Origin of the sequence: Escherichia sp. E1130, from assembly GCF_005781065.1 — a bacterium.
In the GTDB taxonomy this organism is placed as follows: domain Bacteria; phylum Pseudomonadota; class Gammaproteobacteria; order Enterobacterales; family Enterobacteriaceae; genus Escherichia.
In genome coordinates this window covers 461,372-562,450 of record NZ_VATL01000012.1, presented here as the reverse complement: position 1 = coordinate 562,450, position 101,079 = coordinate 461,372, and the positions used below count along the sequence as shown (strand labels likewise).

Here is a 101,079-nt window from a genome sequence, read left to right as displayed (position 1 = left end):
TGACCCGTCCTGAATAGCGTTGACACGTTCCTGACTTAAATCCGGAGAACGTGATGATGACTGAGTTCAAACGCACCCAACGTGATTATCCTCTATCCTTTAAAATAGCCGTCGTTGAGCAGGTCGAAAAAGGCGAGATGACCTATAAACAGGCCCAGCTACGATATGGCATTCAGGGGCGCTCCACTGTTCTTGTCTGGCTGCGTAAATATGGTCGGCTTGACTGGAGCCCCGGACTTCCTGATCTGGTAAAGAGGAGACTGCCTGTGGCCCTGACGACTGTCCCGCTGACACCCGAGCAAAGAATCAGGGAACTTGAAGAACAGCTTGAGCTGACAAACCAGAAAGCTGATTTTTTTGAGTCGGTTATTAATGTCCTGAAAAATGATTACGGAGTGAGTATCGTAAAAAAGCGGCCCGGCAAGTCCTCGCGCAAAGTCCGGCCCCAAAAATAACGGTTACGCGCGCATGCCAGTTCCTGGGGCACAGCAGACAGGCATGGTATCAGGACAACACAAGGCGCAGAAAACGGCAGGAGCAGCATGCTCAGGTTCTGAAGTTTGTTGCCCGCGTCAGGTGTCGTCAGCCACGAATCGGTACGCGTAAACTGCACTATCTGCTGAACACCCAGGCCTGTAAAAACCTGGCTATAGGACGGGATCGTCTGTTTAACCTGCTGGACGAAAATCGGCTTCTGGTGCCCGTGAAACGGGCATATCACAAAACCACCAACAGTCATCATCGCTTCTACCAGCATCCAAACCTGCTCAAACCAGGCCCTGAACAGGTTACCGCTCTTGAACCGGAACAGGTCTGGGTCGCCGATATTACCTACCTTCCACTGCGCAGTGGCACGGCCTATCTGAGTCTGGTCACCGATGCCTGCTCCAGAAAAATTATGGGCTATCATGTTGGGGAAAACCTGCAGACGGAAAATGTGGTAAAAGCGTTCAGACAGGCTCTGAGGCTGAGAATAACGACGAGTCCCCTGGTGCATCATTCTGACAGAGGGCAGCAATATTGCTCAGCGCTCTATCAGTCAGTCCATGAAAGAAACGGGATAACCTGTTCAATGACAGATGGTTACGACTGCTACCAGAACGCACTGGCTGAGCGAATAAACGGTATCCTGAAGAATGAGTTTTTACTCTCGCGTCCTGCAGACCTGGCGCAGGCCCGGGAAATGGTCAAAGAGTCCGTGGCAATTTATAACCATGAGCGGCCACACCTGGCTCTGAAATACAAAACGCCCGATGACGTTCATCAGGCGTTTTACAGACAGAAAAGTGTCAACTTATATCAGGACTAGTCAATTAATGCGCCTTAAATAAAAAACACGTACTTCCTCTTCGAAAGTACGTGAAAATCAGTGGCTGATTACTATACCCACTAGTCGTAGGATACGGCAAATATGGCTTTGCTTTGGACTTCTCCAGGCTGTAGTGCTTCCTCCTTCACGCGGACATATTTCGCGGTAATCGGGAAGGTGTACTGATTCTCAATGGCGACCATTTTAGTTAATTTGTTCATCAGTGTATCGCCCAGCTTTAACGGTGTCGTTGCGTTACCATTATAAATCTGGAACCCAACTCCCTTAGCACCATTAAGCGATGTGTTTTTCAGAATGGTTCCACTATCATCCCATTCACCGCGCGCAACTTTAAAAGTCACTGGATTAGTCGTGACGTTATAAACACTGTCACAATTTAAAACCAGATCTATAGAACCTGATTTTGAGTTATTGGCAGATTGCATCTCACTTATCGTTGTTTCTGGCATTCTTATTTCGTAAGTCGGTTGCGAGAAACTACAGGTTGTAGGTTTGTGTTTGATGTTAAATTCTATATTCTGAGTATAAGAAACATCACTATTTAGTCGCCCAGAAAACCAACAATAAAGCCATGATATGATATTATTATTGCAAGAGTTATCTGTTAGTATGCTAATAGCGGGGCGCGGGATGGTTATCTTGTCGATATTGGTGGTTATTGTATGGTCTACTTTACTCGTTGGTGCAACATATTCTGCCTTAAGAGTGAATGGCTTGGTATTTATAACATCCTGAGTGTTATATTCTTTTGGAGAAGCACCCAAGGAATCAGTTCCAGTAGAAACAGGAAAACCACTACTCTCAAGGTTAAATTTCATAAAAATTGATTTCCCCGAATCCGACTCTCTAAGTTCAACGATATAATCTTTTAACGGTGTTGCATAATACATTTTATCGCTTGTTGCATTACATGTGAACGTATCCACTAAGTTTGTATTAATCACAGCCGTTACCGTATCTTGTGCCATATCTAGTTCTATCGTTTGGCTTGCTGTTGTATTAGGCCCCAAGGTACATTTAGCCTGTCCCAAAAATGGCAAAGCCAGTAAAAACAAAAACCAATATTTCTTCATAAACAAATCCTTTAACGACAAATATAAACTTTATTCTCATCAATAACGTTATCAAAGGTAATAGTGCAGAATTGTTCCTGCTGTTTATTAACCGAGACGCGAATCGACGCGGGAACATCATTGGTGCGAATAAATATCCGACTTCCCTGTCCTACTAAGCCCACATTATTGCCACTTTCATCTTCAACCTCATAACCAAACGGCAACGGAGAGCCATCAGGTCGTTGGGAGATGAAATACCAGGGTTTGCGTTTATCAGTCTCAAACTGAGTCATCACTACCGCACCACGATAAGGAACGGTGTTTTTACGGTTACCCAGTAGCGCCACATCGCTTTTACTGTCGGCAATATCCAACATCAACGTATTTTCACGATACGGCGTCAGGTTGTCATAAATAGCGTAGCCTCTGCTATCCGTTGTCAGGTAACGATATCCCTGCACCGCCGCTCCCTCCAGTCCCGGCGCTTTGACGATGGCGAACGTATCGGAAAGTCTGGGAGCCAGTGCCACCCCGTCCGACCACGCGACTAAACCGCCTTGAATATTACCGCTAACCTGTTGATATCTTTTCGACTGGCTATAGCTGCCACCAATAGTCGCCAATGGCGCACGCCAGGTCAGGTTTCCACCTGCTGTTGTTTCGCTGCCCTGGTGTTGATGGCTTAAGTTAGCCCCGTAGCTGAACTGATCGCGACTCCCCGCTACACCGCTGAGGCTGGTATTATTCGACCGATAGCCGTCTTTATCAAAAGTGGTCGAGTTAGAAACAAATAAATCTCGTCGTTTTTCAGTGATTCCATCGCCCCACGAGAAGGGAATTGAGAAATATAAGTTAATGCGTCTATCTTCGCGGTTATCTTCATCGTAGGTCTGGCTAACAGACAAGGTATAACTAAGGCGTTCCCAGGAGTTCGAATAGCTGAGTTGATAATCTTTCCCTGTCCCGCTGCGTTCCCAATAATCCCGCCATTGACCGCTGACCGACAGATATCCCCAATTTTCCGGTAATGACTGGTTTATATTTACAGAAAAGCTGTTCTTACGACCAAAATCGTACTGATAATAGTCGGCGATATCATAAACTGAGTCATCTTCTAGATTATAGCTTTTCCTGTTATTTGCCCAGACGTGATCGTTAAAAGTACGATAATCTCGAGAAGAATAACGCCAGGCCGCCAGCGAAAATTGCGTTCCACTTTGAGAGAGATATTTGTTCCAGGCAATCTGATAACTTTGACCATTAAACACATCACCGTTATCTTGTTCACTGTGGGAATGGGTAAAATCAACCGATACAGCACCAATCGGTGTATTCCATCCCGTGCCGAGAACAAACGATGAGTAATTATCAGACAACTGCGTGCCAGCATAGAGTGTCAGCAAATTATTAAGGCCATACTGATAGCTTCCCTGAATAAAATCTGACTGATCGCTGGCTCCCTCAATACGACTACGTCCGGCAGCAAATTCATATTTCGAAACGCCCGGTTGCAACATATTTGGTACAGATGAATAAGGTACACGATAACGCGACACCGAACCGTCAGCTTCTTTAACGGTTACTTCCAGATCTGCACCACCACCAGCAAGTTGCAAATCATCAATGGCGAATGGACCTGGCGGAACCTCTTTCTGGTAAACCACAAAGCCATTTTGTTCGATAGTGACAAGTGCGTTACTTTGGGCAACACCACGCACCACTGGAGTAAAGTTCTGTTTAGAGTTCGGCAACATCTGCATATCGCGCCAAAGGCGTACACCGCGAAAACGCACGGAGTCAAAAACATCAGAACCGGTATACATTTCACCAGCACGCAATGTGCCAAGAATTTGTGGAATTCCGCGCTCCAGATATAACGTGTTACTCTTCCATTTACCGCTGCTCTCGTCACTTTTCGTATAATTGGCATTTGAATGCAACTGCCAGCCCAGAAGATTCAAACCACTATTCAGATTTAAATAGCTATTTTTATTATCTCCTCCGTGCTTATAATTACTGTAATACTGACTGGCATAATAAGACGTATATAATGCGTTAATCCCGCGATCCCATGCCTCAGGCGGGACATATCCGCGTTCATACTCAACGACATAGGCCTGGGGTACACTTAACTTCAGGTTAAAATGTCCAATATCATAGTCAACGCTGCCGCCCTGTACCGCTTCCCGAAGTGGTACACATTCCACGCCTTTATCAATATTAATGCCTTCAGTGAGGATACCTATTTGCTTTAACTGCTCCCAGGATAAACATGTTGCATCCGGATCGTCTTTAATATCGACATTATAATGCCCGCGCCACTGATTATTCAGGTATACATCCATATCATAGATACCGGGCATCGGCTTATCACTATCAATATGATAGTCAGAAATTTTTTCCCCATTTAATCCGCCAATCATAAAATGGGTGTCAAATGTTTCATCTTCCGCCCATGCAGGAGAAGTAGCCAACACCGACAGAATAGCCAGCGTAATAGAATTAAGTTTAGACATAATCAATCCCTGATCTATTTGACGGTTTTTACTTTTTCACTCAAATAGTTTCCATTATCATCAATAAGTGTAATTGTATATTGATTGATGGCTGAGGCTGTGGTTATAGTCTTATCTGACCAGGGGGCTAATAACAACGTTTCCTTATTTATCTTTGCATTCCCGGTAAACTCAGGAATAGTTATCCAGTTTGCGGAGTTGTTTTTGATATTAACACCGCCATTGGCATGTTTAATACTCAGACGACGAAAACTTTCTTTATCCACGCCAGTAAGCCCTTCAGGGCGGTAGATAAATTTAATACGGTTTTGCATGGCGAATTTAATGCCATTCTTATCTTCTAATTCGGGGCAATTAGGTGGGATGTCTAGCACATTGAGGAAGAACAGGCTTTCGCGATCTTTTGGTAGTGTATTCGCCAATTTTTTGATTTTGAGTTGTTGCCCTTCCCCCCCTTTTACGTGAGCGACCGGTGGCGTCAACACAAACGGAACATGAATTTTTTCTGGGGGTAGGCTGGTATCGCCATCATCAATCCATGACTGAACCAGGGCGCTACGATTACCTTCATTCATTAACTGAACGGTAATCTCTTTTTTCTGTTCTGGATAAATAACACGAGTGCCGTAGATATAGACACCACCCCACGCAGGCGTGACCATGCTGGCCAGCAAGAAGGCTATTAATTTTTTCATTAAACAATCCTTGTTTGAGAAATCGGCGGCCAAAGCCGCCGATAAACATCATATTATTCTGTTACAACGGTCATTGTTATAGTAGATTTAACCCCACCCTTACTCACGTCAGCACCTGCTTTTGCGTATTGCGCCGTAAAATGCAAATCATACTCACCATTTTCAGATGGTGTTAATTCAACAGGTTTATTACCAGTAATCTGGTTGCCGGTACTAGCCTCTTGTCCATAAAAGACAGCAAAACCAACATCATTTGCATCACCAGTATTACGAGTAATATTTAAATCCGCGCCTTCAAATTGGGTACTGGAGAAAGTAATTCTTGGTTTAACACCAACCCCACATTTAACTTTTAATGGTAAAGATGTTGTATTTGAATAAGTAGTAACGGGGGCGCCAACTTGTACATTTTCAAATTGATCAATACCAATCTCGCTCATCTCAATTGTTGCATTATCACTGCCACTCAGGAACTGACACGTAGTTCCTACAACTCTACCGTTAATATTTAACGTACCCATTGCATTCTCCACTTCCGCAGCATTCCCTGCGCTCATAAAAAGAGAAGATAATACTGCAACTGCAATAATTGAACGTTTCATAGTCTATTCCTTAACTAATTTATTCCAGGTGATTAAGAGTCTCTGTCCTCTCGGAAATGAATTTCGCAAATTACATTTGCTATCGCAATGTAAACAAGTTGTTTTCGTGATTTAAATCAAATTATAAAAAATACATAACAAACAAAAAATACCCATAAAAATATTCACTTTGTTTACTATTCGGCATTATTTGATGTCTTTGCACGGTAGATTAATACGTATAATTAATTGCGGGTTGTTTATTTTAAATAAATATCCGTATACTGATGACAATGTTAGGTATTGAACTCTTTATTCTATTTCCAGCCAGAAATAGGCTTTTCAATAGACAAAAAGACCTGACGGTAAGGCCAGGTCTTTTATACATTACATTCCAACTAACCAATCAAAACCAGGGAATAGTAGCGGTTGCGCTTAATCCATAACTACTGAATCCCCCTTTAACCGGTTCTGTACGCAAATCCCCGTGTCGGATAAACAATTTGAACTGTTGCTGACTCGACAAACTCTTCATATTAAGAAAAGGTAAGTCGGTCCGCTGTTCAGCTTGCATCGCCAGTCGCTCAATCGCCTGTTCTTCAGTAAGCCAGCCTTTTTTCACTGAACGCCTTAACAGACGCTGGGGGTTACTTTTAACCTGCACACGGCTTACTACTCGCCAGCCCTTTATTTCTGGAACGGGAGTGACAGGTGAACATTGGCAATAGTCCGTTAGTCCTTTACGCCACGCTGAGGCTTCAAGCGCCTGTAATGTCTGGGCGCTACCATGCAAGCGTAAACGCGCTCCTGGCATAACATTTACGTCCGGGAAACTTACGCCGATATCGCCTTGCCCTCTTGCACCTAATGCCCGATGCAGTTTGGCAAATAACGCCGCCATCAACATTTCGCTCGAAAATTCAGGATCTGGTAGAACGAGGAGCTCAAGGTAGTGATCCATTGGCAGCTCCTTATTCCGATTTCTCACCAAAGACACCGCCGCGGATCAGCACAGCCATCACGTAGTGCTGCTGCTCAACGTCTGGTTTCATCCCTTTAGTCACCCAATTGTCCAGTAAGGTATAAAAGTCGAGTTTTTCTTTCGGTTGGCGGCAGGCCACACCGCGACTGGTTACAGAACCGTATGGTTCCACGGCGATAGCACCTAATTCATCCACTTTTGGATGCCAGGTATCGATGGTACGTAAAGCATTGCCAATCTTCTGAGAGTGGATACCGGCAATGCCAGCCACCTGGTATAACACGCGACTTTTGCTACTGTTGCTGTCGAGTACCAGCTCCTGCGACGGGAAAACTTCTTGCCCGGCGCCAAGACGAACCTGCGCTTCAACGGTAAGCATCACCCACTCTTTTCCGCTCAATCCTTGTTCAATCGTTGCCGCCAGTTTCGTGACGCTACTCTGGCCCTGTTCAAATTGACGTAAAGAGAAGCCATGGCTGTTAAAAGTCCATGATTTGTCGTTAGTGGTGACTTTCACCTGAATTTGTTCGGCACCGATACGGTTACGCCACAGAAAACGACCATTTGCCAGATTCAGGGCATAGCGAAGCGCCAACTCTTTAAAGCCATGTTCACTGATATAACCTTCAATAACGCCGGAAAGCGCCTCCTGATAGGCCATATCATTACATACTGAAGGTGAGGATAAATTACCCAGCACGCGCAGCGTAAACACCACTTTTAGCGTATCCGCATCTACCGGAAGCGAGGCTACATCTACCCGCTGCAAGTTGGCTTTTTGGATTTCTGCATTCAGCTTTAACGCATTACTGGAAATTGCATCTTTCAGGCGATTGGAGATGGTTCCGCGAACGGCTTTCTCCTGAATCTCAATAGGTTGCCATTCATTTCCTTGCCAGTTACCTGCGTACATCACCGCGTCAGAGGTTGCCAGTTTGCGCTCAAATGCCAGTACTGACGCCGTTTTTACTGCTACAGGGGCCTTTGCCATAATTATGTCCTTATTCTGTATCGTCATCTTCATTAATCGTAGGGTCATCAACGACTGGTATTGCCGAGCAATAGTAGCCAGTGTCCGTTGTACGGTAACGCCACATCAGCGGTTGCAAGCCAGTAATACGATGTAATCCGCGCCATTCGCCAATGCCATAAACTGCTTCGGCAAAGGCAAATGGTGTTGAGGTATCGCGCGCATTTTCAACTTCACCGGGTGCGTAAACAGGAGAAATGCGTTGGTAGCCACACATTAACGGTACCAGGAAACCAGGCATTGGCTTCGGCTGGTATACCCATTGTGCGCTGTTGTCTTCTGCCGGAGATTCGGCCTGATATTTAATCGCAGCAAAATCAAGCCAGGCATCAAGCAACGATATGTCGGGATGTTGTTGGTGATGTTCAGCCAGCCATTCACTGCGATCGTAAAGCGCATAGCCAGGCATTAAACGCCAGATGATTTTACGCAGTTGCTTTTCATCTTCAGGGGCATGAAAAAGCTGTGGTTCGCGCATGTCAACAATGCTGCCGCCCGCCAGTTTGTGGCTCTGGCAGAGCATTTTCAGATGGTCGCAAAGAGCTTTTCTGCCATATTCACCATTGGTAATTTCGCCATTACATTCAATCAGCAGAGAAACCGTCAGGTGCATACGGCCCTCTTCATTGAACGAGGCGGTTTTACCTTCTCTGGTTAATGGGTTACGGGTGAGAGCGAATTGAAAATCGCGCCCGGAGCTGTACGCCTGAATATGCTGTTCATGGCTTACTACCGCACAACCGTCAAAACTTACGCCAAATTCATCCACGACTTTTCGAGAAAGCGCATGGACATAACCGAGAAAATGGGTCATCGACGGGAATCCCCAGGTCAACCCGGAGACGGCGTTAGCGTTTTCGATGCGTAGATGGGGTAACAAGAGCAGATAACTCATTTCAGCGCCTCCTGCAAAACGGCTTCCATTTCACGCATCCGTTGAGTAAAAAGGGACTGACTGCGCCACTCCCTTTGCTCGACAGCACCGACATCGAAACGGGCTTTTTTTAGTCGGTAGTTCAGCCAGCGCGCGAAATCATCGGCTACCGTCTCTTGCCAGTCGTTTTTCTCACGCTCCTGTTTGAAAGTCTCATCTGAGAGGCTTCGCCACGGGTCCAGCCAAAGTTGTTGGTGGCGAGGTAAGTCTGGTGATTGCACGGACCATCCCTGCCATTTTTCTTGCTGAAATGAAGACGCCTGCATGAACAGCAGATCAATCAACTCATCAATATATTTCGCCCGCGCAGTTCGGATATGAACATTGTTTATGTCAACCTTCAGCAGGTAAGTCATCCGGGCTACGATGCCTGAAGCCGCCCGATTGAAATCGCCGCGTAGGGAAAAAATACTGCGCATGTTTTGTGGTGCGCGATCCAGCGTCTCCCAGGTAGGTGGCATTGATGGCAACAGCCAGACACGACCACCACGCACACTATTGAGCAGAGAAATATTCTGCGGTTTTGTGCCACCAAAATGCATTTCGGCAAGATTAGGAAACCGGATATCTGGCTGGGAGTGCCATTTTCCTGCTTTGCGGGCATCGCGAATGGCTTTCGATTCCTCACTAAAGCGAACAGCCGTTAGCTTTTCATACATCGCCTGCGCCAGTGAACTGGAAAACAGTGGGCATAACAGGTGATAACTATCTGCAACAGGGAAATAGATTTGTTTTGCCAGTTTATGGCTGGCAGGCTGTCCAGTTGTCCATGCCTGGCTAAACCCAGCTACCCACAACTCCAGTTGCGCTTTATCCTCTGCAAACGTACTTAATGCCTGATAATCACCACGCTTCAGGCTGGCAAGCAGTGAATCTCCGTTCACATCGGTTTGTAGCAACTTTGCGACGTCAAGTGCGGCTGCGTTACCAATCGCGTCAGTAGCGACATTCACCAACGATGCCGTGTTTAAATAGCTTTCGTTAGCGGAGGTTTCCAGATAAAAGCTACTGGCTTTAGAATCACCATGACTGAATTTAGCGCCATGAGTGACTAATTTGATTTGCCCGGCACGCTTTGCCGCATCCGTTAACCAGTTACGTGGCAGGTAGCGTGCTTCGAGTTCCTGTCGCTCCAGAGCGATAACGCTGGCGTCCTCGCCCTGCTCCAGTCGCTTTGCTGCTTCTTTTTCAAAGGCTTCGATTTTGGGTTGCCTTCGCGAAGCGATGTAGTCAGTTATAAATTGTATTAGCGCCGTTTTTTCCATCTCGGCTCCTTTCGTTAATCCATCAAATTGAAGTTGCTCCCTGACTTCACTGAAAAATCTCCGTAGCCCAACCAGGCTTCAGTACAACGACACACACAGCAAAAGGGGCAACGCCCGTGGTGATAATCATGGATAGTTCACCTAGAGGTATCTACGTTTCAATCTCGTTAAACCCATGCAATAACCAAGAGTGATATTACCATGCATAAAATATTTGCCACACAATGGTTTAATAACTAACATTCACGCACTGCCATCGGCAGCTAAGAAATAGAGGTATCTCCGGATACGGACTTGTAAACTGCCGCACAGGCAGCTCGCCCCCTATCACAGGTTGCGAAACACCCCTAACCACGGGTGATAACGCCAGTCATCGACCGCATCTTCTTCACTGACCGGTACTCTCACTTCAGCAAACATTTCTCCAACACGCTGTATTTCACAACCTTGCTTATCAGCTAAATTCAACAAAACGTGTCGGTAATCCATCACGCCCCAGCAAGCGACGCCGCTGGCGCATCTCACCTCTTCTCGCCTGAAATTCCCTTGCGCTTTACGCTCGTTGTCGCCCGTGCGGGAATAGAAACGCGCTTCGCTTTCTTCATCATCCATATGCAAAAAAAACACCGCCTCCGGCAAAGGGGAATAACGAAATGGCGTCTGGCGTTGCATCCAGCCGTTCCAGCTTAGCGGTGCACGCCACCATTGCGCCGCCACCACATGTTTGCTTTTACTGCTCATTAATTCGGCGGATAAACGACCATGCTCAAGCTCCGCCAGTTTGTTGTCATTATTGGCAGACAGGATCCGCGGCAAGGCGTTAATCGTCCGGTAGTCCGCGATCGGAATCAGCTCGCAAATATCGTGACTATTCAGCAAGTGTTCTTTTGTTTCGAAACCTGGTTTACAAAATGCGGGGGCTTTTTTCTGCAATGATTTGATGTTGCTACGCAAAATAACTAGATTCTCACTGGTCGGCACATTTCTACGGTGGCGCTGAATACGTCCGGCAAATTGAATAATCGAACGCATGGAGCTTGGTTCAATAATTCCCCAGTCCGCATCCCAGTCACGCCCCACTTCTATAACCGATGTCCCCAACACCACAAAAAGATGGTGCGATTCCGGACTGTTATGTAAGGCATCTGCGATATCTTCGTTGCTCCAGAAATCGAGTTCGTTATGACGAGTAAAAGCGCGATCCAGCCGCTTCTCAATATCTGAACGCACCGCCAGCGGGTGTCGGGAGTGGTAAACACAGTAATGAATGCAGACATCTTCTGGTGAAGGAATGGCAATCAGGGCTTTGGTCACCGCAACCAGTGGGTTGATATTCGCGAAACGCACCAGGCCCAGCGAAACGGTTTTACCGCTTTCGTGTCGCTGGCGATGCGCCTGATGCAACTTCAGCATTTGCGTATGCACCGTCTGGGCCACACTTTCGGTAACGTCTTGTATCGCGCTTGATGCAGATGAAATTGAAGCAACACGCCCGAAATGCAGTCGCTCTTTTTCAGCCAGCATCACCGCTCGCCGTGCAACAAATTTGGCATGTGCATCACGAAACCCAGGCCCGTCGCAAATTTGCGTTGCATCAGCATCTTTTTCATCAAACCAGGCACAGCAGATATTGACGGGCCTGCCGTTGGTACCACAAGACGTCTGCCACATTTTACGCCCGGCGAGATAAGCCGCGAACAACGCCTGAATCAGCCCTGGAGGTAGCGTCGCCGAGGAAAGTAATACCCGCGTTCCTAGCATCCCGGCCCAGTTCATCAAACGACATACCGCATGAAGATCGGCAATATCAAAGTCATCAGGTTCGTCGAGCACTAAATCGCTGGTTAACAGGCGCAACATCGCCGGAAGCTGTTTCCCGCCACGCACACCCTCGGTCGCAGAAATAAGATGATCAATCGTCGCGACCAGAATCGGTGCGCTAACTAACTCCTTAAGTTTGCTGTCATCCTTCAACCATTTTTCCAGCGCCCCGGTATGCAGGCTGCCTTCGTACTTAACGAACTGTTGCTCCTCTGTTGGCGACTCTTGTGAAGCACTTCCGTAATCATTGTCTATTTTTTCCTGCTGCCACAGTTGCTTAACTGCCGCCGAACCAATCAGTACCGCCAGCTCATCCTCACCCAGTCCAAGCCGACTGCGCAGAGCATCGCCGGTTTGCAAAGTCAGCGTGCGCAATCCCAGCGCAACGGTAAATCGGCACCCTTCTCGCTCGTCGGCAAGTGCATACATAATGCGGGCGTTCGCAAAGGTTTTACCACAACCCGTCGAGGCCATATTGACGCCGAAAAATCCCTCTTCACGACTTCGTTCACGTAGCGCTCGCGCCACATCCCAGGCTTTATCTTGCCAGCGATATTTCACATCTGTGGCCCGCTGGCTAAAACCTTTATGTCGGGCAATTGCCGGAAGCGATGCCCGTGTGTGCATCAGTTGCCGCCCAAGCAGATACGCATGATGCGCGACGCCCACAAGATGTTCGTCTACCCGTTGTTTGAGCGTGCCGCTTTGGCGATCGCTATTTGCCCAGACGATATATTCCGGGTCCTGCCATTTTTGCTGCGCGTTATTAGATGAATAGTAGTGATCGGCAAGCATCAGGCAAAAACGCGCCATATGTAAGGGGAACAACTGTTCCATCTGCCCGTATGTCTTTAAACCGAGCGCGTTGCTTGCCCGGCGAGAAATCTGACGCGCTTTTTCCCGCCAGCTCGCGCTTTGAAGCGGCGTTCCTGATGGAAACTGCCAGACTTGCTCAAAATCCTGTTGCGTCCAGTCATTTTTGCGGTGGTTAACGGCATTCCAGTCAGCATTCAGTTGCTTCTCCAGCCAACTTTCACACCCTTTGCATGATTGTTCCGGCTGTGAAGAAAGATTCTCCGGCATTCGATGATGGGAAAGGATCAGCCAACCTACCGTCTTGGCTAGCGGTTGCAGCGAACTGAATGGACTATTTGAAAAATGAGGTGTGTCTTTTTGTAGACGTTCAAGAATCGCAACTTCATCATCTGCCGTTAATTCCCCGAGTTTCTCCAGCCACACATCGTCTGGCTGTTCACCAACAAACGCCTGGAAAAGCCGCAGTGAGATCCATTCATGCCGATAAGGTTGATAACTGCGTGCGCTCTTATGGGTCAGGCTTTGCTGAAAGCTGCGTCCTGCTTTACCAAAATCATGAAACAACCCGGCGATAGCCGCCAGCAGCGCAATGCTCTCCGCGCATTGCCAGCGATTTTCTTCCTTGTTCACCAGGCTGGTTTGGGGTGTTCGATTCGTGGGAACGCGTCCCTGTGCATTAAAACGACGAATATTACCCACAATCCACATCAACTCCATTTGCCCGTTCTTCTTCAGCCAGTGACATGCCACTGCGGTATTTCGCCTTGCTGTTTTGCGCAGTAAACGGCGGAGTGTGTTAACGCCTTCCAGAGTAATCACCGTTTGCCATGCGGCATCACCGGTGCGTTCAGCAAACTGATCAATAATACGGCAGCTTTCCATGCGGGCGTTTTTTGTACAGCGCGAGATAATCAGAACATTCATTGATCAGCCTTAGCCAGTGCCTGGGCCGTATCTTGCAAAGAGGTGATCATGACATCCAGAGCATCTGCTTGTTGAAAGATATTGATGCAGCGTTGACGAAACTCCTGAGCATCTTCTCCCGCCATTGCGGCAATAAATGCTTGTGGCATAACCAGGGCATCTTTAATCAGATCGGCAAGGTCAAAAACGAGGCCGCCGCGACGTGTTTTACCGTGCATTACTGCTAAACCATGCGGGATCCCGGTTACCCACGCCGCCACTGCCGCCAGACCGTAAGCCAGATAATTACCCTGATCGAGGAAGCGGTTAGCCATATCAATCCCACCGCCCCGTTTTGCGCGAGTAAAGTCGCCATAGCCCACGGTTTGGCTCACCATTTTGTAGAGTGCTTTGGTCAATTTGGCCTCTACGAGCATAAGCTGCGCATGGTTTTCTGCCGCGTCTATTTCTTCACGAGTACGATTTAGTAGGGTCTGCAGTGCATTAGCATCAGGCTGAAAGGCGTGTTCACGCTGCATTTTCGCGCTGGTCCAGTGCTTATCGATATGTGTCAGGCGGATTAACTGAAAACGTTTCGCGGCGGCAAGTCGTTTATCTTCAGCAAACCAAAAAGAAACCCACTGCTGAAGATATTCAGTAGGACGATATTCGCTTTGCGGACTGAACCAGGAGACATCAACATCAACTTCATTTGCCGAATACAGCGGCGTGCCATCCGTCCCACAAAAGCCCACCATCACCCCGGCATGGGCAAATTCACGCATCGCCGCCTGAGTAACGGATGTTCCCATCCCCAACATCAATGCCGTGGTATTCGCAATGGGGATATTCCAGTAGTACGACTCCTTACCTTCACTGGTAATATATTCCACTCGCCCACCATTCACCTGCACCCGGCATTTTTCCAGATAATAAATATTGGCGCGTTTAGAGTGGAGAATGGTTTTGAGGTCAGATGGAGTAAGGTAATTGGAAGACATAAACACATCCTGTGATTATTTTTATTTGAAGGAGCTAGGATTAGTACAGCATTGATTTCTGTGCGAGAAATTGATTTCTATCGCAATTATCACAATTGTTATTGCACGTTGAGGCTAATGGTTCGGAGTTGAGAGCGCCATAACGCAGCTAAATTTCTGCCATCATCGTATTTGTGAAACTGCCTGTACGGCAGTGAACAAGAAGGCTCGTTCTGAAAAACTAATTTCCCGTTTTCTAAGCTGCCTGTACGGCAGTGAACGTGAAATGATTTGCCGCACCACTTGCAAACAATTTCTAAGCTGCCTGTACGGCAGTGAACAGGACAGAAAGATCATGCTTGTTCTGAGTGATTTTCTAAGCTGCCTGTACGGCAGTGAACAACACATGGCAGAACCAGGCGAAAACAAAGAATTTCTAAGCTGCCTGTACGGCAGTGAACCCTGACTGTTGTCCCTGGCTCTATGTCGCTCATTTCTAAGCTGCCTGTACGGCAGTGAACTAGAGATGCTCAATCTGCTGATTATTCGGGGCTTTCTAAGCTGCCTGTACGGCAGTGAACAGGCTCGTCCGTTGCCGCTGCTGGCACCATTTTTTCTAAGCTGCCTGTACGGCAGTGAACCCCGGCAGGTACGCGCAAAAACGCAGAGGAACTTTCTAAGCTGCCTGTACGGCAGTGAACGCAACGCTAGTTCGGCTGTATCCTGTCAGTTCTTTCTAAGCTGCCTGTACGGCAGTGAACCAAGAGGGGATGCAGACATTAACACTCCACCCTTTCTAAGCTGCCTGTACGGCAGTGAACGGTGATAACCTCCCGGACACCGAATCGGATCCTTTCTAAGCTGCCTGTACGGCAGTGAACATTCCCTCAAGCCATGCGCAGTGATTCAAGTCTTTCTAAGCTGCCTGTACGGCAGTGAACTCAAATACTACACGTTTAGCCCGTTGTTAATAAAGCAAAACCATCTCATTTTCCTGCTACAACCCTTTTTTATTCTTACCTTTCAGCAGCGTTAATTATCAACAACTTACCATCATCACCAAAAAAAGGGTCTGAACTTCCTCCACCCTATAAACAAAAAGTCCGTAACCCCTGACGAGATTACGGACTTCACCAACCTACTTAACAATCTGATTAATGCGCGGCTTCCGGTTTATGCTTTTGTGCACTCTGGAACCCGTAGGTCAGCTCATTTTTATCTTTACCCAGCGCGACTGTCACCTGGCCACCATCCACCAGCGAGCCAAACAGCAGTTCGTTAGCGAGCGGTTTTTTCAGGTTATCCTGAATCACACGTGCCATCGGACGCGCGCCCATCGCCCGGTCGTAACCTTTCTCAGCCAGCCAGTTACGCGCTTCCTGGCTCACTTCCAGAGAAACACCTTTCTGATCCAACTGAACCTGCAACTCGACGATAAACTTATCAACCACCTGGTGGATCACGTCTGTAGAGAGATGATCGAACCAGATAATGTTGTCGAGACGGTTACGGAACTCCGGCGTAAAGATCTTCTTGATCTCTTCCATCGCATCGGTGCTGTTATCCTGCTGGATAAGACCAATGGATTTACGCTCGGTTTCACGTACCCCGGCATTGGTGGTCATCACCAGTACCACGTTACGGAAATCGGCCTTGCGCCCGTTGTTATCGGTCAGCGTGCCGTTGTCCATCACCTGCAACAGAATATTGAATACGTCCGGATGCGCTTTCTCGATTTCGTCCAGCAGCAGCACCGCGTGCGGATGCTTGATGACCGCATCGGTCAACAGACCGCCCTGATCAAAACCAACGTATCCTGGAGGCGCACCAATCAGGCGGCTGACAGTATGACGTTCCATATATTCGGACATATCAAAGCGCAGAAGCTCAATACCCAGTGCTTTGGAAAGCTGTACCGTCACCTCGGTTTTCCCGACCCCGGTTGGACCAGCAAACAGGAATGAACCAACAGGTTTATGTTCGTGGCCTAAACCCGCACGCGCCATCTTAATGGCCTCGGTAAGCGCTTCAATGGCTTTATCCTGACCGAAGACCAGCATTTTCAGGCGATCGCCAAGATTTTTCAGCGTATCGCGGTCACTCTGAGAAACGCTCTTCTCAGGGATACGTGCAATACGGGCTACCACGGACTCGATATCCGCCACATTCACCGTTTTCTTGCGCTTGCTTACCGGCATCAAACGTGCGCGAGCGCCCGCTTCATCGATAACGTCAATCGCTTTGTCCGGCAGATGACGATCGTTAATGTATTTCACCGCCAGCTCCACCGCCGCACGCACCGCTTTCGCGGTATAACGCACATCGTGGTGCGCTTCGTACTTCGGTTTCAGGCCATTGATGATTTGCACAGTTTCTTCGATCGACGGTTCAGTAATATCGATTTTCTGGAAGCGACGCGCCAGAGCACGGTCTTTCTCGAAAATGTTGCTGAACTCCTGATAGGTCGTCGATCCAATCACGCGAATTTTACCGCTGGAGAGCAACGGTTTGATCAGGTTGGCTGCATCTACCTGCCCGCCAGACGCTGCGCCCGCTCCGATGATGGTATGGATTTCATCGATAAACAGGATGCTGTTAGTATCCTGCTCTAGCTGTTTGAGCAACGCTTTAAACCGTTTTTCAAAATCGCCGCGATATTTGGTGCCTGCTAACAGGGAGCCGATATCGAGAGAGTAAATCGTACAGTCAGCCATGATTTCCGGCACATCGCCCTGAACAATTCGCCAGGCAAGACCTTCAGCAATCGCAGTTTTACCGACGCCAGACTCCCCAACCAGCAGCGGGTTGTTTTTACGGCGGCGGCAGAGAACCTGAATGGCGCGCTCCAGTTCCTTCTCACGACCAATCAGCGGGTCAATTCCGCCCACGCGTGCAAGCTGGTTCAGATTAGTCGTGAAATTCTCCATACGGTCCTCCCCACCAGCTTGTTCTTCACTGCTCGGCTGGTTTCCTGGTTCAGAAGACTGAGATGGCTCGTCTTTACGCGTGCCATGAGAAATAAAGTTCACCACATCAAGACGGCTGACTTCATGTTTGCGCAACAGATACGCCGCCTGCGACTCCTGTTCACTAAAGATAGCGACCAGAACATTCGCTCCGGTAACCTCACTGCGTCCGGAGGACTGAACATGGAAGACCGCACGCTGCAATACACGCTGAAAACTCAAGGTCGGCTGCGTGTCGCGCTCCTCTTCACTGGCGGGCAGAACAGGTGTGGTTTGTTCAATAAAGGCTTCCAGTTCCTGACGGAGCGCAACCAGGTCCACGGAACACGCTTCCAGCGCCTCCCGGGCCGATGGGTTACTGAGCAATGCCAGTAACAAGTGCTCGACGGTCATAAACTCATGACGGTGCTCGCGCGCTCTGGCGAAAGCCATATTTAAACTGAGTTCCAGTTCTTGATTGAGCATAGGCACCTCCCCCAATTTTTATACCTGCATTCAGGCTTTTTCCAGCGTACACAGCAATGGATGCTCGTTCTCCCTTGCGTACTTGTTCACCATCGCCACTTTGGTTTCTGCAACCTCAGCGGTAAAGACTCCGCAAATGGCCTTCCCCTGGTAGTGAACAGCAAGCATCAATTGCGTTGCACGTTCTACATCATAAGAAAAGAATTTTTGTAACACGTCAATAACAAACTCCATTGGAGTGTAATCATCATTGACTAATATCACTTTATACATAGATGGCGGTTTTAGCGCGTCGCGAACTTTTTCTTCCGCCAGTTGATCAAAGTCCAGCCAGTCGTTCGTTTTACCCATTGTCAGTTATCATCTTCGGTTACGGTTACCGGCAGAACGCTCTGCCGCTGACAAGAGCGTATTTGCCTGACCAATCTACTCCACATGATAGATAATTATCATCTATCGTTGGTATAAGCGACATCAGTGACATTACTGTCAATAGCGTTAACTGCTTCAAATTTTTGATGCATACCTACCCCCTGGCCCCTGTCAAACGCTTGACGACTCGCCCCATTTCTCTAAATTGTATTTCAAGAGTTGGCGAGGTTTTGAACTGCCCCCTCTCTGACCCCGGTTTATTCCATCTTACTTATATAAGATTTGCGAAGGATGTCGAAGCATGGAAAAGGGTACTGTTAAGTGGTTCAACAACGCCAAAGGGTTCGGTTTCATCTGCCCTGAAGGCGGTGGCGAAGATATTTTCGCTCATTATTCCACCATCCAGATGGATGGTTACAGAACGCTAAAAGCTGGACAACCCGTTCAGTTTGATGTCCACCAAGGGCCAAAAGGCAATCACGCCAGTGTTATTGTGCCCGTCGAAGTAGAAGTAGCAGTCGCATAGCTCTTCTGTCTCATTGTGTACATCCTAAAGGCAAAATGCCAGCCCGATCGGCTGGCATTTTTATCTCAAAAATCACTCTCGCGCCAAAGCATCCACTGGATCCAGCCGTGCCGCATTTCGTGCAGGTAGCCAGCCAAATAAAATGCCCGTAACGGTTGAGCATAAAAACGCCAGCAGCAACGCCAGTGGAGAAAAACCTATCTCCCAGCCGGGTAAAAAAAGCTGTAGGGTGAAGGCAATTAACAGCGACAGCATTATCCCCATCGCGCCGCCCACCAGGCAAACCAGCACGGCTTCAATCAGAAATTGTTGCAGAACATCGCTGGCACGCGCGCCAACAGCCATGCGAATACCAATTTCCCGCGTCCGCTCCGTTACTGATACCAGCATAATATTCATAACGCCAATGCCGCCTACCACCAGCGAAATCACCGCCACCAGAGTCAGAAACAGTTGTAAAGTACGTGTGGTTTTTTCGACTGTTTTCAAGACGCCGTCCATGTTCCAGGTAAAGAAGTCTTTTTTGCCATGGCGCAGCGACAACAAACGGGTGAGTTGTTGTTCCGCTTCGGTGCTGTCAAAGCCTTCTTTTACTCTTACAGTGATGGAGTTCAGCCACGACTGGCCCATAACCCGCCCGGACATTGTGCTGTAAGGTAACCAGACGCGCAGCACTTTACTGCTACCAAACATCGACTGTTTTTCTTCCGCCACGCCGATGACTCTCGCAGGCATATTACCAACCAGAATGACCTCACCAATCACATCGGCCTTATGCGGGAAAAGCTGGCGGCGGGTGTTACTGTCGAGAACCACCACCTGTGCGCGGCCGTTCAGTTGCTCCTGATTAAAGGTATTCCCTTCGCTGAAGGTCATGCCGTAGACATTGAAATAATCGCCGCTCACACCGTTGGCGCTGGCGGCAACATCAACATTGTTATAACGCAGGCGAAGGTTTTGCGAGACGGCGGGCGTGGCAGAGGCGACCCACGGTTGTTTTTGGATGGCGATTAAGTCGTCGTACTTTAGCGCCTGCTGATATTGCGGATCGTCATCGCCAAAATCTTTCCCGGGATAGACATCAATAGTATTCGTACCAATAGAACGAATATCCGCCAGCACCATTTGTTTGGCGGCATCGCCCACCACGACGATAGAAACCACCGACGCAATACCAATAATAATCCCCAGCATGGTCAGTAAGGTGCGCATTTTATTCGCTGCCAGCGCCCGCCACGCCATCGTCAGCGCCTCATTAAAACCACTGACGAATTGCCGCCAGCCAGACGCCGTTTTGACTATCGATTCCGTCCCCGTGGCGGCATTCACCTTTTCAATGGCGGGAGGATTACGCACAATTTCGCCGTCGCGAATTTCGATTACCCGCTCCGCCTGAGCCGCAACCTGTGGATCGTGGGTAACGATAATCACCGTGTGCCCGCGATCGCGCAACTGATGCAATATCGCCATCACCTCTTCGCCAGAATGGCTGTCCAGTGCGCCGGTAGGTTCATCGGCGAGGATCACCTGCCCACCGTTCATTAACGCACGAGCAATACTGACACGCTGCTGCTGGCCACCGGAAAGCTGGGCCGGATAATACTCTGCACGGTCTTCCAGCCCCAGTCGTTGCAGCAACTCCTGAGCGCGCAGCAATCGCTGTTTCCGCTCAAGACCAGCATAGACGGCGGGTACTTCAACGTTCTGCTCGGCGGTTAAGTGCGAAAGCAAATGGTAACGCTGGAAAATAAAGCCGAAATGCTCGCGACGAAGCTGCGCCAGCGCATCGGCGTCCAGCGTGGCAACATCCTGGCCGGCAACGCGATAGGTTCCACTGGTCGCTTTATCCAGGCAGCCGAGAATATTCATCAGGGTCGATTTACCGGAGCCCGAAGCACCGACAATTGCCACCATCTCACCTGCATAAATATCCAGGCTGATGCCCTTTAGCACCTCAACCTGCTCGTCTCCAGCAGGATAGCTACGGCGAATATCCTTTAGTTCGAGCAAGGGCGTCATTGTGCAGCTCCTGGTTTGGCCTCACCAATCACCACTTCATCGCCCGCTTCCAGTCCTTTGACAATCTCAACATCGGTGTCGTTGCGCGCGCCAATCGTCACTTCGCGCTCGCGTATTTCGCCATTACGCAGCAGTTTGATTTTATAACGGTTATCACCAACCGAATCCCCCAGTGCCGACAACGGAATGGTGAGTACGTTTTTCACATCAGTGAGTTGAATGTGGACTTGCGCAGTCATATCCAGGCGCAGTAAACCATTGGGGTTTGGCACTTCAAAACGGGCGTAGTAGAAAATGGCGTCGTTGACCTTTTCTGGCGTCGGCAGCACATCTTTAATCTGTCCCTCGTAGCGCGTCAGCGGATCGCCAAGCACGGTGAACCAGGCTTTTTGACCGGGTTTCAGGTGAATGACATCTGCTTCCGACACCTGCGCTTTTACCAACATGGTACTCATATCTGCCAGCGTCAGAATGTTTGGCGCTTGTTGTGCGGCAATTACCGTCTGCCCTTGCAGAGTGGTGATTTGCGTAACTTCACCTGCCATCGGGGCAACGATGCGGGTGTAATCGAGATTCGTTTTCGCCGTGTCGAGTGACGCCTGATTCCGTTTGATTTGCGCGTCGATAGTACCTATTTGCGCCTGTTTAACTGCCATCTCCGTCGCTGCGGTGTCGAGATCCTGTTGCGAAACCGCCTGCGTTTGCGCCAGTCGTTGCTGGCGTGAGTATGTCACCCGTGCCAGTTTCAGTTCTGCTTCTGCCTGTTGCCTTTGCGCACGCAACTCCATCAGTGTCGCTTCCACTTCCTTGATCTGGTTTTCAGCCTGTTCAGGATCAATAACCCCTAAAAGCTGGTCTTTTTTTACTTTATCGCCAATCGCCACCGACAGCGTTTTCAACTGACCGCTGACCTGCGCGCCCACGTCAACCTTACGCAGCGCGTCCAGCTTTCCGGTCGCCAGCACGCTTTGCTGCAAATCACCGGGGCGGACAATCAATGTCTGATAAGTCGGCACGGGCGCGTTGAGTGTTCTCCACAACGCAATCAGCGCAGCGATGACTATCACCAGCACAATAGCGTAACGCTTCTTAAGGTTTTTTCGCTTTTTCATAAATACTCTGAATGCTCCATATGCGCGCACGGGGCTGCCAACTTCAACGAAACATCAACAAAAATCTAAAATTTACGTTAGTAATTATACGATTGATGTTTGGTTAAGATGCCCGATGGTGAAATCGGTGTTACGTATAATCATTGATTTTATGAATATGTCTCAGATCACTGAACGAGCATTTACACCATCTGAATCTCTTAGCAGCATGTCTCTTTTCCTTAATCTGGCAGGGGGTCAGTGGCGGCCGGGTAAATTCTGGCATCGCCGTCGGTTTCGCCAGAAATTTTTGCTGCGCTCTTTGATTATGCCGCGTTTAAGCGTTGAGTGGATGAACGAACTCTCCCAATGGCCTAATCTCAGAACGCTGTTAACGCGTCAGCCGCGCCTGCCGGTTCGCCTGCATCGCCCTTACCTTGCCGTGAATATGACCCGTAAGCAATTGCTGGAGGCGTTACGTTACCATTATGCGTTGCTGCGCGCGTGCATGTCGGCGGAAGAGTTCAGCTTATATTTGAACACCCCGGGACTGCAACTTGCGAAGCTGGAAGGAAAAAACGGCGAGCAGTTCACGCTTGAACTGACCATGATGATCTCAATGGATAAGGAAGGTGACAGCACAATTCTGTTCCGCAACAGCGAAGGTATTCCTCTGGCGGAGATCACATTTACACTGTGTGAGTATCAGGGGAAAAGGACGTTATTTATAGGCGGGCTGCAAGGCGCGAAATGGGAAATTCCACACCAACAGATCCAGAATGCGACGAAAGCCTGCCACGGGCTATTTCCCAAACGACTCGTGATGGAAGCGGTCTGCCTCTTCGCCCAACGCTTACAGGTCGAACAAATTATTGCTGTCAGCAATGAAACACATATTTACCGCAGCCTGCGTTATCGCGATAAGGAAGGAAAAATCCATGCTGACTATAACGCGTTCTGGGAATCGGTCGGTGGCGAATGCGACGCTGAACGCCATTACCGCCTTCCAGGTCAGATAGCACGAAAAGAGATTGTGGATCTCGCCAGTAAAAAACGGGCTGAATACCGTCGACGCTACGAGATGCTTGACGCTATTCAGCCGCAGATGGCAAGGATGTTTTGCGGTTAATCAGCCCGACCGCGCGCCAGCCACAGCACGCGTGAGAACATTTTTTTCAGCAGCGTCGGTACGGAGTCCACACCACGACGTCCGGCCTCCATTGCCACTTCAATGGCAAGGTCGGGCTTGGAAGAGCGATGGATCGCTTTTGAAATAATTTTGCGCAAATTCATCGGCACGTTTTCCGGGATCTGCGCCACGCGATGGAACACGTCGGAAAACCCCTGGCGATACATAAAATGTTCCATATCCAGCGCCGGTAACGTTGTCAAATGTTCACGTTCAGCTTCGCGATCGTTATTCAGCAGGCTGCGCACCGTTGCGGCATATTTCTTCCCGGCTTCATCGCCATCGACCAGCACATGCCACTCAATCCCCATCCGCCGGGCAAATTTCACCAGTGGTTTTAGCCCGGACTGAGCAAACTCAATGACCTTAATCCCTTCGGCATCGAAATGGTGTCCACACTGGCGCGCCAGTTCGTTGATAACCCAGGTTTCTGTTTCCCCTTCCACCAGCAACCAGCAGCGAGCAAACAGCGATGACGGACGATTAAAACGAATGTGAAAAGAGATGCGGCGGCTGTCTTCGGTGCTCAAGCCACTTGGCCCCAGACGCCAGGCGGCAACACGAGAAGATTCACGCACCAGGCGGCAAACATGTTCCACTGGAGTTAACGAAAGCAGCTCGCCAGAGTTGGTGGTAGCAATACGTTGTAAAGGCAAAAGATTCAACAGATGCCAGGCAACGGAAAGCATAATCGGATGCAGGCGGGTTTCTGGATCTTCAATTAGCAATAACGGACGCGCGTCTTTATCCAGTCGCAATGACCCTTTTGCCTGCAATAAAGTGGCAAACAGACCGAGTAAAATGACCCGATACGAACGCCCCCCTGGTCTGTCAATCATCCGGTTGATGATATCAAGGTAACGCCAGCTCCGTTGCTCATTGCTGGCTCGCCGACGCATTAAGCGATATCTCGCCTGCCCGGCCCCTTGCTCCGAGAAATAATGCTCAAGCAGTTGCACCATTGCCGAAAGCCCCTGGCGAATCTGCCCATCGGAGAGATTTTGCGGGTGTGAGGATAACTCGCGGGCGAGAAAATCCAACTGGCGCGCGGTGACTTCCACATTGGGTACATTTGGTACAGTTCCATTGCGAATGCGGCGCATAAAACGGGCGTCGCGCAAACGCAGAACCGGCATTAAACGCACCACATGACGCGCCTGATCGTTAATATCTTCGACATCAATCGGATGACCGTCTTTATCAAGAAAGCTGCGTAACGTCATCACGCTACCGTCTTCCGCACTTTCCCCTTCCAGGCGATAAAAAATGCGGTGATAACCATCAGTGCATGGCGTCCAGCACGCTTCCAGCGGACGATAACGGCGCACCCGATGCCGTCCTGGCTGCAACTCACGAAAGGTCAGAATGATATGCAAATGATGTTCTCGCCCGTTGATATCCCCCGGCGGAAACCAGAAATCATCGCGCTCAAAATGGTAGAGATCTGACTCTGGCGATAACAGCAGGGTTAAGGCGTCCAGTAAACTGGATTTACCCCACGCGTTCTCCCCAATCAGGACGTTGTTTTGTTCCAGCATCAATGACAATCGATTAATGCCGCGAAAGCCCACAATTTCAACGCGCTCAAGAATCATATCCCCTCCAGAAATATGTAACTTATCCTTTACCCCAGCAGTATAACGAGAAAGGCTGTAGCAATACGTGATGACATCACAATTAAGCATGGCAAATGTCTGAAAAATGAGCGAATAATTGTGTCAGATGCCTTCTCGCTGATTTCTCCCGAAAAAACAATGAAATCAAATAATTAACCTTGTGGATTATTTTTATTACCTCCAAAGGTTTAATTTCGTGGTTTGCACTACACTGTCAATCAGGCAAATGACTATATGAGGGAACTGACTATTGCCCTAAATCAAAATTACTGGATTTATTTATCTGGCGAATAGCTCGTCTTCGTTTTTAAAATACCCACGCATTATTTCTGTCGTCACTTTTTTACGACGACCCGATAAAACGACCATATTTTTCACAGGGTCAATTTTTAATTGAGGTGGATATGTTCAGAAAATTAGCAGCAGAATGTTTTGGCACTTTCTGGCTTGTATTTGGTGGCTGCGGTAGCGCAGTGCTTGCAGCAGCATTCCCGGAATTAGGTATTGGCTTTGCCGGTGTTGCACTGGCGTTTGGTCTGACCGTGCTGACCATGGCCTTCGCTGTCGGTCATATTTCTGGTGGTCATTTTAACCCGGCGGTCACTATTGGTTTATGGGCTGGTGGCCGTTTCCCGGCAAAAGAAGTCGTTGGTTACGTGGTAGCCCAGGTTATCGGCGGTATTGTTGCGGCGGCACTGCTGTATTTAATCGCCAGCGGTAAAGCTGGGTTTGACGCAGCGGCCAGCGGCTTTGCTTCTAACGGTTATGGTGAGCATTCACCGGGCGGCTATTCCATGCTTTCTGCACTGGTGGTTGAACTGGTATTGAGTGCCGGTTTCTTGCTGGTGATCCACGGTGCAACCGACAAATACGCGCCGGCAGGCTTTGCGCCGATCGCGATTGGTCTGGCGTTAACCTTGATTCACTTAATCAGTATTCCGGTGACTAACACTTCCGTTAACCCGGCGCGCAGCACCGCAGTTGCCATCTTCCAGGGCAGCTGGGCGTTAGAACAGCTGTGGTTCTTCTGGGTAGTGCCAATTGTCGGCGGTATTATCGGTGGTCTGATTTACCGGACCCTGCTGGAAAAACGCGATTAATTAGCATTGGCATTTTATCTGCCCTGATTGTTTTATCATCGACGTTACAAACCGCACGGGTGTTGGTGGCGTCAAAGTCGCTGAAGCGTTCCCCGAAGGCCGGGGCAGCCCACATGGATGTGGGCTGAGGGCGCGTCTTACAGGGACGTTACCTCGCGCCCGACCCGGTAGCCGAAGGGGATAAGCTGAAGGTACCGCGCAGCGGCGATTTTGTTCGCCAGAGCCCGGGGGTGCAGGGGGCGGCGGCGATTGGCCGCCCCCTGCGTGCTCCCTGCGCCAGTGGCTTTATATGGCATTGCACATGAAAGGAGCGCAACAATGCTAAACACTCATAGAGAATTAAAAATCCCCCTCTGATGAATAACATTTCCTTTTAATTGCAACTTTACTCGTCCTTCCGCTTTCAGTAGTGTGTCATCGCGCATTTCGACTTCTTCTTTGCAAGGACTGGGTTTTCATGTTTTCTGGGCTGTTAATCATTCTGGTTCCCCTGATTGTGGGTTACCTCATTCCGCTTCGCCAAAAAGCTGCGTTAAAACGCATTAATCAGCTATTAAGCTGGATGGTTTATCTCATTCTCTTTTTTATGGGTATCAGTCTGGCGTTTCTCGATAATCTCGCCAGTAACCTGTTGGCGATTCTGCATTATTCCGCTGTCAGTATTACCATTATTTTACTGTGCAATATTGTCGCCTTGCTGTGGCTGGAACGCGGTTTGCCGTGGCGCAATAGCCACCAGCAAGAGAAATTGCCGTCGCGTATTGCGATGGCACTGGAATCGCTGAAACTGTGTGCCGTCGTGGTGATTGGTTTTGCTATTGGCCTTAGCGGATTAGGTTTTTTACAGCACGCTACCGAAGCCAGCGAATACACGTTAATTCTGTTACTTTTCCTCGTCGGTATTCAGCTGCGTAACAATGGCATGACCTTAAAGCAGATTGTCCTTAATCGCCGGGGAATGATTGTCGCCGTGGTGGTGGTTGCCAGTTCTTTAATTGGCGGTTTAATTAACGCCTTTATTCTTGATCTCCCCATCAATACCGCGCTGGCAATGGCCTCCGGTTTCGGCTGGTATTCTCTTTCCGGTATTTTGTTGACCGAATCTTTTGGTCCGGTAATCGGGAGCGCGGCGTTCTTCAATGATTTAGCGCGTGAGTTGATCGCCATTATGTTGATCCCTGGCCTGATTCGCCGTAGCCGCTCTACTGCACTGGGCTTATGCGGTGCCACATCAATGGATTTCACCCTGCCCGTTCTTCAGCGTACAGGTGGGCTGGATATGGTCCCGGCAGCGATTGTTCACGGTTTTATTCTCAGCCTGTTAGTGCCGATCCTCATCGCCTTTTTCTCCGCATAATACCTCTCTGGCGGTAGATCCCTGCCGCCAAAATTGCGCTAAATCAATCTCCCTTAAAGTTGCATGAAAAATCCCTTTTATCCCCGCGTTAAGCGACTTAACCTTAAACATGTATATTAAATATAACTTTAAAAGGTGTGATCATGTTTTGTGTGCAATGTGAACAAACTATCCGTACTCCGGCAGGAAACGGCTGCTCATACGCGCAGGGGATGTGTGGTAAAACGGCGGAAACCTCTGACCTTCAGGATTTACTCATCGCGGCGCTGCAGGGGCTTTCTGCCTGGGCTTTAAAAGCGCGTGAATACGGCATTATCAACCACGATGTAGACAGCTTCGCGCCGCGCGCATTTTTCTCAACCCTGACCAACGTTAACTTCGATTCTCCGCGTATTGTCGGCTACGCTCGTGAAGCGATTGCCCTGCGCGAGGCGCTGAAAGCACAATGCCTGGCTGTAGATGCCAACGCCTGCGTCGATAACCCGATGGCTGACCTGCAACTGGTGAGCGATGATCTCGGCGAACTGCAACGTCAGGCAGCTGAATTTACGCCAAATAAAGATAAAGCCGCGATTGGCGAAAACATTCTCGGCCTGCGTCTGCTGTGTCTGTATGGCCTGAAAGGTGCGGCGGCCTATATGGAACACGCCCACGTTCTCGGTCAATACGACAACGATATTTACGCCCAGTACCATAAAATCATGGCGTGGCTGGGGACCTGGCCTGCCGATATGAACGCGCTTCTTGAGTGTTCAATGGAAATCGGCCAGATGAACTTCAAAGTGATGAGCATTCTGGATGCAGGCGAAACCGGTAAATACGGTCACCCGACGCCAACCCAGGTCAACGTCAAAGCGACGGCGGGCAAATGTATCCTGATTTCCGGTCACGATCTCAAAGATCTCTACAACCTGCTGGAACAGACCGAAGGTACGGGCGTTAATGTCTACACCCACGGCGAAATGCTGCCTGCTCACGGCTACCCAGAGCTGCGTAAATTTAAACATCTGGTCGGTAACTACGGCAGCGGCTGGCAGAATCAGCAAGTGGAGTTCGCTCGCTTCCCTGGCCCTATCGTGATGACTTCGAACTGCATCATCGATCCAACCGTAGGGGCTTATGACGATCGTATCTGGACCCGCAGCATCGTTGGCTGGCCGGGCGTGCGTCATCTGGATGGCGAAGATTTCTCTGCGGTCATTGCCCAGGCGCAACAAATGGCGGGCTTCCCGTACAGCGAAATTCCGCACCTGATCACCGTGGGCTTTGGTCGTCAAACGCTGCTTGGCGCTGCGGATACGCTGATTGATCTGGTAAGCCGTGAAAAACTGCGTCATATCTTCCTGCTTGGTGGCTGTGACGGCGCACGCGGCGAACGTCACTACTTCACCGATTTCGCCACCAGCGTGCCGGATGACTGCCTGATCCTGACCCTCGCCTGCGGTAAATATCGCTTTAACAAACTCGAGTTTGGCGATATCGAAGGTCTGCCGCGTCTGGTGGATGCTGGTCAGTGTAACGATGCTTACTCAGCGATTATTCTGGCTGTCACTCTGGCAGAAAAACTGGGCTGTGGGGTGAACGATCTGCCGCTGTCGCTGGTGCTCTCCTGGTTTGAACAGAAAGCGATTGTCATTCTGGTGACACTGCTTTCTCTGGGCGTGAAAAATATCGTCACCGGCCCGACTGCACCTGGTTTCCTGACACCAGATCTGCTGGCGGTGCTGAACGAGAAATTCGGCCTGCGTTCTATCACCACTGTTGAAGAAGACATGAAGCAACTGTTGAGCGCGTAAGGAGTTTGTCGATGACGATGCCAACGAATCAATGCCCGTGGCGGATGCAGGTTCATCACATTACGCAAGAAACGCCGGATGTGTGGACGATTTCCCTGATTTGCCACGATTACTACCCATATCGCGCCGGGCAATATGCGCTGGTCAGCGTGCGAAACTCAGCGGAAACGCTGCGTGCTTACACCATTTCCTCCACGCCAGGCGTGAGTGAATACATCACCCTGACCGTGCGGCGGATTGATGACGGTGTTGGCTCCCAGTGGCTGACCCGCGATGTGAAACGCGGTGACTATCTCTGGCTTTCGGACGCGATGGGGGAATTTACCTGCGACGATAAAGCAGAAGATAAATTCCTGTTACTGGCGGCAGGCTGCGGCGTTACGCCAATTATGTCGATGCGTCGCTGGCTGGCGAAGAACCGTCCGCAGGCCGATGTGCAGGTGATCTACAACGTGCGTACGCCGCAGGATGTAATTTTCGCCGATGAGTGGCGTCATTATCCGGTAACACTGGTGGCGGAAAATAACGTTACCGAGGGGTTCGTTGCCGGACGCCTGACTCGTGAACTGCTGGCAAGCGTTCCTGATTTAGCCTCACGTACCGTGATGACTTGTGGTCCGGCACCGTATATGGATTGGGTGGAACAGGAAGTGAAGGCGCTCGGCGTGACGCGTTTCTTTAAAGAGAAATTCTTTACGCCAGTGGCGGAAGCGGCGACCAGCGGTCTGAAATTCACCAAACTGCAACCGGCGCAAGAATTTTACGCTCCGGTTGGCACTACGCTGCTGGAAGCACTGGAAAGCAATAAAGTTCCGGTTGTCGCCGCCTGTCGTGCGGGTGTTTGCGGCTGCTGTAAGACGAAAGTGGTTTCCGGTGAATATACGGTGAGCAGCACAATGACGCTGACCGACGCCGAAATCGCTGAAGGTTACGTACTGGCCTGCTCCTGCCATCCGCAGGGGGATTTGGTTCTCGCGTAATCACCTTATGCCCGATGATATTCCTGTCATCGGGCTGTTTAACCGTTAGTGCCTCCTTTTTCTCCCATCCCTTCCCCCTCCGTCAGATGAACTAAACTTGTTACCGTTATCACATTCAGGAGACGGAAAACCATGAAACAAACGGTTGCAGCTTATATCGCCAAAACACTCGAATCAGCAGGCGTAAAACGCATCTGGGGAGTCACGGGCGACTCTCTGAACGGTCTTAGTGACAGTCTTAATCGCATGGGCACCATCGAGTGGATGCCTACCCGCCATGAAGAAGTGGCGGCCTTTGCCGCTGGCGCTGAAGCACAACTTTCAGGAGAACTGGCGGTCTGTGCCGGATCGTGCGGCCCCGGTAACCTGCACTTAATTAACGGCCTGTTCGATTGCCACCGTAATCACGTTCCGGTACTGGCGATTGCCGCCCATATCCCTTCCAGCGAAATTGGCAGCGGCTATTTCCAGGAAACCCACCCGCAAGAGTTATTCCGCGAATGTAGTCACTATTGCGAGCTGGTTTCCAGCCCGGAGCAGATCCCACAAGTGCTGGCGATTGCCATGCGCAAAGCGGTGCTTAACCGTGGCGTTTCCGTTGTCGTGTTACCGGGCGACGTGGCGTTAAAACCTGCACCAGAAGGGGCGACTACGCACTGGTATCATGCGCCACAGCCAGTCATAACACCGGAAGAAGAAGAGTTACGCAAACTGGCGCAACTGCTGCGTTACTCCAGCAATATCGCCCTGATGTGCGGCAGCGGCTGCGCGGGGGCGCATAAAGAGTTAGTTGAGTTTGCCGGGAAAATTAAAGCGCCTATCATTCATGCCCTGCGCGGTAAAGAACATGTCGAATACGATAATCCGTATGATGTCGGAATGACGGGATTAATCGGCTTCTCGTCAGGTTTCCACACTATGATGAATGCCGACACCTTAGTGCTGCTCGGCACACAATTTCCCTACCGCGCCTTCTACCCGACCGATGCCAAAATTATTCAGATTGATATCAACCCAGCCAGCATCGGCGCGCATAGCAAGGTAGATATGGCGCTGGTCGGCGATATCAAATCAACCCTGCGCGCATTGCTGCCACTGGTGGAAGAAAAAACCGATCGCAAGTTTCTGGATAAAGCGCTGGAAGATTACCGCGATGCCCGTAAAGGGCTGGACGATTTAGCTAAACCGAGCGAGAAAGCCATTCACCCGCAATATCTGGCGCAGCAAATTAGTCATTTTGCCGCCGATGACGCCATCTTTACCTGTGACGTTGGCACACCTACGGTATGGGCGGCACGTTATCTGAAAATGAACGGCAAGCGTCGCTTGTTAGGTTCGTTTAACCACGGTTCGATGGCTAACGCCATGCCGCAGGCGCTGGGCGCGCAGGCAAGCGAGCCAGAACGCCAGGTGGTCGCCATGTGCGGCGATGGCGGTTTTAGCATGTTGATGGGCGATTTCCTCTCGGTAGTGCAGATGAAGCTGCCAGTGAAAATTATCGTCTTTAACAACAGCGTACTGGGCTTTGTGGCGATGGAGATGAAAGCTGGTGGCTATTTGACTGACGGCACCGAACTACACGACACCAACTTTGCCCGCATTGCCGAAGCGTGCGGCATTACGGGTATTCGCGTGGAAAAAGCCTCTGAAGTCGATGAAGCCCTGCAACGCGCTTTCTCCATCGACGGTCCGGTGCTGGTGGATGTGGTGGTTGCCAAAGAAGAATTAGCCATTCCACCGCAGATCAAACTCGAACAGGCAAAAGGTTTTAGTCTGTATATGCTGCGCGCAATCATCAGTGGACGCGGCGATGAAGTAATCGAACTGGCGAAAACAAACTGGCTAAGGTAAAAAGGGTGGCATTTCCCGTCATAAATAAGGACATGCCATGATTGATTTACGCAGTGATACCGTTACCCGACCGAGCCGCGCCATGCTCGACGCGATGATGGCCGCCCCGGTTGGGGACGACGTTTACGGAGACGACCCTACCGTTAATGCTCTGCAGGACTATGCGGCAAAGCTTTCCGGTAAAGAAGCCGCCATTTTTCTGCCTACCGGCACTCAGGCCAACCTGGTCGCTCTGCTCAGTCACTGCGAACGCGGCGAAGAGTATATTGTCGGCCAGGCGGCGCATAACTATCTGTTTGAAGCCGGTGGCGCAGCAGTGCTGGGCAGTATTCAACCGCAACCCATCGATGCTGACGCCAACGGCACGTTACCGCTGGATAAAGTGGCGATGAAAATCAAACCCGACGATATTCACTTCGCCCGCACCAAATTGCTCAGTCTCGAAAACACCCACAACGGCAAAGTGCTGCCGCGTGAATACCTGAAAGAAGCATGGGAATTTACCCGTGAGCGCAATCTGGCGCTGCATGTTGACGGTGCGCGCATCTTTAACGCCATCGTGGCTTATGGCTGCGAACTAAAAGAGATCACGCAATATTGTGATTCGTTCACCATTTGTCTGTCGAAAGGTCTTGGTACGCCAGTCGGTTCGTTACTGGTCGGTAACCGTGACTACATTAAACGTGCCATCCGCTGGCGGAAAATGACCGGCGGCGGGATGCGCCAGTCCGGGATCCTGGCAGCCGCCGGGATGTATGCACTGAAAAATAACGTCGCACGCTTGCAGGAAGACCACGATAACGCCGCCTGGATGGCGGAGCAGCTGCGTGAAGCAGGCGCGGATGTGATGCGTCAGGACACCAATATGCTGTTTGTTCGCGTCGGGGAAGAAAATGCTGCCGCGTTAGGCGAATACATGAAAGCGAGAAACGTGCTGATTAACGCCTCGCCGATTGTCCGCCTGGTGACGCATCTCGACGTCTCGCGTGAACAACTGGCAGAAGTCGCCGCCCATTGGCGCGCATTCCTGGCGCGTTAAGGAGAGAGACGTGCCGCAACGCATTTTAGTTCTCGGTGCCAGTGGCTACATTGGTCAGCATCTGGTGCGTACACTCAGCCAGCAAGGGCATCAGATCCTGGCGGCGGCACGTCATGTCGACAGGCTTGCAAAGCTGCAACTGGCAAACGTCAGTTGCCATAAAGTCGATCTCAGCTGGCCGGATAACCTTCCGGCCCTGTTGCAGGATATCGATACGGTCTATTTTCTGGTGCACAGCATGGGCGAAGGCGGCGATTTTATCGCTCAGGAGCGTCAGGTGGCTCTCAACGTCCGTGATGCGCTGCGCGAAGTGCCAGTTAAGCAATTAATCTTTCTCAGCTCGTTGCAGGCTCCGCCACATGAGCAGTCGGATCATCTGCGCGCCCGTCAGGCCACGGCGGATATTTTGCGTGAAGCCGGTGTGCCGATTACTGAATTGCGCGCCGGAATTATCGTTGGCGCAGGTTCAGCGGCGTTTGAAGTGATGCGCGATATGGTCTACAACCTGCCGGTATTAACGCCGCCACGCTGGGTACGTTCACGCACCACGCCCATCGCGCTGGAAAACCTGCTGCACTATCTGGTGGCACTGTTAGATCATCCGGCCTGCGAACATCGGGTCTTCGAAGCCGCCGGGCCAGAGGTGCTCAGTTATCAACAACAATTTGAACATTTTATGACCGTAAGCGGTAAGCGCCGCTGGTTGATCCCCATCCCCTTTCCGACCCGCTGGATTTCGGTGTGGTTTCTCAATGTGATTACTTCCGTACCGCCCACCACCGCCAAAGCGTTGATTCAGGGGCTGAAACACGATCTGCTGGCAGATGACACCGCGCTACGTGCGCTCATCCCACAACCGCTGATCGCTTTCGATGATGCGGTACGTCGCACATTGAAAGAGGAAGAAAAACTGGTCAACTCCAGCGACTGGGGATATGACGCGCAGGCTTTTGCTCGCTGGCGACCAGAATACGGTTACTTCGCCAAACAAGCCGGTTTTACGGTTAAAACGTCCGCCAGCCTTCACGCGCTATGGCGGGTAGTCAATCAAATCGGCGGTAAAGAACGTTATTTCTTTGGCAATATTTTGTGGCAGACCCGGGCGCTAATGGACCGCGCGATCGGTCATAAACTGGCGAAAGGTCGCCCTGAGCGGGAATATTTGCAGACGGGAGATGCGGTAGATAGCTGGAAAGTGATTGTCGTTGAAGCAGAAAAACAACTTACGTTGTTATTTGGTATGAAAGCACCGGGACTGGGGCGGCTTTGTTTTACGCTGGAGGATAAAGGCAACTATCGCACCATAGACGTTCGCGCTTTCTGGCATCCGCACGGCATGCCAGGCCTGTTTTACTGGCTTTTCATGATCCCTGCGCATCTGTTTATTTTTCGCGGTATGGCAAAACGAATCGCCAGACTTGCAGAACAAATCACAGATTAATCGAAAAAAACCTGCGTGATTCTTTCATGTTTCCCATTGCATCAAGGGGGAAATCACGAAAGAATGCGCACGTCGACTTATCAACAACAGTGGAATGATATGAAGGTACTGGTTACCGGCGCTACCAGCGGCTTAGGTCGAAACGCGGTTGAATTTTTATGCCAGAAAGGCATCAGCGTGAGAGCGACCGGTCGCAACGAAGCGATGGGCAAATTGCTGGAAAAACTGGGCGCAGAGTTTGTCCGGGCGGATCTGACCGAACTTGTCTCATCGCAGGCTAAAGTGATGCTCGCAGGCATTGATACGCTGTGGCACTGCTCCAGCTTTACTTCGCCGTGGGGAACGCAGCAGGCTTTCGATCTGGCCAACGTTCGCGCTACGCGTCGCCTGGGCGAATGGGCTGTTGCCTGGGGAGTGCGTAACTTTATTCATATTTCTTCGCCTTCACTGTACTTCGATTATCATCACCACCGGGATATCAAAGAAGATTTTCGCCCTCACCGCTTCGCTAACGAGTTTGCCCGCAGCAAAGCTGCCAGCGAAGAAGTGATTAATATGCTTTCGCAGGCGAATCCACAAACGCGCTTTACTATTCTGCGTCCACAAAGTCTGTTCGGACCGCACGATAAAGTGTTCATCCCCCGCCTGGCGCATATGATGCACCACTACGGCAGCATTCTGTTACCGCACGGCGGCAGTGCGCTGGTCGATATGACCTACTACGAAAATGCCGTGCATGCCATGTGGCTGGCGAGCCAGGAAAACTGCGACAAACTGCCGTCCGGCAGGGCATACAACATTACCAATGGTGAGCATCGTACACTGCGCAGCATCGTGCAGAAGCTCATCGACGAACTGAATATTGATTGTCGTATTCGTTCAATTCCCTACCCGATGCTGGATATGATCGCCCGCAGCATGGAGCGTTTAGGCCGCAAGTCAGCGAAAGAGCCGCCGCTAACCCACTACGGCGTCTCCAAGTTGAATTTTGACTTTACGCTGGATATTACGCGTGCACAGGAAGAGTTAGGTTATCAGCCTGTCATCACGCTGGATGAAGGGATCGAGAAAACTGCCGCCTGGTTACGCGACCACGGAAAACTGCCGCGCTAATCCTGACCGTATTTCTCCAGCAACGCTTGTGCAATTGCCAGAGTTTCTGCATCCGCTTCGCCGTTATATAACGTCGGGCGGAAGTGCATCTGGAACGCCATAATCACTCGTTGCTGTTCGCCAGGAGTCATTTCTGGTTTCACGTCATAGCCGTAACGGGCCAACAGTTCCAGCAATGAGGCGGTATCTACCGGTGTGTGCGGCGCGCGCCCGGCAAGATAAAAGTTCACCCGCAGCGCATCAGGCCAGGCACCAATCCCCTCTTGTGCCAGTTGCTGCCAGGGAAATAATGGCCCGGGATCATCTTTGCGCTGCGGCGCAATATCTGCATGAGCCACTACGTTTTCCGGTTTGATGTGATAGCGGGCGATAATATCCTTCGCCAGTGGAATGAGCGCCTGAATTTGTGTCGGTTCAAATGGCGCAAAATATTTCACCCCCGCTGATGTTTTCCAGCCGCGATTTTCCAGCTCAATACCTATAGAGGTGTCGTTAAGGCGCGTTGCCCCGCGCCAGGCGCTAATCCCCGCATGCCAGGCCAGTTCCTGTTCCGGTACCAGTTGCCAGATACGCGGCTTGCCGTTGTAAAGTGGTGGCTCGGCAGGAACCAGGTAATGCGAACTTACGTGCTTATCGGTCAGTGTCGCCAGTGACGTATCAAAGTCCTCTGCGGTGTAGTGGATCACCAGCACTTTAATGCGCGGATACGCCGCCTGCGCCTGGCGTCGGGTATCAAGCTGGTATCCCTCTTTCTCGACAATGCCTTTTTCGCCTGCACACCCAGCCAGGAATAAAGCGGCGGCAACCAGCCAGAAGACTCTGCTCATCGACGCGTTTTCACCGCCGTTCCGCTGACGCTAACCATCAGCATACTGCCGTTTTGCCCGACCGTTTCGTAGTCGATATCAATGCCGACCACGGCGTCAGCCCCCAGCGCTCGCGCCTGCTCACCAAGTTCCTCAAAGGCTATCTCCCGCGCTTTACGCAGTTCTTTTTCATACGCACCGGAACGTCCGCCAACGATATCGCGGATCCCCGCAAAGAAATCGCGAAAAATGTTAGCGCCTAAAATCGCTTCGCCGGTCACCACACCGCAATATTCAACGATGGTCTGGCCTTCAAGTGTTGGGGTTGTGGAAAATTGCATGATCGATCTCCTTGTTTGCTAAGCCTTCGATCTTCAAAGCATTATCGGACTGATACGCTATTATTGAAAGGATATCATTATTATCGTAGAACGCTTTCAAGGTGTTCGCTTATAAGGAAATCATTATGCGCTACAGCAAATTGACTATGCTTATCCCTTGCGCACTGTTACTCAGTGCTTGTACCACCGTCACGCCTGCCTATAAAGATAATGGCCCCCGTACGGGATCTTGCGTTCAGGGCGGACCTGACAGCGTGGCCCAGCAGTTTTATGACTATCGCATTTCGCACCGCAGTAACGACATTACCGCTCTGCGTCCATATTTAAGTGACAAACTGGCAACTTTGCTGAGTAATGCCAGCCGCGATAACAGCCATCGTGAATTATTAAGCAGCGATCCGTTCTCCAGTCGCACCACTTTGCCTGACAGCGCACAAGTTGCCAGCGCCTCGACCATCCCAAATCGCGATGCGCGCAATATTCCGCTGCGGGTGAATCTGAAACAAGGCGACCAGCGCTGGCAGGATGAAGTGCTGATGATTCAGGAAGGACAGTGTTGGGTGATCGACGATGTGCGCTATTTAGGTGGCAGCGTACACGCACCTGCCGGCACTCTGCGCCAGTCCGTTGAGAACCGCTAAAACCTTGATTAAACGATAACCCCCATAAATTGTCTGGCATTCTGTGAAGAATGCCGACATTTATGCTCGCCGCCCTTCGCCGCCGTTATTTTGTGCTATGTTTATTGAATAATGCGCTTTGCTTTTAACTTTTAAAGCAGAAATATTGCATAATTATTCTGTCAAAGGTACTATCTTCGACTTCAATAGCTATCCGACTGCCAGTATACGAGTGTCAATGAGTATTCAATTAAACGGCATTAATTGCTTCTACGGCGCGCATCAGGCGCTGTTCGATATCACGCTGGATTGCCCGCAAGGCGAAACGCTGGTGTTACTTGGCCCCAGCGGCGCGGGGAAAAGCTCGCTGCTGCGTGTACTCAATCTGCTAGAGATGCCGCGCTCCGGTACGCTCAACATCGCAGGCAACCATTTCGATTTCACTAAAACGCCATCTGACAAAGCGATCCGCGAGCTGCGTCGTAACGTCGGGATGGTGTTTCAGCAATACAACCTATGGCCGCATCTGACGGTACAGCAAAACCTGATTGAAGCGCCCTGCCGCGTGCTGGGGTTGAGTAAAGATCAGGCACTGGCCCGTGCAGAAAAACTGCTGGAACGTCTGCGTCTCAAACCTTATAGCGATCGTTACCCGCTGCACCTGTCTGGTGGTCAGCAACAACGTGTCGCTATCGCCCGCGCGCTGATGATGGAACCGCAGGTACTGCTGTTTGATGAACCGACCGCCGCGCTGGATCCGGAAATTACCGCACAAATCGTCAGCATTATTCGTGAGCTGGCGGAAACGAATATTACCCAGGTGATCGTCACCCACGAAGTTGAAGTGGCGCGTAAAACCGCCAGCCGTGTGGTGTATATGGAAAACGGTCACATCGTAGAACAAGGCGACGCGAGCTGCTTTACCGAGCCGCAAACCGAAGCATTTAAAAACTATCTCTCTCACTAAGATTCGGGATAACAACAATGAAAAAAGTTCTGATTGCCGCGCTAATTGCAGGTTTTAGTCTTTCCGCCACAGCTGCCGAAACCATTCGTTTTGCTACCGAAGCCTCCTATCCTCCGTTTGAATCTATAGACGCGAACAACCAGATCGTCGGTTTTGACGTCGACCTGGCGCAGGCGCTGTGTAAAGAAATTGATGCGACCTGCACTTTCTCTAACCAGGCGTTTGACAGCCTGATCCCAAGCCTGAAATTCCGTCGCGTAGAAGCGGTGATGGCCGGGATGGATATCACCCCGGAACGTGAAAAGCAGGTACTGTTTACCACCCCGTACTATGACAACTCCGCACTGTTTGTTGGTCAGCAGGGTAAATACACCAGCGTTGATCAGCTGAAAGGCAAAAAAGTCGGCGTGCAGAACGGGACGACGCACCAGAAGTTCATTATGGATAAGCATCCGGAAATCACCACCGTGCCGTATGACAGCTACCAGAACGCAAAACTGGATCTGCAAAACGGTCGTATCGACGGCGTCTTCGGAGACACCGCGGTGGTCACCGAGTGGCTGAAAGATAACCCGAAACTGGCGGCAGTGGGCGACAAAGTGACCGACAAAGATTACTTCGGTACTGGCCTCGGCATTGCGGTACGTCAGGGCAACACTGAACTGCAGCAGAAACTCAACACTGCGCTGGAAAAAGTGAAGAAAGATGGCACTTACGAAACCATCTACAACAAATGGTTCCAGAAGTAATTCCTGATGAATGAATTTTTTCCTTTAGCAAGCGCCGCCGGGATGACCGTCGGCCTTGCCGTGTGTGCATTGATTGTCGGACTGGCGCTGGCGATGTTCTTTGCGGTATGGGAGTCGGCAAAATGGCGTCCTGTCGCGTGGGCAGGTTCTGCGCTAGTGACGGTTCTGCGCGGCCTGCCAGAAATTCTGGTGGTGCTGTTTATCTATTTTGGCTCCTCACAGCTGCTGCTGACGCTTTCGGATGGCTTCACCATCAATCTTGGGATTGTACAGATCCCGGTGCAGATGGACATCGAGAACTTCGACGTTAGCCCGTTCCTTTGTGGTGTCATCGCTCTGTCGCTGTTGTATGCCGCCTATGCCTCGCAAACGCTGCGCGGTGCATTAAAAGCGGTGCCAGTTGGCCAGTGGGAATCCGGTCAGGCGCTGGGGCTGTCGAAATCGGCTATTTTTTTCCGCCTGGTGATGCCGCAGATGTGGCGTCATGCGTTGCCTGGCCTCGGTAACCAGTGGCTGGTGCTGCTGAAAGATACCGCGCTGGTCAGTTTGATTAGTGTGAATGATTTAATGCTACAAACCAAAAGCATCGCTACCCGTACCCAGGAACCATTTACCTGGTACATTGTGGCGGCGGCGATTTACCTGGTGATTACTCTATTGAGTCAGTACATTCTCAAACGCATTGACCTGCGCGCGACACGTTTTGAGCGGAGGCCCAGCTAATGTTTGAGTATTTACCCGAACTGATGAAAGGGCTGCACACCAGCCTGACGCTAACCGTTGCCTCGCTGATTGTAGCGCTGATTCTGGCGTTAATTTTTACCATCATTCTGACGCTGAAAACGCCAGTGCTGGTATGGCTGGTGCGGGGTTATATCACGCTGTTTACCGGTACGCCGCTGTTGGTGCAGATCTTCCTGATTTATTACGGGCCGGGCCAGTTCCCGACGTTGCAGGAATATCCGGCACTGTGGCATTTACTGTCAGAACCGTGGCTGTGTGCACTGATTGCGTTGTCGCTGAACAGTGCGGCGTATACCACGCAACTGTTTTACGGCGCGATCCGCGCGATCCCGGAAGGTCAATGGCAATCCTGTAGCGCCCTGGGAATGAGCAAAAAAGACACGCTGGCGATCCTGCTGCCGTATGCCTTTAAACGCTCACTCTCTTCGTATTCCAACGAAGTGGTGCTGGTGTTCAAAAGTACCTCTCTGGCTTACACCATTACGCTGATGGAAGTGATGGGTTACAGCCAGTTGTTGTACGGGCGCACCTACGATGTGATGGTATTTGGCGCGGCGGGGATTATTTACCTGATCGTTAACGGCCTGCTGACGCTGATGATGCGCCTGATCGAGCGTAAAGCGCTGGCGTTTGAGCGACGGAATTAATATGGCTGCGTGCTGATGCCGGATGCGGCGTACATTAGCTGGATGATTTGTAGGTCTGATAAGACGCGTCAGCGTCGCATCAAACACCAGCACATAACCCACATAGTGCATAAATTCTTATAATGAAGACGGGCAATCCACTAAGTTGTCCGTCTTTTTTTATTCCATTTAAATTATTTAATCATATTTATTGCATATAAATTCACTTAATGGCATTGTTATCCCATGCCGCAGACACGGCCAAAAATCATAAGATTGACAGACGGGAGTTCCATCATGAAAAAGTTAGTTCTTGCCGCTTTACTTGCATCCTGTGCGTTCGGCGCTTCTGCCGCGGAGAAAATCAATTTTGGCGTATCAGCGACCTATCCTCCGTTCGAGTCGATGGATGCCAATAACCAGATTGTCGGCTTTGATATCGACCTGGCAAAAGCCTTGTGCAAACAAATGCAGGCAGAATGTACTTTTACTAATCACGCGTTCGACAGCCTGATCCCGTCGCTGAAATTCAGAAAATATGACGCCGTTATCTCCGGTATGGATATCACGCCAGAGCGTAGCAAGCAGGTATCGTTTACCACGCCCTACTATGAAAACTCAGCCGTCGTAATTGCCAAAAAAGATACCTACAAAACGTTTGCCGATCTGAAAGGTAAACGTATTGGGATGGAAAACGGCACCACGCACCAGAAATATATTCAGGATCAGCACCCGGAAGTGAAAACTGTCTCCTATGACAGTTATCAGAATGCCTTTATCGATCTGAAAAATGGCCGTATTGATGGGGTATTTGGTGACACCGCGGTGGTGAACGAATGGCTGAAAACCAATCCGCAACTGGGCGTTGCGACTGAGAAAGTGACCGATCCGCAATACTTCGGCACCGGCCTGGGTATCGCTGTACGTCCTGATAACAAAGCTCTGCTGGAAAAACTGAATAACGCGCTGGCAGCGATTAAAGCAGACGGCACATATCAGAAAATCAATGACCAGTGGTTCCCGCAGTAATTGAGACTGATGACAAAAGTAAGATTGCCTGATGCACTACGCTTATCAGGCCCGCATCAACTCTGCAATGTATTGATTTAGCATGATTTTGTAGGCCGGATAAGGCGTTCACGCCGCATCCGGCATGAACAAAGCGCACCTGATCAGCAATCTGAAGCCGCACCTGCGGCTTTTTTATTGCTTCACCAGCAGCGTCAGCACTTCATAGTGCGCGGTGTGCGGGAACATATCAAAAAGCTGTACCCGCTCAATGCGATAACCAGGCAGTTCGCGAATATCTTTCGCCATCGTTTGAGCGTTACAGCTGGAGTAAATGATAAAACGTGGTGCCATCGTTGAGAGATAATCACACAGCGGTTTACCAATGCCGCGGCGCGGCGGGTTAACCAGCACCAGCTCCGGCACCTCTCCCTGAGCGGCGGCAAACTGAGTGGAATCCAGCGCCTGAAATTGCAGACGCGTTAAGCCCAGTTCAGCGGCTGATTGCTTCGCACAGGCAATGGCTTCTGGCGCAATTTCGATCCCGGTTAACTGCATGTCAGCCGTCGCGCAGTGTAAACCAAAACCACCCACGCCGCAGAACAGATCCCACATATGTTTAACCGGCAGCTGCCGTACCCAGTCGCGCGCGGTGGCATACAGCTGGCTGGCGACCGCCGGATTAGTCTGGAAGAAACTTTGCGGGCGGATCCACAGCGGCACATCGTTAAAACGCTCTGCCAGCGACTGTTGTTCCGTCAGGTAGATCTCCGTCTCCCCTTCCATAATCGCCATATGTACCGGCTGAATATTGACGGTAATGACTTTCAGCTGCGGCAATTGTGCCTGTAACCACGGCAATGCCTTACGCAGTTGTGCCAGTTTGGTTTCAGAACGCAGTACAAAGCGCAGCATCATGCCGCCATCACTCTGGCTTTCAGTCAGCAGAATGTATTTCAGTTCGCCACGCTTACGCGCCACGTTGTAGGGCGTTAACCCCGCACGGGCGATAAACGGTTTTAGCACCGCAAAAACGGGCGCAAATGAGGCAGGATAAAGCGGGCAATCGCAAAGATCTTCCGGCGTGCCGTCGCGATGCAGCATTCCGAGCCGTGGTTTTTCAACACTGCCACTCACCACCATTTTGGCTTTATTACGAAACCCTTGTTCCGGGCCAGACACCGGCGCGCACCATTCCTCAACCGGAAAATCGGCCAGCAGATTCTTAAGATCGGCGGTTTTAGCGGAGAGTTGCTGTGGTATCGGCTGCGTTATCCACTGACAGGAACGACAGCGACCCGCGTCGTAAAGTGCGCACTGCATACATTGACCTTCACATCATCAGGGGCGACGATTATACACATTATTGCAACTGGAAGAACCGCCGACTGGTCGAGGGAACGAACAGCAGCATCAGGATGAGCATATCCGGCAGCTTCTGCAGCATCAGGCTATGGAAGATTTCACGTTTTGATTCACCGGGAATGCTGAACAACTCCGGATAACCATAACCCAGCGAAGCAGCCCACAAGTAACTGGCGGCCGTGATTTGTGTCAGCAGATACAGCCAGCGCGCCCAGCGACGCCCTTTCACCAGCGAAAACGCACACCAGATCTCAATAAAAACCAGCGCCAGACTGCTTAAAAAGACCAGTGTTAAACTCCAGGTTTGTACGCTGCGATTAATGAACTCGCCAATACCGCGCACGCCTAATGTATTGAAAATCATCAACACGTCGAGGCCACGGATCATAATAATGGCGAGCGCCGCCACCTGCACCAGCGCAGGCACATTCAGGCGAGCATGTGATGAAGATGTTTTCTTAAAAAATCCCAACGGTTCGTCTTCCATGAAAACAATGCCGCGACATGCGCGGCATTATGTAGCCAGGTTGGCAAATTTTAGTGTCTTCAGCCACGTCTTGCACGCTGGATATCGCGTATCCGCTGCTTTTCTGCGCGAGCCATCAGATACCAGGCGATAAATCCGACAATTCCGACCGCACCGAGAATTAACGTTGCAAGTGCGTTAATTTCTGGATTCACCCCCATACGCACGCTGGAGAAGACCAGCATCGGTAACGTGGTGGCTCCCGGCCCGGAAACAAAGCTGGCAATCACCAGATCATCAAGCGACAGGGTAAAAGCCAGTAACCAACCAGAAATGATCGCCGGCATAATCATCGGTAGCGTAATGACGAAAAACACTTTCAACGGCATCGCACCGAGATCCATCGCCGCTTCTTCTATCGATCGATCCAGTTCCCGCAGACGCGACGAAATAACGACTGCCACATAAGCCGTACAGAAAGTGACATGCGCCAGCCAGATGGTGAGCATACCGCGGTCCGCAGGCCAGCCAATGGCATGAGCAAGCGCGACGAATAACAACAACAGCGACAAGCCCGTGATGACATCTGGCATCACCAGCGGCGCGGTGATCATAAAGGCAAAACCATTTGATCCGCGAAACCTGCCGAAGCGCACCAGCACCACCGCCGCAATTGTCCCGAGGATCGCCGCCGCCGTCGCCGCACAGGCCGCAATTGTCAGGCTTAAACCAACCGCACTCATCATTGCGTCATCGCGCAATAACTCACCGTACCAACGCGTTGACCAGCCCGCCCACACCGTCACCAGCTTCGAGCTGTTAAATGAATAGATAACCAGCATCAGCATTGGCGCATAAAGAAAGGTGAAGCCCAGCAGCAAAATCACAATCCGCCAGGGCGAACGAACGACCGGTAAATTATTCATCCGTGTTCTCCCACACTTTTTTGCTGATACTTGTGGAACCACATAATAGGCACGATTAGCAGCAACAACATGATAATCGCCACTGCCGAGGCGACAGGCCAGTCACGGTTATTGAAGAACTCCTGCCACAGCACGCGGCCAATCATGATGCTATCCGGACCGCCGAGCAGTTCCGGGATCACAAACTCGCCAACCGCAGGAATAAAGACCAACATCGATCCGGCAATAATTCCGCCTTTGGTGAGTGGCACGATCACGGTAAAGAACGTTTTCAGCGGTCGTGCACCGAGATCCAGTGCCGCTTCCACCAGCGAATAATCAATACGCATCAACGCGGTGTAGATTGGCAGCACCATAAACGGCACATAGGCGTAAACAATGCCAATATAGACCGCCAGGTTGGTATGCAGAATGGTCAGCGGTTGATCGATAACGCCCAGCCACAGCAGGAAGTTATTCAGCACGCCATTGTTTTTTAATATTCCCATCCAGGCATAAACGCGGATCAGAAACGAGGTCCACGACGGCAGGATCACCAGCAGCAATAAGATATTGCGGGTCGAGGGTTTACTGTGCGCCACCGCCCACGCCAGCGGGTAGCCAAGCAATAAGCAGCAGATGGTCGAAATCGCTGCCACCTGTAACGACTGGAGATAAGCATCGAAATAGAGCGGATCGTCGGTAAGTTGCAGGAAATTACCAAGATTGAGGGTGATTGACAGTTGCCCGTCGGCCCACTCCATCAGTTCGGTATAAGGCGGAATAGCTCGCGCCATCTCTGCAAGACTTATTTTAAAGACAATCAGAAATGGCAGCAGGAATAGCAAAATTAACCAGATATACGGCAGCGCAATCACCAGTTTGCGCCCGTGCTTCATCTGCCACTGCGTAAGCCACTGTTTTAACCCGTCCGGCTGGACAGGAGGTTCAAGTGTACTCATCTTTGCTCCTTAAACCGTCAGCACCACACAACTGTCCACTTCCCAACATAAACGAACTTCATCACCCCAGGTCGGTAGCCCTTTGCGGTGACGATGCGCGTTTTGTAGCTGGGCGCTAATCATCTGCCCGCTTTTCAGTCGAACGTGATACACCGAAAGATCGCCGAGATAGGCAATGTGTATCACCTCCCCCACCGCGAAGTTACAACCATTGGCGGGCGGCTCCTCGCAAAGCATGATTTTTTCCGGTCGCAGCGCCACATGTACCGGCACGTTATCGACCACTGACGCCAGCGGATCGACTTTCAGCGGATGGACCAGCCCCGGTGAATCGAGCAACAGGCCGTCTTCCTGACGCTCTTTTAGTAGCCCTTCAAAGACGTTGACTGAACCAATAAACTCGGCGCTGTAGCGGGTAGTCGGATGCTCGTAAATCTCTTCCGGCTCGCCAATCTGAACAAATTTCCCGCGATTCATAATGGCGATACGCCCCGCCATGGTCATCGCCTCTTCCTGATCGTGAGTAACCATTACGCAGGTCACGCCGACACGCTCCAGAATATCCACCACTTCAAGCTGCATCCGGTCACGCAATTTTTTATCCAGCGCGCCCATCGGTTCGTCGAGCAGTAATAGTTTTGGGCGCTTGGCAAGGCTTCGGGCCAGGGCCACACGCTGGCGTTGGCCACCGGAAAGCTGATGCGGTTTGCGTTTGGCGAACTCCTGCATATGTACCAGTCCGAGCATCTCGTTGACCCGGCTGGCAATTTCCGCTTTTGGCAATTTGTCCTGCTTCAGGCCAAAGGCGATGTTCTGTTCCACGGTCATATGGGGAAACAACGCGTAAGACTGAAACATCATATTGATGGGGCGTAGATAAGGAGGAACCCGTGACAGGTCGACGCCATCAAGCATAATCTGCCCGGCAGAAGGTTGTTCAAAACCTGCCAGCATACGTAGCAGTGTGGACTTGCCACAGCCGGATGCGCCCAGCAGTGCAAAGATTTCGCCTTTATAAATGGTCAGACTGACATCATCGACCGCATGTTGACCATCGTAGGATTTGGTCAAATTACGGATTTCTAATAGTGGTGTCAGCGACTTACGACTTTTCGCCTGCGGGCGAGGGATAGCGTCATTCACGGCTGCTCTCCGGCATTGAATGTGTGCAAGCGCACCATGATGGTGCGAATTACCGGTGGGTGTGGTGCACCCGTCCGGCATCTACAACAGCAGATTATTTTCCGCTCTTCACTTTGGTCCAGGCGCGTGTGCGCACTCGATCGATTTTTGGATCCTGCACTTGTAGTGTGAACATTTTGGCGCGAACGTCCGCAGGCGGGTAAATTCCTGGGTTATCACGGACTTCCGCACTCACCAGCGGCGTGGCTGCTTTATTGGCGTTAGCATAGAACACATGGTCGGAGATATGCGCGACCACATCCGGACGCAGCAGATAATTCAGGAACTGATAAGCTTCGTCTTTATTTTTGGCATCCGCAGGCATGGCGAATACATCAAAGAATGCCATCGCCCCTTCTTTCGGAATCGAGAAAGAGACATTCACACCGTTTTTCGCTTCTTTCGCGCGGTTAGACGCCTGCCACACATCGCCCGCCCAGCCAATAGCGACGCAGATATCACCATTTGCCAGATCGTTAATGTATTGAGATGAATGGAAATAACGAATATTTGGACGCAGCTTTAACAGCAGATCGGTTGCCGGGCCAGTGTAATCATCCGCTTTGGTGCTGTTGGGATCTTTGCCGAGATAATTCAGCACTGTGGCAAAAACTTCTTCCGGCGCATCGAGGAACGAGACTCCGCAGCTTTTCAGTTTTTCCAGATTTTCAGGTTTGAGGATCAAGTCCCAGCTATCGACGGGCGCGTTTTCGCCCAGTACCGCTTTGACTTTATCGACGTTGTAGCCAATTCCGGTGGTCGCCCACATATACGGCATGGCAAATTTATTGTCGGGATCGTGTTTTGCTACCAGCTTCAGCAGTTCTGGATCGAGATTCTTCCACTCTGGCAATTTGCTTTTATCCAACGGCTGGAATACACCAGCAGTCAACTGGCGTTCAAGAAAACTGGCTGACGGAACGACAAGATCAAAGCCGGTGCTCCCCGCCATTAACTTGCCTTCTAATACTTCGTTGGAATCGAAAACATCGTAGACGACTTTTATACCCGTCTCTTTTTCAAAATTTGCCACTGTATCCGGGGCGATATAATCAGACCAGTTATAGATGTGGAGTGTTTTTTGTTCAGCCGCGAGCGTGCCGACAGAGACGGCCATCAGAGCACCTGCAACCAGACCCGATAGCCATTTTTTATTTAAGGCGGTCATATCTCTTTCCTTCTGAAAGTTCGTTAACAAACGAACAAAAGTTGTCACACTGAAAGATATGCAATAAACGTGCATATTTTTTTATCGGCGCGGCGCAAGAAAAGAGAACTCTCTCCCGGCCAGCATTGCTCGCTATATAAAAGCCTCGCAAGAATAACTTTAGCCAGGGTTTGAAACTATAGCTGTAATTAAAAAACAGTATTTAACAAATTTTTATGCGCATTTGCTCTATGTGATAAAGCAAATTCGGCATAAGACAAGTGAAAAAATCTTTAATGGAAGGTTAAATTTAGCAGGAAATATTATAATGCGCAGTCACTGTGGCAGCGACTGCGTGCTCAAAAAGAATTATCAGTGAAGGAAATAGTTTTCGGTAACGTTATTTTGCCCTTCATCGTCAGTCGGCAACAGCAGTTGATGGGCATTGGCTTCAAGGATGACCATCGAAATCTGCTCTTCACTCTGGCGTACGAACCATGCAAACTGTTCATAGGTTACGCCCTGCATAACGGATAAAGACTGGCAAACCACCAGCTTTGGCAGATTATCATCCTGCATATCAAGAAATGCTTTCACAGTCAGCGAACTGGCATTGATGGCCGACAAATCCGCCGCCAGCGGCAACACGGCTGAAGGTCTGACTTCCGCCATGGCAGAAAACAGGATCGTGTTATCAATCAGGTCGATTTTGGCATCAAAGACACCGTCAAAATTCTGCATATGCGGCAGATGTAGCGCCTGACAGTTATCACATTCAAAAAAACTCATCCCCAGGTCATCGAGCCATTGACGCAACGTATCCAGACCAGGAACGACCAGCGATGTCATAATTTTGTACAACCTCTTCCGATAAAAAGACTGGCACAGCTTACGCAAAAAGCGCAGGCAAAACCATGATCAGTCACGTTATTGCGACTAACCACCGGTTTTTAAGCAATATTCTGCCGTGGCGTGGCGCTCAATCCAGCGGATCATTTTACCCGCGATGTCGATACCGGTGGTTTTCTCTATCCCTTCCAGACCAGGCGACGCATTCACCTCCATCACCAACGGTCCGCGATTTGCTCGCAGAATATCCACGCCAGCAACATCCAGCGCCATCGTTCGTGCGGCTTTTATGGCGATTTCACGCTCCTGCGGCGTAATACTGGCAATGCTCGCCGCGCCGCCACGATGCAAATTGGAACGAAAATCGCCCTCCTTCGCCTGCCGTTCAATTGCCGCGACCACTTCATCGCCAACGACCAGACAACGAATATCACGGCCTTTTGCTTCTTTTATATATTCCTGCACCAGAATATGCGCATTAAGACCGCGAAAAGCGTCAATTACGCTTTCTGCTGCCTGACGCGTCTCTGCCAGCACCACTCCAATCCCCTGCGTGCCTTCGACCAACTTGACCACCAGCGGCGCACCACCGACCATCTCGATTAAGTCGCTGGTATCATCCGGCGAATGCGCCATGCCTGTTACAGGCAGGTCAATGCCCTGTCGCGCTAACAGTTGCATGGAACGCAATTTGTCACGCGCACGGGCAATCGCAACCGATTCATTCAACGGATAGCTCCCCAGCATTTCGAACTGGCGTAGCGCCGCCGTCCCATAAAAGGTAATGGCGGTGCCAATGCGCGGGATCACCGCGTCAAAATGGGGTAGCTTGCGGCCTTTATAATGAATAGAAGACGCCGCAGGATTAATGTTCATATAGCAAGAAAGCGGATCGAGAATTTCAACCAGGTGACCGCGCTGTATGGCGGCTTCACGCAACCGCTTACACGAATAGAGCGTTCCATCCCGGGACAATATGGCAATTTTCACCCTGCACCTCTCTGTCAGACCTGGTCAAAAGCCCGCGTATCATACATCGGCGTTACGGTTTTAGCGCGTCGCCCAACCTTGTTTATGCAAATAATCGAGAATAAAAGGACGGCTTTCTTTGATAATCGTCCGACGAATATGATCGCTCCAGGTATCCCGACGATTATTGCTGCCACGGGTGAGATAATATTCCGCCAGTTGCTCGTCATACTGCGCCAGAGCGTCTTTATCCAGCGGTTGATAGCTGTTTTCATGCACCACAATAGAGGCGGGTAAACGCGGTTTGAGATCCGGTTTATCCGCAGGCCAGCCAAGACACAGACCAAATAGCGGCAAAACATGCTTCGGTAACTTCAGCAGTTCCGTCACCGCTTCGATATTATTGCGTAGGCCACCAATATATACTCCGCCCAATCCCAGAGATTCCGCTGCAGTTAACGCATTTTGCGCCATCATCGCCGTATCAACGACACCGAGCAACAGTTGTTCCGCCAGGCCAAGTTGTGCATCCGGACAGATCTGTAAATGACGGTTAAAGTCGGCACAGAACACCCAGAACTCCGCCGCTTGCGCCACATGTTTTTGCCCCCCGGTCAGCGTTACCAGTTCTTCACGCAGCGTTCTATCGGTAATGCGAATAATGCTACTGCATTGCAAAAAACTAGAACTGGAAGTCGCTCGGGCGCTGTTGATAATCGCCTCACGCTGCGCCTCAGAAATGGGGTCATCAGTGAAATGGCGAATGGAGCGATGGCCACAAATAAGTTCAATGGTTGGCGTCATTATCTTTTTCTCTTTCTGAACGTGAAGATTCCAGTGGACGGTTCATCAGTTGTGGGGCAAGCCGTTTTGCCACCTGAAGAATAACCACCACCGCAGCGGGAAGCATGAGCAAAACACCGAGAAAAATCATCAGAATTTGTATCTCTGGCGTCGAAAACGGCACCGGAAGCGAAAGGTAATGGCTTAACGACAGCAGCGCCGTCACCAGTAACATCATGCCGATGAATTCCAGTATCAACACGCTTTTAGGTAATTTACCGATCGCGCGCATAAGCTTCCCTCTGCAAAGTGAATTGCTATTTTAAAACCTTTCGTTGCGTTGTGCTTAACAGTTATAGCTTTAAGCAATCAATGCAACAGGTTAAACCTACTTTCAGCGAGTAAATTTTGGCGTAATCATGGCGGACATAAACAGATGAGGAGAGAAACAATGCAAACCGTTATTTTTGGTCGTCCGGGTTGCCCTTACTGCGTGCGTGCTAAAGAGTTGGCAGACAAACTGAGTAATGAACGCGATGACTTTGAATATCAGTATGTTGATATTCGTGCAGAAGGGATTAGCAAAGAAGATTTACAACAGAAAGCGGGTAAACCAGTAGAAACCGTACCGCAGATTTTTGTCGATCAGCAACACATCGGCGGCTATACCGATTTTGCTGCCTGGGTGAAAGAGAATCTTGAAGCCTGATTGCCGGATAAGCCCTCTCTGTTTGAGGGCTTTATTGATTTTTTCTGTGCTGTGACTTGAACAAACTACTAATAAACAAGAAACACAACGCCCCCAACGCACACCAGAAGACGGCGCTCAATAACCATGCCAGCTCTTGCCAGAATGAGCGTGTTGGTGAAAAAAACAGACGCATAATTAACATAGAACACGGTGCCGCCAGCATTGCGCCAAACAGCGGTTTAAGGACTTCTCTACGCTGCGAAAAAAAGCTGGCAACCGCCCCAGGAAGAATGAAAAACAGCAAGCCGATTTCAGGATGCCCGGCAGCCCGAAAAGCGCCTTTCATTTGCGTCGCCAGGAACAGGCACACTACAATGAAGAGGACAAAACAGCAGATTGCCCCCGCCCAACGTTGTTTATGTTTCACTCGCTCCTCCTGACACTGCCTCTATCGAACACATTTTCGCCACTATGGCGTTCAGTAAGATAAAGCCGCTTCGCATTCCATGCTAATATAGGCCAACGCAATTTTTATAGCCGTTGGTACTTAATGTGATTACACTAGTAAAATATATTGTTTCTTTACTATTGCTTATGTGCGCTGAATGAATCCGCGCCCTGATTTCAGGTAAAAACATTATCTTAAATTACCATTTCTTTCAATAGCTTACTCGTAAACAAGAAGTTAGTCTCCGTGAATATAAACGTCGCCGAATTGTTAAATGGGAATTACATTCTGTTATTATTTGTAGTCCTTGCGCTTGGACTATGTCTAGGAAAATTACGACTTGGTTCAATCCAACTGGGTAATTCCATTGGCGTTTTAGTCGTATCGTTACTATTAGGGCAACAACATTTCAGCATTAACACCGACGCGCTTAATCTTGGCTTTATGTTGTTTATTTTCTGCGTCGGGGTCGAAGCCGGCCCCAACTTTTTTTCCATTTTTTTCCGCGATGGGAAAAATTACCTAATGTTAGCTCTGGTGATGGTTAGCAGTGCGCTGGCGATCGCCTTAGGGTTGGGTAAGCTGTTTGGCTGGGATATCGGTCTGACGGCCGGTATGTTGGCTGGCTCCATGACATCGACACCGGTTCTGGTCGGTGCTGGCGACACATTACGCCATTCCGGTATGGAAAGCGGACAGCTCTCCACAGCACTGGATAATCTAAGCCTTGGGTATGCGTTAACTTATTTAATTGGCCTGGTGAGTTTAATTGTCGGTGCACGTTATTTACCGAAGTTGCAACATCAGGATTTACAGACCAGCGCCCAACAAATCGCTCGCGAACGTGGCCTGGACACCGATGCCAGCCGCAAAGTTTATTTGCCGGTGATCCGCGCCTACCGTGTCGGCCCGGAGCTGGTGGCCTGGACCGACGGCAAAAATCTGCGTGAATTGGGTATTTATCGTCAAACCGGTTGCTACATTGAACGTATTCGTCGTAACGGGATTCTGGCAAATCCAGATGGCGACGCCGTACTGCAAATGGGCGATGAGATAGCGTTAGTGGGATATCCAGACGCCCATGCCCGCCTCGATCCCAGCTTCCGTAACGGTAAAGAAGTTTTTGATCGTGACCTTCTCGACATGCGTATCGTCACTGAAGAGGTCGTCGTCAAAAACCATAACGCGGTAGGTAAACGTCTGGCACAACTGAAGTTGACCGATCACGGTTGCTTCCTTAACCGCGTCATCCGCAGCCAGATTGAGATGCCAATTGATGACAACGTTGTGCTTAATAAAGGTGATGTTTTACAGGTGAGCGGCGATGCCCGTCGCGTGAAAACCATTGCTGACCGCATCGGCTTTATCTCGATTCACAGCCAGGTCACAGACCTGCTGGCATTCTGCGCGTTCTTTGTTATTGGCCTGATGATCGGGATGATCACCTTCCAGTTCAGTACATTTAGCTTTGGCATGGGTAACGCTGCTGGCTTGTTATTCGCCGGCATTATGTTGGGCTTTATGCGCGCTAACCACCCGACCTTCGGTTACATTCCGCAGGGGGCGTTAAGCATGGTGAAAGAGTTCGGCTTGATGGTGTTTATGGCAGGCGTTGGTTTAAGCGCCGGTAGCGGCATTAATAACGGCCTGGGCGCGATCGGTGGTCAGATGTTAATTGCCGGATTGATTGTCAGTCTGGTGCCGGTGGTTATCTGCTTCCTGTTCGGCGCTTATGTACTGCGTATGAACCGCGCACTCCTGTTCGGCGCGATGATGGGCGCGCGTACTTGTGCGCCGGCAATGGAGATCATCAGCGACACCGCACGCAGTAACATCCCAGCCTTAGGTTATGCGGGCACTTATGCAATAGCTAACGTACTGCTAACGCTGGCCGGGACAATCATTGTCATGGTATGGCCAGGACTCGGATAAAACTGAAGTTGCCCTGAAAATGAAATTTTTTTGTACAATCGGCGAACTTTTCTTTGGGGCATCAGTCTTAATTAGTGCCACTGCTTTTCTTTGATGTCCCCATTTTGTGGAGCCCATCAACCCCGCCATTTTGGTTCAAGGTTGATGGGTTTTTTGTTGCCTGAAATTTATCTCCTGCCCCGCCACTCGTGCCACCATCCGTAAAATCTCCTCGCGCGATAGCGGCTTACGGTCAGTGACAAAATGCAGCGTCATCCCTTCAATAAAAGCATCCAGAGCCCGGGCCGTTCCAGGTTCAAACCATTGTTCGAGTGTTTGCTGACTGCGCTGCATCCAGTTTTGCATCACTGTTTTTAATAACGGTTTTCGACTGGCCAGCGCGTAGAGTTGATACATCAGTTCCATGTTGTCCGGCGTTGCAACCTGCGAGCTGTAGATCATTTCTGTGATGGCCTGGCAGGCACTGGGGGCATCGCTGACATCGAGGAAAAATGCCTGATATTGCCGTGACATAGTCTGCGTAAAGCTACTGAACGCCTCCAGCAATAGCTCATCAATCCCTGAAAAATAGTAGGTCATCGACCCTAACGGTACACCGGCAAGGGTAGCTATTTTACGGTGCGTCACGGCATGTATTCCGTAAAGTTTCACCGCCTCGAGAGTGGCCTGGATGATTTTTTCTCGCCGTTGTGGATCGTTAGCGCGACGCATGTCATTTCCTCTCTCTGCAATTGTGTACAAATGTACACAACCTTGCTAAGGTTGTCTTCTCTCTTCTTTTTTTGACGTGATCTATGACAGTAAATTCTTCACGTAATGCCTTGAAACGCCGTACCTGGGCGCTGTTCATGTTCTTCTTTTTGCCGGGCCTTCTAATGGCTTCCTGGGCAACCAGAACGCCCGCCATCCGCGACATTCTTTCTGTCTCTATCGCCGAAATGGGCGGAGTGCTCTTTGGTCTGTCAATCGGTTCGATGAGCGGCATTCTCTGCTCGGCGTGGTTAGTAAAACGCTTTGGGACGCGTAATGTCATCCTGGTCACGATGTCCTGCGCATTGATCGGGATGATGATATTAAGTCTGGCGCTCTGGCTGACATCTCCTGTGCTCTTTGCCGTTGGTCTTGGCGTTTTTGGCGCCAGTTTTGGTTCCGCAGAAGTGGCGATAAACGTTGAAGGTGCTGCCGTTGAGCGAGAAATGAATAAAACGGTTTTGCCGATGATGCATGGCTTCTACAGTCTCGGTACGCTGGCGGGGGCTGGTGTAGGGATGGCGCTGACGGCCTTTGGAGTTCCGGCAACTGTTCACATTTTGCTGGCGGCGCTGGTGGGCATCGCGCCTATTTATATCGCTATTCAGGCAATCCCTGACGGTACGGGAAAAAATGCTGCCGATGGCACGCAGCATAGTGAAAAAGGGGTTCCTTTTTATCGCGATATTCAGTTGCTATTAATTGGTGTCGTGGTGCTGGCAATGGCTTTTGCAGAAGGTTCTGCCAACGACTGGTTACCCTTATTAATGGTTGATGGCCACGGATTTAGCCCAACGTCCGGCTCATTGATATACGCAGGTTTCACATTGGGGATGACCGTTGGACGTTTTACCGGCGGCTGGTTTATTGATCGCTACAGCCGCGTTGCCGTGGTACGTGCCAGTGCACTAATGGGTGCGTTGGGTATCGGGCTAATTATTTTTGTTGATAGCGCCTGGGTCGCCGGGGTATCTGTCGTTCTTTGGGGACTGGGTGCCTCGCTGGGCTTCCCGCTGACCATTTCAGCCGCCAGTGATACCGGCCCCGATGCGCCAACCCGTGTCAGCGTAGTGGCCACGACCGGTTATCTGGCTTTCCTCGTCGGGCCGCCACTGCTGGGCTATCTCGGCGAACATTATGGATTACGTAGTGCAATGCTGGTTGTACTGGCGCTGGTTATTCTCGCGGCTATCGTCGCAAAAGCCGTCGCCAAACCCAATACAAAAACGCAGACTGCGATGGAGAATAGTTGATGGGCATTAAATTAATTGCGGTAGACATGGACGGTACTTTCTTAAGCGATCAAAAAACCTATAACCGCGAGCGGTTTATGGCCCAATATCAGCAGATGAAAGCACAAGGTATTCGCTTTGTGGTTGCCAGCGGGAATCAATATTATCAGTTGATCTCATTCTTCCCCGAAATTGCCGATGAAATTGCTTTTGTGGCGGAAAATGGTGGCTGGGTAGTGAGCGAAGGCAAAGATGTTTTTAATGGTGAGCTATCGAAAGATGCTTTTGCCACTGTCGTGGCGCATTTGCTGACGCGCCCGGAAGTGGAGATTATTGCCTGCGGCAAAAATAGCGCCTATACCCTCAAAAAATATGACGATGCCATGAAAACCGTGGCGGAAATGTATTATCACCGTCTGGAATACGTCGATAACTTTGACAACCTAGAAGATATCTTCTTCAAGTTTGGCCTGAATCTTTCCGATGAACTGATTCCACAAGTGCAGAAAGCATTACATGAAGCCATCGGCGATATTATGGTGCCAGTGCATACCGGCAACGGCAGCATCGATTTAATCATCCCCGGCGTGCATAAAGCCAATGGCCTGCGTCAACTCCAGAAATTATGGGGAATAGACGACAGCGAAGTCGTGGTCTTTGGCGATGGCGGTAATGATATTGAGATGCTGCGTCAGGCAGGGTACAGCTTCGCAATGGAAAATGCCGGCAGCGCGGTTGTTGCAGCGGCGAAATATCGTGCAGGTTCCAATAACCGTGAAGGCGTACTGGACGTGATTGATAAAGTTCTTAAACACGAAGCGCCATTTAATCAATAAAACGGCAGCACGCCCGGCAACACAACGCCTGAATGAAGGCTGCATAATTCGCAGAAATTAACTCACCGGATTATTTCAGGCGAAATGATTATGAAGAATTATGTTTTGCTGGGCGCGTTTCTCATGAGCTTTGCCGGTGCAACGATGGCGCAAAGCGTTACCGTCGATGTGCCAAGTGGATACAAAGTGGTAGTGGTCCCTGATTCTGTCAGCGTTCCACAAGCCGTCAGTGTCGCTACTGTGCCGCAAACCGTCTATGTGGCTCCTGCTCCGGCTTACCGTCCACATCCGTATGTTCGTCACCTTGCCAGCGTTGGCGAAGGAATGGTTATCGAACATCAGATCGATGACCATCACCATTAATACGAAAATGCCTGATTGCATTGTGCAATCAGGCATTTTTTTACCCTTCGTGCGAATTTCCTACCTGTTTATCTTTTAAAAAGATAAACATCAGCAGCAGCCACAAAATTCCGTTGGCAAGGTTGAAGAGATTAAACAGACCATTGCCGCCGTTCAGATACGCGTGTTTACTGATCTCAATACCGACAGTGAAAATCAGCATTTGCAACATACCCATCGCCGCCGAGACAGTACCTTTACTCATATCGCTGGCAAACAGGGTTAATCGCACCAGTCCCGCATTCGCCAGACCAATACCAAAAGCATAAATACTTAACCCAGCGGTCATCCACAAATACGCGTGCGATGAGATGACCGTTGCCGCAGCAGCGACCAACAGACCAATCATAATCGGCCAACCGCCCATAATGATCAGCGAACGTACGGTGCGACGCGAGGTCAGTCGCGCCAGCAGTAGGTTCCCCGCAATTAATGCGCCGAAAATGGGAACTTGCAGCAAACCATATTCATAGCTGCTCAACTGCTCGCCGGTTATGATAATAATCGGCGACTGGGCAATCCACGCCAGCAACGGTAGACTAACAAACCCCAGTGCCAGCGCCCCCGCAACAAAGCGACCATTCTTCAGCACCAGCTTGTAGTCACGCCCGAGCTCTTTCAGCGACAGTTTCTCACCTATACGCGTGGCGGTTTCTGGCATGGCACGTTGCAGACCGAAGAAGGAGATCGTTGCCAATGCGGCAAATAATACAAACATCCCTTCCCAGGGCAGCACATGGATCCACGCCGCCCCCACCAACGGGCCGAGTAGCGGAGCAATCAGCGCCACGTTCGCCATCAGCGCGGTGATCTTGATACAAACCGCCTCTTCGAAGGATTCCTGAATTGCGGCGTAACCCACAGCGCCAATGAAACAGAGGCTTATGCCCTGCAAGAAGCGCAACAGCGTGAATTGTTCAATGTTTTGCGCCAGTAATATCGCCAGACAAGTGATGATAAACCACACTACGCCCGCCAGCATCACCGGACGGCGACCAATACGATCCGACAATGGCCCCAGCAGCCACTGTAAAAACATCCCACCCGCAAGGTACGCGGTCATCGAGGTAGGAACCCAATCAATGCCCGCCTGGTACTGTTCCACCACGGCCAACATACCGGGCTGAATCATATCGTTACCGATATAGGTTGAGAATTCGTAGAGCACCAGACAGAGAGGGAAAAGTAATGCCTGACGTCCAAGTCTGGCACCATTAGCTAATCTATTTTGCATGCAATTTCTTCGCCAAGAATAATCGCGCAAAGTTTAATAAAAGCGCGGCTAACGAGAAAGCAATTTTTGCTCCTTAAGCACATTCTTACATTAATCGGCGATTAGACTCTCTTTTTTTAAGCTTTATTTAACTACCGCGCGTTACCATTACTTCACGTAATACGGGCCGCTTATGAGAAATAAGACGATGCCGCTTTACCCTGTTTAACATGCACCTTATTCTCACCGCCTTGCCTGACGGCTCTCCATTAAACACCTTATGAGTCTGGAAGTTATGCTGGAAAATCTCAATTACTCATTATTCTCTCTAATTAATGCCACGCCAGATCCTTCTCCGTGGATGATCTCGTTGGCGATTTTTATTGCCAAAGATTTGATTACTGTGGTGCCGCTACTGGCCGGGGTACTTTGGCTGTGGGGACGTACGGCGCAACGGCAGATAGTGATAAAAATAGCGATCGCACTGGCTGTAAGTCTGTTTGTTTCCTGGGGGATGGGTCATTTATTTCCACATGACCGCCCGTTTGTCGAGAATATCGGCTATAACTTCCTGCACCATGCGGCGGATGACTCTTTCCCGAGCGATCACGGCACGGTGATCTTCACCTTCGCTCTGGCATTTTTAATCTGGCATCGTTTGTGGTCCGGATCGCTTCTCATGGTGCTGGCCGTAATTATTGCCTGGTCGCGGGTCTACCTTGGCGTCCACTGGCCACTGGATATGCTTGGTGGGTTGTTGGCGGGAATGATTGGTTGCCTTAGCGCGCAGATTATCTGGCAAGCTGCGGGAGCGGTGCTCTACCAGCGACTGCAATCGTGGTATCGCTTCTGTTTCGCCTTACCGATCCGTAAAGGCTGGGTACGTGGCTGATTTCGGATAAAACGTGTAATATCAGGCGGCTCGCTTCAATAACTATTCAGAGGGAATATGGAAACACGTCGCGAAGAGCGCATCGGGCAATTACTCCAGGAATTAAAACGCAGCGATAAGTTACATCTGAAGGACGCCGCCGCCCTACTTGGGGTTTCAGAGATGACGATTCGTCGCGACCTGAATAACAACAGCGCCCCCGTCGTATTACTCGGCGGCTATATCGTTCTCGAACCACGCAGCGCCAGCCATTACCTGCTAAGCGACCAAAAATCCCGTCTGGTGGAAGAAAAACGCCGCGCTGCGAAACTGGCCGCGACGTTGGTAGAACCCGGTCAGACCCTCTTTTTTGACTGCGGCACCACTACGCCCTGGATTATTGAAGCGATTGATAATGAAATCCCTTTCACCGCCGTTTGTTATTCACTGAATACCTTTCTGGCGCTGCAAGAGAAACCACATTGCCGGGCGTTTCTTAGTGGTGGAGAATTTCACGCCAGCAACGCCATCTTCAAACCTATCGATTTTCAACAAACGCTGAATAATTTTTGTCCGGATATCGCTTTTTATTCCGCTGCGGGTGTACATATCAAAAAAGGCGCAACCTGTTTTAATCTTGAAGAGTTGCCGGTAAAACACTGGGCTATGTCGATGGCGCAAAAGCATGTGCTGGTTGTCGACCACAGTAAGTTTGGTAAGGTACGTCCGGCACGCATGGGCGACCTGAAACGCTTTGATATCGTAGTAAGCGATCGTTGTCCGGAAGATGAGTATGTGAAGTACGCGCAAACGCAGCGTATTAAGTTAATGTATTAATTAAGCATCGCCGGATGACGTCAACGCGCCATCCGGTCATCTAAAGATTAAGAGAACCAGCTACCAAACCACTGATGGAATTTCATCATCACGAAATCCCACATCCGACCAAAGAATCCCCCCTCTTCCACATTCTCCATTACGATCAGCGGACGCTGTTCAATAGATTTACCGTTAAGCTGGAAATCAATGGTTCCGACGACCTGGCCTTTTTTCAGCGGTGCGGTGAGCTGCGGTTCGGTTAATGTATAACTGGCTTTCAGGTTTTTCAGTTGTCCACGCGGAATAGTCACCGATCCGCCTTCGCCAGCACCGAGATTCACTTCACTCTTATCGCCAAACCAGACTCGCTGGGTCACAAAGGTGGCATCAGGTTTAATTGGTGTCACGGTTTCAAAGAAACGGAAGCCCCAGGTGAGCAACTTTTCGGACTCATTAAAACGGATACGATCGGTTTTCGCTCCCAGTACCACAGAGATCAAGCGCATGTCTCCCTGGGTCGCGGAGGCCACCAGGTTGTAACCGGCTCCTGCCGTAGTACCGGTCTTCATACCATCGACATTGACATTACTACTCCACAGCAGACGGTTACGGTTAGGCTGGCGAATCTTGTTGAAGGTAAATTCCTTCTCTTTATGAATGGCGTACTCTTCCGGTACATCGTGGATTAACGCTTTGCCCAGCAAGGCCATATCGCGTGCGGTACTGAACTGCCCCGGAGCGTCAAGGCCGTGCACCGTCTGGAAGGTGGTGTTGGTCAGGCCCAATTTTTTAGCATAACCATTCATCAAGCCAATAAATGACTCCTGACTGCCCGCGACGTAATCTGCCAGCGCAATACAGGCGTCATTACCGGACTGAATAATCACGCCTTTGTTTAAATCGGCCACTGAAACCTGATCGCCCGGTTTGAGGAACATCACCGACGAACCGCGCAGCGCCGGATTCCCCGTCGCCCAGGCATCTTTACCGACCGTCACCATATCGGTGAGTTTAATCTTATCGGCCTTGAGCGCCTGCCCAACCACATAGCTGGTCATGATTTTGGTCAGACTGGCTGGGTCCAGTTTCTCATCCGCATTACCTTCAGCCAGCACTTTTCCGCTGGCGTAATCCATTAAAATCCATGCACGCGCATCCACGCTCGGCGCGTCAACGGTCTGTTCCGCCGCGAATGCCGTTGGGGCAAAAAGAAATAAAAATGCAGAACCCGCTGCAAGACCACGAAGGAGAGAGGAGTATTGCGTCATAAATGCCACCCGAGTATCCATTCAAAAAAAATACGTTATATCACCGTATGATAAGTTCGGTGATTAATAACGCACACACAAACTTAAAGAAACCGTAAGTTGGTAAAGTTTTTAAAGTTTATGCAATATCCTGCCGCTTCGCTGCTTCTGGCGTCATTTTTTTACCAACTGTTGCTTAAAAGTTAACTTTACTCCACCATCAGAGTCCTGTTCAGCCTGTGGCTGCCTGTATAAAAAGGGGTGAGTATGATTACGCTGTGGGGTCGGAATAATTCAACCAACGTAAAAAAAGTGTTGCTGACGCTCGAAGAACTGGATCTGCCTTATGAGCAAATTCTCGCGGGCCGTGAGTTTGGAGTAAACCATGACGCTGACTTTCTGGCGATGAATCCCAACGGGCTGGTGCCGCTGTTGCGCGACGACGAAAGTGATTTAATTCTCTGGGAATCGAACGCCATTGTCCGCTACCTGGCAGCACAGTACGGGCAAAACCGCTTGTGGATCGACTCGCCAGCACGTCGTGCAGAAGCGGAAAAATGGATGGACTGGGCAAACCAGACGCTCAGTAATGCCCATCGCGGGATCCTGATGGGATTGGTCAGAACACCGCCTGAAGAGCGCGACCAGGCCGCCATTGATGCCAGTTGCAAGGAATGCGACGCTCTGTTTGCCCTTCTTGATGCGGAACTGGCAAAAGTGAAATGGTTCTCTGGTGATAAATTTGGCGTGGGTGATATCGCTATTGCACCGTTTATCTACAATTTGTTTAACGTCGGTCTGATCTGGACACCGCGTCCAAATCTGGAACGCTGGTATCAACAGCTCACTGAACGCCCCGCAGTGCGTAAAGTGGTGATGATCCCCGTTAGCTAATTATTACGTGGACTTACTTTCAGTAATTCGCCATTGGACTCGTCGGTCAATACGTACAAATAACCGTCGGGCCCAGTGCGAACATCACGAATTCGCTGCCCTCTGTCCGTTAATATGCGGCCATCTTCCGTTACCTGATTGCCTTTGACGCTCATCACGATGACATCTTTGTCTTTTAACGCGCCAATAAATAATTTTTGCTGCCACTGGGGGAATTTGTCGCTGTTATAGAAGGCCATACCGCTCACGGCGGGCGAATCTTTCCAGTAGAAAATCGGTTGTTCGGTACCGGCAACGATTCCCCCTTTCGCTTCCGGTATTTTAAGTCCCGAGTAATTGATGCCCCAGGATGCCAGCGGCCAGCCGTAATTTTTGCCTTTTTCCGGGATATTAATTTCATCACCACCGCGCGGACCATGCTCATTCAGCCACAGCGCATTGCTCCACGGATTCATCGCCATCCCTTGCGGATTACGAATGCCGTAAGACCAGATCTCAGCGCGTGCACCGGATTCCTTTGCAAAAGGATTATCATCCGGGATCTCGCCCTGGTCGGTCAGACGCACCAGTTTGCCCTGTAATTTATCCAGATCCTGCGCCGTCGGGCGCTGATTGTTTTCCCCCAGACCAATAAACAAATAACCTTTGCCGTCAAACACCAACCGTCCGCCAAAATGGTTACCTGTAGAAAGCTTAGGCATCTGACGAAAAACGGTGCGGAAATCCGTTATTTTTGTCAGATCATCGCTCAAACGGCCATAACCTACGGCAGTACCGGCTTTGTCATCATCTCCCTGTTCCGAATAACTTAACCAGATGCGGCGAGACTGGGCAAAATCAGGCGCTAAAGCTACATCCAACAAGCCTCCCTGCCCGTGCGCCCAGACTTCCGGCACACCAGCCAGCGGCGCAGATAATCCTTTTCCTTCTTGCCAGTGGCGTAACTCGCCACCACGCAGCGTGATTAACATACCGTGATTATCGGGTAAAAAGGCCAGCGCCCAGGGATGGTCGAGTTTGTCTTGCAATACTTCGACATTTACCGTTGCAGGCGCCGCCCAGAGAGCGGAAGAAACACAGAAAAGGGTCACAAGGAAAAGAGATTGTCGATGCATAACGCCTCCGGATTGACTCTGGCTTAAAGCGTAGTCAGTCAAAAGCGCAACAAATGCATTTTTACATAAACTTAAACATGAAGGGGGAGATGCATTCTCCCCCTTAGTTTTCAGGCCTTCTCAAGCATGGCGTGCTTCTGCAGGCTCTGGATACTCAGCGTTAAGCTCATCAGACAATTTTCAAGCTTATCGGCGTTGACGGTAATAAAATTTGGGCAATCATGATACCCACTCATCAAACATACTGCGGCTGTCGCTAATGCTTCTTCAGCATGATGAAGAGCATCCCACTCTTCCTTATCCAGATGAAGATTCAACCGCAGCGATTTATCGTGCAATTCGCGATGCAGTTTAAAAAAGTTATCTCGTAGATGATTGCTTTCGCTGACGGACATGTATCCTTTGGCCTTCCTCAAATGCACGTATGCAGCGAGGTCAACTTGAGCGTCTTTCAACCGGTTCAGCAGGTCGATTCGCTGTCTGTCAACGAACATACTTCGATCCTCCTCTTTCCAACCTTGTTGCAATTAAATAGTATGGCTATTTTTTGAGCAAAATGCTGTCAAGGATCAATACTTCACATCTTATTAATATTAATTAACATTATTTCTCTTTCCAGTACCTCACATCCCCACGGTGCCAGTTCTAATTGTTGTGAACAAGCCTTGCCCGTTTCCGCCACTCGCCACGCTCCAGGAAGCACAACATTTTGTACATGAGCAGTGTAATTTTGTACAAAAACCCATTCCTGCTCGCCGTCTGTCCGACGCGTTGCAATAACGCCAGCAGGAAGTGCAGTAGCAAGTGCTTTTAGGAGATGAAGTGTGTTGATCAACATCGCGGCAAACGCTTGATGAAATGACGCATCATTACGCGAAGCCACATAGAAAGCACGACCTTGTCCGACGTGATTTACCGTTAACGCAGGTGTACCCGCATAAAAATCCTCACCATAGCGCGCCAGAACCTGAGCACCTTCGGCGTGAATAACCGCACATAATTCCCGTGCCTGCCATTGCCCCTGCAGTCCATACGCATTCGGCTCGCAGATAACTTCGTTATGCTGATAATCATTAAGACTATCAATCTCTTCAGCCCATACGCCCATCAGGTCACGCAACGGGCCAGGGAACCCACCCAGGTGACATAAATCGGTTTCATTGACAATCCCGGACCAGTAAGTGGTAACAAAATTGCCACCAGCTTCGACATAGGCACGAGCACGCGCAGCAAATCCATCGCGAACCATATAGAGCATTGGAGCGATAACTAACTGATAACCCGTAAGATCACAATCAGCATTGATAATATCGACCGCCACGCCCTGCTCCCAGAAAGGTCGGTAATGCTCCACTACCGTTTGTTCGTAGTGGATCCCGCAATTGCGCGGCCCGGCAGCATCATTGACCGCCCAGCGGTTTTCCCAGTCGAAAATAATGGCAACTTTGGCCTGCGTTTTCGTCCCAACCAGTTGTTTAAGATGAGCCAGCCGTTGCCCCAGTTGTATGACTTCGCGCCCGGTACGCGTCTCCAGATGACCGACGTGATCAACCACCGCACCATGAAACTTCTCCACGGCACCACGACTCTTACGCCACTGAAAATAGTGCACGCCGTCTGCGCCGTGAGCGACGGCCTGTAAGGAAGAAAGAATATTCATTCCCGGCTTTTTCAATTTGCTGGTTGGCTGCCAGCTTGTCTGGCTGGGCGTGGATTCCATCAGAATAAACGGTTTATTTTTCAAGGTACGCATCAGGTCGTGATACATCGCAGTTTTACAGGCTACGGCGCGTTCATCTTCCTGTTTGTGCCACATGGGGTAGCTATCCCAACTCACAAAATCAACCACTTCGGCTAATGCCCAGTAGTTGTAGTCATTGAAATACCACATAAAATTGGTCGTCGCAGGTAAATCGGGGCGTTCTGCTTTTAACGGCGCGATTTCCATTTGATAGAACTCTTTTACCTGCGATGTGACAAAGCGCCGCCAATCAAGATTCAAACCGTGGTTGGACATTTCACCTATTGGGGAAGGAGATTCAATTTGTGACCAGTCACTGTATGTATGACTCCAGAAGCCAGTCCACCATGCCTGATTAAGCGCCTCAAGAGTGGTGTAACGCGTCTGCAACCAACGGCGAAACGCCTGTTGGCATCCATTACAATGACACTCTCCGCCATACTCATTACTGATATGCCATCCCAGAACCGCCGGATGATTGGCGTATCGCTGCGCCAGCTTACGGTTAATTTGCGTCACTTTATCTTTATACACTGGCGAAGAAAGGCAGTGATTATGGCGACCACCGTGAAGCATTTTCTCGCGTGAGGCGCTAACTCTCAGAACCTCTGGATAACGAGCAGCAAGCCAGGCGGGTTTGGCTCCGCTTGGTGTTGCGAGGAAGACAGAGATCCCACCAGCATGAAGTTTATCCAGCACCTCATCCAGCCAGTCAAAGCGATACTCACCCTCTGTGGGTTCCAGCATTGACCAGCTAAAAATGCCCACCGACATGGTGTTACAACCAGCCTGTTGCATCAGGGCGATATCTTTTTCCAGAATCCCAGGGACATGTAACCATTGCTCCGGATTGTAATCAGCGCCATGAAGTAACCATGGGGCTCTGGGGATGATCGGTGGGTACTTGTCCATGCTGACTCCTGAATTGTTTTAAACAGACAAAAAATGTTATTCGTTCACAATAATGTCATCTAGTAATTTATTGCTTCGTTATGCAAGGAATGTCCGGCAGGAATGTGATCAAGTACGCGTTTTTCCCTTCAAACAGGTTCGTCGGTTCAGCTTACCGGCACTGAGACAGGTGAGCGTGATACGTATGACATTCACTGCGGTATACTGTGACAAATCTTTTAGCCGGGGCGAATATGAAAACCAAAGCTGCAACCCTTGCCGATGTTGCTCGTCATGCCAATGTTTCTTATCAGACAGTGTCGCGGGTGCTTAACAATTCAGCGAACGTGTCTGCTAAAACACGTCAAAAAATTGAACAAGCCATTGCCGAACTTAAGTACGTTCCAAATCGCGTAGCTCAACAGTTGGTAGGGAAAGAGAGCAAAACGGTCGGGCTGGTTACAACTTCACTTGCCCTGCATGCCCCCTCGCAAATTGCGGCAGCAGTGAAAAAATATGCCGGAGAACAGGGATATCAGGTGCTGATATCCATGATTGACGATGTTGATATTAAAGGTATTCAGGCTGCAATTAATGAATTAAAAGCACAACGGGTAACAAAGATTATTATCAACGCACCGCTGGAAACGGCATTGGCTGAAACACTGGTTGCTGAAAACAGCGATGTATTGTGTTTGTTTCTCGACGTGGACCCTTATAGCCCGGTATTTAACGTCACTTTTAATCCCGCAGAAGGTGCACGCGCCAGCGTGAAACATCTTTACGATTTGGGGCATCGTCAATTTTGCTTGATCTCTGGCCCTGAAAATTCAGTACCAGCGCGGCTACGACTCAATACCTGGCGCGACACCCTCGCTTCACTCCAACTGACGCCGCTGGCCATTCATTATGGTAGTTGGGACGCTCAAAGCGGCTATCTGGCGACGTTACAAATGCTACGTGAAACACCACAGGTAACCGCTCTTCTGATCGCCAATGATCAGATGGCATTGGGGGCATTAAGCGCCTTACATCAACAAAAACGTAAAATCCCGCAAGATATTTCTGTCATAGGCTATGACGACACCTATGAGAGTGCATTTTTTGAACCTTCGCTAACGACGGTCGCAATCGACTTTGATTTACAAGGGAAAATTGCCGTTCAACAAATTTTACAGCCGGACGATGAACACGCGATGCTCCGCTCTTCAACCATCCTTCCCAGCCGCCTGGTCGTGCGTAACTCTGCTGGTCCCCTGCACTCACCACAGACTGATCTGATGAATATTGCTGAACACCTTCGCACACTGGCAGATGAGCTAACACGAAAGGCATAAAAGTAATACGTTCTCATAAAAAGATTTAGTGATCTGTTTCGCTAAATCTTTTTTATTATCAGCAATAATTGTGATGTAAATCTCAAACATTCATTTAACACATTGCCTAATCATCGCGGTCAGGGTCAGAGTAAAAATGAAATTGTTAACGTATGACATTTCCGGAGATGCATACCAAAACAATAACCAGTAAGCACAGCTAATGCCTGTGCCAACGGTAAATGACCCAACGCCAGTGATTGAGGATATGGCTATGTTATTGCCCGGTAAACGTAATTATATTTTGCTCAGTATTTTCGATTTTCTGTACCTCTTCGCCTGGTCGGCAACGATGGCATTTTTTGTCATATGGACGACACAGCATCTGGAAATTACCGCCACACGCACAGGATTGCTTTATTCCGTTAATGCTTTCATTGCGTTATTAATGCAGCCGTTCTTCGGTTTCATCTCCGATAAATTTGGTCTTAAGAAACAACTCATCTGGCTCCTCGTCGCATTATTACTTCCCGTAGGCCCATTCTTTATTTATGTGTATGCCCCGCTTCTGGTTCATAACTTCTGGCTGGGCGCTGTTTTGGGTGGCGTTTACTTGGGGATCATTTTTAATTCTGGCTGTGGCGTTCTGGATTCCTGGATAGATAAAGTTTCGCGCCGTTATCATTTTGAATATGGTCGCGTAAGAATGTGGGGCTCTCTGGGATGGGCCGCTGCCGCGTGGATTGTGGGTAAATACATTGATACCAGCCCTAATCTCTCTTTCTGGCTGGCAAGCTGTGCCATTGTGATCGCCGCAATCTGCTTTATGTTTACCAAAATTGAACTGACCGAGGCGGAAATTGAAAAAACCAATTCGTTGAAAGCTATCCATGCGCTTGAACTGGCGAAAAATAGTCAGTTCTGGTTTTTATTGATGTTCACTCTGTTCGTAACGCAAATTTATGACACCTACGATCAACAATTCGCACAATATTTTTCGCTGCAATTCCCGACGCCAGAAGAAGGCAATCGCTGGTACGGGATTCTGGCTTCTGTCCAGGTCTGTGGAGAAACCTTATTTCTCTGTCTGATGCCGTGGTTTGTTAACCGCACTGGCGCCAAATGGGCATTAGTGATTGCCGGAACCATTATGTCGCTACGCATTGCCGGTTCTGCTATCCAACTGGGGCCAGTGTGGATTGCGGCCGTTAAAATGATGCACGCCATCGAAAAACCACTGATCCTGGTGTCTGTGTTTAAATTTATCGCGGCTAACTTTGATCATAAACTCTCTTCGACGGTATACCTGCTGGTGCTTTTTGTGGCATCCATCGCCACGGCAATCTATTCACCCATTGCCGGCTATCTGTATGACACCATTGGCTTTGCTGAAACCTATCTAATCTTGGGGGCGATTGCCGGTTGCTTCACACTTATTTCGGTCTTTACGCTGCGGGACAAATCCAGCAGCCAGCCTGCGGAGGCGCTAACTGAAAACCCAGTAGCATGACAATCATTTGCGCCCCGATATTTGGGGCGTTTTCCTCGCCTGTTGACCAGATTACGATACAAATTTTATCCAGAACTCTGTAGAATCCCTGCCCTGACCTTTCCTGTAACTGAATATTTTTTAAGCTATGAGCAAAGTAACTCCCCAGCCGAAAATCGGCTTTGTTTCCCTTGGCTGCCCGAAAAACCTTGTCGATTCAGAGCGTATTCTCACCGAACTGCGTACTGAAGGTTATGACGTAGTACCGAGCTATGACGACGCAGATATGGTGATCGTCAACACCTGCGGCTTTATTGACAGTGCGGTGCAAGAATCACTGGAAGCCATTGGCGAAGCGTTGAATGAAAACGGCAAGGTGATTGTGACTGGTTGTCTGGGAGCAAAAGAAGATCAGATCCGCGAAGTTCACCCGAAAGTGCTGGAAATCACCGGGCCTCATAGCTACGAGCAAGTTCTGGAGCACGTTCATCACTACGTGCCAAAACCGAAACACAATCCGTTCCTGAGCCTGGTGCCGGAACAGGGTGTTAAGTTGACCCCGCGTCATTACGCTTATCTGAAGATTTCCGAAGGTTGTAACCACCGCTGCACCTTCTGCATTATTCCTTCAATGCGCGGCGATCTGGTGAGCCGCCCGATTGGCGAAGTATTAAGCGAAGCGAAACGTCTGGTGGATGCGGGCGTTAAAGAGATTCTGGTGATCTCACAGGATACTTCCGCCTATGGCGTTGATGTAAAACACCGTACTGGCTTCCACAACGGCGAGCCGGTAAAAACCAGCATGGTCAGCCTGTGCGAACAGTTATCGAAACTGGGGATCTGGACACGTCTGCACTACGTTTACCCTTATCCGCACGTGGACGACGTCATCCCGCTGATGGCTGAAGGCAAAATCCTGCCATATCTGGATATTCCGCTGCAGCATGCCAGCCCGCGCATTCTCAAACTGATGAAGCGCCCAGGTTCGGTGGATCGCCAACTGGCACGTATCAAAAAATGGCGTGAAATCTGCCCGGAACTGACCCTGCGTTCAACCTTTATTGTCGGCTTCCCTGGCGAGACGGAAGAAGATTTCCAGATGCTGCTCGACTTCCTGAAAGAAGCACGTCTGGATCGCGTTGGCTGCTTTAAATACAGCCCGGTTGAAGGCGCAGATGCCAATGCTCTGCCGGACCAGGTCCCGGAAGAAGTGAAAGAAGAACGCTGGAATCGCTTCATGCAACTGCAACAACAGATTTCCGCCGAGCGCCTGCAGGAGAAAGTTGGCCGTGAAATTCTGGTGATCATCGACGAAGTGGATGAAGAAGGCGCGATTGGCCGCAGTATGGCTGATGCGCCGGAAATCGACGGCGCGGTCTATCTCAACGGTGAAACCAAGGTTAAGCCGGGCGACATCCTGCGTGTGAAAGTCGAGCATGCCGATGAGTACGATTTGTGGGGTAGTCGAGTTTAATTAATGCCAGGCCGGGCAAATTTATTTTCCCGGCCGGCTAATAAACATTATTGCCAGCTAATCTGCGCCCTGCCGTTTTTCTTACTCTTATACAGTCGCTCATCTGCCAGCATTTTCAGCCGTTCAACGGTGGTACATTCATTTGAATGCGCTACGCCGATACTGGTGCTTAAATTAATGCTTCCCACCTGGAAATGAACGATTTCTTTTAATATCGATAGCAACTCTTCCAGCGTTCCACCTGTATAAATCACCGCAAATTCGTCGCCGCCAAAACGATAGACTTTGCCTTTATCCACCGGAATTTGTGATTTAAGGATTTTCACAACCTTAATCAACACTTCATCGCCCAGCAAATGACCGAAGGTGTCGTTAATGTTCTTGAATTTATCGACGTCAAACAGGCACAAATATCCGCCTTTTTCCGGCAAGGCTTTTAAGTCTTCGTCAAAGGATTTTCTGCCCATCGCTTTGGTCAGGTCGTCAAGAAACGCTGAGTTATACATACTGTAGAGTTTTTTGACATCCGCCGCCGAGAAGAAAAGCCCACCGTCCAGCACACGGTCAAAATGGTTATTAATAATGGCTTCTTTTTCAACAATACCCTGATTGATCACTCTGCGTACCAGATAGAGGCAGCTGGCCCCTGATATAACCGCCACCAATGCGGCAAAGAAGATGATCAACGTACATACCTGAAAATAAACGTCTTTTTTATAGGCAAACACATACAATCCTGTCGGTAAATAGGAGAAGTGCTCCATCGCTTCCGAAACAGTGAAGATGGCGTTTTTGGCGTTATATTCATCACCAGTAACCGATTTGCCATTCTTAAAAAGTGAGAACATCAGGTTATCGCTGTCCATTGCCAGTGATTTTGACAGTAAAGAAAAGCGCTCCAGCCCAAGCAAAAATATCAGACTACGATTATGGCTAACCGGGTAGAGATAATAGACGAAGGTTTTACCGTCAAAAGAGATAAACCCCGTATTCTTAACATGCAAATACTTAACCACCTGCATGATATTTGTACAATAGTTATTCTCGTACTCCTTTACCTGAATACACTCATCACTGGAAATCAGATAAGGTCCAACATCATACAAATAAGAAGGAGAAACCGAATCGGCATAGGCTGTGCGTAAGCCAACCAGCAATTGTTCTTCCGTAGGGTTTAGCGTATTGATGAGATCAATTGCCACACTACGCCGATATTCAGCAATATTCGCCACCGCAAAAGCAGTATCAATAACGGACTGTTTCAGGCCATACACCCGTTCTTTCACCATTTGAGTGTAGATCCCGCAGGCAACTGCCGAAATCATAATAAAAATCAGCAGACTGACTGTAAGTACGAATTTATTGATTCTGGACATACCTAAACTACTCTTTTACTAACTTTCCACTTTTATCCCAGGCAGAGAATGGCATAGGCTTCTGGTACAGATACCCTTGGGCCTGAACACAGCCTAATTTGATTAATTCACGCGCAACCTCTTCGCTCTCAACACCTTCTGCAATCACCGGAATCTGGTTATAGCGTGCCAGGTCGAAGATAATGCGTACAATTTTTCCCGCGGTGCCGAAAATATCGCCGGTAAATTGCGAATCTACTTTTATGCTGTCAGGGTTAATTTCATAAAAACGTTTCAGGTTTGACAGCCCTGTGCCAAAGTCATCAATCGATATCCCTACCCCTTGTTTACGCAGTTGTGCAATATTGAGATAAAAATGTTCATTAATTCGTTCGATCACTGTTTCAGTGATCTCAATACAGATACTATTCGCCTGCAGATCATGTTCTTTCATGATAGTTGTAAAATGCTCATGAAAGTGTGGTTCGTTTAGCTGCCAGGGTGACACATTAATATGCAGTAAGAAACCGTCCTTCAGGGTCGCACGCTGGCTAAAATGCCTGAATTCACGCATTGCGGTTTTAATAATTTGATAGCCAAGCTCATTGATAAACCCAATATCTTCAGCAATCGTAACAAACTTCAGTGGTGAGATTATTCCTCGTTCCGCAGAGATCCAGCGGCATAATGCTTCTGCGCCGATAATGTCTCTGGTTTTCATATCAACAATCGGTTGATAGACTAAAAATAATTCGCCTATTTCCATTGCATGGCGAATATTACGCGCAATCCAGATATTCTCTTCAATTTCGTTGAGTTTCGCGTCATCACAGAAAATAAACTCAGAGAACATATGGTCACGGATACTGGAAATCGCCAGTTTCAGTTTTTCGGCATAACTCCAGGCATTTTCACCTTTCAAAGGTTCACAAATGGCAGATTTGTGTATACGCAGATTACGATAACCAAAGCTGCTGTCAAAATCATTTACCACCGCTATCTTGCGGGTAAACGTCTGTACATTTTCCCGGCACAATAATAAATAGAGATCGGCATTGAATGTCACTATATCGCAGCATTGCGCATATTTCTCGGCAATTCGCTGACACAGTTTCCTGACGATTTTATTGCGTTCCTCGACGCCAAACACAGCTTCGACGGCTTCCAGTCCGCACAGTTTGATGATCCCGACGGCCAGATATTGGCTATTATTAGATTCAATAATCGCCATGTTTTTGATAAAACCACTCTCCTGATCGTAGGAGATTAGCGAGAGCAGTTTATTCGAACGTTCAATTTCGGCATCTTTCATTTCCGCTATGGAATTTTTGATGCTGATAATCTCTTTCGCATCGCCTTCGCGGATTTTCAGCGCCTGCATTTGTTCAGTAGAATCGGGCAAAAACTCCAGCGTATTGACAAGTTCTGTCATTTCGGAAAATTGTCGACGAAACACACGCGTGGTCATTAAGTAAACCAACAGCAGTACGATAATAATAAATACAAATGGTAGATAAAAGAGTTTATCTGATGCGTTAAATAAATTACCTGTTGGATAATAAAAATATATTTCGAACAACGAGTTATTTGGAACTTCTGATGTTCTTGCGATATATTCCGTGTCGAAAGAATCAATAATGTTATAATTTCCTTCGCTATTATAAATAATCAGTTTTTCACGGGCGAGTTGGTTTTTGGCGATGATCTCATGGCCTTGTTTCAAAAACAGCACTTCATCAGTCGAACTGATTTGATCAAGATATTCATTCAGATAGCGCCAGTTTAAGTCAACATGAATTTTGTCAACCGCCAGTAAGTCACGGTCTTTTCCATTAATTCGTAGGGTAAAAGAGATACACTTTTTCCCTGGTCGATCAAAGCAATTGTAGGCCGGATTCCAACTACTGACCGAGTTGTCTGATGCCACCGACCAGGGCCGCTGCGACGGGTTAAAGTCGGCAAAGATGACGCGTCCTGCCTCATCGACAAGCGGCCCATTTACTTTTTCCTGATGGTAAACAAGGATCTTATCATTCGCCCGACGTGAAAAGAGATAATATTTATTATCATCCAGAACCAATCCTACCGAATCCAGAAATGGCATCATTTCCATTTTCAGAATGACGGCACGTTTAATTTCTTCACTGTTTTTTAATAAATACAACGAGTCCTTTAACGTTAAGGCAGAACGCTCAATATCTTTAAAAAAATAACCTACGTTTTTTTGAATAAGTTCAAAGCGGCTATCGGCACGTTTTACCGCCCTTTCCGATACCAACTGATAGTTAATGATGAAAAAAAGACCAATAAATGACAGCGTAGCCAACAAAAATAAAATAATCAGTCTTATCTTTATCTTTTCGTATAAACTAAGCATGTTAATACACGTAACAAAATAACCATCAGTACGCTGCCCTGCTGCATAAATAGACTTTTACAACAGCATATTTACCCAATTACCTGATTCTACAAAATCGGCAGAAAGTTACAACATTTGCGTATAGCAATAATTTCCTATGACGCCATTACATTTTTAAGCAATATTCTGCCGTGGCTATGCTTTAATTTTCGGGTCCAGCGCGTCGCGTAAGCCATCGCCCAGCAAGTTGAAAGCCAGCACGGTAAGGAAGATAGCGAGTGCCGGGAAAACCGCCACATGCGGCGCGATGACCATATCCGCTCGCGCTTCATTGAGCATAGCCCCCCATTCTGGTGTCGGCGGCTGCGCCCCCAGGCCAAGAAATGAAAGGCTGGCAGCCGAGATGATCGAAGTGCCAATACGCATTGTGAAAAAGACGACAATGGAAGAGACAGTCCCGGGCAAGATATGGCGCAACAAGATGGTCATGTCGCTGGCACCAATACTGCGCGCCGATTCAATAAAAGTTTGCTGTTTCAACACCAGCGTGTTGCCGCGCACCAGACGGGCAAAAGCCGGAATGGAAAAGATGGCGACTGCGATAATTACGTTGGCAATACCGCTTCCTAACACCGCAACAACAGCAATCGCCAGTAAAATACCCGGGAAGGCAAACAGCACATCGCAAATACGCATAATCAATCGGTCCCACCAGCCTTCGTAATATCCCGCCAGTAAGCCCAATAGCGTACCGATCGCCGCACCAATAAAGACAGCAAACACACCCGCCGCCAGCGAGATTTGCGCGCCGACCAGGACACGGCTGAAAATATCACGTCCCAGCGAGTCGACACCAAACCAGTGTTGCAAAGAAGGTCCGTTATTCAGGTTGTCATAATCGAAAAAATTCTCGGCATCATAGGGGGCGATCCAACGGGCCAAAATTGCCACCACAATCAGCAAAATAACGAACAGTGCGGCGGCCATCGCCATATGCTGACGGCGAAAACGTCGCCAGAACTCATGCCACGGTGTGCGTACCTGGTCAGGTTTTACCAGTGGCATAGCGTTTAACACCGCCTGACGTCGCCAGTTAAATAGTCGCATCCTTACTTGTACCTGATAGCCGGGTTAATGGCGGCGTAAAGCACATCCACCACTAAGTTGATAAGAATAAACTCCAGCGAGAAGAGCAGAATTTCTGCCTGAATCACCGGGTAATCACGCATTTCTACCGAATCGACCAGTAAACGCCCAAGTCCGGGCCAGTTAAATACTTTCTCCACCACGATAGAGCCACCGAGCAAAAAGCCAAACTGCAATCCCATCATGGTGACCACAGGGATCATGGCGTTGCGTAAACCATGCTTGAGGACAACCCAGGTTTCGCTTACCCCTTTCGCCCTCGCGGTACGCATATAATCCTCACTTAAAACATCAACAAACGAGGCGCGGGTAAAACGCGCCATCACTGCCGCCACCGCCGCGCCGAGCGTCAGAGAAGGTAATATGTAATGCTGCCAACTGTCTGCACCTACGGTAGGCAACCAGCCCAGTTCAACAGAGAAAACCTGAATCAGCAGTATTCCGAGCGCAAATGCCGGAAATGAAATCCCTGATACTGCGATGGTCATACTTAATCGATCCGGCCAACGGTTACGCCAGACGGCGGCGATAATACCCGCCGCCATGCCGAACAGCACCGCCCATGTCATACTGGTAATGGTCAACCACAGCGTAGGCATGAAACGGCTGGCGATCTCCTCGGCAACCGGACGACGCGACACCATCGACAGACCAAAATCCCCCTGCACGGCATTGCTGATATAGTGCCAGAACTGGTGATACAGCGGCTGATCCAGCCCCAGTTGCTGACGCACCAGTTCGATGACCTGCGCATCGGCTTCTGGACCGGCAATCAATCGCGCCGGGTCGCCGGGTAGCATATGGACAAACAAAAACACCAGCACCGAGACAATAAACAGCGTCGGAATCAGCCCCAGCAAGCGTTTGATAACGTAATTAAGCATTCCTCTCCCTGCGCTACTTATTGCAAATCCGCATCTTCAAAGCTAAAGCCAGTGTCTGGCATAATCCAAAAACCGCTCAGTTTTTTGCTGTGTGCCGACACCAGTTTTTCTACCACCAGCGGGATCCACGGCGACTCTTGCCAGATGGTATCCTGCACCGCCTTATACAAGCGCGCCTTTTCCGCTGGATCGTTGGTTTTCAGCGCCTGGGCAAGCTCGTCATCCACCTGCTTATTGCTGTAAAACGCAGTATTAAACAGCGTCGGTGGCCAGTTCTGCGAGGCGAACAGCGGCGATAGCGCCCAGTCAGCTTCACCGGTCGAGGCCGACCAGCCAGTATAGAACATTCGCACGCCGCTCTCTTTCTGCCCTTTACCTTCAACTTCTGCCGCCCGCTGCCCGGCATCCATCGCCGTTACCTGGGCTTTAATCCCCACCTGCGCTAGCTGTTGCTGGGTAAATTGCAGCACTTTCTGCGCGGTACTGTGATTATGTGATGACCACAATGTGGTACTGAAACCGTTGGGATATCCCGCCTCTTTTAATAGTTCGCGCGCTTTAGCCGGATCGTAAGGCCACGGTTTATAACTTTGCGCGTAGGCAATACTCGGTGGCACCACACCAGTGGCAGGAACGGCATATCCCGCAAAGGCCACTTTCACCAGTGCCTGACGGTTGATGGCGTAATTCAGTGCCTCACGCACTTTTGGGTTATCGAATGGTTTCTGCGTCACGTTCATACTGATATAACGCTGCATAATCGACGGGCTGGCCATCAGCTCGATATTTTTGTTCTTGTCCAGTAGCGCAGCTTGTTCATAAGGGATGGGAAAAGCAAACTGCGCTTCACCGGTTTGCAGCATTGCCGCGCGGGTATTGTTGTCCGCCACCGGACGCCAGGTGATGCTGTCCAGTTTGGGCAAGCCTGGCTGCCAGTAACCCGCAAATTTTTTAACCTTCACAAAATCGGTCTGGTTCCAGGTATCCAGTTCATACGGTCCAGTTCCGACCGGATGAAAACCAATCTCCTTACCATATTTTTCCAGCGCTGCCGGTGAAATCATCGCGGTCGCCGGGTGAGCGAGGATGTTAATAAACGCGGAGAACGGTTGCCTGAGCGTAATCTTCACCGTTGTCGGATCGACCGCTTCAGCTTTGGCAATATTTTTGTACAGGTTATAGCGTTTTAGATGATTTGCCGGATCGCTGGCTCGGTCCAGATTCGCTTTGACGGCTGCGGCGTTAAAGTCGGTGCCGTCCTGGAACTTAATCCCTTCGCGCAATTTCACGGTGTAAGTGAGGCCGTCATCGGAAACGGTATAACTCTCCGCCAGCACGTTTTTCAGTTTCATCTCTTTATCCAGACCGAACAGTCCCTGATAAAAAGATTTCGCTACGGCCTGAGATAACGTGTCATTCGCGTCATACGGATCGAGCGTAGTGAAATTCGATCCCACTGCCACAACCACATCTTTGGCAGCGAATGCACAAGGTGCCATCAACGCTGCGGCAATGCTCAGCGCCACTAACCCACTACGGTGTACAGCTCTTGCCATTTTATTCTCCGCCTGAATGTTATCTACGCAAAAATGCGTACTCTGATTGTGGTTGTGCGACGTAATGCCCCGGCCCGACGCATTGCAACGAGACGGCGGCAACCTCTTCGCCACGCAGATGAATATTGCTGGGAAGATCATCCGACAGCAGCACGCGCTGCGGTCGTAGTCGGGACGGTTCAGCGACCGGAACTGCCGCCAGTAATTTACGTGTATAAGGGTGCTGCGGATTTTCAAAGACCGCACGCCGTGGACCAATTTCAACGATTTGCCCAAGATACATCACCGCCACACGATGACTAATCCGCTCTACAACGGCCATATCGTGGGAGATAAACAGAAAGGCGATGCCAAACTCGCGCTGGAGATCGAGCAACAAGTTGATGATTTGCCCACGGATAGAAACATCCAGCGCCGAGACAGCTTCATCGGCAATAATGACTTTGGGATTCAACGCCAACGCGCGAGCAATGCAGATGCGCTGACGCTGACCGCCGGAAAACTCATGCGGGTAACGCCACGCATGTTCAGGTAACAGGCCAACGCGTTCCAGCAACCACGCAACGCGTGCAGCAGCTTCTTTACCTTGCAATAAACCGTGTACGCGCAGCGGTTCAACAATCGAATCACCAATGGTCTGTCGTGGATCCAGCGAGGCGTAAGGATCCTGAAAAATAAACTGAATATCGCGACGCAATGCCTGAAGTTTGCCTGGTGAAAGGGTATCGATTCGCTGCCCTTTGAAGATGATTTCGCCGCCCTGGGATTCAACCAGGCGCAGCAACGCCCTACCGGTGGTTGATTTGCCACTCCCGGACTCTCCCACCAGCGACAACGTTTCGCCCGGCCAGAGATCAAAACTAACCTTCTCAACCGCATGCACTTCTCGCGTAACGCGATTCAATAAGCCACTACGTAAAGGGAAACGGGTCACTAGATTACGCACCTGTAAAACAGGGTCGCCATCAACCACCGTTTTCTGCTCGACAGGTCGTTCCTGTTTAGCCGGATGTTCAAGTGATATCAGCGGGAAACGGCGAGGATAATCTTGCCCTTTCATCGCCCCCAACTGCGGCACGGCAGCCAACAGCGCGCGGGTATAAGGATGCTGTGGCGCATGAAAAATCTGTTCAACGCTGCCTGTTTCGACCGCTTCGCCCTGATACATCACCAGCACCCGATCGGCAATCTCTGCCACCACGCCCATGTCGTGAGTGATAAAGATGACGCCCATCGACATCTCTTTTTGCAATACTTTGATTAATTGCAGGATCTGCGCCTGAATCGTGACATCCAGTGCGGTGGTCGGTTCATCCGCAATCAGCACCGCCGGGCGACATGACAGCGCCATTGCAATCATCACTCGCTGGCGCATCCCACCGGAGAGTTGATGCGGATAACGCGAAAGAATGGTTTGGGCTTCCGGGATGCGAACCTGATCCAGCATCCGCTTCGCCTCTACCATCGCCTGTTCACGACTGGCGTTTTGATGCAAACGGATCGACTCGGCAATCTGCTCACCCACAGTAAATACCGGATTCAGCGAGGTCATCGGCTCCTGAAAAATCATCGCGATATCTGCGCCGCGCACATGCTGTATTTGACTGGCACTCTGCTCGTTAAGCTCAATCACTTCACGACTGCGTCGCCGCAACAGCATTTTATCGCACTGCACCAGACCGCCTGCTTGTTCCAATAGACGCATCAATGCCAGTGCTGTGACAGATTTACCGGAACCTGATTCCCCGACAATGGCCAGCGTCTCGCCGCGTCGCAGCCGAAAAGAAAGATTGCGCACCGCAGCCACTTTCTGCTGGTCCTGCATAAAGGCAATGTTGAGATTATCGACCGCCAGGACATCACCGGCATCAAGTTCATCACTGTGTGGCAACGGTGTCCCCTTTTTCGCGGTAGATACCAGTGGTTGGTGTATCGCCTGCATAGCCCCAGGCGCGATACATTCCTTCGGTGTTAAACGGTAGTGCGACGTTACCTTCGTGGTCGACAGCGATTAAGCCACCGCTGCCGCCAAGCGCCGGGAGTTTTTCCATCACCACCCGCTCGCAGGCTTCCGCGAGGCTTAGACCGCCATAATCCATTAACGCGCCGATGTCATACGCCGCCAGCGCGCGGATGAAGACTTCGCCCGTACCGGTACAAGAAACCGCCACACTGGCGTTATTGGCGTAGCATCCAGCACCCACTAAGGGACTATCGCCCACTCGTCCGGGTAATTTATTGGTCATTCCGCCCGTGGACGTGGCGGCCGCCAGATTGCCGTGTAAATCCAACGCCACGGCGCCCACCGTGCCCATTTTTTGTTTTTCATCCAGCGGAGCGCCGCTATGGTCGAGGACGGTTTCCCCACACTCACGCGCCGCCAGCAGCTGTTCATAACGCAAAGGCGTGGAGAAAATCTCCGGCGAGACGCGCTCCATGCCATGAGAAAAAGCAAAGTTTTCCGCCCCCTCACCAATCATCATCACATGCGGGCTTTGCTCCATCACCAGACGAGCGGCAAGAATTGGGTTGCGCAGATGGCTAATGCCCGCCACCGCCCCCGCTTTCAGTGTGTTGCCATCCATCACGCAGGCGTCCAGTTCATGCGTTTCATCACGCGTAAAGACGGCGCCAATTCCGGCGTTAAAGAGCGGACACTCTTCCAGCAGGCGCACCGCTTCTGTCACCACATCCAGCGCGCTTTCGCCCGCTTCGAGCATTTGCTGTCCGGTTTCAACAATGGCAGACAGCGCCTCAATGTAGCGTAATTCCTGTTGCAGACTCATCTGTGCGCGGCTAATTGCGCCTGCGCCGCCGTGGATTGCAATGACTGCTTTGCCCATAGTCTTCGTCCATTAAGGGTGGCTCGCCACTTTTGCTATAAATATCAGAATTTTTATGAATTACTCATTCAATTTTTGAATATAGAAAGATGTATATGGCATGTAAAGGAGAGCGTCTGCTCTACGACCGAGGTGGCATACAGTCTGTGGCGTTTTTCTGACATAATAGGCAAATTCGATTTTGCCTCCGCAGGAGTGTTTTCATGGAATTTACCACCGGATTGATGTCGCTCGACACCGCGCTTAATGAGATGCTTTCTCGCGTTACCCCACTGACCGCCCAGGAAACGCTGCCACTGGTACAGTGTTTTGGCCGTATTCTGGCGAGCGATGTGGTTTCGCCGCTGGATGTCCCAGGGTTTGATAACTCCGCAATGGACGGTTACGCGGTACGTTTGGCCGATATCACCTCCGGGCAACCGCTGCCCGTTGCCGGGAAGTCGTTTGCCGGTCAGCCTTATCATGGCGAGTGGCCCGCTGGCACCTGCATCCGCATTATGACTGGCGCACCAGTACCGGAAGGCTGCGAAGCAGTGGTAATGCAGGAACAGACTGAACTAACGGACAATGGCGTACGTTTTACCGCTGAAGTGCATAGCGGGCAAAATATTCGCCGTCGCGGTGAAGATATCTCTGCGGGCGCGGTTGTTTTTCCGGCAGGTACTCGCCTGACTACCGCTGAACTGCCAGTGATTGCTTCGCTAGGGATTGCCGAAGCTCCGGTGATTCGTAAAGTGCGAGTGGCGCTATTTTCCACGGGTGATGAGTTGCAGTTACCCGGTCAGCCTCTGGGCGACGGGCAAATTTACGATACCAACCGCCTCGCGGTACATTTGATGTTAGAACAGCTGGGTTGTGAAGTAATCAACTTAGGGATTATTCGCGACGATCCACATGCCCTGCGCGCCGCATTTATTGAAGCCGACAGCCAGGCGGATGTGGTGATCAGTTCCGGTGGTGTTTCGGTTGGTGAGGCGGATTACACCAAAACCATTCTCGAAGAACTGGGCGAAATTGCTTTCTGGAAACTGGCGATTAAACCGGGTAAACCGTTCGCGTTTGGTAAACTCGCGAATAGCTGGTTCTGCGGCCTGCCGGGCAATCCAGTTTCTGCGACGCTGACTTTCTATCAATTGGTACAACCTTTGCTGGCCAAACTAAGCGGCAATACCGCCAGTGGCCTGCCCGCGCGCCAGCGCGTACGCACGGCATCTCGTCTAAAGAAATCCCCTGGACGTCTTGATTTCCAGCGCGGCGTGCTGCAACGCAACGCCGACGGCGAACTGGAAGTCACGACCACCGGGCATCAGGGTTCACATATATTTAGCTCCTTTAGCCTCGGCAACTGCTTTATCGTGCTGGAGCGCGATCGCGGCAATGTTGAAGCGGGCGAATGGGTGGAAGTCGAGCCATTTAATGCGTTGTTCGGAGGCCTGTAATGGCGGAACTCAGCGATCAGGAGATGCTGCGCTACAATCGGCAAATCATCCTGCGTGGTTTTGATTTTGACGGTCAGGAAGCATTGAAAGATTCCCGCGTGCTGGTCGTTGGCCTGGGCGGCCTCGGCTGCGCAGCCTCGCAGTATCTGGCAAGCGCCGGCGTCGGTAACCTGACGCTGCTCGACTTCGACACGGTTTCGCTCTCAAATTTGCAGCGCCAGACGCTGCACAGTGATGCCACGGTCGGGCAACCGAAGGTAGAATCAGCCCGTGACGCACTGGCGCGGATCAATCCACATATCTCGATTACGCCGATAAACGCGTTGCTTGATGACGCTGAACTGGCTGCGTTGATTGCTGAACACAATCTGGTGCTCGACTGTACGGATAACGTTGCGGTACGTAATCAACTGAACGCGGGCTGTTTTGCCGCGAAGGTGCCGCTGGTTTCCGGCGCGGCAATTCGTATGGAAGGGCAAATCACGGTCTTTACTTATCAGGACGGTGAGCCGTGCTATCGCTGCCTTAGCCGTTTGTTTGGCGAGAACGCATTGACCTGCGTGGAAGCGGGCGTAATGGCACCGTTGATTGGGGTGATTGGTTCGTTGCAGGCAATGGAAGCGATAAAACTGCTGGCAGGTTATGGCAAACCCGCCAGCGGTAAAATCGTAATGTACGATGCGATGACCTGTCAGTTTCGCGAAATGAAACTGATGCGTAATCCGGGGTGTGAGGTGTGCGGGCATTAATTGCCAGCTCCGGGCCTGATAAGATGCGGCAAGCGGCGCATCAGGCATTTGCTCCTGACGCCAGATGCGGCGTGAACGCCTTATCTGGCCTACGGTTCGGGCGCAGATTTCCAGGTCTGATAAGACGCGGCAGGAATCAGTGCACTCCGCCACGTCATCAGCAATTTATGAGGATGCAGAAAGTCCGGTTAAATCGACGTTCTGCCAAACGCCCCCTGCCAGTCCTGCTCAAACTTCGCCACAGCGGCATCAACTGCCGGATAGCTAATCATCTGTTGCGCGACATCCAGCGGCAGTGTGATTGATTCGCATCCTACCAGTAAGCAGTCCAGCGCCTGACGCGGGGTTTTGAAACTGGCTGCCAGCACTTTCGCCTGTGGCGCGTGCATTTTCAGTAACTGGTGTAAGTCGGTCACCGTCTGAATACCACTCCCGCCCTGGGCATCAATTCGGTTGACGTAAGGCGCAACATACTCCGCACCCGCCAGCGCCGACAGCAGCCCTTGCGCTGCCCCATACACCGCCGTACCCAGCGTCGGAATACCTTCCGCTTTTAATAGCTTAATCGCTGCCAGCCCCTCGGCAGTCACAGGTACTTTAACCACGATATCCGCAATAATAGAACGCAGTTTACGCGCATCGTTCACCATACCTTCAGCAGTAGTAGACATGACCTGCGCAAACAAACGCCCCTGTCCGCCCATCGCCTCATGTAACTCAGGAAGTAAAACTTCCAGAGGCTTCTTACCTGCCGCCACAATACTTGGATTAGTGGTCACACCCGCCAATGGAAAAACACGAGCCAGCGTCTTCACTGCGGCGACGTTTGAAGTATCCAGATACAGTTCCATAGTCATCCTCTAAATCTACTTTTGTATGAAATCAGACTATCACGAAAAAACTCTCTGAACAGTTGATGCACATCAATCTAACTTTCATTCGAAAGTATTTTAATGTTTGAACGAAAAAGAGGGACATCTATGATTTTCAACATTCAGCGCTATTCGACCCACGACGGTCCCGGTATCCGCACGGTAGTTTTCCTTAAGGGGTGCTCGCTGGGCTGCCGCTGGTGTCAGAACCCGGAAAGCCGCGCCCGCACGCAAGATCTGCTGTATGACGCACGACTGTGTCTGGAAGGCTGCGAACTATGCTCAAAAACCGCTCCGGAAGTGATTGAGCGCGCGCTGAATGGTTTACTCATTCACAGGGAAAAGTTAACGCCTGAACATCTGACGGCGCTGACCGACTGCTGTCCGACTCAGGCATTAACCGTGTGCGGTGAAGCGAAAAGCGTTGAGGAGATCATGGCGACCGTTCTGCGCGATAAACCATTTTACGATCGCAGCGGCGGCGGTTTAACGCTTTCCGGTGGTGAGCCGTTTATGCAGCCGGAAATGGCGACGGCGCTGCTGCAAGCCAGCCACGAGGCCGGTATTCATACTGCGGTAGAAACCTGTCTGCATGTGCCGTGGAAATATATCGCCCCTTCTCTGCCCTATATCGATCTGTTTCTTGCCGATTTAAAACACGTTGCCGACGCGCCGTTTAAACAGTGGACTGACGGCAGCGCCGCCAGAGTGCTGGATAATCTGAAAAAACTCGCGGCGGCGGGCAAAAAAATCATTATTCGCGTGCCGCTGATTCAGGGCTTTAATGCCGATGAAGCCAGTGTGAAAGCCATTACCGATTTTGCCGCCGATGAGTTGCACGTTAGCGAAATTCATTTCCTGCCCTACCACACGCTGGGCATCAACAAATATCACTTACTTAATCTGCCCTATGACGCCCCGGAAAAACCGCTTGATGCGCCAGAACTGCTCGACTTTGCCCAGCAGTATGCCTGCCAGAAAGGGTTAACCGCGACCTTACGAGGATAACAACCATGACCACACTGAAACTGGACACGCTCAGCGACCGCATTAAAGCGCACAAAAATGCGCTGGTGCATATTGTGAAACCGCCGGTCTGTACCGAGCGCGCACAGCACTATACTGAGATGTATCAACAACATCTCGATAAGCCGATCCCGGTACGTCGCGCGCTGGCGCTGGCGCACCACCTGGCGAATCGCACCATCTGGATCAAACACGATGAGTTAATCATCGGCAACCAGGCCAGTGAAGTCCGCGCCGCGCCGATCTTCCCGGAATATACCGTCTCCTGGATCGAAAAAGAGATTGATGATCTGGCGGATCGTCCGGGTGCTGGTTTTGCGGTCAGCGAAGAGAACAAACGTGTTCTGCATGAAGTGTGCCCATGGTGGCGCGGTCAGACTGTACAGGATCGCTGCTATGGCATGTTTACCGATGAGCAAAAAGGCCTGCTGGCGACTGGCATCATTAAAGCGGAGGGCAATATGACCTCCGGCGATGCGCACCTGGCGGTCAATTTCCCGCTGCTGTTGGAAAAAGGGCTTGATGGTCTGCGCGAGAAAGTGGCAGAGCGCCGCTCACGTATCAACCTGACTGTGCTGGAAGATTTGCACGGCGAGCAGTTCCTGAAAGCGATTGATATCGTACTGGTGGCAGTCAGTGAACACATTGAACGTTTCGCTGCTCTGGCGCGAGAAATGGCCGCCACCGAATCCCGCGAAAGTCGTCGCGATGAACTGCTGGCGATGGCAGAAAACTGCGACATCATCGCCCACCAGCCGCCGCAAACTTTCTGGCAGGCGCTGCAACTGTGCTACTTCATCCAGTTGATTTTGCAGATTGAATCTAACGGTCACTCGGTGTCGTTTGGTCGTATGGATCAGTATCTCTATCCGTACTATCGCCGCGACGTTGAACTCAACCAGACGCTGGATCGCGAACACGCTATCGAGATGCTGCATAGCTGCTGGCTGAAACTGCTGGAAGTGAACAAGATCCGCTCCGGCTCGCACTCAAAAGCCTCTGCGGGAAGTCCGCTGTATCAGAACGTCACCATTGGCGGGCAAAATCTGGTTGATGGTCAGCCGATGGACGCGGTGAATCCACTCTCTTACGCAATCCTCGAATCTTGCGGTCGCCTGCGTTCGACTCAGCCTAACCTCAGCGTGCGTTACCATGCGGGAATGAGCAACGATTTCCTCGATGCCTGTGTGCAGGTGATCCGCTGCGGCTTCGGGATGCCGGCGTTCAACAACGACGAAATCGTGATTCCGGAATTTATTAAACTCGGTATTGAACCGCAGGACGCTTACGACTACGCAGCGATTGGTTGTATCGAAACCGCCGTCGGCGGTAAATGGGGCTATCGCTGCACCGGCATGAGCTTTATCAACTTCGCTCGCGTGATGCTGGCGGCGCTGGAAGGTGGTCGTGATGCCACCAGCGGCAAAGTGTTCCTGCCACAAGAAAAAGCGTTGTCAGCGGGTAACTTCAACAACTTCGATGAAGTCATGGACGCGTGGGATACGCAAATCCGTTACTACACCCGCAAATCAATCGAAATCGAATATGTCGTCGACACCATGCTGGAAGAGAACGTGCACGATATTCTCTGCTCGGCGCTGGTGGATGACTGTATTGAGCGAGCGAAAAGTATCAAGCAAGGCGGCGCGAAATATGACTGGGTTTCTGGCCTGCAGGTCGGCATTGCCAACCTCGGCAACAGCCTGGCGGCAGTGAAGAAACTGGTATTTGAACAGGGCGTGATTGGTCAGCAACAACTGGCTGCCGCGCTGGCGGAAGACTTCGACGGTCTGACTCACGAGCAGCTGCGTCAGCGTCTGATTAACGGCGCGCCGAAGTACGGCAACGACGATGATACCGTCGATACGCTGCTGGCTCGCGCTTATCAGACCTATATCGACGAACTGAAACAGTATCATAACCCACGCTACGGTCGTGGCCCGATCGGCGGCAATTATTACGCAGGTACATCATCTATTTCCGCCAACGTACCATTCGGCGCACAGACCATGGCAACGCCGGACGGACGTAAAGCGCATACCCCGCTGGCAGAAGGCGCAAGCCCGGCCTCCGGCACCGACCATCTCGGCCCAACGGCGGTCATCGGCTCAGTGGGTAAACTGCCTACCGCAGCGATTCTCGGCGGTGTGTTGCTCAACCAGAAACTGAACCCGGCGACGCTGGAGAACGAATCTGACAAGCAGAAACTGATGATCCTGCTGCGCACCTTCTTCGAAGTGCATAAAGGCTGGCACATTCAGTACAACATCGTTTCCCGCGAAACATTGCTGGAAGCGAAAAAACATCCGGATCAATACCGCGATCTGGTGGTGCGCGTAGCAGGTTATTCCGCCTTCTTCACCGCGCTCTCTCCAGACGCACAGGACGATATCATCGCCCGTACCGAACATATGCTGTAACTCTTCCGCCCGGCGGCCACCGTCGCCGGGCTATATCATTCACAGTGTCAATTTCTCGCTCAATTACATTCGAAATAAATTTGTGCCCTGCGTCACATTGTTATTACACTGTGGCGGTTTGCATTCATTGCCAGGAGCACTTCTTATGAGCGTAAAAGTTATCGTCACAGACATGGACGGTACTTTTCTAAACGACGCCAAAACGTACAATCATGAGCGTTTTATGGCGCAATATCAGGAACTGAAAAATCGCGATATTGAGTTCGTTGTCGCCAGCGGTAACCAGTATTACCAGCTCATTTCCTTCTTCCCTGAGCTAAAAGATGAAATCTCTTTTGTTGCAGAAAACGGCGCTCTGGTTTACGAACACGGCAAGCAGCTTTTTCACGGCGAACTGACTCGACATGAATCGCGGATTGTTATTGGCGAGTTATTGAAAGATAAACAACTGAATTTTGTCGCCTGTGGTCTGCAAAGTGCATACATCAGTGAAAATGCCCCGGAATCATTCGTTGCATTGATGGCAAAACACTACCATCGCCTGAAACCTGTAAAGGATTACCAGGACATTGACGACGTACTGTTCAAGTTTTCTCTGAACCTGCCGGATGAACAGATCCCACAGGTGATAGACAAACTGCACATTGCACTCGACGGCATTATGAAACCGGTGACCAGTGGTTTTGGGTTTATTGACCTGATTATACCTGGCCTGCATAAAGCGAACGGTATTTCGCGGTTACTGAAACGCTGGGATCTGTCGCCGCAAAATGTGGTAGCGATTGGCGACAGCGGTAACGATGCGGAGATGCTGAAAATGGCGCGTTATTCCTTTGCGATGGGCAATGCTGCGGAAAATATTAAACAAATCGCTCATTACGCTACCGATGACAATAATCATGAAGGCGCGCTGAATGTGATTCAGGCAGTGCTGGATAACATCGCTCCTTTCAATCGTTGATCTTCCCCCGGGCCGGAGTGACCACTTCGGCCTCTCGCCTTTTTGCTCGCTTTGTGCGGTGACTCAAGATCTTTATCTTGCGTTAACTTATTTTTAACTTAAAGTATCAATCGTAATCATTTTACTTTCGAACGAAAGATGAGGGGTTGATATGACTTTTTCCTGTGAGACGCTGCCCACAGATGCGAAAGCGGCTATCCGAGAAATGAAAGCTGCGCTGCGGGAACAGCTCGGTGATGTACAACAGGTTTTCGATACACTCTCTGCAAAAATCGAAACGCGTGTTGCTGAAATCGATGCCCTAAAAGCGCAAGGGCTGCCGGTTTGGCCGGAAGTTTCTTATAGCGATATTGCCGCAGGGACAGTAAGCGATGTCACTCGCAATGAAATTAAACGTCGCGGCTGTGCAGTAATAAAAGGTCATTTCCCTCGCGAGCAGGCGCTGGCGTGGGATCGTGCCATGCTCGATTATCTCGATAGCAATCATTTTGATGATGTTTATAAAGGCCCTGGCGACAGTTTTTTCGGCTCACTGGAGGCTTCTCGTCCCGAAATCTATCCCATTTACTGGTCACAAGCACAGATGCAGGCGCGGCAGAGCGAAAATATGGCTGCTGTGCAATCTTTCCTGAACCGCCTGTGGAAGTCTGAAAGCAACGGCAAGCAGTGGTTTGATCCTGATATCAGTGTGATTTACCCGGACAGGATCCGTCGCCGTCCTCCAGGTACTACATCTAAAGGTCTGGGGGCGCATACCGATTCTGGTGCGCTGGAACGGTGGTTATTGCCCGCTTATCAGCGCGTTTTTGCCAATGTGTTCAATGGTAATTTCGATGATTACGATCCCTGGGATGCTGCACACCGGACCGATGTCGAAGAGTACACGGTGGATAACACGACCAAATGTTCAGTGTTCCGCACGTTTCAAGGCTGGACTGCGCTCTCTGATATGATATCGGGTCAGGGATTGTTGCATGTGGTGCCTATCCCGGAAGCGATGGCATATGTTTTATTGCGCCCGCTGCTGGATGACGTACCGGACGATGAACTGTGCGGGGTTGCACCTGGCAAAGTTCTTCCCATTTCAGAGAAATGGCATCCACTATTGATTAAAGCGCTGACATCCATTCCCGCGATAACAGCAGGGGATTCCGTCTGGTGGCACTGCGATGTGATTCACTCCGTCGCGCCAGTAGACAATCAACAGGGTTGGGGCAACGTGATGTATATCCCTGCTGCGCCAATGTGCGAGAAAAATCGGGCTTATGCACACAAAGTCAAAATGGCGCTGGAAAAAGGCGCATCACCGGGCGACTTCCCGCGGGAAGATTATGAAGCAAACTGGGAAAGCCGCTTTACACTGGATGATCTGAACATTCACGGTAAGCGCGCACTGGGCATGGACGTGTAAGAGTTGATGGATTATTGGAAGTGAGGTTAAGGAAGTAGGTTCGATGTTGTTCAGATTGCTGACAAAGTGCGCTTTGTTCATGCCGGATGCGGCGTTACCGCCTTATCCGACCTAAAACGGCTTGCAGATTCAATACATTGCAGGTCCTGCGTAGGCCTGATAAGCATAGCGCATCAGGCAATCTTGCGTTTGTCCTCAGCCACCGTCACCCCGACTGTATCGGGGTGACGGGCAATAACTTACTCGATCCCTCTGCTACGCAGGTAATCTTCGTAATTACCGCTAAAGTCGATCACGCGTTCCGGAGTGATTTCCAGAATGCGGGTCGCCAGGGAGCTTACAAACTCACGGTCGTGAGAAACAAAGATCAGCGTACCCTGATACAGTTCCAGCGCCATGTTCAGTGACTCGATGGATTCCATATCCAGGTGGTTGGTCGGTTCGTCCATGATCAGAATATTCGGTTTCTGCATCATTAACTTACCAAACAGCATCCGCCCTTTTTCCCCACCGGAAAGCACTTTAGCTGGCTTTTTGATGTCGTCCTGGCTGAACAGTAAACGACCGAGAATGCTGCGCACCGCCTGCTCATCATCGCCTTCCTGCTTCCACTGACTCATCCATTCGAACACGGTCAGATCATTTTCGAACTCATATTCGTGGTCCTGGGCATAGTAACCAATGCGCGCGTTCTCAGACCATTTTACAGTGCCGCTGTCCGGTTGCAGATCGCCCACCAGCGTTTTTAACAGGGTCGATTTACCGACGCCGTTGGTACCCAGTACCGCCAGTTTTTCACCGACTTCCAGCAGCAGGTTAAGATTTTTAAACAGCGGACCGTTATCAAACCCTTTGGTCAGACCTTCCACTTCCAGCGCGTTACGGAACAGTTTCTTATCCTGCTCAAAACGAATGAACGGGTTCTGACGGCTGGAGGCTTTCACCTCTTCCAGTTTGATTTTATCAATCTGACGCGCGCGTGAAGTCGCCTGGCGAGATTTCGAGGCGTTGGCGCTAAAGCGGCTAACGAAGGATTGCAGCTCAGCAATCTGTGCTTTCTTCTTGGCATTATCAGCCAGCAGACGTTCACGCGCCTGGGTCGCGGCCGTCATGTACTCATCGTAGTTGCCCGGATAAACGCGCAGTTCGCCGTAGTCCAGATCCGCCATGTGGGTACAAACCATGTTGAGGAAGTGACGGTCGTGCGAAATGATGATCATGGTACTGTCACGCTCGTTCAGCACCTGCTCCAGCCAGCGAATGGTGTCGATGTCCAGGTTGTTGGTCGGTTCGTCGAGCAGGAGAATGTCCGGGTCAGCAAACAGCGCCTGCGCCAGCAGCACACGCAGCTTCCAGCCAGGAGCAACTTCACTCATCGGGCCGTAGTGTTGTTCCAGTGGAATACCGACGCCAAGCAACAATTCCCCCGCACGCGATTCTGCAGAGTAACCGTCCATTTCGCCGTATTTCACTTCCAGATCGGCCACTTTGTAACCATCTTCTTCGCTCATTTCCGGCAAAGCATAGATGCGGTCGCGCTCTTGCTTCACTTCCCACAACTCTTTATGCCCCATGATCACCGTATCCAGCACGGTGTACTCTTCAAAGGCAAATTGATCCTGGCGCAGCTTACCAATGCGCTCATTCGGATCGAGGGAAACGTTGCCCAGCGTCGGCTCAAGGTCGCCGCCGAGGATTTTCATAAAGGTGGATTTACCACTACCGTTCGCGCCAATCAGGCCGTAACGGTTGCCGCCGCCAAATTTGACGGAAATGTTTTCAAACAACGGCTTACTGCCGAACTGCATGGTGACGTTACTGGAAACTAACACAGGCGTATCCTGAAAAGAGATATGACAAACCGCGCATTATGCCATAAGTCTGAAAGAAGATCCCGTCCCCCGCTTAAGGTCTACACTCTTCCCAAAGGCAAAAAATGTGATTTAGTACACATCTGATTTCACTGTTAGCTGGAATGAACATATAATGCGCTTCCAATACTCTAATATTCTCAACCTAATGGCCTGCCAGGCACTAAATCTCGCTTAACATGAATATGAAATTGAAAACATTATTCGCAGCGGCCTTCGCTGTTGTCGGCTTTTGCAGTACCGCCTCTGCGGTAACTTATCCTCTGCCAACCGACGGGAGTCGCCTGGTTGGTCAGAATCAGGTGATCACTATCCCTGAAGGTAACACTCAGCCGCTGGAGTATTTTGCTGCCGAGTACCAGATGGGTCTTTCCAACATGATGGAAGCGAACCCTGGTGTGGATACCTTCCTGCCGAAAGGCGGCACCGTACTGAATATTCCACAGCAGTTGATCCTGCCAGATACCGTGCATGAAGGTATCGTCATTAACAGCGCAGAGATGCGTTTGTACTACTATCCGAAAGGGACCAACACCGTTATCGTGCTGCCGATCGGGATTGGTCAGTTAGGTAAAGACACACCTATCAACTGGACCACCAAAGTAGAGCGTAAGAAAGCAGGCCCGACCTGGACACCGACCGCCAAAATGCACGCAGAGTACCGCGCAGCGGGCGAACCGCTTCCGGCAGTCGTTCCGGCTGGCCCGGATAACCCGATGGGGCTGTATGCACTGTACATCGGTCGCCTGTACGCTATCCACGGCACCAACGCTAACTTCGGTATCGGTCTGCGCGTAAGCCACGGCTGTGTGCGTCTGCGTAACGAAGACATTAAATTCCTGTTCGAGAAAGTGCCAGTCGGTACTCGCGTGCAGTTTATTGATGAGCCGGTAAAAGCGACTACCGAGCCAGACGGCAGCCGTTATATTGAAGTCCATAACCCGCTGTCTACCACCGAAGCCCAGTTTGAAGGTCAGGAAATTGTACCGATTACTCTGACGAAGAGCGTGCAGACAGTGACTGGTCAGCCAGACGTTGATCAGGTTGTTCTGGATGAAGCGATTAAAAATCGTTCCGGGATGCCGGTTCGCCTGAATTAATCGTTAAAACTTAAGCAAAAGGCGGAGTGATAATCCGCCTGAGGCTGCTAATGGCAATACATAATTGCCTGATGCGCTACGCTTATCAGGCCTACGCAGAACCTGCAATATATTGAATCCGCAAGTTTTTGTAGGCCGCATCCGGCATGAACAAAGCGCGTATTACCAACACTCAGAGGCGGACTAATAATCCGCCTTTTTAATTTGTCAGACCTTACCCCGCCGGGATCATAACCAACAAAACATATCCCACCAGCGCCGCCCACAACAGCATCGGTATTGAATAGAGATGGAAACGCCACCAGATACGGCGATCGTTCGCCATACGTAGCGCAATCAAATTTGCCAGCGATCCGGGTAATAAACCAAAGCCACCTACGTTTACCGCCCATGCCAGTAGTAAAAACGGTGGCACATAATTGAGCAGCAAAATCGTGCCCGGCACGTTACTGATTACCTGCGATAAACCAATCGCCGTCAGCCATAATCCAGGTTCAGATAAATGACTCACGTTGCTCAACACGCCCTGTAATACCGGAAGTTGGGTCAGTAAATGGACGTCGATAAACATCGCCATAAACACCAGCAGCAGCGTCCAGTCCACGCTCAGCACCACGCGACGCGCCAGAAGCGCAAAGCCCGCCGCCACAATCACCAGCCCCCACAGCTCTTGTTTCAACTCCAGCGCCATAAGGAAGACGATATACAGCCCCAGACAACTCCACACCAGCCGAGGCTTCCACTCCGGCATCTGCGAACCAGTATGGTATTGCAGCGCCTTTCCAGGGAAACAACACCAACACAGCAGCAGTAGTGTCAGCATCATCGCACCAGCCAGCGGGGCCATTTGGGCAATAAAACCGACAAACGAAAGATCAGAACGTCCCCAGATTAGGATATTTTGCGGATTGCCAATCGGCGTCAGCAACGATCCGGCATTCACCGCCAACGCCTCGAAAATAATCAGCCGATTAACCGGGATCTCACACAGTCTTTTTAGCGTGATGGTCAGCGGAACCACAATAAACAGCGCGACGTCGTTGGTCAGAAACGTAGAAAGCAGCGCCGCTGCCAGCACCATAAACATCGCCAGTCGACGCTCAGTAGCAAAACGGCGCACCATTTTGCGCCCAAGCACATCAAAATAGCCGCTTAACTCGACGCCTTTGGTCAGCAGCATCAGGCCACTTAAGGTGATGATGGTGTGCCAGTCAATAGCGCCAGGCCAGGACTTAGGTGTGAAAGGAACGAAAAAACTTAATCCGATGCCAACAAGAATTAATAACTGAAAAAAGCGATCGCCTTGCAGCGAGCGTAAAAAAGGCAGGCTCATTTAGCACCGTGTTTCTGGGTAAACAAACGAAAGGCGTCCAGCGTCTCCTCACTGACATGGTGCTCCATGCCTTCCGCGTCGCGACGGGCGATTTCCGGGCTAACGCCCAACACCAACAAGAAATTTTCGACGACCTGATGACGCTCGCGACTTTCCTGCGCCAGCTTCTCTCCTTCTGCCGTTAAAAACACGCCACGCCAGGGGATCATTTCAATCAATCCCATTGTTGCCAGTCGCTTAAGCATTTTAGCCACCGTAGGTTGAGAGACTCCCAGACGGGCGGCCATATCAACCTGGCGCGCTTCTCCCACCTCCATCATCAGGTCAGAAATCAGCTCAACGTAATCGTCGATAAGTTCACGGCGATGTGCCTCTCTGACCTGGCGGAATCCTTCAACGTGCTCTTCCACGTTCACTAACTGCGTCACTTTTTTTGCTGTTGGCGTACCTGCGCGACGACTCATTGTGCTTCCTCATTATGGTGACACATACATAGCGTTCTCATTTCGTGCGCACATTGTAAACCAGAGTTGCGAAGGTACAAAAAATTAACGTTTTAGCAATAGCTATATAATATAGCCTGTGCTATATCTGTATGTAATGCAATCATCCCTCATGGAACGACGGGATTAGCAAGTCAGGAGGTCTTATGAATGAGTTCAAGAGGTGTATGCGCGTGTTTAGTCACTCTCCCTTTAAAGTACGGTTAATGCTGCTCTCGATGTTGTGCGATATGGTCAACAACAAACCGCAGCAAGATAAACCTTCCGATAAATAGCGGCGTCGCGGTACGCCGCTTTACTCCTGCTTTATTGCAGGCATAGATTGTTCTGGATTGAAAACCCCCACTTTTTATCGGATTTGCTATTCTCTTCGCAAAAGATTTGCTCCTCAGTAGTTGACCTGAACGGCAGCTCGCTCTATCTTCTTGCAGCCCTGCGTATATTGCGGCTCGCAGATGCGGACCCTTCCCCCTCTTCACGCACACTTGCAGGTATTGACCCTTGACGCCAGGGTAAGCACATGGCGTTTGTTACGATAGTGGCATATGAACTTAACCCTTAAAGAATCGCTTGTTTCCCGTAGCCGGGTTTTTAGCCCGTGGACTGCGTTCTACTTTTTACAGTCGCTATTGATTAACCTTGGTTTAGGTTATCCCTTTAGTTTTCTCTATACCGCCGCTTTTACTGCCATTTTGCTTTTGTTATGGCGGATGTTGCCGCGCGTGCAAAAAACCTTAATAGGCGTCTGTTCGCTGGTGGCGGCCTGTTATTTCCCTTTTGCTCAGGCGTATGGTGCGCCTAACTTCAATACATTGCTGGCGCTGCATTCCACCAATATGGAAGAGTCGACCGAAATTCTTACGATCTTCCCGTGGTATAGCTATCTGGTCGGCTTATTTATTTTTGCGCTCGGCGTGATTGCGATCAGGCGGAAAAAAGAGGATGAAAAAGCACGCTGGAATAAATTCGACAGCCTGTGTCTGGTATTCAGTGTGGCGACATTTTTTGTCGCTCCGGTTCAAAATCTCGCCTGGGGCGGTGTATTTAAACTCAAAGACACCGGTTATCCGGTATTTCGTTTTGCCAGGGATGTCATCGTCAACAATAATGAGGTGATTGAAGAGCAAGAACGGATGGCGAAACTTTCCGGGATGAAAGATACCTGGACAGTCACTGCGGTTAAACCCAAATATCATACTTATGTGGTGGTCATTGGCGAAAGCGCACGTCGCGATGCCCTCGGTGCCTTTGGCGGTCACTGGAACAATACCCCGTTTGCCAGCAGCGTTAACGGCCTGATTTTTTCTGATTATATTGCTGCCAGTGGCTCCACGCAGAAATCTCTCGGATTAACGCTTAACCGCGTAGTCGATGGCAAGCCACAGTTTCAGGATAACTTTGTGACCCTGGCCAACCGAGCAGGATTCCAGACCTGGTGGTTTTCTAATCAGGGGCAAATAGGCGAATACGATACAGCTATCGCCAGCATCGCTAAACGTGCAGATGAAGTGCAATTCCTGAAAAACGGTAATTTTGAAGCAGATAAGAACGCTAAAGACGAAGAACTACTGACAATGACCGCTCAGGTATTGGCGGAAGAACACTCGCAGCCGCAACTGATTGTTTTGCATCTGATGGGCTCACATCCTCAGGCCTGTGACCGGACACAAGGCAAATACGAAACCTTTGTACAATCGAAAGAAACATCGTGCTATCTCTACACCATGACGCAAACTGACGATTTACTGCGCAAACTGTACGACCAGTTACGCAACAGCGGCAGCAGTTTCTCCATGGTTTATTTTTCAGACCACGGTTTAGCCTTTAAAGAACGCGGAAAAGAAGTTCAATACCTGGCCCACGATGATAAATATCAGCAGAATTTCCAGGTGCCTTTTATGGTCATTTCCAGCGACGATAAAGCGCATCGGGTGATTAAAGCCCGCCGTTCAGCCAATGATTTCTTAGGTTTTTTCTCACAGTGGACGGGAATTAAAGCGCAGGAAATCAACATCAACTACCCGTTTATTTCCGAGAAGAAAGCCGGGCCAATCTACATCACCAACTTCCAGTTACAGAAGGTGGACTACAACCATCTCGGAACCGATATTTTCGCCCCGAAATCCTAAGATAAAAAAATCCGCCCCGAGGGGCGGATTTTTTATATCACCGAAGTGATTAGAAGCGGTAACCAACACCGGCGATCCAGGTGCCTACGTCAACGCTACGAATACGGCTCTGCTCGTAAGAGAAGTCCAGAGCAACGTTTTCGATCGGGTTGAACTGCAGACCTGCGCCGTAGGAGAAACCGTAGTCGCTGGTGTCGTGTTTATAGGTCGGGTAGTTGGTGTCCTGGAATTTACCGTAGCCCACACCTACAACACCGTAGATGCTCGCCCAGTCGTTGATGCGGTATGCCGGACCAGCAGTGATGCCGTAGTACTGGGTTTTGTTGTAATCGCCTGCACTGTTAGTACGACTTTTTTCAGTGTAAGTGAAAGAACCGATCACACCCAGCGGGCTGTTGTCTTCTTCATAGCGGTATTTCAGGTTGAAACCGCCCATTTTGTTCATTTTGCCCTGAGCGTCGCTCTGAGCGTAACCGCCAGTTACGGTAGAAGTAGCAGCTACGGAAGTACCTGCGGTGAAAGCCAGAACTGCGGCCAGTGCTGAAAGACATGCAATTTTTTTCATAACCACCTCAAATGTGATTCAAATAAGTCCTAAGCTTTAAATATATCAAAAATTAATGGGAAACTCTTCGCGATTTGTGATGTCTAACGGGCCATTTCATGTAACAGAACGTTTCCACATGCCGCTATCCATCTAAATTTACATCATTTTTTCAGTAAACTGCGTAAGTATTACGCATATTTTCACTGTCGTTCATCCAGATTATTCCTAATCACCAAGCTGATGAATCAATCAATCCTGGCGCATTTTAGTCAAAACGGGGAAAAATTTTTCAACAAATGCTCAACCAGTTTTAGTTATATCCAGTACACTCCTCGCTTTACCTGACTATACAAATTTATGGGGGAACGGATGCCAGGGACATTACGTAAAATGCCGGTCTGGTTACCGATATTATTATTGCTCGTTGCCATGGCGTCTATTCAGGGCGGGGCCTCATTAGCAAAGTCGCTTTTTCCACTGGTCGGCGCGCCGGGCGTGACTGCACTGCGCCTGGCGCTGGGAACACTGATTCTTATCGCATTCTTTAAACCGTGGCGACTGCGGTTTGCCAAGGAACAGCGCTTGCCGCTGTTGTTTTACGGCATCTCACTGGGGGGAATGAACTATCTTTTTTATCTTTCTATTCAGACCGTACCGCTTGGGATTGCGGTGGCGCTGGAGTTCACCGGACCACTGGCAGTGGCGCTGTTCTCTTCACGCCGCCCCGTAGACTTTGTTTGGGTTGTGCTGGTGGTACTCGGCCTGTGGTTCCTGCTGCCGCTGGGGCAGGATGTTTCGCATGTCGACCTAACCGGCTGTGCGCTGGCGCTCGGTGCCGGTGCTTGTTGGGCTATCTACATATTAAGTGGGCAACGCGCCGGTGCGGAACACGGCCCGGCGACGGTGGCAATCGGTTCGCTGATTGCGGCGCTTATTTTCGTGCCGATTGGCGCATTCCAGGCCGGAGAGGCGCTCTGGCACTGGTCGGTTGTTCCATTGGGTCTGGCTGTCGCTATCCTCTCTACCGCTCTGCCCTATTCGCTTGAGATGATTGCCCTCACCCGTCTGCCGACCCGGACATTTGGTACGCTAATGAGTATGGAACCTGCACTGGCTGCCGTTTCCGGAATGATTTTCCTCGGTGAGACATTGGCGCCAATACAACTGCTGGCCCTCGGCGCGATTATTGCCGCCTCAATGGGCTCAACGCTGACAGCGCGCAAAGAGACTAAAATTAAAGAATTAGATATTAATTAAAGCTAGCTTTCTGCATGGTTATGCATAACCATGCAGAATATTACACGACTCTTCATCCCTGCCCTTTTTATATATCTTGTTATCCTAAAACCTATTTTCTCTGAATAGTTCGCGTAAAAAAGAAAATAAGAATCGCCTCCAGCAATATACATAACTATGTGAATTTATATGGTTTTTATTTTTCACGCTTGTTACCGCTATTAGTGTGATAGGGACAGCCAGAATAGCGGAACACCAGGGTGGTGCTATACTTAGTTTCGTTAATTACTGGGACACAACATCAAGAGGATATGAAATTATGAGTACCGCTAAATTAGTTAAAGCAAAAGCGACAAATCTGCTTTATACCCGCAACGATGTCTCTGACAGCGAGAAGAAAGCGACAGTTGAGTTGCTGAATCGCCAGGTTATCCAGTTTATTGATCTCTCTTTGATTACCAAACAAGCGCACTGGAACATGCGCGGCGCTAACTTCATTGCCGTACATGAGATGCTGGATGGTTTCCGTACCGCACTGACCGATCACCTGGATACTATGGCAGAGCGCGCGGTGCAACTAGGCGGCGTTGCCCTTGGTACCACTCAAGTTATTAACAGCAAAACCCCGCTGAAAAGCTACCCCCTGGACATCCACAGCGTTCAGGATCACCTGAAAGAGCTGGCTGACCGTTACGCGATTGTTGCCAACGACGTGCGCAAAGCGATTGGCGAAGCGAAAGATGACGACACCGCAGATATCCTGACCGCCGCTTCCCGCGACCTGGATAAATTCTTGTGGTTTATCGAATCTAATATCGAATAAATCCATCGCAGATGGTGCAAAACTTAAGTAAGCGATAAAAGCGGCTTCCTGACAGGAGGCCGTTTTGTATTGCTGCCCGCCTTTACGCACTTTTTTAGTGCAACTCATCGCCTTCTCCGCCTGTCAAAGTAAAATACTTGTATCAACAACATCACACAATCGTTACATAAAGATTGTTTTTTCATCAGAATTTACGCTAAATAACCTATGTGTTGAGTGCACTATTTTTGCGCACCACTTTGGCGCCCCAATATGGTGCAGACCGGAGATGTTGCCCCATAAATTGTGCAACCCGTTTTTACTGCTCCTATAAAAATCAAAGAGTTGTAAAACTGGCACGATTTTTTCATATACGTAAATGTCACGCAGGGGATCGTCCCGTGGATAGAAAAAAGGAAATGCTATGAAGTCTGTATTAAAAGTTTCACTGGCTGCACTGACCCTGGCTTTTGCGGTTTCTTCTCATGCCGCGGATAAAAAACTGGTTGTGGCGACGGATACCGCCTTCGTTCCGTTTGAATTTAAACAGGGCGACAAATACGTTGGTTTTGATGTGGATCTGTGGGCTGCTATCGCCAAAGAACTGAAGCTGGATTACGAACTGAAACCAATGGATTTCAGCGGCATCATCCCAGCACTGCAAACCAAAAACATCGATCTGGCGTTGGCGGGCATTACCATTACCGACGAGCGTAAAAAAGCGATCGATTTCTCTGACGGCTACTACAAAAGCGGCCTGTTAGTGATGGTGAAAGCCAACAATAACGATGTGAAAAGCGTGAAAGATCTCGATGGTAAAGTGGTTGCTGTGAAGAGCGGCACCGGCTCCGTTGATTACGCAAAAGCGAACATCAAAACCAAAGATCTGCGTCAGTTCCCGAACATCGATAACGCCTATATGGAACTGGGTACCAACCGCGCAGACGCCGTCCTGCACGACACACCAAACATTCTGTACTTCATCAAAACCGCCGGGAACGGTCAGTTCAAAGCGGTAGGTGACTCTCTGGAAGCACAGCAATACGGTATTGCGTTCCCGAAAGGTAGCGACGAGCTGCGTGACAAAATCAACGGCGCGTTGAAAACCCTGCGCGAGAACGGCACATACAACGAAATCTACAAAAAATGGTTCGGTACTGAACCGAAATAATGATTGCCTTTAATTTATGGCCCGGTGGCCTTTTGCATACCGGGCCAGCGTTTCGCCCCGCCAGCCTTCTGGCTCGGGTATTTACACCACGGTAACAGGAACAACATATGCAGTTTGACTGGAGTGCCATCTGGCCTGCCATTCCGCTTCTGATTGAAGGCGCCAAAATGACCCTGTGGATTTCAGTCCTCGGTCTGGCTGGCGGCCTGGTTATCGGACTGGCGGCAGGTTTTGCACGCACCTTCGGTGGTTGGATAGCCAACCACGTCGCGCTGGTCTTTATTGAAGTGATCCGCGGCACACCTATCGTCGTCCAGGTGATGTTTATCTACTTCGCCCTGCCGATGGCGTTTAACGACTTACGCATCGACCCGTTTACTGCGGCGGTGGTCACCATCATGATCAACTCCGGCGCGTACATTGCGGAAATCACGCGTGGTGCGGTGCTGTCAATCCACAAAGGTTTTCGTGAAGCAGGACTGGCGCTCGGCCTTTCACGTTGGGAAACCATTCGCTACGTCATTTTACCGCTGGCACTGCGCCGTATGCTGCCGCCGCTGGGTAACCAGTGGATCATCAGCATTAAAGATACCTCGCTGTTTATTGTTATCGGCGTGGCGGAACTGACCCGTCAGGGGCAAGAAATTATTGCCGGTAACTTCCGCGCCCTTGAGATCTGGAGCGCCGTGGCGGTGTTCTATCTGATTATTACCCTGGTGCTGAGCTTTATTCTGCGTCGTCTGGAAAGAAGGATGAAAATCCTGTGATTGAATTTAAAAACGTCTCCAAGCACTTTGGCCCAACCCAAGTGCTGCACAATATCGATTTGAATATTGCCCAGGGCGAAGTCGTGGTGATTATCGGGCCGTCTGGTTCCGGTAAATCGACCCTGCTGCGCTGCATCAACAAACTGGAAGAAATCACCTCCGGCGATCTGATTGTCGATGGTCTGAAGGTTAACGATCCGAAAGTTGACGAGCGCCTGATTCGCCAGGAAGCGGGTATGGTGTTCCAGCAGTTTTACCTTTTCCCGCATCTGACGGCGCTGGAAAACGTCATGTTTGGCCCGCTACGCGTGCGTGGCGCGAACAAAGAAGAGGCGGAAAAACTGGCACGTGAATTGCTGGCGAAAGTCGGTCTGGCGGAACGCGCCCATCACTACCCTTCCGAACTTTCTGGTGGTCAGCAGCAGCGTGTAGCGATTGCCCGCGCGCTGGCGGTGAAACCGAAAATGATGCTGTTTGATGAACCGACTTCCGCTCTTGACCCGGAATTGCGCCATGAAGTGCTGAAGGTTATGCAGGATCTGGCTGAAGAAGGGATGACGATGGTGATCGTGACCCACGAAATCGGTTTTGCCGAGAAAGTAGCTTCGCGCCTGATCTTTATCGACAAAGGCCGGATTGCGGAAGATGGCGATCCGCAGGTGTTGATCAAAAATCCGCCGAGCCAGCGCTTGCAGGAATTTTTACAGCACGTCTCTTAATAAGACACATTGCCTGATGCGCTACGCTTATCAGGCCTACAGGATATATGGCAACTTATTAAAATTGCATGAACGTGTAGGACGGATAAGGCGTTCACGCCGCATCCGGCAAAAAAGCCCGCACGTTGTCAGCAACCTGCTTAATATCCCTTCCTCCCTTTCACCCGAAAGGGAGGCACACCAGATTCCTCTCATTTAAAA

Annotated in this window: 90 protein-coding genes and 1 CRISPR repeat array; of the genes, 42 read left to right on the top strand and 48 right to left on the bottom strand. The window is 50.2% G+C overall.

Annotation, left to right across the window (positions count from 1 at the left end):
• The first annotated feature begins 53 nt into the window (after nucleotides 1–53).
• Nucleotides 54–1,309, top strand: a protein-coding gene (locus FEK66_RS13315) for an IS3 family transposase (RefSeq protein WP_130261356.1) whose coding sequence is annotated in 2 segments (ribosomal slippage) — nucleotides 54–405 and nucleotides 405–1,309 — 1,257 coding nt in all. Because the reading frame shifts where the segments join, the coding sequence is not laid out codon by codon here.
• An 80-nt stretch (nucleotides 1,310–1,389) separates the two neighbouring features.
• Here FEK66_RS13315 and FEK66_RS13310 read toward each other — a convergent pair.
• The 13 genes from FEK66_RS13310 to FEK66_RS26000 form a co-directional block, all read right to left on the bottom strand.
• A complete protein-coding gene (locus FEK66_RS13310; RefSeq protein ID WP_138211480.1) occupies nucleotides 1,390–2,403 on the bottom strand; it encodes a fimbrial protein in 1,014 nt (337 codons plus the stop codon).
• An 11-nt stretch (nucleotides 2,404–2,414) separates the two neighbouring features.
• Nucleotides 2,415–4,901: a fimbrial biogenesis outer membrane usher protein gene (locus FEK66_RS13305; protein WP_138211479.1), complete on the bottom strand. Its 2,487-nt coding sequence runs from the start codon at nucleotides 4,899–4,901 to the stop codon at nucleotides 2,415–2,417.
• Between the two features lie 14 nt (nucleotides 4,902–4,915).
• A complete protein-coding gene (locus tag FEK66_RS13300; RefSeq protein ID WP_138211478.1) occupies nucleotides 4,916–5,596 on the bottom strand; it encodes a fimbrial assembly chaperone in 681 nt (226 codons plus the stop codon).
• 53 nt (nucleotides 5,597–5,649) lie between these two features.
• Nucleotides 5,650–6,198, bottom strand: a complete 549-nt coding sequence (yehD, locus tag FEK66_RS13295; protein WP_138211477.1) for a fimbrial protein YehD — start codon at nucleotides 6,196–6,198, stop codon at nucleotides 5,650–5,652.
• A gap of 385 nt (nucleotides 6,199–6,583) precedes the next feature.
• Nucleotides 6,584–7,138: a type I-F CRISPR-associated endoribonuclease Cas6/Csy4 gene (gene cas6f, locus FEK66_RS13290; RefSeq protein ID WP_138211476.1), complete on the bottom strand. Its 555-nt coding sequence runs from the start codon at nucleotides 7,136–7,138 to the stop codon at nucleotides 6,584–6,586.
• 10 nt (nucleotides 7,139–7,148) lie between these two features.
• Nucleotides 7,149–8,150, bottom strand: coding sequence for a type I-F CRISPR-associated protein Csy3 (gene csy3 / locus FEK66_RS13285; RefSeq protein ID WP_138211475.1), 1,002 nt, complete (start codon nucleotides 8,148–8,150; stop codon nucleotides 7,149–7,151).
• A gap of 10 nt (nucleotides 8,151–8,160) precedes the next feature.
• Complete coding sequence (gene csy2 / locus FEK66_RS13280; RefSeq protein WP_131162679.1) at nucleotides 8,161–9,084, bottom strand: type I-F CRISPR-associated protein Csy2; 924 nt, start codon at nucleotides 9,082–9,084, stop codon at nucleotides 8,161–8,163.
• Nucleotides 9,081–10,388, bottom strand: a complete 1,308-nt coding sequence (csy1, locus tag FEK66_RS13275; RefSeq protein WP_131162678.1) for a type I-F CRISPR-associated protein Csy1 — start codon at nucleotides 10,386–10,388, stop codon at nucleotides 9,081–9,083. The genes csy2 and csy1 overlap by 4 nt, the downstream gene beginning before the upstream one ends.
• Nucleotides 10,389–10,715: 327 nt before the next feature.
• On the bottom strand, nucleotides 10,716–13,949 hold the full coding sequence (gene cas3f / locus FEK66_RS13265) for a type I-F CRISPR-associated helicase Cas3f (RefSeq protein ID WP_131162677.1): 3,234 nt from the start codon (nucleotides 13,947–13,949) through the stop codon (nucleotides 10,716–10,718).
• A complete protein-coding gene (gene cas1f, locus FEK66_RS13260; protein WP_131162676.1) occupies nucleotides 13,946–14,929 on the bottom strand; it encodes a type I-F CRISPR-associated endonuclease Cas1f in 984 nt (327 codons plus the stop codon). Before cas1f ends, cas3f begins: the two co-directional genes overlap by 4 nt.
• A 171-nt stretch (nucleotides 14,930–15,100) precedes the next feature.
• A CRISPR array of direct repeats spans nucleotides 15,101–15,849; the repeat unit is 28 nt; unit sequence TTTCTAAGCTGCCTGTACGGCAGTGAAC.
• Between the two features lie 213 nt (nucleotides 15,850–16,062).
• A complete protein-coding gene (gene clpA / locus FEK66_RS13255) occupies nucleotides 16,063–18,339 on the bottom strand; it encodes an ATP-dependent Clp protease ATP-binding subunit ClpA (RefSeq protein WP_135493620.1) in 2,277 nt (758 codons plus the stop codon).
• 30 nt (nucleotides 18,340–18,369) lie between these two features.
• The gene (gene clpS, locus FEK66_RS13250) at nucleotides 18,370–18,690 is read right to left on the bottom strand and encodes an ATP-dependent Clp protease adapter ClpS (RefSeq protein ID WP_000520781.1); all 321 of its coding nucleotides are present in this window, start codon (nucleotides 18,688–18,690) and stop codon (nucleotides 18,370–18,372) included.
• Nucleotides 18,691–18,788: 98 nt separating this feature from the next.
• Entirely contained in the window at nucleotides 18,789–18,863 is a 75-nt protein-coding gene (locus tag FEK66_RS26000; RefSeq protein ID WP_214251107.1) for a hypothetical protein, read from the bottom strand.
• Between the two features lie 149 nt (nucleotides 18,864–19,012).
• Between FEK66_RS26000 and cspD the strand changes: the two genes are divergently transcribed.
• On the top strand, nucleotides 19,013–19,237 hold the full coding sequence (gene cspD, locus FEK66_RS13245; RefSeq protein WP_064530179.1) for a cold shock-like protein CspD: 225 nt from the start codon (nucleotides 19,013–19,015) through the stop codon (nucleotides 19,235–19,237).
• A gap of 72 nt (nucleotides 19,238–19,309) precedes the next feature.
• Here cspD and macB read toward each other — a convergent pair whose 3' ends face one another.
• Both macB and macA read right to left on the bottom strand, forming a co-directional pair.
• Nucleotides 19,310–21,256, bottom strand: a complete 1,947-nt coding sequence (macB, locus tag FEK66_RS13240) for a macrolide ABC transporter ATP-binding protein/permease MacB (protein ID WP_135492098.1) — start codon at nucleotides 21,254–21,256, stop codon at nucleotides 19,310–19,312.
• A complete protein-coding gene (macA, locus tag FEK66_RS13235; RefSeq protein ID WP_135493619.1) occupies nucleotides 21,253–22,368 on the bottom strand; it encodes a macrolide transporter subunit MacA in 1,116 nt (371 codons plus the stop codon). The genes macB and macA overlap by 4 nt, the downstream gene beginning before the upstream one ends.
• A 151-nt stretch (nucleotides 22,369–22,519) precedes the next feature.
• On the opposite strand from macA, the gene FEK66_RS13230 reads away from it, so the two are divergent.
• Entirely contained in the window at nucleotides 22,520–23,476 is a 957-nt protein-coding gene (locus FEK66_RS13230; protein ID WP_138211481.1) for a VirK/YbjX family protein, read from the top strand.
• On the opposite strand, the gene FEK66_RS13225 is transcribed toward FEK66_RS13230, so the two are convergent.
• The gene (locus FEK66_RS13225; protein ID WP_130205249.1) at nucleotides 23,473–25,131 is read right to left on the bottom strand and encodes an ATP-dependent endonuclease; all 1,659 of its coding nucleotides are present in this window, start codon (nucleotides 25,129–25,131) and stop codon (nucleotides 23,473–23,475) included. The genes FEK66_RS13230 and FEK66_RS13225 overlap by 4 nt on opposite strands.
• 425 nt (nucleotides 25,132–25,556) lie before the next feature.
• On the opposite strand from FEK66_RS13225, the gene aqpZ reads away from it, so the two are divergent.
• The 8 genes from aqpZ to FEK66_RS13180 all read left to right on the top strand — a co-directional run bounded on the left by aqpZ (nucleotide 25,557) and on the right by FEK66_RS13180 (nucleotide 35,829).
• Nucleotides 25,557–26,252, top strand: a complete 696-nt coding sequence (gene aqpZ, locus FEK66_RS13220) for an aquaporin Z (protein ID WP_135493618.1) — start codon at nucleotides 25,557–25,559, stop codon at nucleotides 26,250–26,252.
• 457 nt (nucleotides 26,253–26,709) lie between these two features.
• The gene (gene lysO / locus FEK66_RS13210; RefSeq protein WP_135493617.1) at nucleotides 26,710–27,609 is read left to right on the top strand and encodes an L-lysine exporter LysO; all 900 of its coding nucleotides are present in this window, start codon (nucleotides 26,710–26,712) and stop codon (nucleotides 27,607–27,609) included.
• Between the two features lie 143 nt (nucleotides 27,610–27,752).
• Nucleotides 27,753–29,405, top strand: coding sequence for a hydroxylamine reductase (gene hcp, locus FEK66_RS13205; protein ID WP_135493616.1), 1,653 nt, complete (start codon nucleotides 27,753–27,755; stop codon nucleotides 29,403–29,405).
• A gap of 11 nt (nucleotides 29,406–29,416) precedes the next feature.
• Nucleotides 29,417–30,385 carry an NADH oxidoreductase gene (gene hcr / locus FEK66_RS13200; protein WP_135493615.1) on the top strand — a complete coding sequence of 323 codons (969 nt, stop codon included), beginning with the start codon at nucleotides 29,417–29,419 and terminating at the stop codon, nucleotides 30,383–30,385.
• 132 nt (nucleotides 30,386–30,517) lie between these two features.
• The gene (gene poxB, locus FEK66_RS13195) at nucleotides 30,518–32,236 is read left to right on the top strand and encodes a ubiquinone-dependent pyruvate dehydrogenase (protein WP_130205239.1); all 1,719 of its coding nucleotides are present in this window, start codon (nucleotides 30,518–30,520) and stop codon (nucleotides 32,234–32,236) included.
• Nucleotides 32,237–32,273: 37 nt separating this feature from the next.
• Entirely contained in the window at nucleotides 32,274–33,275 is a 1,002-nt protein-coding gene (gene ltaE / locus FEK66_RS13190; RefSeq protein ID WP_135493614.1) for a low-specificity L-threonine aldolase, read from the top strand.
• Between the two features lie 10 nt (nucleotides 33,276–33,285).
• Nucleotides 33,286–34,716, top strand: a complete 1,431-nt coding sequence (locus tag FEK66_RS13185; protein ID WP_135493613.1) for an SDR family oxidoreductase — start codon at nucleotides 33,286–33,288, stop codon at nucleotides 34,714–34,716.
• Between the two features lie 99 nt (nucleotides 34,717–34,815).
• A complete protein-coding gene (locus FEK66_RS13180) occupies nucleotides 34,816–35,829 on the top strand; it encodes an NAD(P)-dependent oxidoreductase (protein WP_130205719.1) in 1,014 nt (337 codons plus the stop codon).
• Here FEK66_RS13180 and FEK66_RS13175 read toward each other — a convergent pair.
• Nucleotides 35,826–36,656, bottom strand: a complete 831-nt coding sequence (locus tag FEK66_RS13175) for an N-acetylmuramoyl-L-alanine amidase (protein WP_135493612.1) — start codon at nucleotides 36,654–36,656, stop codon at nucleotides 35,826–35,828. The genes FEK66_RS13180 and FEK66_RS13175 overlap by 4 nt on opposite strands.
• Nucleotides 36,653–36,976, bottom strand: a complete 324-nt coding sequence (locus FEK66_RS13170) for a heavy metal-binding domain-containing protein (protein WP_001160732.1) — start codon at nucleotides 36,974–36,976, stop codon at nucleotides 36,653–36,655. Before FEK66_RS13170 ends, FEK66_RS13175 begins: the two co-directional genes overlap by 4 nt.
• A 125-nt stretch (nucleotides 36,977–37,101) precedes the next feature.
• Between FEK66_RS13170 and FEK66_RS13165 the strand changes: the two genes are divergently transcribed.
• From FEK66_RS13165 to artJ, 6 genes are all read left to right on the top strand, one after another.
• Nucleotides 37,102–37,617: a lipoprotein gene (locus FEK66_RS13165; RefSeq protein ID WP_135493611.1), complete on the top strand. Its 516-nt coding sequence runs from the start codon at nucleotides 37,102–37,104 to the stop codon at nucleotides 37,615–37,617.
• 217 nt (nucleotides 37,618–37,834) lie between these two features.
• Nucleotides 37,835–38,563 (top strand): arginine ABC transporter ATP-binding protein ArtP, encoded by a 729-nt coding sequence (gene artP / locus FEK66_RS13160; RefSeq protein WP_000027211.1) that lies wholly within the window; start codon nucleotides 37,835–37,837, stop codon nucleotides 38,561–38,563.
• Nucleotides 38,564–38,580: 17 nt separating this feature from the next.
• Nucleotides 38,581–39,312 carry an arginine ABC transporter substrate-binding protein ArtI gene (gene artI / locus FEK66_RS13155; RefSeq protein ID WP_000756569.1) on the top strand — a complete coding sequence of 244 codons (732 nt, stop codon included), beginning with the start codon at nucleotides 38,581–38,583 and terminating at the stop codon, nucleotides 39,310–39,312.
• A 6-nt stretch (nucleotides 39,313–39,318) separates the two neighbouring features.
• Entirely contained in the window at nucleotides 39,319–40,035 is a 717-nt protein-coding gene (gene artQ / locus FEK66_RS13150) for an arginine ABC transporter permease ArtQ (RefSeq protein ID WP_130205229.1), read from the top strand.
• Nucleotides 40,035–40,703: an arginine ABC transporter permease ArtM gene (gene artM / locus FEK66_RS13145; RefSeq protein ID WP_000464489.1), complete on the top strand. Its 669-nt coding sequence runs from the start codon at nucleotides 40,035–40,037 to the stop codon at nucleotides 40,701–40,703. The genes artQ and artM overlap by 1 nt, the downstream gene beginning before the upstream one ends.
• Before the next feature lie 276 nt (nucleotides 40,704–40,979).
• Nucleotides 40,980–41,711 carry an arginine ABC transporter substrate-binding protein ArtJ gene (gene artJ, locus FEK66_RS13140; protein ID WP_130222142.1) on the top strand — a complete coding sequence of 244 codons (732 nt, stop codon included), beginning with the start codon at nucleotides 40,980–40,982 and terminating at the stop codon, nucleotides 41,709–41,711.
• Between the two features lie 174 nt (nucleotides 41,712–41,885).
• Here artJ and rlmC read toward each other — a convergent pair whose 3' ends face one another.
• From rlmC to FEK66_RS13090, 10 genes are all read right to left on the bottom strand, one after another.
• A complete protein-coding gene (rlmC, locus tag FEK66_RS13135; protein ID WP_135493609.1) occupies nucleotides 41,886–43,013 on the bottom strand; it encodes a 23S rRNA (uracil(747)-C(5))-methyltransferase RlmC in 1,128 nt (375 codons plus the stop codon).
• Nucleotides 43,014–43,053: 40 nt separating this feature from the next.
• Complete coding sequence (locus FEK66_RS13130) at nucleotides 43,054–43,542, bottom strand: YbjO family protein (protein ID WP_135493608.1); 489 nt, start codon at nucleotides 43,540–43,542, stop codon at nucleotides 43,054–43,056.
• Nucleotides 43,543–43,601: 59 nt separating this feature from the next.
• The gene (gene potI / locus FEK66_RS13125) at nucleotides 43,602–44,447 is read right to left on the bottom strand and encodes a putrescine ABC transporter permease PotI (RefSeq protein WP_130258187.1); all 846 of its coding nucleotides are present in this window, start codon (nucleotides 44,445–44,447) and stop codon (nucleotides 43,602–43,604) included.
• Nucleotides 44,444–45,388: a putrescine ABC transporter permease PotH gene (potH, locus tag FEK66_RS13120; RefSeq protein WP_135493607.1), complete on the bottom strand. Its 945-nt coding sequence runs from the start codon at nucleotides 45,386–45,388 to the stop codon at nucleotides 44,444–44,446. The genes potI and potH overlap by 4 nt, the downstream gene beginning before the upstream one ends.
• Nucleotides 45,389–45,397: 9 nt before the next feature.
• A complete protein-coding gene (potG, locus tag FEK66_RS13115) occupies nucleotides 45,398–46,531 on the bottom strand; it encodes a putrescine ABC transporter ATP-binding subunit PotG (protein WP_130214734.1) in 1,134 nt (377 codons plus the stop codon).
• A gap of 94 nt (nucleotides 46,532–46,625) precedes the next feature.
• On the bottom strand, nucleotides 46,626–47,738 hold the full coding sequence (gene potF / locus FEK66_RS13110) for a spermidine/putrescine ABC transporter substrate-binding protein PotF (protein ID WP_130205213.1): 1,113 nt from the start codon (nucleotides 47,736–47,738) through the stop codon (nucleotides 46,626–46,628).
• Between the two features lie 351 nt (nucleotides 47,739–48,089).
• Nucleotides 48,090–48,566 carry a YbjN domain-containing protein gene (locus FEK66_RS13105; protein ID WP_000203025.1) on the bottom strand — a complete coding sequence of 159 codons (477 nt, stop codon included), beginning with the start codon at nucleotides 48,564–48,566 and terminating at the stop codon, nucleotides 48,090–48,092.
• A gap of 87 nt (nucleotides 48,567–48,653) precedes the next feature.
• Nucleotides 48,654–49,556 carry a 30S ribosomal protein S6--L-glutamate ligase gene (rimK, locus tag FEK66_RS13100; RefSeq protein ID WP_130205211.1) on the bottom strand — a complete coding sequence of 301 codons (903 nt, stop codon included), beginning with the start codon at nucleotides 49,554–49,556 and terminating at the stop codon, nucleotides 48,654–48,656.
• Nucleotides 49,557–49,616: 60 nt separating this feature from the next.
• Nucleotides 49,617–50,339 (bottom strand): nitroreductase NfsA, encoded by a 723-nt coding sequence (nfsA, locus tag FEK66_RS13095; protein ID WP_130205209.1) that lies wholly within the window; start codon nucleotides 50,337–50,339, stop codon nucleotides 49,617–49,619.
• Nucleotides 50,323–50,610, bottom strand: a complete 288-nt coding sequence (locus tag FEK66_RS13090) for a DUF1418 family protein (protein WP_130205207.1) — start codon at nucleotides 50,608–50,610, stop codon at nucleotides 50,323–50,325. The genes nfsA and FEK66_RS13090 overlap by 17 nt, the downstream gene beginning before the upstream one ends.
• A 159-nt stretch (nucleotides 50,611–50,769) precedes the next feature.
• Here FEK66_RS13090 and FEK66_RS13085 point away from each other — a divergent pair, with 159 nt between their 5' ends.
• Nucleotides 50,770–51,027, top strand: a complete 258-nt coding sequence (locus tag FEK66_RS13085; protein ID WP_130205205.1) for a GrxA family glutaredoxin — start codon at nucleotides 50,770–50,772, stop codon at nucleotides 51,025–51,027.
• Between the two features lie 31 nt (nucleotides 51,028–51,058).
• Here FEK66_RS13085 and FEK66_RS13080 read toward each other — a convergent pair whose 3' ends face one another.
• Nucleotides 51,059–51,436, bottom strand: a complete 378-nt coding sequence (locus FEK66_RS13080) for an inner membrane protein YbjM (RefSeq protein WP_130205203.1) — start codon at nucleotides 51,434–51,436, stop codon at nucleotides 51,059–51,061.
• Nucleotides 51,437–51,703: 267 nt separating this feature from the next.
• On the opposite strand from FEK66_RS13080, the gene FEK66_RS13075 reads away from it, so the two are divergent.
• Complete coding sequence (locus tag FEK66_RS13075; protein WP_130205201.1) at nucleotides 51,704–53,389, top strand: aspartate:alanine antiporter; 1,686 nt, start codon at nucleotides 51,704–51,706, stop codon at nucleotides 53,387–53,389.
• 135 nt (nucleotides 53,390–53,524) lie between these two features.
• Here the strand turns inward: FEK66_RS13075 and rcdA are convergent, their stop codons facing one another.
• Complete coding sequence (gene rcdA, locus FEK66_RS13070) at nucleotides 53,525–54,100, bottom strand: DNA-binding transcriptional regulator RcdA (protein ID WP_135493606.1); 576 nt, start codon at nucleotides 54,098–54,100, stop codon at nucleotides 53,525–53,527.
• An 83-nt stretch (nucleotides 54,101–54,183) separates the two neighbouring features.
• Here rcdA and FEK66_RS13065 point away from each other — a divergent pair, with 83 nt between their 5' ends.
• The 3 genes from FEK66_RS13065 to ybjH all read left to right on the top strand — a co-directional run bounded on the left by FEK66_RS13065 (nucleotide 54,184) and on the right by ybjH (nucleotide 56,570).
• Complete coding sequence (locus FEK66_RS13065) at nucleotides 54,184–55,392, top strand: MFS transporter (protein ID WP_131162165.1); 1,209 nt, start codon at nucleotides 54,184–54,186, stop codon at nucleotides 55,390–55,392.
• A complete protein-coding gene (ybjI, locus tag FEK66_RS13060) occupies nucleotides 55,392–56,207 on the top strand; it encodes a 5-amino-6-(5-phospho-D-ribitylamino)uracil phosphatase (RefSeq protein WP_130205195.1) in 816 nt (271 codons plus the stop codon). Before FEK66_RS13065 ends, ybjI begins: the two co-directional genes overlap by 1 nt.
• 84 nt (nucleotides 56,208–56,291) lie before the next feature.
• Nucleotides 56,292–56,570: a protein YbjH gene (ybjH, locus tag FEK66_RS13055; protein WP_130205193.1), complete on the top strand. Its 279-nt coding sequence runs from the start codon at nucleotides 56,292–56,294 to the stop codon at nucleotides 56,568–56,570.
• Nucleotides 56,571–56,610: 40 nt separating this feature from the next.
• On the opposite strand, the gene mdfA is transcribed toward ybjH, so the two are convergent.
• The gene (gene mdfA, locus FEK66_RS13050) at nucleotides 56,611–57,843 is read right to left on the bottom strand and encodes a multidrug efflux MFS transporter MdfA (RefSeq protein WP_130205191.1); all 1,233 of its coding nucleotides are present in this window, start codon (nucleotides 57,841–57,843) and stop codon (nucleotides 56,611–56,613) included.
• A gap of 274 nt (nucleotides 57,844–58,117) precedes the next feature.
• On the opposite strand from mdfA, the gene ybjG reads away from it, so the two are divergent.
• Together ybjG and deoR are read left to right on the top strand one after the other, a co-directional pair.
• Nucleotides 58,118–58,714 (top strand): undecaprenyl-diphosphate phosphatase, encoded by a 597-nt coding sequence (gene ybjG / locus FEK66_RS13045; protein WP_135493623.1) that lies wholly within the window; start codon nucleotides 58,118–58,120, stop codon nucleotides 58,712–58,714.
• A 57-nt stretch (nucleotides 58,715–58,771) separates the two neighbouring features.
• Entirely contained in the window at nucleotides 58,772–59,530 is a 759-nt protein-coding gene (deoR, locus tag FEK66_RS13040) for a DNA-binding transcriptional repressor DeoR (RefSeq protein WP_130259747.1), read from the top strand.
• A 47-nt stretch (nucleotides 59,531–59,577) separates the two neighbouring features.
• Here the strand turns inward: deoR and dacC are convergent, their stop codons facing one another.
• Nucleotides 59,578–60,780 (bottom strand): serine-type D-Ala-D-Ala carboxypeptidase, encoded by a 1,203-nt coding sequence (dacC, locus tag FEK66_RS13035; RefSeq protein ID WP_130214756.1) that lies wholly within the window; start codon nucleotides 60,778–60,780, stop codon nucleotides 59,578–59,580.
• Between the two features lie 246 nt (nucleotides 60,781–61,026).
• On the opposite strand from dacC, the gene gstB reads away from it, so the two are divergent.
• Nucleotides 61,027–61,653, top strand: a complete 627-nt coding sequence (gene gstB / locus FEK66_RS13030) for a glutathione S-transferase GstB (protein ID WP_135493605.1) — start codon at nucleotides 61,027–61,029, stop codon at nucleotides 61,651–61,653.
• Here gstB and FEK66_RS13025 read toward each other — a convergent pair.
• The 3 genes from FEK66_RS13025 to FEK66_RS13015 form a co-directional block, all read right to left on the bottom strand.
• Nucleotides 61,650–62,768, bottom strand: a complete 1,119-nt coding sequence (locus tag FEK66_RS13025) for a PQQ-dependent sugar dehydrogenase (RefSeq protein WP_135493604.1) — start codon at nucleotides 62,766–62,768, stop codon at nucleotides 61,650–61,652. The two genes, gstB and FEK66_RS13025, sit on opposite strands and share 4 nt — an antisense overlap.
• A 110-nt stretch (nucleotides 62,769–62,878) precedes the next feature.
• A complete protein-coding gene (gene bssR, locus FEK66_RS13020; RefSeq protein ID WP_130259751.1) occupies nucleotides 62,879–63,262 on the bottom strand; it encodes a biofilm formation regulator BssR in 384 nt (127 codons plus the stop codon).
• An 83-nt stretch (nucleotides 63,263–63,345) separates the two neighbouring features.
• The gene (locus FEK66_RS13015) at nucleotides 63,346–65,421 is read right to left on the bottom strand and encodes a beta-galactosidase (RefSeq protein ID WP_135493603.1); all 2,076 of its coding nucleotides are present in this window, start codon (nucleotides 65,419–65,421) and stop codon (nucleotides 63,346–63,348) included.
• Nucleotides 65,422–65,654: 233 nt separating this feature from the next.
• Between FEK66_RS13015 and FEK66_RS13010 the strand changes: the two genes are divergently transcribed.
• From FEK66_RS13010 to rimO, 3 genes are all read left to right on the top strand, one after another.
• Nucleotides 65,655–66,737: a LacI family DNA-binding transcriptional regulator gene (locus FEK66_RS13010; protein ID WP_131162159.1), complete on the top strand. Its 1,083-nt coding sequence runs from the start codon at nucleotides 65,655–65,657 to the stop codon at nucleotides 66,735–66,737.
• Nucleotides 66,738–66,990: 253 nt separating this feature from the next.
• Nucleotides 66,991–68,226, top strand: a complete 1,236-nt coding sequence (locus FEK66_RS13005; RefSeq protein WP_130259824.1) for an oligosaccharide MFS transporter — start codon at nucleotides 66,991–66,993, stop codon at nucleotides 68,224–68,226.
• Between the two features lie 127 nt (nucleotides 68,227–68,353).
• On the top strand, nucleotides 68,354–69,679 hold the full coding sequence (rimO, locus tag FEK66_RS13000; RefSeq protein WP_130205175.1) for a 30S ribosomal protein S12 methylthiotransferase RimO: 1,326 nt from the start codon (nucleotides 68,354–68,356) through the stop codon (nucleotides 69,677–69,679).
• Nucleotides 69,680–69,726: 47 nt separating this feature from the next.
• On the opposite strand, the gene FEK66_RS12995 is transcribed toward rimO, so the two are convergent.
• The 7 genes from FEK66_RS12995 to iaaA all read right to left on the bottom strand — a co-directional run bounded on the left by FEK66_RS12995 (nucleotide 69,727) and on the right by iaaA (nucleotide 79,822).
• Complete coding sequence (locus tag FEK66_RS12995; protein ID WP_130205173.1) at nucleotides 69,727–71,055, bottom strand: GGDEF domain-containing protein; 1,329 nt, start codon at nucleotides 71,053–71,055, stop codon at nucleotides 69,727–69,729.
• Nucleotides 71,056–71,062: 7 nt separating this feature from the next.
• The gene (locus FEK66_RS12990) at nucleotides 71,063–73,411 is read right to left on the bottom strand and encodes an EAL domain-containing protein (protein WP_138211474.1); all 2,349 of its coding nucleotides are present in this window, start codon (nucleotides 73,409–73,411) and stop codon (nucleotides 71,063–71,065) included.
• Nucleotides 73,412–73,588: 177 nt separating this feature from the next.
• On the bottom strand, nucleotides 73,589–74,500 hold the full coding sequence (gsiD, locus tag FEK66_RS12985; RefSeq protein ID WP_135406257.1) for a glutathione ABC transporter permease GsiD: 912 nt from the start codon (nucleotides 74,498–74,500) through the stop codon (nucleotides 73,589–73,591).
• A 2-nt stretch (nucleotides 74,501–74,502) separates the two neighbouring features.
• Nucleotides 74,503–75,423 (bottom strand): glutathione ABC transporter permease GsiC, encoded by a 921-nt coding sequence (gsiC, locus tag FEK66_RS12980; RefSeq protein WP_130205169.1) that lies wholly within the window; start codon nucleotides 75,421–75,423, stop codon nucleotides 74,503–74,505.
• Between the two features lie 17 nt (nucleotides 75,424–75,440).
• Nucleotides 75,441–76,979, bottom strand: a complete 1,539-nt coding sequence (gene gsiB / locus FEK66_RS12975; protein WP_138211473.1) for a glutathione ABC transporter substrate-binding protein GsiB — start codon at nucleotides 76,977–76,979, stop codon at nucleotides 75,441–75,443.
• A 19-nt stretch (nucleotides 76,980–76,998) separates the two neighbouring features.
• A complete protein-coding gene (gene gsiA / locus FEK66_RS12970; protein WP_135493622.1) occupies nucleotides 76,999–78,870 on the bottom strand; it encodes a glutathione ABC transporter ATP-binding protein GsiA in 1,872 nt (623 codons plus the stop codon).
• A complete protein-coding gene (gene iaaA, locus FEK66_RS12965) occupies nucleotides 78,857–79,822 on the bottom strand; it encodes a beta-aspartyl-peptidase (protein WP_135493602.1) in 966 nt (321 codons plus the stop codon). Before iaaA ends, gsiA begins: the two co-directional genes overlap by 14 nt.
• A 203-nt stretch (nucleotides 79,823–80,025) precedes the next feature.
• On the opposite strand from iaaA, the gene moeA reads away from it, so the two are divergent.
• Together moeA and moeB are read left to right on the top strand one after the other, a co-directional pair.
• The gene (gene moeA, locus FEK66_RS12960; RefSeq protein WP_130205163.1) at nucleotides 80,026–81,261 is read left to right on the top strand and encodes a molybdopterin molybdotransferase MoeA; all 1,236 of its coding nucleotides are present in this window, start codon (nucleotides 80,026–80,028) and stop codon (nucleotides 81,259–81,261) included.
• Nucleotides 81,261–82,010 (top strand): molybdopterin-synthase adenylyltransferase MoeB, encoded by a 750-nt coding sequence (moeB, locus tag FEK66_RS12955; RefSeq protein ID WP_130214782.1) that lies wholly within the window; start codon nucleotides 81,261–81,263, stop codon nucleotides 82,008–82,010. The genes moeA and moeB overlap by 1 nt, the downstream gene beginning before the upstream one ends.
• Before the next feature lie 188 nt (nucleotides 82,011–82,198).
• On the opposite strand, the gene fsa is transcribed toward moeB, so the two are convergent.
• Entirely contained in the window at nucleotides 82,199–82,861 is a 663-nt protein-coding gene (gene fsa / locus FEK66_RS12950) for a fructose-6-phosphate aldolase (RefSeq protein WP_130259761.1), read from the bottom strand.
• Nucleotides 82,862–82,990: 129 nt separating this feature from the next.
• Here fsa and FEK66_RS12945 point away from each other — a divergent pair, with 129 nt between their 5' ends.
• The 4 genes from FEK66_RS12945 to FEK66_RS12930 all read left to right on the top strand — a co-directional run bounded on the left by FEK66_RS12945 (nucleotide 82,991) and on the right by FEK66_RS12930 (nucleotide 88,700).
• Nucleotides 82,991–83,890 (top strand): glycyl-radical enzyme activating protein, encoded by a 900-nt coding sequence (locus FEK66_RS12945; protein ID WP_130259762.1) that lies wholly within the window; start codon nucleotides 82,991–82,993, stop codon nucleotides 83,888–83,890.
• A 5-nt stretch (nucleotides 83,891–83,895) separates the two neighbouring features.
• Nucleotides 83,896–86,328 (top strand): glycyl radical protein, encoded by a 2,433-nt coding sequence (locus tag FEK66_RS12940; RefSeq protein WP_135493601.1) that lies wholly within the window; start codon nucleotides 83,896–83,898, stop codon nucleotides 86,326–86,328.
• A 145-nt stretch (nucleotides 86,329–86,473) separates the two neighbouring features.
• Entirely contained in the window at nucleotides 86,474–87,289 is an 816-nt protein-coding gene (gene ybiV / locus FEK66_RS12935; protein WP_130205153.1) for a sugar-phosphatase YbiV, read from the top strand.
• 151 nt (nucleotides 87,290–87,440) lie between these two features.
• Nucleotides 87,441–88,700, top strand: coding sequence for a DUF1479 domain-containing protein (locus tag FEK66_RS12930; RefSeq protein ID WP_135493600.1), 1,260 nt, complete (start codon nucleotides 87,441–87,443; stop codon nucleotides 88,698–88,700).
• Between the two features lie 239 nt (nucleotides 88,701–88,939).
• On the opposite strand, the gene FEK66_RS12925 is transcribed toward FEK66_RS12930, so the two are convergent.
• Entirely contained in the window at nucleotides 88,940–90,532 is a 1,593-nt protein-coding gene (locus tag FEK66_RS12925; RefSeq protein WP_130205149.1) for an ABC-F family ATPase, read from the bottom strand.
• A 218-nt stretch (nucleotides 90,533–90,750) separates the two neighbouring features.
• On the opposite strand from FEK66_RS12925, the gene ldtB reads away from it, so the two are divergent.
• Complete coding sequence (ldtB, locus tag FEK66_RS12920; RefSeq protein WP_001056384.1) at nucleotides 90,751–91,671, top strand: L,D-transpeptidase; 921 nt, start codon at nucleotides 90,751–90,753, stop codon at nucleotides 91,669–91,671.
• Between the two features lie 214 nt (nucleotides 91,672–91,885).
• Here the strand turns inward: ldtB and FEK66_RS12915 are convergent, their stop codons facing one another.
• On the bottom strand, nucleotides 91,886–93,004 hold the full coding sequence (locus FEK66_RS12915; RefSeq protein WP_135493599.1) for an anion transporter: 1,119 nt from the start codon (nucleotides 93,002–93,004) through the stop codon (nucleotides 91,886–91,888).
• Entirely contained in the window at nucleotides 93,001–93,468 is a 468-nt protein-coding gene (gene mntR, locus FEK66_RS12910) for a manganese-binding transcriptional regulator MntR (protein ID WP_130259766.1), read from the bottom strand. The genes FEK66_RS12915 and mntR overlap by 4 nt, the downstream gene beginning before the upstream one ends.
• Before the next feature lie 185 nt (nucleotides 93,469–93,653).
• Here mntR and mntS point away from each other — a divergent pair, with 185 nt between their 5' ends.
• Together mntS and opgE are read left to right on the top strand one after the other, a co-directional pair.
• Entirely contained in the window at nucleotides 93,654–93,782 is a 129-nt protein-coding gene (mntS, locus tag FEK66_RS12905) for a manganase accumulation protein MntS (protein WP_001001761.1), read from the top strand.
• 270 nt (nucleotides 93,783–94,052) lie between these two features.
• Nucleotides 94,053–95,636, top strand: a complete 1,584-nt coding sequence (gene opgE / locus FEK66_RS12900; RefSeq protein WP_135493598.1) for a phosphoethanolamine transferase — start codon at nucleotides 94,053–94,055, stop codon at nucleotides 95,634–95,636.
• Between the two features lie 49 nt (nucleotides 95,637–95,685).
• On the opposite strand, the gene ompX is transcribed toward opgE, so the two are convergent.
• Complete coding sequence (gene ompX, locus FEK66_RS12895; RefSeq protein ID WP_105289445.1) at nucleotides 95,686–96,201, bottom strand: outer membrane protein OmpX; 516 nt, start codon at nucleotides 96,199–96,201, stop codon at nucleotides 95,686–95,688.
• A gap of 52 nt (nucleotides 96,202–96,253) precedes the next feature.
• The gene (locus tag FEK66_RS12890; RefSeq protein ID WP_120795379.1) at nucleotides 96,254–96,319 is read right to left on the bottom strand and encodes a protein YliM; all 66 of its coding nucleotides are present in this window, start codon (nucleotides 96,317–96,319) and stop codon (nucleotides 96,254–96,256) included.
• A 233-nt stretch (nucleotides 96,320–96,552) separates the two neighbouring features.
• Between FEK66_RS12890 and rhtA the strand changes: the two genes are divergently transcribed.
• From rhtA to glnQ, 5 genes are all read left to right on the top strand, one after another.
• Nucleotides 96,553–97,440 carry a threonine/homoserine exporter RhtA gene (rhtA, locus tag FEK66_RS12885; RefSeq protein WP_130259768.1) on the top strand — a complete coding sequence of 296 codons (888 nt, stop codon included), beginning with the start codon at nucleotides 96,553–96,555 and terminating at the stop codon, nucleotides 97,438–97,440.
• Between the two features lie 298 nt (nucleotides 97,441–97,738).
• Nucleotides 97,739–98,242 (top strand): DNA starvation/stationary phase protection protein Dps, encoded by a 504-nt coding sequence (gene dps / locus FEK66_RS12880; RefSeq protein ID WP_064530112.1) that lies wholly within the window; start codon nucleotides 97,739–97,741, stop codon nucleotides 98,240–98,242.
• Nucleotides 98,243–98,645: 403 nt separating this feature from the next.
• Complete coding sequence (gene glnH / locus FEK66_RS12870; protein WP_130205139.1) at nucleotides 98,646–99,392, top strand: glutamine ABC transporter substrate-binding protein GlnH; 747 nt, start codon at nucleotides 98,646–98,648, stop codon at nucleotides 99,390–99,392.
• A 107-nt stretch (nucleotides 99,393–99,499) separates the two neighbouring features.
• Entirely contained in the window at nucleotides 99,500–100,159 is a 660-nt protein-coding gene (gene glnP / locus FEK66_RS12865; protein WP_061090926.1) for a glutamine ABC transporter permease GlnP, read from the top strand.
• Nucleotides 100,156–100,878, top strand: coding sequence for a glutamine ABC transporter ATP-binding protein GlnQ (glnQ, locus tag FEK66_RS12860; protein WP_000569080.1), 723 nt, complete (start codon nucleotides 100,156–100,158; stop codon nucleotides 100,876–100,878). The genes glnP and glnQ overlap by 4 nt, the downstream gene beginning before the upstream one ends.
• The last annotated feature ends 201 nt before the right edge of the window (nucleotides 100,879–101,079 follow it).

Bases quoted from the DNA above. Each gene is read 5' to 3' on its own strand.
- hcp (WP_135493616.1), top strand. From the start codon at position 27,753: ATGTTTTGTGTGCAATGTGAACAAACTATCCGTACTCCGGCAGGAAAC.
- ldtB (WP_001056384.1), top strand. From the start codon at position 90,751: ATGAATATGAAATTGAAAACATTATTCGCAGCGGCCTTCGCTGTTGTC.
- glnH (WP_130205139.1), top strand. From the start codon at position 98,646: ATGAAGTCTGTATTAAAAGTTTCACTGGCTGCACTGACCCTGGCTTTT.
- cas6f (WP_138211476.1), bottom strand. From the start codon at position 7,138: ATGGATCACTACCTTGAGCTCCTCGTTCTACCAGATCCTGAATTTTCG.
- artJ (WP_130222142.1), top strand. From the start codon at position 40,980: ATGAAAAAGTTAGTTCTTGCCGCTTTACTTGCATCCTGTGCGTTCGGC.
- potI (WP_130258187.1), bottom strand. From the start codon at position 44,447: ATGAATAATTTACCGGTCGTTCGTTCGCCCTGGCGGATTGTGATTTTG.
- clpS (WP_000520781.1), bottom strand. From the start codon at position 18,690: ATGGGTAAAACGAACGACTGGCTGGACTTTGATCAACTGGCGGAAGAA.
- artQ (WP_130205229.1), top strand. From the start codon at position 39,319: ATGAATGAATTTTTTCCTTTAGCAAGCGCCGCCGGGATGACCGTCGGC.
- FEK66_RS13065 (WP_131162165.1), top strand. From the start codon at position 54,184: ATGACAGTAAATTCTTCACGTAATGCCTTGAAACGCCGTACCTGGGCG.
- FEK66_RS13310 (WP_138211480.1), bottom strand. From the start codon at position 2,403: ATGAAGAAATATTGGTTTTTGTTTTTACTGGCTTTGCCATTTTTGGGA.
- rimO (WP_130205175.1), top strand. From the start codon at position 68,354: ATGAGCAAAGTAACTCCCCAGCCGAAAATCGGCTTTGTTTCCCTTGGC.
- yehD (WP_138211477.1), bottom strand. From the start codon at position 6,198: ATGAAACGTTCAATTATTGCAGTTGCAGTATTATCTTCTCTTTTTATG.
- FEK66_RS12915 (WP_135493599.1), bottom strand. From the start codon at position 93,004: ATGAGCCTGCCTTTTTTACGCTCGCTGCAAGGCGATCGCTTTTTTCAG.
- gsiD (WP_135406257.1), bottom strand. From the start codon at position 74,500: ATGCGACTATTTAACTGGCGACGTCAGGCGGTGTTAAACGCTATGCCA.
- ompX (WP_105289445.1), bottom strand. From the start codon at position 96,201: ATGAAAAAAATTGCATGTCTTTCAGCACTGGCCGCAGTTCTGGCTTTC.
- bssR (WP_130259751.1), bottom strand. From the start codon at position 63,262: ATGTTCGTTGACAGACAGCGAATCGACCTGCTGAACCGGTTGAAAGAC.
- potH (WP_135493607.1), bottom strand. From the start codon at position 45,388: ATGAGTACACTTGAACCTCCTGTCCAGCCGGACGGGTTAAAACAGTGG.
- ybjI (WP_130205195.1), top strand. From the start codon at position 55,392: ATGGGCATTAAATTAATTGCGGTAGACATGGACGGTACTTTCTTAAGC.
- glnP (WP_061090926.1), top strand. From the start codon at position 99,500: ATGCAGTTTGACTGGAGTGCCATCTGGCCTGCCATTCCGCTTCTGATT.
- FEK66_RS13300 (WP_138211478.1), bottom strand. From the start codon at position 5,596: ATGAAAAAATTAATAGCCTTCTTGCTGGCCAGCATGGTCACGCCTGCG.
- ybiV (WP_130205153.1), top strand. From the start codon at position 86,474: ATGAGCGTAAAAGTTATCGTCACAGACATGGACGGTACTTTTCTAAAC.
- poxB (WP_130205239.1), top strand. From the start codon at position 30,518: ATGAAACAAACGGTTGCAGCTTATATCGCCAAAACACTCGAATCAGCA.
- FEK66_RS12995 (WP_130205173.1), bottom strand. From the start codon at position 71,055: ATGTCCAGAATCAATAAATTCGTACTTACAGTCAGTCTGCTGATTTTT.
- FEK66_RS13180 (WP_130205719.1), top strand. From the start codon at position 34,816: ATGAAGGTACTGGTTACCGGCGCTACCAGCGGCTTAGGTCGAAACGCG.
- cas3f (WP_131162677.1), bottom strand. From the start codon at position 13,949: ATGAATGTTCTGATTATCTCGCGCTGTACAAAAAACGCCCGCATGGAA.
- mntS (WP_001001761.1), top strand. From the start codon at position 93,654: ATGAATGAGTTCAAGAGGTGTATGCGCGTGTTTAGTCACTCTCCCTTT.
- lysO (WP_135493617.1), top strand. From the start codon at position 26,710: ATGTTTTCTGGGCTGTTAATCATTCTGGTTCCCCTGATTGTGGGTTAC.
- macB (WP_135492098.1), bottom strand. From the start codon at position 21,256: ATGACGCCCTTGCTCGAACTAAAGGATATTCGCCGTAGCTATCCTGCT.
- ybjG (WP_135493623.1), top strand. From the start codon at position 58,118: ATGCTGGAAAATCTCAATTACTCATTATTCTCTCTAATTAATGCCACG.
- moeA (WP_130205163.1), top strand. From the start codon at position 80,026: ATGGAATTTACCACCGGATTGATGTCGCTCGACACCGCGCTTAATGAG.
- FEK66_RS12930 (WP_135493600.1), top strand. From the start codon at position 87,441: ATGACTTTTTCCTGTGAGACGCTGCCCACAGATGCGAAAGCGGCTATC.
- FEK66_RS13175 (WP_135493612.1), bottom strand. From the start codon at position 36,656: ATGAGCAGAGTCTTCTGGCTGGTTGCCGCCGCTTTATTCCTGGCTGGG.
- deoR (WP_130259747.1), top strand. From the start codon at position 58,772: ATGGAAACACGTCGCGAAGAGCGCATCGGGCAATTACTCCAGGAATTA.
- FEK66_RS13010 (WP_131162159.1), top strand. From the start codon at position 65,655: ATGAAAACCAAAGCTGCAACCCTTGCCGATGTTGCTCGTCATGCCAAT.
- dacC (WP_130214756.1), bottom strand. From the start codon at position 60,780: ATGACGCAATACTCCTCTCTCCTTCGTGGTCTTGCAGCGGGTTCTGCA.
- FEK66_RS13165 (WP_135493611.1), top strand. From the start codon at position 37,102: ATGCGCTACAGCAAATTGACTATGCTTATCCCTTGCGCACTGTTACTC.
- aqpZ (WP_135493618.1), top strand. From the start codon at position 25,557: ATGTTCAGAAAATTAGCAGCAGAATGTTTTGGCACTTTCTGGCTTGTA.
- rlmC (WP_135493609.1), bottom strand. From the start codon at position 43,013: ATGCAGTGCGCACTTTACGACGCGGGTCGCTGTCGTTCCTGTCAGTGG.
- FEK66_RS13170 (WP_001160732.1), bottom strand. From the start codon at position 36,976: ATGCAATTTTCCACAACCCCAACACTTGAAGGCCAGACCATCGTTGAA.
- moeB (WP_130214782.1), top strand. From the start codon at position 81,261: ATGGCGGAACTCAGCGATCAGGAGATGCTGCGCTACAATCGGCAAATC.
- FEK66_RS13005 (WP_130259824.1), top strand. From the start codon at position 66,991: ATGTTATTGCCCGGTAAACGTAATTATATTTTGCTCAGTATTTTCGAT.
- FEK66_RS13305 (WP_138211479.1), bottom strand. From the start codon at position 4,901: ATGTCTAAACTTAATTCTATTACGCTGGCTATTCTGTCGGTGTTGGCT.
- cas1f (WP_131162676.1), bottom strand. From the start codon at position 14,929: ATGTCTTCCAATTACCTTACTCCATCTGACCTCAAAACCATTCTCCAC.
- mntR (WP_130259766.1), bottom strand. From the start codon at position 93,468: ATGAGTCGTCGCGCAGGTACGCCAACAGCAAAAAAAGTGACGCAGTTA.
- fsa (WP_130259761.1), bottom strand. From the start codon at position 82,861: ATGGAACTGTATCTGGATACTTCAAACGTCGCCGCAGTGAAGACGCTG.
- rhtA (WP_130259768.1), top strand. From the start codon at position 96,553: ATGCCAGGGACATTACGTAAAATGCCGGTCTGGTTACCGATATTATTA.
- clpA (WP_135493620.1), bottom strand. From the start codon at position 18,339: ATGCTCAATCAAGAACTGGAACTCAGTTTAAATATGGCTTTCGCCAGA.
- FEK66_RS13015 (WP_135493603.1), bottom strand. From the start codon at position 65,421: ATGGACAAGTACCCACCGATCATCCCCAGAGCCCCATGGTTACTTCAT.
- csy2 (WP_131162679.1), bottom strand. From the start codon at position 9,084: ATGAGTTATCTGCTCTTGTTACCCCATCTACGCATCGAAAACGCTAAC.
- nfsA (WP_130205209.1), bottom strand. From the start codon at position 50,339: ATGACGCCAACCATTGAACTTATTTGTGGCCATCGCTCCATTCGCCAT.
- FEK66_RS13225 (WP_130205249.1), bottom strand. From the start codon at position 25,131: ATGATTCTTGAGCGCGTTGAAATTGTGGGCTTTCGCGGCATTAATCGA.
- FEK66_RS12945 (WP_130259762.1), top strand. From the start codon at position 82,991: ATGATTTTCAACATTCAGCGCTATTCGACCCACGACGGTCCCGGTATC.
- FEK66_RS13085 (WP_130205205.1), top strand. From the start codon at position 50,770: ATGCAAACCGTTATTTTTGGTCGTCCGGGTTGCCCTTACTGCGTGCGT.
- csy3 (WP_138211475.1), bottom strand. From the start codon at position 8,150: ATGGCAAAGGCCCCTGTAGCAGTAAAAACGGCGTCAGTACTGGCATTT.
- ybjH (WP_130205193.1), top strand. From the start codon at position 56,292: ATGATTATGAAGAATTATGTTTTGCTGGGCGCGTTTCTCATGAGCTTT.
- FEK66_RS13105 (WP_000203025.1), bottom strand. From the start codon at position 48,566: ATGACATCGCTGGTCGTTCCTGGTCTGGATACGTTGCGTCAATGGCTC.
- dps (WP_064530112.1), top strand. From the start codon at position 97,739: ATGAGTACCGCTAAATTAGTTAAAGCAAAAGCGACAAATCTGCTTTAT.
- iaaA (WP_135493602.1), bottom strand. From the start codon at position 79,822: ATGGGCAAAGCAGTCATTGCAATCCACGGCGGCGCAGGCGCAATTAGC.
- FEK66_RS12990 (WP_138211474.1), bottom strand. From the start codon at position 73,411: ATGCTTAGTTTATACGAAAAGATAAAGATAAGACTGATTATTTTATTT.
- opgE (WP_135493598.1), top strand. From the start codon at position 94,053: ATGAACTTAACCCTTAAAGAATCGCTTGTTTCCCGTAGCCGGGTTTTT.
- FEK66_RS13090 (WP_130205207.1), bottom strand. From the start codon at position 50,610: ATGCGCGCGATCGGTAAATTACCTAAAAGCGTGTTGATACTGGAATTC.
- cspD (WP_064530179.1), top strand. From the start codon at position 19,013: ATGGAAAAGGGTACTGTTAAGTGGTTCAACAACGCCAAAGGGTTCGGT.
- ltaE (WP_135493614.1), top strand. From the start codon at position 32,274: ATGATTGATTTACGCAGTGATACCGTTACCCGACCGAGCCGCGCCATG.
- rcdA (WP_135493606.1), bottom strand. From the start codon at position 54,100: ATGCGTCGCGCTAACGATCCACAACGGCGAGAAAAAATCATCCAGGCC.
- FEK66_RS13130 (WP_135493608.1), bottom strand. From the start codon at position 43,542: ATGGAAGACGAACCGTTGGGATTTTTTAAGAAAACATCTTCATCACAT.
- gsiC (WP_130205169.1), bottom strand. From the start codon at position 75,423: ATGCTTAATTACGTTATCAAACGCTTGCTGGGGCTGATTCCGACGCTG.
- macA (WP_135493619.1), bottom strand. From the start codon at position 22,368: ATGAAAAAGCGAAAAAACCTTAAGAAGCGTTACGCTATTGTGCTGGTG.
- gsiB (WP_138211473.1), bottom strand. From the start codon at position 76,979: ATGGCAAGAGCTGTACACCGTAGTGGGTTAGTGGCGCTGAGCATTGCC.
- gstB (WP_135493605.1), top strand. From the start codon at position 61,027: ATGATTACGCTGTGGGGTCGGAATAATTCAACCAACGTAAAAAAAGTG.
- potF (WP_130205213.1), bottom strand. From the start codon at position 47,738: ATGACCGCCTTAAATAAAAAATGGCTATCGGGTCTGGTTGCAGGTGCT.
- FEK66_RS13230 (WP_138211481.1), top strand. From the start codon at position 22,520: ATGAATATGTCTCAGATCACTGAACGAGCATTTACACCATCTGAATCT.
- artP (WP_000027211.1), top strand. From the start codon at position 37,835: ATGAGTATTCAATTAAACGGCATTAATTGCTTCTACGGCGCGCATCAG.
- csy1 (WP_131162678.1), bottom strand. From the start codon at position 10,388: ATGGAAAAAACGGCGCTAATACAATTTATAACTGACTACATCGCTTCG.
- FEK66_RS13025 (WP_135493604.1), bottom strand. From the start codon at position 62,768: ATGCATCGACAATCTCTTTTCCTTGTGACCCTTTTCTGTGTTTCTTCC.
- artM (WP_000464489.1), top strand. From the start codon at position 40,035: ATGTTTGAGTATTTACCCGAACTGATGAAAGGGCTGCACACCAGCCTG.
- hcr (WP_135493615.1), top strand. From the start codon at position 29,417: ATGACGATGCCAACGAATCAATGCCCGTGGCGGATGCAGGTTCATCAC.
- artI (WP_000756569.1), top strand. From the start codon at position 38,581: ATGAAAAAAGTTCTGATTGCCGCGCTAATTGCAGGTTTTAGTCTTTCC.
- mdfA (WP_130205191.1), bottom strand. From the start codon at position 57,843: ATGCAAAATAGATTAGCTAATGGTGCCAGACTTGGACGTCAGGCATTA.
- FEK66_RS12940 (WP_135493601.1), top strand. From the start codon at position 83,896: ATGACCACACTGAAACTGGACACGCTCAGCGACCGCATTAAAGCGCAC.